The organism is Mesorhizobium sp. B2-3-10, from assembly GCF_006442275.1.
In the GTDB taxonomy this organism is placed as follows: domain Bacteria; phylum Pseudomonadota; class Alphaproteobacteria; order Rhizobiales; family Rhizobiaceae; genus Mesorhizobium; species Mesorhizobium australicum.
In genome coordinates this window covers 457,406-572,748 of sequence record NZ_VFVT01000004.1, presented here as the reverse complement: position 1 = coordinate 572,748, position 115,343 = coordinate 457,406, and the positions used below count along the sequence as shown (strand labels likewise).

The 115,343-nt window shown below is 61.5% G+C and carries 101 protein-coding genes and 2 pseudogenes (1 of these 103 cut by a window edge); 56 read left to right on the top strand and 47 right to left on the bottom strand.

Features of this window, described 5'->3' with window-relative positions; genetic code table 11:
• The 4 genes from FJ943_RS15385 to tagH (FJ943_RS15370) all read right to left on the bottom strand — a co-directional run.
• Positions 1-469 carry the 5' portion of a PP2C family serine/threonine-protein phosphatase gene (locus FJ943_RS15385; RefSeq protein WP_140661219.1) on the bottom strand. The gene continues 311 nt to the left of window position 1, outside the view, so only the first 469 of its 780 coding nucleotides appear in the window; the start codon lies at positions 467-469; the stop codon falls past the left edge of the window.
• A 135-nt stretch (positions 470-604) separates the two neighbouring features.
• Complete coding sequence (gene tssM / locus FJ943_RS15380; RefSeq protein ID WP_181174560.1) at positions 605-4,147, bottom strand: type VI secretion system membrane subunit TssM; 3,543 nt, start codon at positions 4,145-4,147, stop codon at positions 605-607.
• Entirely contained in the window at positions 4,144-5,664 is a 1,521-nt protein-coding gene (gene tssL / locus FJ943_RS15375) for a type VI secretion system protein TssL, long form (protein WP_318011829.1), read from the bottom strand. The genes tssM (FJ943_RS15380) and tssL (FJ943_RS15375) overlap by 4 nt, the downstream gene beginning before the upstream one ends.
• Positions 5,665-5,918: 254 nt before the next feature.
• Positions 5,919-6,998 carry a type VI secretion system-associated FHA domain protein TagH gene (gene tagH / locus FJ943_RS15370; protein WP_140661221.1) on the bottom strand — a complete coding sequence of 360 codons (1,080 nt, stop codon included), beginning with the start codon at positions 6,996-6,998 and terminating at the stop codon, positions 5,919-5,921.
• A gap of 227 nt (positions 6,999-7,225) precedes the next feature.
• On the opposite strand from tagH (FJ943_RS15370), the gene tssI reads away from it, so the two are divergent.
• The 3 genes from tssI to FJ943_RS15355 are packed head-to-tail and all read left to right on the top strand — an operon-like array spanning position 7,226 to position 10,322.
• The gene (gene tssI, locus FJ943_RS15365; RefSeq protein WP_140661222.1) at positions 7,226-9,553 is read left to right on the top strand and encodes a type VI secretion system tip protein TssI/VgrG; all 2,328 of its coding nucleotides are present in this window, start codon (positions 7,226-7,228) and stop codon (positions 9,551-9,553) included.
• An 8-nt stretch (positions 9,554-9,561) separates the two neighbouring features.
• A complete protein-coding gene (locus FJ943_RS15360) occupies positions 9,562-9,984 on the top strand; it encodes a DUF6484 domain-containing protein (RefSeq protein WP_140661223.1) in 423 nt (140 codons plus the stop codon).
• The gene (locus tag FJ943_RS15355; RefSeq protein WP_140661224.1) at positions 9,984-10,322 is read left to right on the top strand and encodes a hypothetical protein; all 339 of its coding nucleotides are present in this window, start codon (positions 9,984-9,986) and stop codon (positions 10,320-10,322) included. Before FJ943_RS15360 ends, FJ943_RS15355 begins: the two co-directional genes overlap by 1 nt.
• Positions 10,323-10,347: 25 nt before the next feature.
• Here FJ943_RS15355 and FJ943_RS15350 read toward each other — a convergent pair whose 3' ends face one another.
• The 17 genes from FJ943_RS15350 to tssA all read right to left on the bottom strand — a co-directional run bounded on the left by FJ943_RS15350 (position 10,348) and on the right by tssA (position 30,681).
• Positions 10,348-11,409, bottom strand: a complete 1,062-nt coding sequence (locus FJ943_RS15350) for a hypothetical protein (RefSeq protein ID WP_140722580.1) — start codon at positions 11,407-11,409, stop codon at positions 10,348-10,350.
• Positions 11,406-12,455, bottom strand: a complete 1,050-nt coding sequence (locus FJ943_RS15345; RefSeq protein WP_140661226.1) for a DUF4150 domain-containing protein — start codon at positions 12,453-12,455, stop codon at positions 11,406-11,408. The genes FJ943_RS15350 and FJ943_RS15345 overlap by 4 nt, the downstream gene beginning before the upstream one ends.
• The gene (locus FJ943_RS15340; protein WP_140661227.1) at positions 12,452-13,495 is read right to left on the bottom strand and encodes a 3-oxoacyl-ACP synthase; all 1,044 of its coding nucleotides are present in this window, start codon (positions 13,493-13,495) and stop codon (positions 12,452-12,454) included. Before FJ943_RS15340 ends, FJ943_RS15345 begins: the two co-directional genes overlap by 4 nt.
• Complete coding sequence (locus FJ943_RS15335; protein WP_140661228.1) at positions 13,492-14,595, bottom strand: DUF2169 domain-containing protein; 1,104 nt, start codon at positions 14,593-14,595, stop codon at positions 13,492-13,494. Before FJ943_RS15335 ends, FJ943_RS15340 begins: the two co-directional genes overlap by 4 nt.
• Positions 14,595-15,137, bottom strand: a complete 543-nt coding sequence (tagF, locus tag FJ943_RS15330; protein WP_140661229.1) for a type VI secretion system-associated protein TagF — start codon at positions 15,135-15,137, stop codon at positions 14,595-14,597. The genes FJ943_RS15335 and tagF overlap by 1 nt, the downstream gene beginning before the upstream one ends.
• Entirely contained in the window at positions 15,119-18,661 is a 3,543-nt protein-coding gene (gene tssM, locus FJ943_RS15325; RefSeq protein WP_140722577.1) for a type VI secretion system membrane subunit TssM, read from the bottom strand. Before tssM (FJ943_RS15325) ends, tagF begins: the two co-directional genes overlap by 19 nt.
• 1 nt (position 18,662) lies before the next feature.
• Positions 18,663-19,991 carry a type VI secretion system protein TssL, long form gene (gene tssL / locus FJ943_RS15320; protein WP_140722574.1) on the bottom strand — a complete coding sequence of 443 codons (1,329 nt, stop codon included), beginning with the start codon at positions 19,989-19,991 and terminating at the stop codon, positions 18,663-18,665.
• Positions 19,991-21,325: a type VI secretion system baseplate subunit TssK gene (gene tssK / locus FJ943_RS15315; RefSeq protein WP_140722571.1), complete on the bottom strand. Its 1,335-nt coding sequence runs from the start codon at positions 21,323-21,325 to the stop codon at positions 19,991-19,993. The genes tssL (FJ943_RS15320) and tssK overlap by 1 nt, the downstream gene beginning before the upstream one ends.
• Before the next feature lie 39 nt (positions 21,326-21,364).
• Positions 21,365-21,817, bottom strand: coding sequence for a type VI secretion system lipoprotein TssJ (gene tssJ / locus FJ943_RS15310; RefSeq protein ID WP_140620055.1), 453 nt, complete (start codon positions 21,815-21,817; stop codon positions 21,365-21,367).
• 3 nt (positions 21,818-21,820) lie between these two features.
• Positions 21,821-23,278 carry a type VI secretion system-associated FHA domain protein TagH gene (gene tagH, locus FJ943_RS15305; RefSeq protein ID WP_140722568.1) on the bottom strand — a complete coding sequence of 486 codons (1,458 nt, stop codon included), beginning with the start codon at positions 23,276-23,278 and terminating at the stop codon, positions 21,821-21,823.
• Positions 23,275-24,342, bottom strand: coding sequence for a type VI secretion system baseplate subunit TssG (tssG, locus tag FJ943_RS15300; RefSeq protein ID WP_140722565.1), 1,068 nt, complete (start codon positions 24,340-24,342; stop codon positions 23,275-23,277). The genes tagH (FJ943_RS15305) and tssG overlap by 4 nt, the downstream gene beginning before the upstream one ends.
• Positions 24,306-26,180 carry a type VI secretion system baseplate subunit TssF gene (gene tssF / locus FJ943_RS15295; RefSeq protein WP_140722562.1) on the bottom strand — a complete coding sequence of 625 codons (1,875 nt, stop codon included), beginning with the start codon at positions 26,178-26,180 and terminating at the stop codon, positions 24,306-24,308. The genes tssG and tssF overlap by 37 nt, the downstream gene beginning before the upstream one ends.
• A 1-nt stretch (position 26,181) precedes the next feature.
• Positions 26,182-26,934, bottom strand: coding sequence for a type VI secretion system baseplate subunit TssE (gene tssE, locus FJ943_RS15290; RefSeq protein ID WP_140722559.1), 753 nt, complete (start codon positions 26,932-26,934; stop codon positions 26,182-26,184).
• Positions 26,921-27,370: an Hcp family type VI secretion system effector gene (locus tag FJ943_RS15285; RefSeq protein ID WP_181166515.1), complete on the bottom strand. Its 450-nt coding sequence runs from the start codon at positions 27,368-27,370 to the stop codon at positions 26,921-26,923. Before FJ943_RS15285 ends, tssE begins: the two co-directional genes overlap by 14 nt.
• Positions 27,371-27,454: 84 nt before the next feature.
• Positions 27,455-28,960, bottom strand: a complete 1,506-nt coding sequence (tssC, locus tag FJ943_RS15280; RefSeq protein ID WP_140620043.1) for a type VI secretion system contractile sheath large subunit — start codon at positions 28,958-28,960, stop codon at positions 27,455-27,457.
• 3 nt (positions 28,961-28,963) lie between these two features.
• Positions 28,964-29,500: a type VI secretion system contractile sheath small subunit gene (gene tssB, locus FJ943_RS15275; protein WP_140722556.1), complete on the bottom strand. Its 537-nt coding sequence runs from the start codon at positions 29,498-29,500 to the stop codon at positions 28,964-28,966.
• Between the two features lie 5 nt (positions 29,501-29,505).
• A complete protein-coding gene (tssA, locus tag FJ943_RS15270; RefSeq protein ID WP_140722553.1) occupies positions 29,506-30,681 on the bottom strand; it encodes a type VI secretion system protein TssA in 1,176 nt (391 codons plus the stop codon).
• A gap of 324 nt (positions 30,682-31,005) precedes the next feature.
• Here tssA and tssH point away from each other — a divergent pair, with 324 nt between their 5' ends.
• The gene (gene tssH / locus FJ943_RS15265; RefSeq protein ID WP_140722550.1) at positions 31,006-33,744 is read left to right on the top strand and encodes a type VI secretion system ATPase TssH; all 2,739 of its coding nucleotides are present in this window, start codon (positions 31,006-31,008) and stop codon (positions 33,742-33,744) included.
• A 630-nt stretch (positions 33,745-34,374) separates the two neighbouring features.
• On the opposite strand, the gene FJ943_RS15255 is transcribed toward tssH, so the two are convergent.
• Together FJ943_RS15255 and FJ943_RS15250 are read right to left on the bottom strand one after the other, a co-directional pair.
• Entirely contained in the window at positions 34,375-37,023 is a 2,649-nt protein-coding gene (locus tag FJ943_RS15255) for an autotransporter (RefSeq protein ID WP_246671881.1), read from the bottom strand.
• A 312-nt stretch (positions 37,024-37,335) separates the two neighbouring features.
• A complete protein-coding gene (locus FJ943_RS15250; RefSeq protein ID WP_140620019.1) occupies positions 37,336-38,061 on the bottom strand; it encodes a hypothetical protein in 726 nt (241 codons plus the stop codon).
• A gap of 197 nt (positions 38,062-38,258) precedes the next feature.
• On the opposite strand from FJ943_RS15250, the gene FJ943_RS15245 reads away from it, so the two are divergent.
• Together FJ943_RS15245 and FJ943_RS15240 are read left to right on the top strand one after the other, a co-directional pair.
• Complete coding sequence (locus tag FJ943_RS15245; RefSeq protein WP_140620017.1) at positions 38,259-39,719, top strand: caspase family protein; 1,461 nt, start codon at positions 38,259-38,261, stop codon at positions 39,717-39,719.
• 507 nt (positions 39,720-40,226) lie between these two features.
• Entirely contained in the window at positions 40,227-40,508 is a 282-nt protein-coding gene (locus FJ943_RS15240; RefSeq protein ID WP_140722544.1) for a hypothetical protein, read from the top strand.
• A gap of 397 nt (positions 40,509-40,905) precedes the next feature.
• Here the strand turns inward: FJ943_RS15240 and FJ943_RS29665 are convergent, their stop codons facing one another.
• Entirely contained in the window at positions 40,906-41,073 is a 168-nt protein-coding gene (locus tag FJ943_RS29665) for a hypothetical protein (RefSeq protein ID WP_181166506.1), read from the bottom strand.
• 958 nt (positions 41,074-42,031) lie between these two features.
• Complete coding sequence (locus FJ943_RS15235) at positions 42,032-42,418, bottom strand: response regulator (RefSeq protein WP_281406169.1); 387 nt, start codon at positions 42,416-42,418, stop codon at positions 42,032-42,034.
• Positions 42,419-42,748: 330 nt separating this feature from the next.
• On the opposite strand from FJ943_RS15235, the gene FJ943_RS15230 reads away from it, so the two are divergent.
• The 7 genes from FJ943_RS15230 (at position 42,749) to FJ943_RS15205 (ending at position 49,298) form a co-directional block, all read left to right on the top strand.
• Entirely contained in the window at positions 42,749-42,967 is a 219-nt protein-coding gene (locus FJ943_RS15230) for a DUF768 domain-containing protein (RefSeq protein WP_140620012.1), read from the top strand.
• Positions 42,968-43,637: 670 nt separating this feature from the next.
• Positions 43,638-44,147 carry a hypothetical protein gene (locus FJ943_RS30260; protein WP_246681384.1) on the top strand — a complete coding sequence of 170 codons (510 nt, stop codon included), beginning with the start codon at positions 43,638-43,640 and terminating at the stop codon, positions 44,145-44,147.
• Positions 44,144-44,464 carry a hypothetical protein gene (locus tag FJ943_RS30255; protein ID WP_318013340.1) on the top strand — a complete coding sequence of 107 codons (321 nt, stop codon included), beginning with the start codon at positions 44,144-44,146 and terminating at the stop codon, positions 44,462-44,464. The genes FJ943_RS30260 and FJ943_RS30255 overlap by 4 nt, the downstream gene beginning before the upstream one ends.
• Before the next feature lie 5 nt (positions 44,465-44,469).
• Complete coding sequence (locus FJ943_RS15220) at positions 44,470-44,667, top strand: hypothetical protein (protein WP_140824493.1); 198 nt, start codon at positions 44,470-44,472, stop codon at positions 44,665-44,667.
• 581 nt (positions 44,668-45,248) lie between these two features.
• Positions 45,249-45,902, top strand: coding sequence for an outer membrane protein (locus FJ943_RS15215; RefSeq protein ID WP_140620010.1), 654 nt, complete (start codon positions 45,249-45,251; stop codon positions 45,900-45,902).
• Positions 45,903-46,767: 865 nt separating this feature from the next.
• Positions 46,768-48,258 carry an ATPase domain-containing protein gene (locus FJ943_RS15210; protein ID WP_140722540.1) on the top strand — a complete coding sequence of 497 codons (1,491 nt, stop codon included), beginning with the start codon at positions 46,768-46,770 and terminating at the stop codon, positions 48,256-48,258.
• Complete coding sequence (locus tag FJ943_RS15205; protein ID WP_140620006.1) at positions 48,255-49,298, top strand: sensor histidine kinase; 1,044 nt, start codon at positions 48,255-48,257, stop codon at positions 49,296-49,298. Before FJ943_RS15210 ends, FJ943_RS15205 begins: the two co-directional genes overlap by 4 nt.
• Positions 49,299-49,712: 414 nt before the next feature.
• Here FJ943_RS15205 and FJ943_RS30165 read toward each other — a convergent pair whose 3' ends face one another.
• The 5 genes from FJ943_RS30165 to FJ943_RS15170 form a co-directional block, all read right to left on the bottom strand.
• The gene (locus FJ943_RS30165) at positions 49,713-49,844 is read right to left on the bottom strand and encodes a hypothetical protein (protein ID WP_281406168.1); all 132 of its coding nucleotides are present in this window, start codon (positions 49,842-49,844) and stop codon (positions 49,713-49,715) included.
• A 678-nt stretch (positions 49,845-50,522) separates the two neighbouring features.
• The gene (locus FJ943_RS15185; RefSeq protein ID WP_140620004.1) at positions 50,523-51,032 is read right to left on the bottom strand and encodes an Hsp20/alpha crystallin family protein; all 510 of its coding nucleotides are present in this window, start codon (positions 51,030-51,032) and stop codon (positions 50,523-50,525) included.
• A gap of 89 nt (positions 51,033-51,121) precedes the next feature.
• Positions 51,122-51,598, bottom strand: a complete 477-nt coding sequence (locus FJ943_RS15180) for an Hsp20 family protein (RefSeq protein ID WP_140715998.1) — start codon at positions 51,596-51,598, stop codon at positions 51,122-51,124.
• Positions 51,599-51,994: 396 nt separating this feature from the next.
• Positions 51,995-53,242, bottom strand: a complete 1,248-nt coding sequence (locus FJ943_RS15175; protein ID WP_140722537.1) for a HipA domain-containing protein — start codon at positions 53,240-53,242, stop codon at positions 51,995-51,997.
• Entirely contained in the window at positions 53,235-53,570 is a 336-nt protein-coding gene (locus FJ943_RS15170) for a helix-turn-helix transcriptional regulator (protein WP_140716002.1), read from the bottom strand. The genes FJ943_RS15175 and FJ943_RS15170 overlap by 8 nt, the downstream gene beginning before the upstream one ends.
• A 467-nt stretch (positions 53,571-54,037) precedes the next feature.
• Here FJ943_RS15170 and FJ943_RS30015 point away from each other — a divergent pair.
• A pseudogene (locus FJ943_RS30015) lies at positions 54,038-54,181 on the top strand (SOS response-associated peptidase); the annotation flags it as partial.
• 165 nt (positions 54,182-54,346) lie between these two features.
• Here FJ943_RS30015 and FJ943_RS15165 read toward each other — a convergent pair.
• The 4 genes from FJ943_RS15165 to FJ943_RS15150 all read right to left on the bottom strand — a co-directional run bounded on the left by FJ943_RS15165 (position 54,347) and on the right by FJ943_RS15150 (position 58,084).
• Positions 54,347-54,769, bottom strand: a complete 423-nt coding sequence (locus FJ943_RS15165) for a hypothetical protein (protein ID WP_140620125.1) — start codon at positions 54,767-54,769, stop codon at positions 54,347-54,349.
• A gap of 460 nt (positions 54,770-55,229) precedes the next feature.
• Positions 55,230-55,931: a response regulator transcription factor gene (locus FJ943_RS15160; RefSeq protein WP_140661243.1), complete on the bottom strand. Its 702-nt coding sequence runs from the start codon at positions 55,929-55,931 to the stop codon at positions 55,230-55,232.
• A gap of 192 nt (positions 55,932-56,123) precedes the next feature.
• A complete protein-coding gene (locus FJ943_RS15155; RefSeq protein ID WP_140620123.1) occupies positions 56,124-57,287 on the bottom strand; it encodes a M24 family metallopeptidase in 1,164 nt (387 codons plus the stop codon).
• A 32-nt stretch (positions 57,288-57,319) separates the two neighbouring features.
• A complete protein-coding gene (locus FJ943_RS15150) occupies positions 57,320-58,084 on the bottom strand; it encodes a GntR family transcriptional regulator (protein ID WP_140619994.1) in 765 nt (254 codons plus the stop codon).
• 182 nt (positions 58,085-58,266) lie between these two features.
• On the opposite strand from FJ943_RS15150, the gene ehuB reads away from it, so the two are divergent.
• The 6 genes from ehuB (at position 58,267) to FJ943_RS15120 (ending at position 63,573) form a co-directional block, all read left to right on the top strand.
• Positions 58,267-59,151 carry an ectoine/hydroxyectoine ABC transporter substrate-binding protein EhuB gene (ehuB, locus tag FJ943_RS15145; RefSeq protein ID WP_224643165.1) on the top strand — a complete coding sequence of 295 codons (885 nt, stop codon included), beginning with the start codon at positions 58,267-58,269 and terminating at the stop codon, positions 59,149-59,151.
• Between the two features lie 98 nt (positions 59,152-59,249).
• Positions 59,250-59,909, top strand: a complete 660-nt coding sequence (locus FJ943_RS15140) for an amino acid ABC transporter permease (RefSeq protein ID WP_140619992.1) — start codon at positions 59,250-59,252, stop codon at positions 59,907-59,909.
• Positions 59,899-60,558, top strand: a complete 660-nt coding sequence (locus tag FJ943_RS15135) for an ABC transporter permease subunit (RefSeq protein WP_140722535.1) — start codon at positions 59,899-59,901, stop codon at positions 60,556-60,558. The genes FJ943_RS15140 and FJ943_RS15135 overlap by 11 nt, the downstream gene beginning before the upstream one ends.
• Positions 60,555-61,364, top strand: coding sequence for an amino acid ABC transporter ATP-binding protein (locus FJ943_RS15130; RefSeq protein WP_246671880.1), 810 nt, complete (start codon positions 60,555-60,557; stop codon positions 61,362-61,364). Before FJ943_RS15135 ends, FJ943_RS15130 begins: the two co-directional genes overlap by 4 nt.
• 15 nt (positions 61,365-61,379) lie before the next feature.
• Positions 61,380-62,414, top strand: coding sequence for a succinylglutamate desuccinylase/aspartoacylase family protein (locus FJ943_RS15125; protein ID WP_140722532.1), 1,035 nt, complete (start codon positions 61,380-61,382; stop codon positions 62,412-62,414).
• Positions 62,407-63,573, top strand: a complete 1,167-nt coding sequence (locus tag FJ943_RS15120) for a pyridoxal-phosphate dependent enzyme (protein ID WP_140661246.1) — start codon at positions 62,407-62,409, stop codon at positions 63,571-63,573. The genes FJ943_RS15125 and FJ943_RS15120 overlap by 8 nt, the downstream gene beginning before the upstream one ends.
• Positions 63,574-64,018: 445 nt before the next feature.
• Here the strand turns inward: FJ943_RS15120 and FJ943_RS15115 are convergent, their stop codons facing one another.
• A complete protein-coding gene (locus FJ943_RS15115) occupies positions 64,019-64,828 on the bottom strand; it encodes an SDR family NAD(P)-dependent oxidoreductase (RefSeq protein ID WP_181172988.1) in 810 nt (269 codons plus the stop codon).
• Between the two features lie 891 nt (positions 64,829-65,719).
• On the opposite strand from FJ943_RS15115, the gene FJ943_RS15110 reads away from it, so the two are divergent.
• The 3 genes from FJ943_RS15110 (at position 65,720) to FJ943_RS15100 (ending at position 67,516) form a co-directional block, all read left to right on the top strand.
• On the top strand, positions 65,720-66,022 hold the full coding sequence (locus FJ943_RS15110; RefSeq protein WP_140619981.1) for a hypothetical protein: 303 nt from the start codon (positions 65,720-65,722) through the stop codon (positions 66,020-66,022).
• Positions 66,023-66,138: 116 nt separating this feature from the next.
• The gene (locus tag FJ943_RS15105) at positions 66,139-66,489 is read left to right on the top strand and encodes a hypothetical protein (protein WP_140722529.1); all 351 of its coding nucleotides are present in this window, start codon (positions 66,139-66,141) and stop codon (positions 66,487-66,489) included.
• A gap of 586 nt (positions 66,490-67,075) precedes the next feature.
• On the top strand, positions 67,076-67,516 hold the full coding sequence (locus FJ943_RS15100; RefSeq protein ID WP_140722665.1) for a MucR family transcriptional regulator: 441 nt from the start codon (positions 67,076-67,078) through the stop codon (positions 67,514-67,516).
• 12 nt (positions 67,517-67,528) lie between these two features.
• On the opposite strand, the gene FJ943_RS15095 is transcribed toward FJ943_RS15100, so the two are convergent.
• From FJ943_RS15095 to FJ943_RS15075, 5 genes are all read right to left on the bottom strand, one after another.
• Positions 67,529-68,866 carry an MmgE/PrpD family protein gene (locus FJ943_RS15095; RefSeq protein WP_140722526.1) on the bottom strand — a complete coding sequence of 446 codons (1,338 nt, stop codon included), beginning with the start codon at positions 68,864-68,866 and terminating at the stop codon, positions 67,529-67,531.
• A gap of 76 nt (positions 68,867-68,942) precedes the next feature.
• Positions 68,943-69,509, bottom strand: coding sequence for a GNAT family N-acetyltransferase (locus FJ943_RS15090; protein WP_140716014.1), 567 nt, complete (start codon positions 69,507-69,509; stop codon positions 68,943-68,945).
• A gap of 208 nt (positions 69,510-69,717) precedes the next feature.
• Positions 69,718-70,788, bottom strand: coding sequence for a pyridoxal-phosphate dependent enzyme (locus FJ943_RS15085; RefSeq protein WP_140716016.1), 1,071 nt, complete (start codon positions 70,786-70,788; stop codon positions 69,718-69,720).
• Between the two features lie 27 nt (positions 70,789-70,815).
• Complete coding sequence (locus tag FJ943_RS15080) at positions 70,816-71,673, bottom strand: GHMP kinase (RefSeq protein WP_246671879.1); 858 nt, start codon at positions 71,671-71,673, stop codon at positions 70,816-70,818.
• Positions 71,674-71,938: 265 nt separating this feature from the next.
• Positions 71,939-72,640, bottom strand: a complete 702-nt coding sequence (locus FJ943_RS15075; protein WP_140716020.1) for a response regulator transcription factor — start codon at positions 72,638-72,640, stop codon at positions 71,939-71,941.
• Between the two features lie 326 nt (positions 72,641-72,966).
• On the opposite strand from FJ943_RS15075, the gene FJ943_RS15070 reads away from it, so the two are divergent.
• The 4 genes from FJ943_RS15070 to FJ943_RS15055 all read left to right on the top strand — a co-directional run bounded on the left by FJ943_RS15070 (position 72,967) and on the right by FJ943_RS15055 (position 79,885).
• Entirely contained in the window at positions 72,967-73,875 is a 909-nt protein-coding gene (locus FJ943_RS15070; RefSeq protein WP_140716022.1) for a nucleotidyltransferase and HEPN domain-containing protein, read from the top strand.
• A gap of 522 nt (positions 73,876-74,397) precedes the next feature.
• Complete coding sequence (locus tag FJ943_RS15065; protein ID WP_140716051.1) at positions 74,398-75,657, top strand: DNA repair exonuclease; 1,260 nt, start codon at positions 74,398-74,400, stop codon at positions 75,655-75,657.
• Positions 75,654-79,124 (top strand): AAA family ATPase, encoded by a 3,471-nt coding sequence (locus tag FJ943_RS15060; protein WP_140722520.1) that lies wholly within the window; start codon positions 75,654-75,656, stop codon positions 79,122-79,124. The genes FJ943_RS15065 and FJ943_RS15060 overlap by 4 nt, the downstream gene beginning before the upstream one ends.
• A 290-nt stretch (positions 79,125-79,414) precedes the next feature.
• A complete protein-coding gene (locus FJ943_RS15055) occupies positions 79,415-79,885 on the top strand; it encodes a hypothetical protein (protein WP_140722517.1) in 471 nt (156 codons plus the stop codon).
• Between the two features lie 180 nt (positions 79,886-80,065).
• On the opposite strand, the gene FJ943_RS15050 is transcribed toward FJ943_RS15055, so the two are convergent.
• Positions 80,066-80,332 carry a hypothetical protein gene (locus tag FJ943_RS15050; RefSeq protein WP_140620377.1) on the bottom strand — a complete coding sequence of 89 codons (267 nt, stop codon included), beginning with the start codon at positions 80,330-80,332 and terminating at the stop codon, positions 80,066-80,068.
• Positions 80,333-80,789: 457 nt separating this feature from the next.
• Between FJ943_RS15050 and FJ943_RS15045 the strand changes: the two genes are divergently transcribed.
• The 3 genes from FJ943_RS15045 to FJ943_RS15035 all read left to right on the top strand — a co-directional run bounded on the left by FJ943_RS15045 (position 80,790) and on the right by FJ943_RS15035 (position 82,504).
• Positions 80,790-81,128 (top strand): glycosyltransferase family 4 protein, encoded by a 339-nt coding sequence (locus FJ943_RS15045; protein ID WP_140716055.1) that lies wholly within the window; start codon positions 80,790-80,792, stop codon positions 81,126-81,128.
• Between the two features lie 365 nt (positions 81,129-81,493).
• Complete coding sequence (locus FJ943_RS15040) at positions 81,494-81,718, top strand: hypothetical protein (protein ID WP_224682167.1); 225 nt, start codon at positions 81,494-81,496, stop codon at positions 81,716-81,718.
• Positions 81,719-81,997: 279 nt separating this feature from the next.
• Positions 81,998-82,504 carry a hypothetical protein gene (locus FJ943_RS15035; RefSeq protein ID WP_140722514.1) on the top strand — a complete coding sequence of 169 codons (507 nt, stop codon included), beginning with the start codon at positions 81,998-82,000 and terminating at the stop codon, positions 82,502-82,504.
• Between the two features lie 121 nt (positions 82,505-82,625).
• On the opposite strand, the gene FJ943_RS15030 is transcribed toward FJ943_RS15035, so the two are convergent.
• The 3 genes from FJ943_RS15030 to FJ943_RS15020 all read right to left on the bottom strand — a co-directional run bounded on the left by FJ943_RS15030 (position 82,626) and on the right by FJ943_RS15020 (position 84,474).
• Positions 82,626-83,165: a thermonuclease family protein gene (locus FJ943_RS15030; protein ID WP_224643157.1), complete on the bottom strand. Its 540-nt coding sequence runs from the start codon at positions 83,163-83,165 to the stop codon at positions 82,626-82,628.
• A gap of 164 nt (positions 83,166-83,329) precedes the next feature.
• The gene (locus FJ943_RS15025; RefSeq protein ID WP_140620385.1) at positions 83,330-83,863 is read right to left on the bottom strand and encodes a thermonuclease family protein; all 534 of its coding nucleotides are present in this window, start codon (positions 83,861-83,863) and stop codon (positions 83,330-83,332) included.
• A complete protein-coding gene (locus FJ943_RS15020) occupies positions 83,860-84,474 on the bottom strand; it encodes a hypothetical protein (RefSeq protein ID WP_140620386.1) in 615 nt (204 codons plus the stop codon). The genes FJ943_RS15025 and FJ943_RS15020 overlap by 4 nt, the downstream gene beginning before the upstream one ends.
• 148 nt (positions 84,475-84,622) lie before the next feature.
• Between FJ943_RS15020 and FJ943_RS15015 the strand changes: the two genes are divergently transcribed.
• From FJ943_RS15015 to FJ943_RS14955, 13 genes are read left to right on the top strand one after another with little or no spacing between them, the layout of a single operon-like run.
• Positions 84,623-85,531 (top strand): lytic transglycosylase domain-containing protein, encoded by a 909-nt coding sequence (locus tag FJ943_RS15015; RefSeq protein WP_140722511.1) that lies wholly within the window; start codon positions 84,623-84,625, stop codon positions 85,529-85,531.
• Between the two features lie 11 nt (positions 85,532-85,542).
• Positions 85,543-85,881: a TrbC/VirB2 family protein gene (locus FJ943_RS15010; RefSeq protein WP_140620390.1), complete on the top strand. Its 339-nt coding sequence runs from the start codon at positions 85,543-85,545 to the stop codon at positions 85,879-85,881.
• A gap of 3 nt (positions 85,882-85,884) precedes the next feature.
• Positions 85,885-86,184 carry a VirB3 family type IV secretion system protein gene (locus tag FJ943_RS15005; protein ID WP_140620392.1) on the top strand — a complete coding sequence of 100 codons (300 nt, stop codon included), beginning with the start codon at positions 85,885-85,887 and terminating at the stop codon, positions 86,182-86,184.
• Between the two features lie 2 nt (positions 86,185-86,186).
• Entirely contained in the window at positions 86,187-88,601 is a 2,415-nt protein-coding gene (locus tag FJ943_RS15000) for a VirB4 family type IV secretion system protein (RefSeq protein WP_140722508.1), read from the top strand.
• Positions 88,598-89,674, top strand: coding sequence for a lytic transglycosylase domain-containing protein (locus tag FJ943_RS14995; RefSeq protein ID WP_140620395.1), 1,077 nt, complete (start codon positions 88,598-88,600; stop codon positions 89,672-89,674). Before FJ943_RS15000 ends, FJ943_RS14995 begins: the two co-directional genes overlap by 4 nt.
• Positions 89,671-90,366, top strand: coding sequence for a type IV secretion system protein (locus FJ943_RS14990; RefSeq protein WP_140620397.1), 696 nt, complete (start codon positions 89,671-89,673; stop codon positions 90,364-90,366). The genes FJ943_RS14995 and FJ943_RS14990 overlap by 4 nt, the downstream gene beginning before the upstream one ends.
• A complete protein-coding gene (locus FJ943_RS14985; RefSeq protein WP_140620399.1) occupies positions 90,363-90,590 on the top strand; it encodes a hypothetical protein in 228 nt (75 codons plus the stop codon). Before FJ943_RS14990 ends, FJ943_RS14985 begins: the two co-directional genes overlap by 4 nt.
• Before the next feature lie 7 nt (positions 90,591-90,597).
• A complete protein-coding gene (locus FJ943_RS14980) occupies positions 90,598-91,599 on the top strand; it encodes a type IV secretion system protein (protein WP_140661267.1) in 1,002 nt (333 codons plus the stop codon).
• Positions 91,600-91,644: 45 nt separating this feature from the next.
• Entirely contained in the window at positions 91,645-92,340 is a 696-nt protein-coding gene (locus FJ943_RS14975; RefSeq protein WP_140620403.1) for a type IV secretion system protein, read from the top strand.
• Positions 92,340-93,152: a TrbG/VirB9 family P-type conjugative transfer protein gene (locus tag FJ943_RS14970; RefSeq protein WP_140722662.1), complete on the top strand. Its 813-nt coding sequence runs from the start codon at positions 92,340-92,342 to the stop codon at positions 93,150-93,152. Before FJ943_RS14975 ends, FJ943_RS14970 begins: the two co-directional genes overlap by 1 nt.
• On the top strand, positions 93,152-94,375 hold the full coding sequence (gene virB10 / locus FJ943_RS14965; protein ID WP_140716192.1) for a type IV secretion system protein VirB10: 1,224 nt from the start codon (positions 93,152-93,154) through the stop codon (positions 94,373-94,375). Before FJ943_RS14970 ends, virB10 begins: the two co-directional genes overlap by 1 nt.
• The gene (virB11, locus tag FJ943_RS14960; protein ID WP_140722505.1) at positions 94,341-95,366 is read left to right on the top strand and encodes a P-type DNA transfer ATPase VirB11; all 1,026 of its coding nucleotides are present in this window, start codon (positions 94,341-94,343) and stop codon (positions 95,364-95,366) included. Before virB10 ends, virB11 begins: the two co-directional genes overlap by 35 nt.
• Positions 95,363-97,315 (top strand): type IV secretory system conjugative DNA transfer family protein, encoded by a 1,953-nt coding sequence (locus FJ943_RS14955; protein WP_140722502.1) that lies wholly within the window; start codon positions 95,363-95,365, stop codon positions 97,313-97,315. Before virB11 ends, FJ943_RS14955 begins: the two co-directional genes overlap by 4 nt.
• 33 nt (positions 97,316-97,348) lie before the next feature.
• On the opposite strand, the gene FJ943_RS14950 is transcribed toward FJ943_RS14955, so the two are convergent.
• The 3 genes and pseudogenes from FJ943_RS14950 to FJ943_RS14940 all read right to left on the bottom strand — a co-directional run.
• Complete coding sequence (locus FJ943_RS14950) at positions 97,349-98,662, bottom strand: type II toxin-antitoxin system HipA family toxin (RefSeq protein WP_140722499.1); 1,314 nt, start codon at positions 98,660-98,662, stop codon at positions 97,349-97,351.
• Positions 98,662-98,913 (bottom strand): helix-turn-helix domain-containing protein, encoded by a 252-nt coding sequence (locus FJ943_RS14945; protein ID WP_140620410.1) that lies wholly within the window; start codon positions 98,911-98,913, stop codon positions 98,662-98,664. The genes FJ943_RS14950 and FJ943_RS14945 overlap by 1 nt, the downstream gene beginning before the upstream one ends.
• A gap of 155 nt (positions 98,914-99,068) precedes the next feature.
• Positions 99,069-99,562: pseudogene (locus FJ943_RS14940) on the bottom strand (helix-turn-helix domain-containing protein); the annotation flags it as partial.
• Between the two features lie 1,109 nt (positions 99,563-100,671).
• Between FJ943_RS14940 and FJ943_RS14935 the strand changes: the two are divergent.
• From FJ943_RS14935 to FJ943_RS14875, 13 genes are all read left to right on the top strand, one after another.
• On the top strand, positions 100,672-101,589 hold the full coding sequence (locus FJ943_RS14935; protein ID WP_140722496.1) for an MBL fold metallo-hydrolase: 918 nt from the start codon (positions 100,672-100,674) through the stop codon (positions 101,587-101,589).
• 59 nt (positions 101,590-101,648) lie between these two features.
• Positions 101,649-101,861, top strand: a complete 213-nt coding sequence (locus FJ943_RS30010) for a (2Fe-2S)-binding protein (RefSeq protein WP_140722493.1) — start codon at positions 101,649-101,651, stop codon at positions 101,859-101,861.
• Between the two features lie 550 nt (positions 101,862-102,411).
• Positions 102,412-103,170, top strand: coding sequence for an SDR family oxidoreductase (locus tag FJ943_RS14925; RefSeq protein WP_140722490.1), 759 nt, complete (start codon positions 102,412-102,414; stop codon positions 103,168-103,170).
• A gap of 58 nt (positions 103,171-103,228) precedes the next feature.
• Positions 103,229-103,660: a hypothetical protein gene (locus FJ943_RS14920; protein WP_140722487.1), complete on the top strand. Its 432-nt coding sequence runs from the start codon at positions 103,229-103,231 to the stop codon at positions 103,658-103,660.
• Complete coding sequence (locus FJ943_RS14915; protein ID WP_140722484.1) at positions 103,660-104,496, top strand: alpha/beta hydrolase; 837 nt, start codon at positions 103,660-103,662, stop codon at positions 104,494-104,496. Before FJ943_RS14920 ends, FJ943_RS14915 begins: the two co-directional genes overlap by 1 nt.
• 90 nt (positions 104,497-104,586) lie before the next feature.
• Positions 104,587-104,997, top strand: a complete 411-nt coding sequence (locus tag FJ943_RS14910) for a cupin domain-containing protein (protein ID WP_140722481.1) — start codon at positions 104,587-104,589, stop codon at positions 104,995-104,997.
• A gap of 36 nt (positions 104,998-105,033) precedes the next feature.
• A complete protein-coding gene (locus FJ943_RS14905; RefSeq protein WP_140722477.1) occupies positions 105,034-105,471 on the top strand; it encodes a CBS domain-containing protein in 438 nt (145 codons plus the stop codon).
• A gap of 906 nt (positions 105,472-106,377) precedes the next feature.
• Positions 106,378-107,679: an HlyD family secretion protein gene (locus tag FJ943_RS14900; RefSeq protein ID WP_246671878.1), complete on the top strand. Its 1,302-nt coding sequence runs from the start codon at positions 106,378-106,380 to the stop codon at positions 107,677-107,679.
• 142 nt (positions 107,680-107,821) lie between these two features.
• Positions 107,822-109,432 (top strand): MDR family MFS transporter, encoded by a 1,611-nt coding sequence (locus FJ943_RS14895; RefSeq protein ID WP_140722474.1) that lies wholly within the window; start codon positions 107,822-107,824, stop codon positions 109,430-109,432.
• A gap of 313 nt (positions 109,433-109,745) precedes the next feature.
• On the top strand, positions 109,746-113,381 hold the full coding sequence (locus FJ943_RS14890; RefSeq protein WP_140722471.1) for a PAS domain-containing protein: 3,636 nt from the start codon (positions 109,746-109,748) through the stop codon (positions 113,379-113,381).
• Positions 113,378-114,019 (top strand): response regulator, encoded by a 642-nt coding sequence (locus FJ943_RS14885; RefSeq protein ID WP_140722468.1) that lies wholly within the window; start codon positions 113,378-113,380, stop codon positions 114,017-114,019. The genes FJ943_RS14890 and FJ943_RS14885 overlap by 4 nt, the downstream gene beginning before the upstream one ends.
• A 2-nt stretch (positions 114,020-114,021) precedes the next feature.
• A complete protein-coding gene (locus FJ943_RS14880; RefSeq protein ID WP_140722465.1) occupies positions 114,022-114,411 on the top strand; it encodes a response regulator in 390 nt (129 codons plus the stop codon).
• Entirely contained in the window at positions 114,401-115,093 is a 693-nt protein-coding gene (locus FJ943_RS14875; protein WP_140722657.1) for a response regulator transcription factor, read from the top strand. The genes FJ943_RS14880 and FJ943_RS14875 overlap by 11 nt, the downstream gene beginning before the upstream one ends.
• Positions 115,094-115,343 lie beyond the last annotated feature (250 nt).

The window sequence follows — 115,343 nt, the reverse complement described above, 5'->3', positions numbered from 1 at the left end:
GCCAGGTAAGCGCCTCTTGCGCGCTGATCATGCCGCGATCCACCAGTTCCTGGACCTCGGTGTGATCCTTCGAGACCTGAAAGATTATCCCGTCACGGATCAGATAGATGCGGCTGTCGCCGGCCCACAGGCCGGCGAACCGTCCATCCATGGCAAGCAAGGCGGCGAAGGTCGAGCCGATGGTGATGCCGCGGGATCGCGAGATCTCGCGGATCTCGGAATTGGCGCGGCTCAGCCGGTCCTCGAAGCGCGCACGAAGGTCGGGTGCCGAGCTCGCGATGCCGATCGTTGCCAGATGGTCGACGATGCTGGCCGACGCGACCTCGCCGGCTTCGTGCCCGCCCATGCCATCCGCCACCACCCAGAGACCGGTCTGCGGCTCTATCAGGTAGTTGTCCTCGTTGTGGTCGCGAACGCAGCCTCTATGGGTCACGCCGAAGCTTTCGATGGAAAGGGCGACAGTGCTCAATTTGCCACCTAGCGCTTCGCGAGCGTCCCCTGTGACCAACCCCGGGCAGCGTGCCCAGGCCACTTTGCCATAAGCGCATCCATTAGAGTACCAAAATGAGTGCCGCAGCCACCGCTGCGCTTGAACAAGGCCATGTCAGAACGCCTTCGGACAGCTGAAGTCGACCAGGGCTGGCAACAGGAAGGGATTTGCCGCCGGTCCGGTCTGGATCATGTAAGCGACGTCGCGTCCGCCGATCACGAAGCGGGCTTCGCCGCCGGCGGTGATGGTCGCCTTGTCCAGCAGACGCTTGAACGCCCAAGGTCCCTCGAATTTGATAGCCGAGTCGCGGCCGGGCATTTGCGGCATCAAGGTGAGGCTGGCGGAAGCCGAGGCAGTGCTGTTTGGCCACGTCACCGTGCTGGGCGCGTTGCCCGTCTGGCTGCTCTGGACGGTCTGGCCGTCAATGTTGAGAACGGCGTTGTCTGCGTCTCCATTGAGCGTAGACGGCGTGATGGTCATCGAAACCGAGGGCACAGAGCCGCCGGACGGAAAGAAGGCGCTGCGGATCTCTGCGGCCGACTGAAAGGATTTCAGGGTCGATTTCGCCAAGTCGTGGCCGGCGCGGGCATCCTGTCTCCAGGTCCATTCCTGACCGCTCATGTCGATCAGCGACGCAAGGTTCTGCGCAAAGAAACGGTCAATCAGCCCGCCCGGTGCGAAAAGCTTGGCGAAATCCGGTATCGAAATCTCTTGGGTGGCGTCCCTTGCGAAGGGATAGCGACCGCCTACCGCCTCCTCGCAGGCTCGTGTGACCGTCTGGTCGAGGTTCTGGTTGAGGTTGGCCAGCGAGGCTTCGGCGACATTGCCAGCAAACTCGTCCGCTGCCGCGTTGACCATGCGCGCAAGCGGCTTCGGAAGACGCGAGACATTGGCGCGCAGCGTGGAGATCTGCAGCTGCAGGTTGGCGTTGACGCGTTCGGTCTGTGAAGGATCATCGGCCGAAAGCCTCCGGCTTTGAAAGATATCGCGGAAATTCCGCGTCAACGCATCGATTGGCCGCCCTCCGTTTGCGCCGCTGACCAGGGACTGGAACGATCGAAACTGCGCCTCGACGTTCGCCCCGGCACTGTGTGCGACAGCCGAGCCAGAGCCGGCACGGCTCTGCGACTTGCCGCCGGCGATCTGCAGGCCGATGCGAGCCAGGCCTTTGGCCATGCTGGCGAGATCCTCTTGCGCCGTGCCGCCTTCGCCCTCGATCATCTTATCCTTTGTCAACGCGGTCTCGTCGGCGATCGCCGTGGAGAGCTGAGCAAGAGGCGAGTCTGGCGCGGCGAGAGCGGAAAGCGCTAGATATCGCGGCTTGTCCTCGAGCAATGCCTTGAACATCAGCTGGTCAAGGACGCCGTTCCATGCGGCGGAGAATTCCTTGCCGTAGCGATCGATTAGTTCTGGACCGAGCTTGGGCAGGTCCTGGTCGATGCCGCCCTGTTCCCCGCCGCCGCCAAGCACCCATTGGTCGTTGACGAGGATTTGCGCGATGCGCGAGAGCTGTGGCAGGAAGAAACGGTTGAAGCCGTCGCGCGTGTAAAGCCCGGGAATGTCGAGATCCGCGAGATCGCCGCCATCCGCGCGTTCGAACACGAGCTGTGCCTCTGGGCCGGCTTTTGCTGCGACTGGGAAGCTCTCCAGCCTTGCCGCGTAGACCGCCGACTTGATCAGCGCCGAAGCGCGGTCAGCAAGGCTCATGCGGCCAAGCGAGCGCTGCGCGGCTTCGATCAATGGCTGGTTGAGCTCGAAGACGGGATCGTAGGCGTCGTCCAGGGCAAGCATCGCGCGCAGATGCTTTTCGAGCTGCGCGCGGCCCTCGCGGTTGTTCTCGCCCGGATAGCGGTTCACTTCCCAATCCTGCTTCATCCAGGAAACAATCAACTCGTTATCGACCTTCGGAGCCTTTCCGCCGAGCATCAGGTAGATCTTCAGCGGCTCGTAGAGCGCGATTGGATCGGCAATCTTGGCCTGGATGGTCCGCTCCGCCTGCACCAGGAGCCGCGAGCGGAATGTCCGCTCGAGCGCTTGCCGATAGGCATCCTTGGAGGCCGACAGCAGCCTGTCGCGCTGGCCAAGCCCGAACGTCTCCTCGATCGGCTTTCCCTGGTCGCCGGTCTCGAATCCCGCTGGCAGGTTGCGCAACTGGTCGAGCGCGCCGATGACATTTTCGAGGTCGACGTCGCTCACCATAGTGCTCTTGAGCAGCGCATCGGCGCTGTCGCGATAGTGGGCCATGGACTGCCTGGTGGACGTGATCAGGGACTGGTTGGCGAAGAAGCTCAGCCCAAGCACGCCGAGCGCCGTCAACGTCGCCAGCGCAATCGTGGCGAGGCCACCAAATCTCGCAAGTCTGGCGCGCCGCTCGGCCACCCGGTCGAAAGATACCCAACCTGATTCCGGGAAGATCACCTTGGTCAAGAGATCGTGCAGGAAGAAGCTCTTGCCGGTGCCCGAAAGATGCGCCTGCGAGGCGGTGCCGAAGCTGCGCCCGATTGTGCCCAGTACCTGGTCGAACGGTGTTCCTTCCTGAGTACCCGAGGAGAAATAGAGGCCCCGCAAGCTGACATTCACCCGCGATCGGGAGGCATCGAACAAACTGCCGATGAAATGCGCGGTCCGGTTCCTGAGGGCGCCGAACTGCGCCGGGAAGTCGAAGATGGCGATGCGCGCCACCGGGTCGGCCTCTTCCTGCAAGCGCTCGACGAGTTCTTCTGCCAAGCGCTGCGCCAGGCCGTCGAACTCAGCCGCTGCCTCGCCGGCCATGTTCCTTGTGCGATCGGCGGTCTGGAAGGTCGCGCCCCATACCTGGCGCCTGCGCACGTCATCAAAGCCGCCGAAATAATCCATGAAGCCCGACAAGAGGTCGGCCTTGGTGAAAAGCAGATAGACGGGAAACTGGATCTTGAGCGTCTCGTGCAATTCGCGCAGACGGCTCCTTATCTCGGTGACATGCGCATCGATATGCTGGTCGTCGAGGCTGATGACATCGGCGAGGCTGATGGCGAGGATCACCCCGTTGATTGGTTGCCTGGGGCGGGTTTTCTTCAGCAATCCCAGGAATGCAAGCCAGCTCGCCTGGTCGCGTTCGCGGTCCGATTCGTGCGTCGTGTAGCGGCCGGCCGTATCGATCAGCACGGCTTCATCGGTAAACCACCAGTCGCATGACCGCGTGCCGCCGACGCCAGTCACCGGCTGGGCGTTGCCGGAGCCCGCAAGCGGAAAGTTGAGGCCGGAGTTGACCAGCGCCGTCGTCTTGCCGGCGCCTGGCGGACCGATGACGATGTACCAGGGGACATCATAAAGGAAGTTGCGCTTGCGGCTCGTCCGCCTGAGCGTCGCGATGGCTTCGCTCATGCGCGCTTCGAGCACCAGTGAATCGTCGTTGCGCTCGTCGCCGCGCACAATGGCCGTTTCGAGCGCCTGTTGCGCCTTGCGTCTTTGCCAGAAGCGAATGCCGTAGAAAGACGCAAGCACGATGGCGGTCGTGCCGATGATGAGAGCCCTGAGCCACACCGACCCAAGCGGGCGGGTGTCGGCGAAGCGGATCAGGGGTCCGGCATACCAGACGGCGGCCGAGAAGCCGACCAGGGCAAGCGCGCTGAAGATCCGCAGCACCCAGCCGATCAGCTCCTCGCCGCGCCGGCTCATAACGCGTCCTGCTTTGGGAGTATCACGTCGACGCGGCGGTTCTTGGCCCGGCCGTCGGCGGTCGCATTGCCGGCAATGGGTTCGTCTTCGCCCTTGCCTTCGACGCTCAGGCGCGACGGGTCCTTCAATTGCTTGGCCATCATGGCCTGCACCGCTTTTGCACGTGCAACAGAAAGATCGAAATTCGACTTGAATGGGCTCGACTTCTTCGGCTTCACGTTGTCGGTATGGCCGACGATTTTGATCGGTCCGGGTTCGGCATCGAGCGCCGAGGCGATGTCTGTCGCGATGGGCTGGAACTGTACCGTTACCCCGGCCTGGCCGGGCACGAACAAGAGCTGGCTGCTGATCTCTACGACGATGAAGTCGCCCTTGGTGCCGACGCTCAGTCCACCGCCCGCGACCTCCTTGGCGAGTGCGGTGCGGATGCGGTCGATCTGCGTGGTGTTCGCAGGCGTAGGTGGTGGCGGGTCGGCTCGCGCCGGCTCGGCGGGCGCCTCTACGCTGGCCCGTTCAATCATAACCGGGCTGGATGGATTGAGCGCCAGCAACTCGCTGGCAGTGACATCGCCTTCGTCAGTGATCAATATCCTCAGCCAGAAAAAGGCTATCGTCACCAGGGTCGCGCCTGCCGCTGCGATCGCCCACAGCGGCAGCCGCCCTGCTGGCCTGGGCATCGCCGCCGCCATGCCTTGCCACCTGGGCGAAATCTCGTCTGCGGCACGTGGCCTGAAATAGCGCAGTGTGTCGTAGACGTCGCGCCGGACGCGCTCGAGTGTGTTGCGCTCACCCGACAATGCCCGATACTGGCCTTGGAAGCCCAGCGAAAGGCAGGCATGCATCAATTCGAGCAGGTCGCAATGGCTTTCAGGCTTGGCGAGGATATTGTTCAGCGCCTCGTAAAAGCCGGTCCCTGTCGGCTGCGTGTGGAAGAACTTCATCACCATGCTGTGCCGCAGCCAGGTATGCTTGTCCGGCCAGGGCAGATTGCCGATGAGGTCGTCAGCGGTTTCACAAAGCGCAAACTTGGCGATCCGCGCGTCTTGTTCGGCAATTCCGGCTTTGGCCGTGGCACGGTCGAAGCTATCGATGTTGTCCGCGATATGCTCGGCCAACGCGGCCGCTTGGCGTTCGACCGGCATCAGCCGCAACTGGCCGAACAGCATGAGCAAGGGGGCTGCGGCGGCAAGGATGGGATTGGCCGCGGCATACTTCACGCCAGCGGTGGCGTGGAGCAAGGCATCCTGCTGCAACAGTCCTTTTGCAGCCACCGCTTCGTTGTCTTGAACAACAACAGTTCCCGACGACCAGCCGGGGGGCAACTGGCGGCCGGCGCCGGGGTCGAACACGGTCGATTCCCTGGCCGGTGAGGGGACAGGGGGCACGCTTTGCACACCGGAACCAGCGGGAGCCACGAGCGGCCTTTGCCTCGGCCGTGGCACGCGGATGACGGTTTTATCCGGAGGCTCGGAGGAATCGTCCTTCGAGCTCATCGGCGCACCACCGCCGAAGTCCAACGGGGGTCTTTCAGACAGGAGGAAAGCGGCATACGAGGCTCAGTATCAGCAGCGAGCCGGATCGAAGGTCTGATCTTGCCGAAACATGACATTCCTGCACACGCCCCAAGCCGCGCCGCTTGCCAGCCTGGCAAGCGCTCCTATGCCATTCTAGTCGCACAGGAAGCCGATTGAAATCGGAAAGCAGGATGTCAAGGAAGCGGCTTTTCCATGATGTTGCATAGCGAGTGCTAGCAACGCCATCTGGTGCAAGGCTATTTCTGCTTGCCAGCCTTGGCGTAGGCTTCGGCGAAATAGGCAAGAAAGACATCCAGCATGCCGTTTTCGTGCTTGTCTTCCATCGTCCGCCACGTCGCGACGACCGCATCCCAGGCGTGGCTCTTCCTGGATGAAAAGGAGGCGGGCGGGATTCTTCTGGCGATTGCCTCCGGCGACAAGTCGTCGAGCAGCCTTGAGAGCGCGGCCTGCATGGCTGCGTAGGTTGCGATCTCGTGGGTCTTCAGATCGTCGAACGCATCCTCGATGCTGCGTCTGGCATCCAGATAACCTGCCCGCCGCTTGGCAAACATGATCTCCAGCATATCGTCGGTGCCCGGCACGAATTTCAGCGGGTTGTTGTCCGCGGCGCCGATCATCGTGCGATGCGCGCTCTTGGCGAGGACCTTGGCCGCCGCGCGCGCCTTGAGCAGCAACGACAACTGCTCGACTGTGGTTCGCAAGACCGCGCCGATCTCGGCAGCGACGTCATGCGGGTCGCGCGACGCCAACAGCTCCGGCGACAAGCCGGCCGCCCTGGCGATATCGCCAAGTATCCGGTCGGCTTCCGCCGGCTGCTTGACTGGGACGTCAGGGCCGGGGCTCGGCGCCGACGACATCGACATTTTCGCTGCCTGGCCAGGGCTGTGTTCTGCCGGAGTGGGCAACGGTGCGCTGCCGGGCTCAAGCGACCGTCCCGTCGAGGCCGGCAACTCGCGTTGCGTCGAACCGGTCCTGGCTTGCGGATGACCGGCGCCAACGGGCTCTTCGTCGATCGAAACGGTGATGACATAATGGCCAATCAGCAGCCGGTCGCCTCGGATTAATCGATGCGGCGCATTCAGGCGCTGGCTGGAGCCGTTGACGAAAGTGCCGTTGCGCGAGAGGTCGTATAGCCAGAACGAGCCCGTCTGATAACGGATTTCGCAATGCCGCCCCGAGATGAATTTGGCAGGGTCGGACAGCGTCCAGTCGCAGTTTTCGCGCCCGATTTCGAAGCCACGGTCGCGGGCGGCATAGCTCGCGGCGACCCCTGGCGGTAGCCGGTCGACATTGCTGATCTGAAGCGAGATGAACATTCGAAGCCACTGTCCGCTGAAATCCCAAGGCATTCTAGCAGCTTGCCGGCGCAGTGGGAGAGGCGGGTTTCACGAACAATGCTCGCCAGGTTCATGCGTTGCTTTTATTTGGTCTCCGTCGAAGGTATGCTAGCTTGCGGCGGTCAGATGCTGTGAACGTGATGCCGTTCACGGAGCGGGGCTTCAATCCATCATCCCGGCTGCCGCGTCGAGGAGGGGCACGACCCATGCCGAATGAACGTGCCACGGTTCTACAGACGCCGGTTGGGGCCGATGTGCTGACATTTACCCATCTCGTTGGCCGTGATGAGATCAGCCGATGTTTCGCCTATACCGTGGGGTTCGTCAGCAAGAGCCGTGAGATCGATCCGCTGAAGATGCTGGGCGGCGTCGTTTCCGTCGAAGGCGAATCCGATCCAAAGCGCTGGTTCAGCGGTCTGGTGTCGGATTTCAAACTTACCCGCATAGAGGATCGGTTGACCTATTACGAGGCCAGTGTCAGGCCATGGCTCTGGTTTCTCGGCAACACCACCGACTGCCGCATCTTCCAGAACATGACCGCTGTCGAGATCGTTGAAAAGATCTTCTCGAAATACGGCATCGCCAAGTTCGAGAAGCGGCTGCAGGGGTCTTATCCCTCGCGCGAATATTGCGTGCAGTACGATGAGAGCGATCTCGATTTTGTGCAGCGGCTGCTCGAGCACGAAGGGATCTTCTATTTCTTCGAGCACAACGAGGGCAAGCACACGCTGGTGCTGTGCGATGCCATGAGCAAGCTGAAGCCGGCGCCAGGCTACGACAAGGTGCTTTACAATTTCGAAGGCCACGGCTCGCGCCGTGATGTTGAATACATTACCGAATGGATTCCGGGCAGCGCCGTGCGTCCAGGCGCCTACGTTCATACAGACTATGATTTCGAGAAGCCCGGCGCTGACCTGATGGCGAAATCCGCTCAGCCCTTCGCCCATCAGGAGGCTTCGGGCGAAAACTACCGTCAGCCCGGCGCGCATCTCGATGTCGGGCGTGGCGATAAGATTGCCGGTATCCGGCGCGAGGAACTCCAGGCTGTGCACCAGCACAGCACGGCGGTGGGAACCGTCCGGGGCCTTTTTTCAGGCTGCAAGTTCACGCTGGAAAGTTTTCCGCGCGACGACCAGAACCAGGACTATCTGGTGATCAGCGCCGAATACCGGCTGTTCGATCCGGGCTACCGGACCCAGAACGAAGCCCACAGCGAGAATTTCAGGGTCGTGCTGGGCGTTGCGCCCACCAAATTGCCCTACCGGCCGCTGCGGATCACGCCGCGACCGATCATGCGCGGGCCGCAGACCGCGACCGTCGTCGGCCCGTCAGGCGAGGAGATCTTCACCGACAAATACGCGAGGGTGAAGGTGCAATTCCATTGGGACCGCCTCGGCAAGAAGGACCAGAACTCGTCCTGCTTCGTGCGTGTGTCGCAGACGTGGGCCGGCAGCGGCTGGGGCTTCATCCAAATCCCTCGCCTCGGCCAGGAGGTCATAGTCGATTTCATCGAGGGCGACCCCGACCTGCCGATCATCACCGGACGTGTCTACAATGCATCGGAGATGCCGCCTTACGCGCTGCCGGGCAACGCCACGCAATCAGGCTGGAAGTCCAATTCCTCGAAAGGCGGCGGCGGCTACAACGAGCTGATGTTCGAGGACAAGGCTGGTTCCGAGCTGGTCAATTTCCAGGCGCAGAAGGACCACCATCTGCTGATCAAGCACGATCGCAACAAGACCGTACAGCACGACCAGTCCGACCGCATCGACCATGACGCCAAGCACTCCGTCGGCCATAACCTTGACGAGGACGTCGGCAACAACAAGACGGTCAAGATCGGCGTCGACCAGACGACGAATATCGGGTCGAACGATTCCGAGACGGTGGGTAAGAACCGATCGCTGACGGTAATGGCGAACGAGACGATCCACGTCGTCGCCAATTCGACGGAGAACATCGACGCTAATCACTCGCAGACGGTGGGGCTGGTGCAGACGGTGACTGTGGGCGCGGCGCGTATGGATTCGGTAGGGGCGGCCGAGACACGGAGCGTCGGCGCAGCGCAGTCGAACACGATCGGGGCTTCACGTTCGGTTACGGTGGGGGCGGAGCAGAGCCACGATATTGGGGCGGATGATAGCTGGAATGTAGCGGCCAGCCAAAGTATCGAGATCGGCGCCGATCAGGGCCTCAAAATCGGCGGCGCGCAGAACACCGAGATTGGCAAGACATGGACCGTCAAGGTCAGCCAGGATGCCTCGACCCAGATCGACGGGGCGCACGAACTCAAGATCGGCAAGAAGAGCCTCACCCAAGTCGGCGAGGATGCGGGGTTGGTGGTCGGCAAGAACCTGACCATCGAAGCAAAGGACTCGATAACGATCAAGACCGGTGGTGCCGAGATCCTTATGAAGAAGGATGGAACGATCACCATCAAGGGAAAGGACATTACGGTCAAAGGTTCGGGAAAGATCAATGTCGACGCTTCGAGCGATATCGTCATGAAGGGCAGCAACATCCTGCAGAATTGAGGTTCGAAATGGTTGCGTTGAAATCGCGGATCGAGGGTGTCGTTATCGGCGTTCTGTTGGGCTTCGAGGAAGCCGCGCCGCTGGTCGTATTTGCAGGCAATCCAAAGGAGACCGCACTCAAGGCGAAGAGCCTCGTCGCGCTGGGTCCGGACGCGATCGCCTCCGAAGTGGCACTGTTGTTCGAGGAGGGGGATCCACTACTTCCGCTGATCGTCGGACGCATTGTCGATCCGACCCGCGACTCGCGGCCGCGGGCGTTCAGTGACGGGCGCCAGGTGCGGATCCATGGTGAGGAACGCGTCGAACTCCGCTGCGGCAAAGCGTCCATCATCCTGGAAAAAGACGGTCATATCACCATTCGCGGCACATATGTCACCAGCCATGCCAGTGCGGCAAATCGTATCCGCGGTGGCTCGGTCAACCTCAACTGATGCCGCGCGCACCCGTCCTTCCGAAAATCGTGCGCCAGCACGCGGAGATGGCGGCGTTCCTGTGGACAGTCTACGACCGGCACCTGCTTCACCCGGATGAGAATCCTGACATGGACGCTGAGCGGCTCGCGCGGCTGGTCGAGCGGCTGGAGGCGCATTTGGACGGGCTGTGGGTGGCGGGACCGGACGGCAAGCGGATCGCTCAGGAACGGTTCGCCGAATATCCCGAAGCGGGCGAGCTGTTCGTCGTGCGCATGCTGGAGGCGAAGCGCCCGATCCCGGTCACAGAGCTGGACCTCAAAAAGGTCAGAGAATATCTCGGGGCGAACGGGGTGTAGATCCTAACCAAGCTGCCGCGCCCGATTATCCATCGTGACGCACTTCTTCCCATACGTCGTCCGGCAGATCCGTGATGACCCAGGCGTTTTGCCGCCGTTTGGCGACCCCCTTGTGATCGAAATACCAGAGCACGCCATCCGCGACATCAATGAGCAACGGGCTCTGCAGTTCGTCCGGCAGGCCAATCTCCTCTTCCAACTGCAAATCCTTGCCGAGGACATGGATCACCGTATCGCCAAGAAGGTGGGGCCGGCCACCGACTAGGCAGATGGAATGGTAGTTCTCGGCGAAGCCCGGCTGCGAGAAATCCTCGAAGCCATGGGGATCCCGACCTGCGACGATCAGACCACCGCCGCCCGCCGCTAGAAGGCGACCGTCCTCTAGCACGACAACATCCTCAAGATAGGTGTTGCCTGGTAGGTCCACGCCCGTCCAGCGGCGTTTATTCCGCACGTACAGGCAGCCGATTTCGCCTGCCAACTGGGTCTCGAAGCGCTCCTTCGCGGCAAGGTATTGGGGCATCGTGCCTGTCTCTGCGATCCGGTCGAGTTCGGCTTGCTCGGCGACGGTCGGCTCACGGAAGGCTGCGGCGGTGTTGCCGCAAGCCGCCCACTCCCCATTCGCGTTTCGCGCCACGGCCTCGAAGGCGTTGTCGCCCAAAGCCTCGTCATCCGAGCCGGCTATTCTTGTCCACGCGTCCCGTGTGTCGCGCACATAGACTTGCGAACCGTATCCGCAGGCAATCAGTTCGTCGCCCAATTGCCGAATTTGGCTCATCGAGCCACGGCCCTCTTCGTCGTCGCCGGCGCCCGCATCCGGAATCTGCTCACTGGCAAATTGCTGGCCGACGAAGCTGACATCGCCGTCGATGCCGAGGGCCGCGAGCAACGCCCCGTGACGCCAGCCGTCGAGTCTCGTCAGCCACACGAGCGTCGATTCGAAATGCAAATAGTTCCATTCAGGCATGCCCGGCGCTCGGTGGAGCGTAAGCCTGCTGAACTGCGGCCCGTCCTCGAGCAGGCCGGTCGAAATTGCGAAGCCGTCGGCAGACAGCGCACAGGCCGCCCAGATATCGTAGTCGCTCATGATATTGTCGTGTTCAGCATTTTGCTCGCCGCCGCCTTGTTAGGAAGCGTCCCTGACGTGCGGCCGACCTGGTTCGGCCCGATGTTTGCGGTCTGCCTGGTTACCGCGGCCTTCGCCTTCGCGATGCACGCGGCCGTTGGATTGCCGTTCTTATCCTGCTTGATGTCGCTTATCGACTTCTTCGACTCAGCGATAATGTCACCGAGCTTCGCGGTGTTCCAGGTGCCGTTGCTTTTCATGGTCTCAATATGCGCCTTCTTGGCCGCGCCTTTCAGATTGGCCGGTACCTTCTGCCCGAGCTTCTTGAGCGCTGCCCGCTCCTTCTTGTGGATCTTTTTGTGCGCCGACTTGCTGACACAGATGCAGACGCCTTCACCGATCGACGGCGCGTTCTTCACGCGCTCGCCGATGTTCCGCTTCTGCCTGCCGAAGGTCCGCGTGATAGTCGAGGCGCCGGCCGCCTCAGCGGCAATCGCCTGGTCCCGCGTGCCCGTGCGGCAGGTCTTGTCCGGAACGACATGATGCGCCTCGCCGGGAGGCTTCGCGTTCGCGCAGGCAGCGGCGATGTCATCATAGGAACCGACGAGGCAGTCCGCGTCCTGGCCGGGTTTCAGGTCGGCGGCCGCGACCTTCGGCCAGGGCGGCGCATTGCCGACCGGCGAGGCATGGTTATTCGTTGAGATGTCCGTAAACCGGCTGATCGGCTCTCCATCCATCTTGACGTTGCCGGACCAAGCTTCGGCGTACTCCTTGCCGGTGTTTTGCGAGCTGACGACGCCCTTTTTCGGCGCACACCCCGCTTCGGTCCCCGTGGTCTTGGTGTAGTAGGACTGGTTCTTCTGCGTGACGGTCTTGCCGCCGATCTTGACTGTGCTCGTCCCTTTGTCCGTGTCGGAATCCGTGCCGAAGCTTGGGTAGGGAATCGGCACGCCGGGCGGCGTAGCCGGCGTCTGCGGCGGCGTGAAGCAGACATCTGGAAAGGCCGCGATCACCTGATTGGTCTGCGCCTTGCAAGCGATCTCGAGCCCATTCGCGAACACGGTCATGCGGCGACCCGCCTCCGCGGCATTCGTCCCGCGGTCAACAGCATCGCACCGCAGGCGCCGTCGTCGCCCGAAGACTCGATCAGCACCGGATCGCCTCGGTCGTAGCCTTTCATGGCAGCGGTTATGGCCATGCCAACCGTCATCGGCACGACAGCGGCTCCGACATTGCCGAGACTTTCAGCTGGGCTCCAGAAGTCTTGGAAACCATGATGGCCTCGGACGAGCCGCAACGAGGCAATCGCTGCCTGCTTGAAGAAATAGCTCTCGCCGATAAGATCCGAAATCCGGTAACCGACATCGCGCATTTCCATCCCCGAGGCGTCCAGAGCCATGCGGTAGGCTGCGGTCATGCCGTTACCGCGGAGAGGAAGATCGGTACGGTTGTAGATATAGGCCGGCTCGCGGGCCAGGCCGAGGCCGAGGAGGCGCATGGTGCCGCTGCCTGGGCGGGTGCAGAGGATAGCACTGGCAGCTTCGCCGGGGATGAAGCCATTAGGGTTGTCTGGGGTGAGCAGGCGCCGTTCGGCCAGATAGTGGTCGATCGTTAGTCCCGCCAGGTAGCTGTCGACGCCGCAGATCATCACGTAAGGTACGCTGCGGTCGGCCAGCAGCCGACGGGCCTGGTCGAGTGCGACGTGGCCGGAGGGCCGGCCGTGGGCGACGATTCGCGTTCGATACGGCGAGGCGATGCCGGTGATCTCGGCGATGCGCGCAGCGAGGCGTGCGGCTTCCGGGGCGAGCCGGCCGGGCCGGTCTTCTTCGGCGAGGCAGAGGATGAGCGCTGCGGTGCCACGTGCCTCGGGAACGAGCTCGAAGGCCTCGATGATGGCGGCCGCAGCCATGTGGGCCAGCCGTTTCTCCCCTGTGAACTTGCGCGGCAGCGGCACCGGGGCGCCGACCAGCCAGCCGCCGCCCGGGCCGACAAAGCGGGTTTCCTGGAAGCCGTCGAGTTTGGCACGCATCGCGGCGCACGCCGAGGGGGCGTCGAGACCGACCGCGGTCACCATGCCGATCGAAATGATGTCGAGCTCGAGTGTCATGCCTCCTCGATTTCTTCTTCCGCGTCAGCACCGTTTGCACGGACATAAGTTCGCCCGGTCCCTCGTGCGCGCAGCATGGATTGCGTCGGCGGCCCGATCCAGCATTCCGAAAAATCGAGGATCGTGCGCTTGAGCCGCTGCTGCAACCGCCAAACCAGCGAGAATCGTCGATTTTCTAGATCGAACAGGATTGTGTCCGGAGACAGTTCACCGTCGAACACCTTGTCCTGCTCCTTGAACAAGGTCATCTGCAACGCCGGCGCCGGCAGGCGGAAAACCTCCTTGCCCATCGGCGTCAGATTGATCAGCTGCACGTCCTCACCGCCTCTCGGAGAGTCGATCTGTTGGTCAGGTGGCGCCATCTGGAAATAGCGTTCATCGAAATCCGGCGGCAGGAACGGAAAAATATTGTCGATCCAGTTCTGGTCATATGTGCCGCCATATTCGATGCGGCCGGGCCAGCCGCGCCCCATCGGCCCGAAACTCATCGGCCTGTAGTCCCCAAAGGGTGAGCGCACTTCCTCGCCGACCGCCTGCGTGTTGGGCAGCCGCAGGCCCGGGACTAGACGCTGGTTCTTGGTGCGCGACCAGCCGGTTCCGACCGGGTTGTATTTGTAGCTGGCGGGAAGCTTGTCCTCTGGGTCCAGTCGGTCGACGCCGCCCCAGGCTACGTCGTAGGAAATCGGCAGTTTCAGAAAGGGCTGCGGAGCCGTAGCGGTAAACAAAGGCCCGATGGCGCGCCACTCGCGGTGCCCGACGACCTCGAACAGCTTCGACCAGTTGCCGACCTTGATGCCGACCGGCACGCGCTCGGCTGGACGCCCGCCCGGCGCGTAGGCACAGCCATTGGCGATCACATCGCAGCGCGGCTTGCGGAAGGCGAAGTCTGTCTCCCACAACGTTGCCGAATAGCCGGGCACGCCGGTTTGCGTGTCGGCCATGACCAGCGGAACCTGTTCGGCCGATTTCTGCACCAACCCGCCAGGCTTCGTCGGAAAATCGAAAGTGCCCTTGACCACGACCACGATCCATTCGTGGCCGGCCTTGTCCATGCCCATGGTGAACTGATGCGGATAGCCCATCTGGTTCCATATCTGCATCAGCTCGCCTCCATATGGCTGGCGGCGATCTGCTCCAGCACCGGCTGCGGCGCCAGCTGGTCGACATCGAAAATATCCGTACGCGCCGTCCACGCTACGAGATCGTCGATGACATCGCCCTCGCCATCGACGACCGGCGCGGGTAGGCTGGCCAGCACCGCGTCGAGCTCGTCCGGCGTCATCTCGCCCCGTTGCGCGGCGAAGGCAGCTTTTTCGATATTTTCGAACCAGGCATCGGTATAAGCAAGCTTCAGCGGTGCTTCATCAAGACGTGCGACAACGCTCAGTGGAAATTGCCGGCCGACCTTGTCGGTGCTTTGCAGTACAATGCCGGCCGCGGCGCCGAAGGAACCAGGCCCGCTGAGGAAACGCAGCGCAATGTGCTGCGGCCAGGTTTCAAGTCCGAACAGCGGCACGATATGCTGCGCCAGCCAGCGGTCCCATCCACGCACGAAATCCGCCGGCAGCCGCCGGGTCACGAAATCGCCGGTGGCGGGCATCTTGCCGTAAAAGCCGGGCACGATCAGATCTGCGGCGGACATGTGAATTTCTTGAACATTTCGAGCGTGTAGGGGTTTTCGACGCTGGCCGCCTTGAGCTCGAAGTCGGCCCACATCCCCTTCGTGCCGAGCCGCAGGCTGTAGACGTCGGTGAGCTTGGTCGCGGCGAAGCGGCCGCCGCGCAGCATTCTGAGCCAGGCCCAGCTGCCGGTTTCGTTGAGCATCACTTCAGGCGAGCCGTCGACCGGCTGGAAGGCAAGCGAGATCACCCCGGTGCCGTCCTTGCCGGGCCACGTCATCGGCTGCGGCCGGGTGGCATTGTTGTAGTAGACGAGGTTCTGGCCATCGAGGTTGAGCGTAACCCGCGCCGCGCCGGGTGCGAGGTCCTTGGGTTCGAGGGTGAAATTCATCACCGGGCCGGTGCCGCCTGGAAACAGGTCGTCGCGGATATGCCTGGCCTGCTCGAAGGCTGCGAGCGCCGCCGGGTCGAGACCGAAATCGGCCCGCCATTTCCACGGCTCGCTGGCGGTGTCGACGTAGTTGATCAGATGGTCGTTGATGAAAGCATCGATCAGGCCCGTCGGCCCGAACAGGCGCTGAAAGTCGCGCACATTAACGTCGACCGCGCTGTCGGCGCTGAATGGATAGCGGTTGTTGAGCGCCGCCTGGCAGAAGGGGAGTATGTCGGCCCTCCAGATGGCATTGAGCTCGTTGGTTACAGCCTTCTGCGACAGGCCACTGGTGTCGCCGGCAATACCGCCCAGCCAGTCGTTGACGGGCGAGGGCAGGATCTGTGCTTGTCTCGCAACCGCGCCTGTCAGTTCGGCAAGGCCTCCCTGCTTCTTGATCGCATCCTGCGGGTTGGGATTGGCGGTGACCGTCTGCAGAACGTTCGACAGCGCCGTAAGCGCGACGATCGCCGCGTCGAGCGCCGGCGGCTGGCCGTCGACCTGTGCGATGGTGCCCTTGAGCGGCTTGAAATGGTCTGCCACCAGGCTGCCGGTCATGTCCACCTGGTTGGCTGAGCCGGCGCGAGGCAGGAGCTTGGCGCCTGACGTCACCACCTTGCCGAGCTTGCCAAGCTTGCTCAGCAGCTTCGAACCGGTCTTGGCGGCAGCGCCACTTTGGCCCTCGGCCGGCGCCTCGTCGGAACGGGTGAGGTCGGTCTCCTGCACCACTGCCGTCAACAGGCGCTTGAGCGCGGAGTCGGCGCTTGACAGATCCTTGAGGTTCTCACTGGCAATGTTGAGATCGGTCAGCGGTGAAAGCCGCATGTCCCGCAGGAAAGAGTCCCACTGCGCGATATAGTCGTCGTAGTAGAGCTTCAGGATGTCCTGGGAGAGCGCCGAGACCGACGTCTCCGAATTCTCCGCGCAGCCGCCGGCAAACACCGCCCGGTCCAACGCGGCCTGGCCGGCGACATCCTCGACTCGGTCGAGGACCGCGTCATGGAAACCGGCATAGGTATAGGGGCCTGGAACGCCAACACGCAGTGTTTTGTCGGAACGGCGCGCGAACACCTTGCCTCCGTTCGGCCCGGCGAAATTGGCCGGCACCCATTCCTTGACGGCTGCTACTTCCGGGTCGGCCAGGAGTTGCCTGTAGGCGCGCTCGGGCAGCGAGATCGTGCACACGGTCTTCAGCGCCTCTGCGACCAGTTGCTTGTCGGGGGCGATGTAGCTGTCATCGACTGCCATGCGGCCGATAGCGGCAAGCTGGTGCTCTTCGGCGTCGGCCGTGGGGAAGGGCGGCGCCGGCGCGAATTGTGGCAGACTGTTCACCCACCAGTTCTGGACGAAATCGGTGTCCATTTGCGACAGGCCAGTCATCATCCGGTACGTCTTCAGCGCGCCAAGCATGAAATCCGGATCGCGGATTTGCCGCCACATCGTAGCCTCGAGCAGGGCGACCATATGCGGCTCGAGCACGTTGCGCAGGGCATGGTCGTAGGTATCCGTCTGTGCGCGCATCAACTCCGCCGACGCGGTCGGCCCGAGCAGGTTATGGACGCCGTCTGGCGGCGGCGTTCGTGCCGTCGCGACTGCGCCCATCGCCGCCAGCGCGCCATCCAAGGTCGGCTGCTCGACCGCAGCCGGCATGGCGGCCACCTCGGTGAGCGGCCGCTGCAGGGCTTCGAACTGGCCAGCCTGTTCGGCGATCGCATTGCGGTTGTCGAGGTAGGACCAGGTGAACAGGCCGCCGGCCAGCAGAGCCGCGAGCGCACAGGCGGCGGCAGCCCCGCGCCAGATCCAGGCGCGGCGACGCTGCGCCAGCGGATCGAACGTACCAAGGCCGGCCTCCTTGAAGATAACCTCGGTCAGAAGGTTCCTGAGGAAGAAGCTGCGCCTCTCGACCCGCGCCGCCGGCATGGCGCGGCGCGGCGGCAGGCCGAAGGAGGACGACAACGCCGCGGTCAGCCGGTCGATGGGAGCGCCTTCCTGGGTCGCCGATGTTAGATAAAGGCCGCGCAACCAGGCGGCTTCCTCATAGCGGCTTTCGCCGAATATTGCCTCGATCAATGTCTTGATCGGCTCGCCGAGGCTCGCCAGCTGGGCTGGAAAGCGGAAGATCTCGGCGCGCGAGGCGAGCTTGTCTTCGTCTTCCAGGCGTGGCACCAACCTCCGCTCCAGCTCGGTGGCGAGCCTGGATAGCTCCGCCTGGATCGTGCCGGCGTTGACTTGGGCCTCGAGCGGAAAAGTTGTCCCCCACACCTGCTCGCGCGCGCTTGTCGACAAGCCACCGAAGAAGGCTTCGAAGCCTTTGATCAGGTCTGCCTTGGTCAGCATCAGGTAGACGGGCAGGCGGACCTCCAGCCGATCATTCAGCTCGGCCAGTCGGCGGCGGATCTTGCGGCCGTGCGTCTTGATCGCTTCCTCGCCCTCCGAGAGCGCATCGATCGACAGCGCGACAATGACGCCGTTGAGCGCTCGGCGGCCGCGGTGCTTTTTCAAAAGATCAAGGAAGCCCAGCCATTCCGCAGCATCGACGTCCGGCTGGCTCTCCTGTTGGACGTAGCGGCCCGCGGTGTCGATCAGCACCGCGTTTTCGGAGAAGAACCAGTCACAATTGCGCGTGCCGCCAACACCTTGCAAATCATCGGTGAGGTCGATTGGAAAATTGAGACCCGATTGGCGCAACGCCGTGGTCTTGCCGGTGGCCGGAGGTCCGACGATCACATACCACGGCATTTCGCGCAGGAACTTGCGTCCGCCGAGCTTGCGCCGCTTGAGCTCGGCCATCACCTCGCCGAATTTGGCGCCGACGGCTGCAACGCTCTCCTCGCCAGGGGTGAGCTGTTTTTCGGCTACCGGAGCTGCGATCTCGGCGACGAACATGCGATTGGCGCGAATGGCGCGCCGTTGCGCGATGATCAGCCAGATCAGCCATAAGAAGATCAGTCCGACGACGATGGCGATGCGCACATTGTCGGATTCGAATGGCGCGTAGGGACCGACCCTTACGATCGGGCCGAACACCCAGATCAACAGCGAAAGCAGTGCAATGCCGATCAGGGTCCACAGAAATCGCGAGGTGATGACCGCCCATAGAAAGCGCAGGATGAACATCTCAGAGCCTCTTCTCGACCAGGACCTCGACGCGCCGGTTGAGCGCGCGGCCCTCGCGGGTCGAGTTGTCGGCCACCGGATCGGTGTCGGCGCGGCCTTCGGAATGGATGCGCGCCTGTGGCACGCCAGCCTGCACCAGGAGGTCCCCTATGGTCTGCGCGCGTGCCTCCGAGAGCCGCTGGTTGCTCGCCAGCGGGTTGGACCGCTGCAGGCGCACATTGTCGGTATGGCCGATGATGGTGATGTTTCCGGTCAGCTCCTGGTTGGCGAGGATCACCTTGGCGATCGAGGCGATCAACGGCTCATAACCTTGGGACAGTGTCGGCCGCGAGGACTGGAAGAGCTCTGGGTTGGAGGACTGGATGATCAGCTTGGCCAGCGAGACGCTCTCGGTGCCGCTGAGCGCGCCCTTGAGGCCTGCCGGCGCTTCGGCCTTGAATGCGGGCAAAAGCGCGAAATCGACCGCCTGTGGCGGTTCAGGTTCGGGCGCATCCTGCTTTGGTGCGGCGCGGGTAACGTCCGCCCGAGAAGCCGGCGGCAGGGTGCGGACCAGTGCCGACAGTTCAACCGCCTGGCTGCTCAAGCTCATCGATAGACCGATATAAGCGGCGGCGGCGATGGCAATTGCAGCAAGGGCCATCACCCATATCGGGACGATGAAGCGCTGTGGCTCGTCGGAAGCGATCACGCCTTTCCAGTTCGGCGACAGCGGCGCGCTGTCGGCGTCGGCATTGCGAAAGACGCGCGCGGCTGCCACACGCACGCCATTGAGCGAGCGGTCGCCGGCTCGGCCGGGCACCCGATACTTGCCACGGAAGCCGAGCGCCAGGCAGTAATACTGAAGCTCCAGCATCTCGCGGTCACGGTTGGGATGGCGCTCGAGCTCGTCAAGGCGGGTGAAAAACTGGGTGCCGGCATCGACGTCGCCACGCAGCATGACCACGAGCGGCTGCCGCGGCCAGGCGCTGGCGCCGCCCCATGGCGTGTTGAGCGCGAGGTCGTCGAGCAATGCCGCCACGGCCCATGCCGCCTGATCGGCGCGCTCCAGCGAGGAGCCCGCTGCCATAACGGCGTCGCGCGCCTGAACCAACTCGTCGAGCAGGCGTGTGCGCATTGCTTCGGGGTTTTCCGGCGCCAGAGCGCTTTCGAGCTCGGGGGCGAATTCGAGCAGTGGCGCGAAGATGTTGATGAGCGGGTTGGGATGGACGCGCGCCCTCTTGACCGGAGCGCCTGGCGTCAGCGGCGCCAGCGGCCGCGGCGCGACGCCCGTCAGCCTGATGCGCGTGCGCTCGCGATCCTCCGACAGGCCGAAAGGATCATCCCGGCTCATCACCTGTTCACCGAATAGCAGTCGACCTGCGGCTCGCTGTCCAGGACACCGGAAACGCCAATGACGAATCCGGGCGCGTCGAGCAAGGAGGCCCAATGCTCGCTCTTCTGGTCGAGCTCCAGGCACAGCCGGTCGCCATCATAGGGAATCTCGCGTGGCTGCGAATGGAGCGGTTTGAGCGGAATTCCCGGCAGGCGCGACTTCCAAAGCCCTTCGAACTGGTCCGCGGCGCCGACTGTCGCCTGGTTGACGAAGATCTTGCGCAGCGCGTCTTCCGAAAGCTCCGATCCGACGCGGATGACGATCCGGCTGGCGAGCAAAAGCTTGGGGTTGTCGATGCGTACTTTCCAGACATTGGTCGCGTGCCGCATGACCGGCAGCGCGCGCGATTTCGGTTCGATGTAGCGCAGGCTGAGGATGAGCGAACGCAAGGCGTCGGCCAGTGCCATATAGGCGGGGCCGGGGGCCATGTGGTCGTAGGCCGGCAGGTCGCCGAGCCGGCGCGAGCTCGAGCCGTAGGTTGCCATCTCGCCGGCGAGTCCGGCAAGTTCGAGATAGAGCTCGGCCGGATGAAAGACATCCTGCGCCAGCATATGGGCAAGGCGCGGGCGAGCGGCATTGGCCAGGTGCAGCATCAAGAGGTCTTCGACGCTACGGCCGGCGCCGCCCATCACCATCTTGCCATGCGCTTCGCCGATCTGCTCGAGGCCGGTGACGACCTCCTGCAGCAATTGCCTGTACCAGTGGACCGCGCCGGTGATCAGCGTCGGCGGCAGGAACGTCTCGTCGAGCGAGATGCCGCCGTCGGCGCGTACACCTTTTATGTCGGCGATCGGCAAGGCGGTATAGCCGCCGACCGATTTGCCGGGCGCAAGCAGCGCCGCTTGCGGCCTTGCGATCTCGATCTCCTCGGGATCGCCGCCACTTTGGACGGCATCGCGCACCGATACGATCTTGCCGTGGTAACGCGCGCCCGTCGACGCCGCATGCGCCGGGTCGAATCCCACGCCTCCGGGGGGCTCGAGCGGCAGTGCGACCAGCACCGGCCCGGCGCCCGTGTCGGGCGTGACCGGCAGCGGCTTCGGCGCATCCATCAGGTCGGGAATGGAAAAAGGCGTGCCGTCCGGGAAAATGCCCCGGGCGGACACGATCGAAACCTGACCGGCGTCGAGCAGCGACTGGTCGAGGGTCAGTTGCTGGAAGCCGAAAGTATGGAGCTGGCCGGCCCGCAATGCGCCGCGCACCATGCCTTCGAAGAACCGATCCTGCTGCTGGAAGTGTTGGGTCCTGAGAAACAGGCCCTCCGACCACAGCACCCTGTTTGCATCGCTCATGCCGCTACTTTCTGCATGCAACTATATGCTGCCTTGCCGCTAGGCGGAAATGCCGCCCTTGCCCAGGCTGACGTTGACGGTGAATTTCGACCCTGGCGACACCGACTTGGTGGTGCGCCAGTTGCGTCCGCCTGGCTCGCGGATCAGTGCCACGAAGCCGAGCGCCGTCGCGTTTGGCTCGACCGTGATGGTCTTGGCCACCGTTTTGCCAGGCGCAACCGAGATCGCGTCGGAGCCGATGAGGTCGGCACCGAGGGCCGAGCCCGCGTCGCCCTGCAGCGCGAAATAGTCGGCCGAGTTGAACTTGCCGGTGCTGGCAAGCCGCATCACCAGCACCGTTACCGGCCGGTCGCCGCCGCCCGGCCCTGGATTCATCCCCGCACCGCCGGTCACATTGACGGAAATAACCGATGGTTTCGGCGGGCCGCTCTGGCAAGCCGCAAGCAGCCCCGTAGCGCCGAGGGCAACGACGAATTCGCGTCTGTCGATCATGTTCTACTCCTCCTCATATGCGTCCCTGAAGTCTGCGCCGATCTCGCCCAGGAAACTCGATTCGGCACTCTGGGCGATGTCGCGATGGCGTCTCTGATAGAGCTCCCACAGCTTGGCGTTGCGCCCGCCCGAGAGCAGATTGCTGATGGCGGAATTGGATTTGAGCTCTTCTTCGATAGCGGCTGGATCAAAACGGTCGATCATGCGCCGAAGTGCCGCCTGAACGCCCCGCCAGGCGCGTACGTGATGCTGTGCAAGGTCCTTCACCGCGTCGCTGATCGCCGCCTCGCCTGAGAGAAAGCCCGGGCTGCGTTCGGAGATGATGGTGACGACGACATCCTCGACCGTGGGCAGGAATTTAAGCGGATTGACCTCGGAGGCGCCGACCACAGTCTGGGCGACGCGCGCGCTTCCCTTCTCCTCGGCGCGTTTGCGCAGCAGCTGCATCAGGCCATCCAGCATCAGCCGGTATTCACGCCCGAATTTTTCCATTTCGGCGATCGCATCGCGCCCGGGAAAATCAGCCTCCTCGACGCCTATGCCGCGCAAGAACGCGGCACGAAGTGCCATATCGCTTGGCGCTGGCTGCGCAGCGGGCGCCGGCTTCGACGCTGGCGCTGCGCGGCGCGGCGCCGGCGATGCGGCTGCCTGCACCGGCATGTCCCAAGGATTGTCGGCGCGCGGCTTTTCAACCTGGTGCCGGGCACGTCCTGCCCGATCAGCGCCGTTGGTGACAGGCGGCGTAACGGAGGGCCCGAAACTGAAATCGTCATCGAAGCTGGCCGGCTTCGCCGGCTGCCAGGACGCATCGTTGCGCGAAGACATGTCACTCAGCCCAAACGGATCCGGCTGACCCGCAGCAGGGCCGTCACCGGCCTGCGGCGTCGCCACCGGATCGAGGCTGAAGGGGTCATCGAAGGCAGGCGAACTGCGCTGGTTCGATGCGCGATCGTAAGCCCCAGGGACAGGCTGCTCGAACGGGTTCGGCAGATCCGCCGGGCGGGGCTTGCGCGGTTCTTCCTCGATCTTGACTGAGAAGAAGTCGTCGCCGCCGATGCTGGCCGGCGTTCGCGCTCCCGGAGGCGACCACGCCGGCGTGGGTCGGCTGGCGGCCGGGGCCAGGCCGACCGCGGTCTGGCTCATTTTGGACTGAACCTCGACATGAAACACATAGTCGCCCATGCGCAGCCGCATGCCATTCTGCAGCCGCATCGACCTGCCAGGTCCAAGAGGGCTTTCGGCTTCGTCGACGAACAATCCGCTGCTCGACGTGTCGGTCACGAAATAGCCGTCCCGGTCGCCCTTGATCGTGCAATGCGCGCGCGACACGAACATGTCCGGGTCGTCGATCTGCCAGCCGGCATCGGCGCTGCGCCCGATCACCAACTCGCCCTCGTCCAGCCGGCTCTGCCGGACGACTTGCGAGCGGGGGCCTTGTTCCAGGGTCAGCAGCAGGCTCATGCGGCCGCCTCCGGCATTTGCGGCCGCCAGCCGACGATAGTGTGCAATCTCAGATCGTCGGCGTCGCCCATACTCGCGGGCCGTTGCAGCCAGGCCGTGCGGCCAAGCTGGACGGTCCCGACCCGGGGCGGCGGTACGGCATCGCGCGCCAGCACGATGCGCAAATCGACATCGAGCGCCTCGCCGATGATATCGCGCACCGCCTTCTTGAACAGGCCGAGACGCCGCTCGCCAGGCAAGAACGACTTGAACTCGTCGAGGCTCAACGGACCGACGCGCAATTCGATCCTGCTCTGGCGGCTGAACACCCGCGGCCCGATCGTCGCGCCGCGTCCGAGCCCGGCATAGGCCTTGCCGAGACGCGTCTGCAATGCCGACGGTATGGTGATCCAGGCGGCAACGAACTCCTTGATCCGCACCGGAACCTGGAAGGCGGTGGCAAGGAACAAAGTAAGCCGCTCCACGCCGTCGACCTGACTGGCCAGCGACCCAGCCTGTCGCAGTCGCACAGCGTCGAGTTCGGGATCCTGCGTGCCGGGCAGGCCGATGCCGGACATGGCCTCCAGCATGGCGCGAACGCGCCCGCCAACGGAACGCTCGACCTGCACCGCTGGATGCGCGTCGGCCCAAGCGCGGTAGTAGAGCGCTATCATGCGGTGCTGCAGGATGTTGACGAAATCGACGAAGGTCGTGTCGCTGGTCTGCTCGGCGTCGGCTCCGGTGAACCAGCGCTGCGAAAGCCGATCGAGCACCCAGCGCGTCAGATGCAGCGGCATCGGTCCTTCCGGTCCAAGCAGCCCCAGATTGGCGACGGTCACCCTTGCCAGGGCCTTGTCCCCGCCCTCCTGGAACTTGACGACGTCGCGCGCCGAGAAGCTCAGACGCACATGCTGGCCTAGCCTCGCCGGCTCGCGCTCGGCCGTTCCGGAATGGCCGAACAACCCGCGGCGCTGCTCCAGCCGTCGCAGCAACTCGAAAAAGTCGAAGTCCTCCGACAACATTTCGGCCGCGACCGTTGCGGGCTGCGCTAGATCAGGTAGCGATTGCCGGGCGTCATCGGCCATGGCACATCCTCCTGCTTCTGCAGCAACCGCGTACGGGTCCGCACAAAACCGTTTATCCCCGCATGGCGGGCGAACAGCCGCGAAAGCAGGGCCGAAAGCAGCAGTGAGCTTTGCCCCGCCAGCACGGACTGGTCGACATGCAGTGTTACCTCGGTGCCGCGTCCAAAACACATTGGCCCGTCAATCTGCAGCCTCTCAATCACCGGGCGCGAATCAATGCGCACGATCGAATGCACGTTGCGGGCAAGGGCCGGATCGCCCCGATCGGCATAGAGGTCGAGCAAGGCATGCAGCGGATCGACTCCCCGACCTTCCTTGGCAAGGCTGAGGAAGTTGAGCGAGAGCTGGGCCACCAGACGCCAGGCGAGATTGTCGGCGCGCGATTCGCCTTCAGCGCCGCCCGGCAGGGATGCCGGGACCGCCGGCTGCGGCGGCCGCAGCGCTCCAAGCAAGCGCACCGCTTCGACTGGATCTGCCGTCTCCAGAGTCAGCGTCGGCGTGTCGTCCAGGATCGGCAGGTCGCGATTGGTGCAAAGCGCCACGATGCCGAGACGCTTGAGCAGCCGGTTTGGCACGCTTCCTGCGGGCCGCGAGACGGCGATAAAGACGTCGTCGCCGGTGTAGGAGGTGCGGGTCAGGCCGTCGCGCCGCTCGTCCTCGGTGGCCCGGCGCGGACGCCGCTCGGTCGAATAGACCCAGCCGCTGCCGCGGTTCTGCCCCAGGCTGAACAATTCGGGAATCGTCGCCTCGCTGCTTTCGGCGTCGGCATCCTCGACCTGTGTGACCCGAAAGATCTCGAAATCCCGCGCCCGGGTGCGGTCGGCATGCAGCACCTGACGGGTTTTGCGCGGATCGATCTCGATGTCGTTGCATTCGCGTTCGAAGAGATTGATGACCGGCGTCACGAACAGCTCGAAATCGGCAGCCGTCACATCGGCGAGTTCTGGCACCGCACGCCGGAACAGGAAGATGATCTCGATCGCCGCCTCACATGTGCGCACCACCGGCTGGAGGCCAGAGACCCGTACGTAATGAAAGCGCTCCGGGATCATGAAGTATTCGCGCAGCAGCCGGTAGCCCTCGAAGGTCGCACGGGTGCGTGGCATCAACGCTTCGTCGTCGCGAATGCCTATCATTTCGGGCTCGGGCAGCGCTGTTATCGGATTGGCCTTGCCCTGCGCGCGCGCGCCGAGCGCCGAGCAGGCGCCGAAGATTGCATCGAAAAGCACCGGCGCCTTGGCGCGCCCGGCGAAATAAAGGTCGAGACGGTCGAGCGACAAGTCGCTGAGCTTTCCTTTTCCTGTCCGGGCGAGCGTTACCCGGAACGCCGCCTCGGCGCGCACGCCGCCGATCGGCGCGATTGCGGCGGCGGCGAGCGCACTGCGATCCTGGAAATAGCTGACCGAGGTGACGGCGATCGGCCACAGCGTCACCTCCTGCGCGGTGGTAAAGGTGGAGCGTGTCGAAAGCCCTGGATGCAGGGCAGAGACCAATCGTGTGCCGCGCGCGATGGCGTGACCTGCGAGCATCGACTGCACTTGCTGGCCGGGTTTCAGGACCGCCATCGCCGTCGCCGGCGCTGGCGCGACCAGATCGGGGTAAAGCACATCGAGCACTGCGCGCGAGAAGCGCGAGCGCTCCGCGTCGACCTTCAGACGGGTCCGCGCCGCCAGGAAGGCGACGCCGTCGAGCAGCCGTTCGACATAAGGGTCGGGACATGGGACCGTGTCGAGGGAAAGATTGCGGGCGACCGCCGGATGCATGTCTGCGAATTCCGCCGCCAGGGCGCGGATATGGGTCAACTCCTCTTCGTAATACTCCACAAAGACCCGATCCATCTCAGGTCTCCCTGAATTCGGTTCGTGCCAGCCCGTTGTCGAGATTGATCGTGGTGCGCAGCCGCATACGCTCCGGTGTGGGGGCCATGATCAGCACCGCGTCGATCTCGATCTTCAGGCCGATGTTTTTGTCGCCGAGCGTGACGTTGACGATTGTGGCACTCTCCTTCAGGCGCGGCTCGAAGGTGGCGAGCACCGCGCGGATCTCTCGTGCCAGGGAATCGCGGTCGAAATCCCGCGACGAACGGCCGGAAAAAGACGGCACCCCGAAATTGACCACGCTGCGGCGCACCTGCGGAAAGTCAGCGAGCGAGGGCAGTTCGTCCAGGGGCTGTTCGTGTTCGGCGTCGGAGAGCATCGGTACGGATTCGAAGCGCTCGGTGTTGAACAGGGCCTCGATGTCGCGGCGCACGGCCTCTCTCAACACGCGTGCCGAAACGACCACGCCGCGGCCTTCGATCTCGGCGCGATGCTGGCTCTGGAAGACCAGCCGGTGCAGGCGCCGTTTTTGCTCGGATGTGAGTTCGGCGTCGGCGTCGATGGCGCGTGCGCTGCCGGCAAGAAGAGCCTCGACGCGCTCGGCGCCGAGTTCTTCATCCAACAGACGGCGCAGCCCCTCGATCTCCGACGTCAGTCCAGGCAAGTCGTTGACGAGGCGATCCCAAAGGGATGGCTGGACCGCCTCGCGCCTTGCCCGCGAACTGCCGCCAGGCTGCGCTCTCGCGCCAGGCCGCCTGGTCTCACTTGCCGACATAGACGTCCATTTCGATCTCGTCGTCCTTGTCGTAGACGAACTTGATCTTCTTGTAGGCGAAGCTGACTTCTTCCTCGATCAGGTCCGCCTCGTCGGGAGCCTGCCGCATGTCGTATTCCATGATCGACGCGTCGGTGAGCGTCACGACCAGATAGTCGCTGGTCTCGCCGTCAATGGTGCGGCGTGCCGAAAACACCACCTCGTCGAGCGCCTTGTTCTCGAACAACGCCTTCTTCAGATATGGCGACGACTTGTCGTAGTGCTTGAAGAACTTGATCATTCCCATCGACACACGGCCGCGTCTTGAAAGCGAATTCGGATCATAAGGCGCCATCATCTTGTAATCGACGCCATGCACTTCGATCTCGTCTTCATGCCCGTCGCGCTTGCTGGGCCCCTTGATGTCGGGAACTTTCAAAAAACCATCAATCTTCATTGAAGGAGCATCGCTTCTGTCTGTGGTCGGCATTGTCTTTCTCCACCGCTTTCAAATGAAACAGGATGATGACTTCGCTGCACTTTAGCCCTTCACGGACGGCAGTTCCGACACCAACCGCAGCGAGGCGTTGATGCCCTCCAACTGGTAATGCGGACGCAGGTAGAAACGGGCGTTGTAGTAACCGGGTCTGCCTTCGACGCTGTCGACCTGAACCTCGGCCGCAGCAAGCGGTCGCTTGGCTCGCGCCTTGTCGTCGGCAAAGGCGGGATTGGCCAGCACGTAGCGGTTGATCCATTCGGTCAACCATGTCTCCATGTCGGTGCGTTCCTTGAACGAGCCGATCTTGTCGCGCGCGATCGCCTTGAGGTAATGGGCAAAACGCGAGACCGGGAAGAGATAGGGCAGGTTGGCGCTCAGCCTTTCGTTCGACTGGGCGTCGGGGTCGACCAGACGCCCGGCGCGCGTCTCGTCGTCCTGAAGCGAGTGCGCCCCGATGAAGGCTGCGAGATCGGTGTTCTTGCGGTGCAAGATCGGCATCAGGCCGAGCTTCGCCAGTTCCGCCTCACGCCGGTCGTCGATGGCAACTTCGGTCGGGCATTTCATCGCAATCGAACCGTCGTCCGTCGGGAAAGCGTGCACCGGCAGGTTGAGCACCGTGCCGCCATTCTCGACGCCGCGGATCTGCGTTCCCCAGCCATAGAGCTTGTGGCTGCGGTTGATGTTCACGCCCATCGGGAAAGCGGCGTTCATCCAGACATATTTGTTGTGGTCGCCGCTTACCTCTTCCTCGAAGGTGAAGCCCTTCACCGGAACGGTCTCCGAGCCGTAGGGCAGGCGTGCCAATACGCGCGGCATGGTGAGGCCGATATAGCGGGCGTCCTCGCTCTCGCGCAGCGACTGCCATGATGCATAGGCCGGGTTGTTCACGATCATTTGCAGGTCTTGCGGGTTCGGCAGTTCCTGCCAGCTGTCCATCCGAAACAGCCGCGGCGAGGCGGCCGCGATGAAGGGGGTGTGCGCCGAGGCACAGACACCCGAGATGTTGCGCAGCAGGCCGACGTCGCGCGGGTGGTTGGAGAACTCGTAGGCGCCGATGATGCAGCCGATCGGCTCGCCGCCCAGCATCGAATACTCGTCGGTGTAGACTTTCTTGAAGATTGGGCTCTGGTCCCACATCTGGCCTTCATAGTCTTCCAGCGTGTCGGCCAACTGCTCCTTGGAGATGTTCATCACCCGGATCTTCAGCTTGGTATCCGTCTCGGTGTTGTTGATGAGGTACCAGAGGCCCCGCCAGGTGCCTTCCATCTCCCGCACTTCGGGGGCATGCAGGATCTCGTTGACCTGCGTCGTCAGCATCTTGTCGATGCCCGCGATCAGCGACTTGATCGACTTGATCGCGTTGGACGAGATGGTCGTTGTCTCGGATCGGGACTGAGCGGCCAGCGCCAGGTTGCGCACCAGTTGCTGCAGCTTCTCGGTGTCGTCCTTCCTGACCTTGAAATCCTTTTCAAGCAGGCCGCTGAATTCACCCAGATCTATGGCCTCCGCCTCGGCGGTTGCGACTGCGGTCTTTTGCTGTTCAGCCATGACTTACTCCTCGCCCTTGCCGTCGGACATCGCCTGGCTGGCGATCTTGCTCAGCAAAGGCTCGTTGTTGAGAAGCTGCGCAATGCGCTTTTCAGCATCGACGCGGCCATCCATGAAGCCCAGCAGTTCCTCGAGTTGCCGCCGCATCTTGAGGATCTCGGCCAGTTGCGGCACCTGCTCGGCGATCTTGTCGGGCGCGAAATCACCCATTTTGGAAAAGGTGAGATCGATCGCCAATTCCTCGTCCCGCTCGGCGCCTTCGGCTTGCGGCAACGTGTTCTTCACGCGTGCCTTCACGCGCGGTCCCATCGCTTCCATGAATTTGGGGAAGCGATTGGCGTCGGTTTCGACGAAATTGCGGTCCAGAACCGACTTCGACGCTTCCTTGGTCTGCGAGGCGCCGGAAAGGTCGGCCATGACAGCCATGACGAACGGCAACTCGATCGTCGTGGGGCTGCCGTAGGTTTCGACGTCATAGGCGATCTGCACGCGCGGGGCGCGGTTTCTTTCGATGACCTTGGCTTTGCTCTCTGCTGGCATGCTGGTTACCTTTCATCCTTCTGGGCCGGCTTCTTGGGATCGGCGACACCGGCAAGCAGCCGGAATTCCTTCAGCCCCGACGGGGCGAGATCTTCCATCAGTTCCACGAAATCCATGTGCACCATCCTGCGCACGCGCCGGGCGAGGTGCGGGATAGGGCTGGACGGTTCGGTGCGGTCGTAGAAGGCGACCACGAGATCGAGGCATTTGACGACATCGTCGCGCGAGTTGATCCGGTCAGGCAGGCCGGCGCTGGCTTCCACAGAGCTTGCCACACTTGCCATCGTTTCGGCTCCATGACCGTTTTGGGTGGGCGTCGATGCCGGCTGGGCCGGCTGCGGGGCAGGCTTTGCCGCACCGTTGGCCATGGCGCCGGCGCTGGAATTCCGCTCCAGCGTCGTCAGCAGGCGCTGCAGGAACTTCTTCAGATCCGGAACGGCCGCGCCGTTGCCGTCGATGCGAGCATTGAGCGCGGCATCCACCGCCTCCAGCGCCGAAATCGCGGCGCGCGCATCGGCCAAAAGTGTCGTGACAGTGTCCGCGGCCTGATCGATCTGCGCCGCGCATCCCGTGCGCACCCGGTTCAGCAGCTGGTTGTGGGCGGCCGTCAGCGCCGCCTTTTCGGCGGTTCCGAGGCCCGAGGCAGCTTCCTGGAGCATGACGCGCTCGTCGAGCGCTGCCTGTTCCAGGTCTCGCCCGCTGATCGGCCCGATGGCGCGCGGTGAGAAGAAGACGGTGTGCCTGAGGTTGGCCAGCAGGCCTTCCTGGCCGTTCTGGAGCTCAAGCAGAGCATTGATGCGTCGCAGCGCCGCGTCGCGGGGCGTGGCACCTATCCGCATAGCCGGATGCATCGTATCCCAGTACTGGTCGAACGTCCTTGCGATCAGGGTCAGCCCCTGTGCGAGGCCGGCGAGCTTCTCTTCGTTGGCCAGCGCGCGCGTGACGATGACCAGAAGGCGCAAATCCCGGCCGCGCGACTGCAACTCTTCCGATTTTTCGAGGACGGCCGCCCAGTCGACGGAGCTGGTTGACTGCGAAACCTTGTTGCCGCCGTCGTGGACGACCTTGAGCTGGGCTTCCGTGAGCCGCTCCAGCTCATGAAAAGCCGGGTCGTTGCGCAAATCCGCTCCCGACGGGTTGTCACCGTCCAGAGGATTCAGCCAGAGTGCGAGATCAATCACACCTACCCCCCGCAAGCCGCCCCGTGCCCCCCATGTGACGCAACGTTATCATCGGTACCCTGCCACGACAATTGAGCAGATGCTCGAAAACTCACACAAGCTGAATGCTCGGTTATCTTTCAACGAAACCCATGGGCGATCGGAGGACCCGGTATGCGCAACGTCGTTGGCATCGCAGTGCTGGTTCCTAGCGGGAGTTTGCTAGTCTTGTGTAACGACAAGGTGCCGCCCGAACGGGCCAAAAGGGCCCGCTCGTCACATGGCTTTGTCAAGCAGCCGCTTCTGTGGCAGGGTAGGGTCAGCAGATTTCGGGGGCAGGTTCGAATGGAACAGCGCCGGTCGTCGCAGAGTTTCAAGCGCAAGGAACTCGTTGCGAAGCTCAATCCCACGGGGGTGCGCGCCTTCAAGGCCGCCGCCGACACGGCCAAGTTGCGCGGCAACCCTTATGTCGAACTGGTCCACTTCGTCCAGCAACTGGTGCTATCTGAGCGCTCGGACGTGCAGATGATCGTCGCTAATGCCGGGCTGGATGTCAGCCGGCTGACGGCAGATATGACCCGTGCCGTCGACAAGCTGCCCTATGGCGCGACCTCGCTGGAGGAATTCTCCGATCACATCTTCCACGCCATCCAGGAAGGCTGGAACCTGGCCACACTAGAATTTGGGGTCGAGGAGGTGCGCAGCGCGCATATTCTTCTGGCATGCCTGAAGACACCGGTGCTGGAAGGTCTAGTTTCGAAGATCAGCGCTGAATTCGACAAGATCGACGCGGATGGGGTTATCGCCCGCTTTTCGGATGTGGTCGAAGGCTCTCTCGAAGCCGGCTCACCGCCTGCCGCAGTTGCCGCCGAAACGTCGATGAATCGGGGCCGGGGGGGCGACTCGGCACTCGCCAAATACGCCACCGACCTCACCCAGCGCGCCCGCGACGGCAAGATCGATCCGGTCGTCGGACGCGATGCGGAGATCCGCCAGATCATCGACATCCTGATGCGGCGCCGGCAAAACAACCCGATCTTGACCGGCGAGGCGGGTGTCGGCAAAACGGCGGTCGTCGAGGGCTTTGCCTTGCGCATTGCCCAAGGCGACGTGCCGCCGGCGCTTCAGAACGTCAGCGTACGCATGCTCGATGTGGGGCTGATGCAGGCGGGCGCCAGCGTCAAGGGCGAGTTCGAAAAGCGGCTGAAGGCCGTCATCGACGAGGTCCAGCAGTCAGAGATCCCGCTCATCCTGTTCATCGACGAAGCCCACACGCTGATCGGCGCCGGTGGCGCGGCGGGAACCGGCGACGCCGCCAATCTCCTCAAACCCGCTCTGGCGCGCGGCGAGCTTCGCACCATCGCCGCCACGACCTGGGCCGAATACAAGCAGCACATCGAGAAGGACCCGGCGCTGACCCGTCGGTTCCAGGTCGTCAAGATCGACGAGCCTTCCGAAACGGTCGCCGTATTGATGTTGCGCGGTGTCGCCGGCGTTCTCGAGCAGCACCACCAGGTGCAGATCCTCGACGAGGCGATCGAGGCCTCGGTTTCGCTTTCGCACCGTTATATCGCGGCCAGGCAGTTGCCCGACAAGGCGGTCAGCCTACTTGACACCGCCTGCGCGCGCGTTGCCATCTCGCAGCACGCGACGCCTGCCGAGGTCGAGGACATTCTGCGCCGTCGCCAGGCGCTCGAGGTCGAGGAAGGGATCATCTCCCGCGAGGCGGCGATCGGCATCGACGTGACCGACAGACAGGCGCGCGTAAAGGCCGGGTTGGCGGAAGCCGAGACCGCGCTTGCGGCAGCGCAAGAGCGCTGGGACCGAGAGAAGGCGCTTGTGAGCGCGATTCTCGATCTGCGCGCCAAACTCCGTGGCGAGGGCATGCCCCTTGAGGCGCAGGAAAGCGGGGAAGCTCCGGGGCAAGCTGTCGACGCGCCAGCGGGCGAGGCGCCTAGGACACAGGCTGCCCACGAGCCTGCTCCTGCGCCCGATACCGCCGCTGATCTGGCGCGGCTTCGCGAATTGATGGCGGAACTCGCCGCAGCGCAGGGCGAGACGCCGTTGATCCTGCCCTCGGTGGACCGTAACGCGGTGGCGGCGGTTGTCCAGGACTGGACCGGCATTCCGACCGGAAGGATGCTGTCCAGCCAGACCGAGAAAGCGCTCAAGCTCGCGGCTACCTTGTCCGAGCGCGTGGTCGGTCAGGACCATGCGATGGAGATGATCGCGCGGCGCGTGCAGACCAGCCGCGCCGGTCTCGGCGCACCGGAAAAGCCGGTCGGCGTGTTCCTGCTTTGCGGCCCCTCGGGCGTCGGCAAGACCGAGACAGCCCTGGCGCTGGCCGAGACGCTCTATGGCGGAGAGCAGAACCTGATTTCAATCAACATGTCGGAGTTCCAGGAGGCGCATACGGTCTCGACGCTGAAGGGCGCGCCGCCCGGTTATGTCGGCTATGGCAAGGGCGGCATCCTGACCGAGGCCGTGCGGCGCAAGCCCTATTCGGTGATTCTGCTCGATGAGGTCGAGAAGGCGCATCCCGACGTGCACGAGATCTTCTTCCAGGTCTTTGACAAGGGAATGATGGACGATAGCGAAGGGCGCAGGATCGACTTCAAGAACACGCTGATCCTGCTCACCTCGAATGTCGGTTCCGAGGTCATCATGGACCGCACGAGGAACGGCACCCTGCGCACCGGCATCGACGATCTGGACACTGCTTTGCGCGGTCCGCTGCTGAAAGTGTTTCCGGCCGCTTTCCTCGGCCGCGTGGTGACAATCCCTTACTACCCGCTTTCGGACACGATGATCGAGGCGATCACCACACACCAGTTCGCCAAGATCGCGCGGCGTCTCAAAGCCAGCAACCAAGCAGAGTTGGTGATCGGCGAGGGTGTCATGGACATGGTCAAGGCGCGCTGCACCGAGATCGAATCTGGTGGGCGCATGATCGACGCCATTCTCACCAACACGCTGCTGCCGGAACTCAGCCGCAGCGTGCTCAATCGCACGCTCGAGGGCAAGAAGATGACAAAAGTCATCGTCGGCGCCTCGGCGCAAGGATTTACCTACTTGTTCGAATAGAGCCCGAGATGGGATTCGCGGTCACGCATTCGCGCAATCTAAGATCTTGAAGCACAATGCATGGACGGACGCCGTTAATCAACGCACCTTCGCCGCCAATCGGAGCTCTGCGTGGTCCGCAAATGACGCGCAGCCGCAGAGAGCGTGCCGTGCTTGGCGACCGCGAGCACAAATCTGAAATCATCCCAGTTCAATGTGCCCGCCACCTTTGCGGCTTGGACTGTCGGCTCGCATCCCGGCCGAAACGGCGTCTCATTCGTCAGGCGAGCCTCAGCCCAATTCCTCTCCGCACTGTCACAGAATCAACGAACAAAGGAGCGCCATCCGTAACTCGTATCGTATGATGTTCGTTCTCTGGATCGACGCTAGACAAATACGCTCACCCTTGAGCAGTGCTGGACCAGCGTTCACTCTCGACGGACGCGCTCGAACCATGGGGGCCGTCCTCTCCCTCCAACGCGTAAGCGCCCGGCTGATCCCTGCGCCTTCACCCGGGTGCGACACCGCAGGCCGAGCAATCGGTTCGCGCGGCTCAATGAGCAGTGGGAGGTGGCGATCTGGTAGCAGTGGCGAAATGCTGGCGCGAATGCGCGCGCCGCGCCAACTCATTCGGATCGCAGAGTCACGCGACTAGAAGGCGACCTTCAGTCCGAGCTTGGCGCCCATAGTGGAACTGTCGGACGACACCTTACCACGGACTTCGCCGTTGACGGTCGTCAACTCCGAGACCTTCAGGTTGAAGCCGGCCGACAGCGCCGCGGAGAAATCGGCATCGTCAAAGGAGATCGTCCTGGTGTCGATTTCGGTCGTGTTCTTGTAACCGAAACGCTGCTGCAATTCGGCCCGTGCATAGGGGCTGAACACCATCCCGTTGCTTAGCTTGTAGTCGCCATAGATCCCAGGCTCGACCTTAAACGCGCCAAAGGAAAGCCGGCTCTTGCCGAACTGGTTGCCGCCGCTGTCGGTAAAGGAATCGCCGCGGAATGACACGCCAAGCAGGCCACCGCGCAGGTCGAAACGGGTGCGCTCGCCCAAGGTGAAGATGTGGCCGACCGATCCCGTAACCGCATAGCCCTCGGTGTCATAGCTGCCTGTGGTGCCGAGCACGCCGTTGGTCACGTCGCTTCCGCCGAAGAAACCGGAGGCGGAGACCAGGGCGTAATTGGCGTCGTTGCGCAACAGCGCGTAGCCGCCGAACATGCCGGCCTTGTTGGTGCCCTCGCCTATGGCGTCAAATCCACGGAACGCGCCAAGGTTGACGTCTGTCGAGGCATAGCCGGCGAAAATACCGATGTTGAGACCATACTCATTGTCGAACTGGAAATGCTTGGCGGCATTGAAATCCAGGCTGATCGCGGCCGAAAAATCATTGGCATCGAAGCTCGGACCGGGGCCATTCAAACCGCCGCCACTGATAGTGTAGCCGTCATGCTCGGTATGAGCGAATTGGCCGGAGGCAAAGACGCCGAAGCTGGACGAAACCGGCACCATTCCAGACCCGGATGCGGGCGAAAGGGGGAGGTCAGCATCGATCGCGTCGCGGTTTATGCCGTAGAGAGCATCGATTGCCACCGTGACCGCCCCGGCGTTGGTGGCGCTGATCGGCGCCGCCGCAATACCGAAATTGGCCGGCGTTGCGCGCAGGAACAAGCCCCCATTCGGGCCAGTGACGATCGCATAGGTGAAAAGTGAGCCCAGGGTGCCTGGAGTGCCTTGGATGTTGAAAATCCCGGCGATCGGCCCGCCGGTCGAGACGATGATCGGAATATCGGTCGCCTGCGTGAATTGGGGCGTGCCCAGCAGGTTGACGATGATGGTGTTGACGCCGGTGGCCGAAAATGCGTTGCCGACGAGTTGATCCGACTGCAGCGTCTGTTGATTGATGTCGAGGCCGATGCTTGCTCCATTGAGGGTGAGGCCGCCCAGCGTCAACACGTCATCGGCGGCACCGTCCGCCAGGTTGATCAGCGAATTCGTCGCGATGATCGAACCTGGCATAGTGACGTTGCCGCTGATGAACAGCGTCGAGCCATTGCCGAGATTGAGTTGGTTGATGCCTTGCGTGCCACCGCTGAAACGGAGCGTGGATTGGTCGGCGGAGAAACTATTGAACCCGGCGAAATTCTGGCTTTTGCCGCCGGCAGCAAGGTCGGTATCGGTGACGGTGCCATTGGCATTGGTTCCACTGAAAAGAACGTGATCGCTCAGATTGAGCGGATCGACCGCGCCGGATCCGTTGATGATCAGCGTGTCGGGTCCAAGGCCAGTGATGTCACCGCCGATGGTTCCGCCGGAGAGCTGGACGTGGTCTGCGTCGATGCCACCCTTGATGGTGCCGCCGGAAACCGAAACTTGGTCGAACCCGGCTCCGCCGCTGACATTGCCGTCGACGGTGCCACCAGATACCGTGATCGTATCATTGCCTGCGTCTCCGGTCACGGCGCTGTGGACCGTGCCACCGCTGATAGCCAGCGTGTCGTTGCCATCGTCACCGCTCAGACTAGCGTCGAGGACGCTCCCGGTCATGGTGAAGTGGTCGTCGCCGTCGCCAAGCCCGAGGGCACCTCCTCCTTCCGAATCGCCGTGAATAATGGCGCCCTTCTTGATGGTGACGCTGTCGGCGCCGCCATTTGTCAAAACAGAACCCGCGACAATGCCGCCGTCGCCATCGGCCAAGCTTGTATCGTGTCCTATGATGATGGTGTCGGCGCCATCGCCACCGATGACTGAGCCGCCAATTTCACCGCCGGTCAACTCCAGCGAATTGTTGCCTTCGCCAAGGGAGACGCTCAGAATGGTGCCGCTGTGGATGGTGACCGTGTCATCGCCCGCACCAGTGTCGAGATTGGCATCGACTTGCGGCGCAAACGGCTCACTGTTGAAAACCCCATCGGACATGTCGAACCGGTCGTTGCCGCCAAGGAGTTGAATGGTCCCCGTGCCCGGTTGCAAGGAGGTCGTTACCTCCGAGCTTATCGGCGGCAGGCCACTTACGCTGGGTGTCGCCGTACTGTTGTTCAGGATGCCGCCAACGATGTTCACAACGTCGTCGCCATTGCCGTCATAGTCGTTGACGATGACAGTCGACGAACTGTTGTCTTGCCCTTGGTAACCCTCGAACCCCGTCGTGAATACGCCGCCGAAGTCCTGGACAGTTCCGGCTGTGTTGCACGAGGCCGTGACCGACGTCGTTTGGAAGGTCGTTACGGCGGAGACGCCAGACCCGACTGTTGTCGAGGCGCCCTCGGCGGTGGCGGTGCAGGCTGCCGCGCCAGACATTTGGAACGTGGACGCTGCCGCTAACGCAAGCAACGGGACACCCCCCAGTTGATAAACCCTGCGCGGCACTCTCATTCGACCTCACTTACGAGAAATCGATACCGTCACAAATTAGGCTATTAAAATCGCTCGGCGACCCATCTGGTGGGTTCGATGCCTTGCTGACCGGAAGTGTACGCGGCGCGCTGCCCTATGGCAATGGAAAGGCGTTCGCCCTCAGACCATTGTAACGCCATATGTGGCGACAAGGTCACTATCGAAAACTCCGATCGAACTGCTGACATGGCAGTACATCAACGTCAGAGGAGACTGTTACAGCTCAGAATAGGCTGCCGAAACGGTCATATCTCCTGCATGGGCGACCTTGCGGTCAAAGCTCGCCCATATTTCGCCGCCACATTGCTGCGCCCAGCGGTGGCAGAAAGAAAAATCGGTCGGCAAATCCACATCGGGCGTCACGATCTTTGAAAACGGCGTCAGAAAGCTGTCGAACTGTGCGGTGTATTTGTTGTTTTTGTAGCGAGACCGGTTCACCGTTTCTGGAAGTTTCTCGATTATCTCGGTGACGCAGTCGCGGGACACCAAAAAGACGCCCGTGCCGCATAGCGACACCCGGACGAAGCCGCTCATCTCCTGGCGGGGTTCGATGATGGTTCCGACGAACTCCAGACTCCGTGCAAAGGCCTTTTCGAAGGGCAGTTTCGACAGCGAGTGAAGTCTGCGGAGATCGATCAGGCGCCGAGGATACAAAGTGCCGACCACCGGCTTCTCAAGCGCCAGCATCGCGGCGATAAGATCAGGCGAAAAGCCCATATCGCTGTCGATCATCAGGATGTGGCTGCAATCCGGTTTGTTGTAGTAGAAATTGGTCAGCAAATAGTTCCGGGAAAATGGGATATCCGTGTACTCGATTTCGGACAGCGTGAAGGCGTAGCTGGACAGGCTCTTGTGGGTCAGGGCCGCGAACAGGCTGCGGACGAACACGCTTTTGTAAGCGGCTCCATAAACCGGCAGCGCAAGGTTGATCTTGGTTGGCATTTTGTCCTCCACAATCCAGCGACTGAGCGCATACAAATCCCTTTCACCTATCTTTGATACGATTCTTGGTATAAAAATCTGCTGGCCTTTGGGGGCGCAGGTACAGACGCTCGGGCAGGATTGGGTTTTGCGTCGTGGTGCGCTGTTTGGAAGGCTGCGAGATCAACATTGACGCAGGCGGGACCGAGCATGCTGACATGACCCATCGCCTCAGACTCTTGTTTCGTATCCCGCTGCTTCTGCTTCTGATGCTCCTTGGCTCGGCCGGCGCTCGCGCGGCGGTCGAACAGACCGCGTCGCCGCAACCACGCAACCGGCTGGCGATCGTCATCGGCAATTCGAACTATCAAAGCACCCGGCTTGAGCATCTCCCCAATGCAACAAACGATGCCATAAGGCTTTCAGGGAGCTTGAAGCGGCTGAATTTTGAAGTCCTGACTGGGACCGATCTTTCGACCCAAGGTTTTGCCAAACTCCTGCAAGACGCTGAAGCGCGGTTACCGAGCGCCAGTGCCGTTTTGATTTTCTATGCCGGTCACGGCGTCCAACTGAATGGCGAAAACTACCTGCTCTCGGTTGATACGCCCGATCCTGAAAGCCTGGAAAAACTGACGGGCAGCGCCATCAAGCTAAATGATGTGATCGCGCGGTTCGCGCGACGCGACCGCCAGACATTCATATTCCTGGACGCCTGCCGCAACAATCCGCTCGGTTCTGGCAGCGGCGCGAGCAATGGTCTGGCGCAAGTTGAAGTCGGTGAAAATACATTCGTTGCCTTTGCCACTCAGCCTGGAAATGTCACGGCAGATGGCGGCGGCGAAAACAGCCCGTTCACCACCGCACTGCTGAAGAATGTCGAGATCCCCGGGCTCAGCATTTCGGACATGATGATCCGTGTGCGCAACGAAACTGAGGCGCTGACGGTCGGCCGTCAAGTGCCTTGGGATCAATCCAACCTGCGCGAGCAGTTCTATTTCACCGAGCAACAGGTGCTCGATCCGGGACAGTTGAGCGCAAGCCTTTCACGCATCCTGGCAGACCCCACAGCAAAGAAGAGGTTGCAGGTCGAACTTGCCTCAAATGACCTGCAAACAGCCGTGGTCATCGTTGGACAGACGTTGCGGTCGGTCGAGATTCCCGCACCGTCATCCAGTTTGGCGCAGCCTGTTGGCACTCAGGTTGCCAATTTGTCGCCCGCTGAAGGGGTTGAAGACGCTCGCCAAAGTGTCGTCTCCGGTCTCGAAACCCTTATAATCGGCGCGTCCGCGGGCGTGGGGGACAAGGACAAGACGGCCGATCTTGCACGCAACATTCAGACGGAACTTCGTCGCCTGGGCTGCTACCGGATGCAGGTTGATGGGGATTGGGGCACGGGCTCAATTCGTGCTCTCACTGACTACTACAAAAACACCAAGCAGGTCGCAGCAACGACTGAGCCGAGCGTCGGACTGCTCGGCGATCTCTTTCTGCGCTCAGGCAGAATCTGCAAGCAACCGGTCATCGTCAAGGCCAAGCCGGCTAAAGTGGCGTCGGATGCCGCCCCGTCGCGCAACACCCCCAGGGGGATGACTGCAAAGCGCTCGCCAGCCGCGCCGAGACGTCCCGCGGCTCCCCCACCCGACATTTCCGGGGGCATCGGCATTGGCGGTGTATTCTAGGCGGCCGCCTTTGCTCACGCCCTCACTTCCCACGGAGCGAACGGGAATGATGGGGCCTTGGGGGTGCTTCACCGCATCGTCTAGCCGCCGTTCCCTTGCAGTGTGTTGCGCCAGATCTGTGCAAGCCCGGCAACCCGGCCGGTCTACAGCGTCCATTGCCCCAGTCGCCAAGGTGGCTCAAGCGACACGAGAGCTGATGGATGCAGTGAGGCAACGAAAACGAGACGGCGTATCACTCCAGTCGGAGACAGCTATGATCTGGCCCACTGAAACGGAGCGACTGAAGTACGTTTTGGGAAGGTTGGTGGGGCCCTGCTGAACACGGCCGATAGCGCCTGCGGACGCTTCGTGGTGATCGCGGATGTGCGTAACAATGTTTGAAGTTGCTAATTTCCTATCATCGCCGAGCAGCCTATCATCCTAGGTTTTCAACGGCTATGCGCTGGAACCCAGTTGGAAAATGCACGTTTCTCTTGTGGTCACTTCAACGACCACACGGAGGATCAAATGAACATCAAGATGCTCACAATGGGCGTGCTGACGCTTGCCATGATGAGTGGTTCAGCACTTGCCGCTAACAACACATCCGCTCTCGACGATCCGGCGAAGATGTCGCCGTTCTTCACCGATGCAGGCATGAAAACGCTGAGGTCGGAGGCGGATTTCAAAACCGCTTGGATGTCCATGAAGCCCGATGAACAGAAGGCGATACTGAAAGACTGCGGCGATACTACGCTTAACAAGGCGCATGCGGATTTCTGCGCTATGGCGAAAAAGATGGGCGGCTAAATTTAGCCTTTGAGGCCAACAAAAACGGGGGTGGACTGTTTGCCCGCCCCGCAGCGCGATCGCGCCCCGCGTCGCGATGATAGCGCGATCTTGGCGGCTCCATTGCATAGCTATGATCGTTCAACGACGAGCACCGCGCCATTGCTCGTTTGAAGCCCCCTGGGTCTTGAAGCACGGCAGCACGGGTCTCAAGTCGCAATGACCTCGGTTCTGCGTCGTGGCGACAGTGCTGCATCTTCCGCTGGGGCCGTGCCGCGGACGCGCTGCTCATCGAGCCAACCGGCGGCAATATAGGTAGATGCTGGTGTGAGGTAGCGTTGTCGAGGTCGGGAGCGCAATCAAACTCCGACAGAAATGACCCGACTAATCGCCAGGTGTGCTTTCCGAAGTGAGATGATTAGCCCTGCCGAGCATCGCCGAAATTCTGGGCTGCACTTGAAAGGATTTTACGAGATCGCTTTATAAGCCGCTGGTTTTGCTCGATAATCTCCTGAGTTTCCTTAATGCGGCGTTGCGTTTCATCCAAGCGGTTAACCAGCTTTTTGGTGTCGTCCATCTTTTGCATGAGAATGGCCGCCTTATCGTGATGTGTAACCTACTGCGTTAGCAACTCGCGCGGGCGGGAAATTGTTCCTTAGCCCAGGTCACGCGGCGCGGATGCAGCAGGCGATATCCCAACAGCAGCTACAATCTTTTGCATTTCGCCTTCCGATAATGTCACGTGCCCCGATTAAGGAGGGCACTCGCGCGTCGAGAGTACGTGACCCTTCAGCAAAACGAACTCGTCGCTCAAAGCGAAAAAGATGCGGACTTGAGCGATCCAGCAAGCAAGGCGATCCACTCGCCGTTCAGGCAGATCGTTGGAAAGGGAAGGTTAGTGGGGGAACATGTCCACTTCTTCGCCTTCTGTCGCATGTCTCAAAATCCAGATAGGTTAATATCGGTTCGCAGCAAATCAAGGTTCGGGAGCGGGCCGCACCAACTCCTGCGGCCTTCCCAAGTGACCCTGCCCGCTGGCTCCAGCCAGCGGGCTTTTTCGTGCCCGAAACACTACTCGAGGGAGGAGGTTCACCATACAGTGGTCGATTCCGACGGGATGTGCCACGCCCTATGGAAGGCCCGTCGCGGGAGCGGCGGGCTTTCTTGATGCTGTTTTCATCTCGGCACAATTTCCATGGCGCCGAATGGCATTCTATTCTCCGCATTGGTCACCAAGGTCCGGCAATTGCCTTGATTCTGTGTACGGACGCCGCCGCTGCCGTGAATAGACGCGGCCGGTTTGCGCTCTCTCCTTTGATCGCAGGCGGCTGACAAGACTCGCTAGCTCGGCGCAGTTTCGCCGCCGCGGATAAGGCGAGGAGCCCCCAGGGCTGATCAACCGCGAGCGACTGTCGTCCGTGACTGCCCGGTCGGGGGCGTCGATAGTCCCGCCGCCGCCACCGGTCCCTTGATATAAGTGGAATGTGTTCAAAGCCAGCAAGCTCTCGCCAGCGGGCTCTTTTACTGCACCAGTGACATTGCACTTAGGTGGGCGTGCCTGGGTCGCGCGGCATCTGCTGGTTAAGGAGTGTGGCTAGTGCCGTTACAATCTGCACGACGGCAAATGGCTTTGAAATCATGACGCTGTTTGGGACGCCCTGTTCAGCCCAATGGGGGGCACTGTCACCGCTGACGTAGACAACTGGCATTGCTGGTGAGGCGTGGCGGAAATATCTGGCGAGTTCCCATCCAGATTTTCCGTTCCCGAGACGAACGTCAGTGACCAGGGCGAGGATATTCGACGGGTCTGTGTCAAACACCTCGATCGCAATTTCCGCGTTTTTCGCACGAACGACCTCGAACCCAGCGTCCTCTAACCCGGATTCGATATCCATTAGGATCAGCGGCTCATCCTCTACGACCAAAATCACAACGCCAACTCACCGGTTCCCCTCAATGGAGGGCATCTTGCGACCTATCAGAAGATTAGTCCATGCTAATAGCCTCCGCTATTGACGTTAAAGGCGTGGGTGTCCGTCGCCGGCGAGAATTACCGGTAGCGGACGTATGGAAGTGAACATCATGCTTTCGCCGCTAACAGGCAGCTGAAGCATGGATTCCATCAAGGACCACCTTCGCAACATCGTTCGCCGTGATAGCGGCGGCTCGAAAGTTACTGGAGCCTGAAATTCCGCAAAGGCCGCTCTTTGGCGGCTGCATCAATGAGCGGAACGTAACATCTCTCGGCGGCTTATGCCCCGATGAGCACTCGCGGCGTCAACTTCCTCGACAGGTGGCTAAGCAGCAATCTGTCAGGCCTCGCCAGTTCAGACGTGATTACGGTTGCGGAGGCGATTGAAAAGCCTTTCGCCGACGCGAAGGCGATCGGGATCAGTAGCACCGAAATTGAGGAGGAGACCGGCAGCGTTTACGAAACAGTGCTCGACGCCATCGTTCATCATGGAGCGGGCGGGCTGTAGCCGCGAACGAAGATGCGCAAAAGAGGGGCAGACGACCGGGCAAGCGGGCGGCGGCGTAAAGCCCCGGTCGTCTATAGGCAACGTCAGCTGAGCTTGGAGGCACGCCGGCGCGGAGGGATGCGCTTGCAACGGCGCTTCTCCACGCTATGCCCATCAGCGGCGCCTACAATGGGGTTGCCGGCATATGGTGAATGAGCCGCTGCTATCCACAGGCACGCATTCCACCATTCTTAAGAGCACGGTCGGGGGCCTGCACTGGCCAATGTCGGGGTTTGCCTCACGTCTCCATCAAACAGTGCGACAAGCCTTCGTCGCCTGGCCAGCCGCTGGTGGGGCTTTGTTATTTCCGCTTTGGAAATGCGATCACCTTCGCCTCCAGGCTCCGGCTCCAGCGGCTCATGAACGGGCCGCTCATGCCAGAAGACTTGGCGCAGATCGCGCTGATCAACCCTTTGGCCACGGGGACGTGCAGTTGTAGAAGTGCAGATGCTCTTCAATATGCTGGGCGCTGTGCAACTTGCCGGGAATAGGCGGACCAAGCTCGGACAGCTTTGTCATGCGGGCTGCAACATCCCGCCCTGGTAAAGGTTCCGCAACCATTTTAGCCAAAACTGATTGAACTGCGGTTCGTGAGTGCTGTGTATGGGTTTGAAGGTTCAGTAAGCGGCTGATGCCGATCCTGGTTGAGAAGCCTCCCGAGGGCGAAGAATGGATTCGCGAAGTCAAGTGTGACGGCTATCGATCTCAGTTCACCAAGGATGAGGGCGGCGTGCGGATTTTCACGCGGCGCGGACTCGACTGCACGGCCAGATACCGAGACCTCGCCAAGGCAGCCGGCGACCTCAATGTCGAAAACGCCACCTTAAACGGCGAGATCATCGTGCTGAACGAGGCTCGGATCTCGGACTTCGGCCCGCTGCGCAATGCCATCACCAGCCGGCAGCATGACCTCTATTTCGTAGCCTTTGATCTGCTGCACCTCAACGGCCATGACCTTCGGGATGTGGCGCTGGAAGACTGTCGCGACATCCTGGCCGACTTGATCCCGCCGCACACCAGGATCCACTTCTATCAGCCTTTGCCCGGCGATGCTGCATTTTCCACCTTGTCGAGCAGCCCGGGCTGGAGGGCATGGTGTCGAAGCGCAATGACCGTATATACCGGAGCGGCCCATCGATGAACTGGGTGAAAGCAAAATGCCATACGGTGGCTGAATACGAGGTACTTGGCGTCGAACGTGAGCCGGGCAAGCCAGCCTTCGCTTTGATGGCCGATCGGAAGACCGGCCAGTGTGTCGGTTCTACCTTCACCAATTCCAGCCGAGCAATCCGAGAACGGCTGTGGAAACGCGTCCAGGAGCATGTGCGACCGGCGCCCAAGGGCATGAAGCGGCCGGCAACGCAATGGGTCAAGCCCGGCATCATCGGCCGTGTGAAGCATTTGCGAGGCGAGGAGGATTTGCGGCACGCTACATTGCAGAACTTTCGCGAGGAATGAGTAAGATGGTCGTCGCAAAGAATGATCAGGAGCGTATCACCTGTGCCTACGCCTGGATGTATGGCCAGCAGGCGCGCAAGGATGGCAAGGAACGCGCCGTGCCTGAGTATTGGCACGAGCATGCCGAGGCCTGGCTACAGGGCTTCGACGGACAGCCTTTAGAAGGGCCGGGTGCAGCGCCCCTTAGCAGAGGCGGAGCTTGACGAGGCCGCCATCGGCAAGCCGGGAAAGCAAAGCGCCGATCGACCTTATCGCCGAATGAGCACGCGCGGTGCGCCGTGCCATGGCCGCCCCGATCAATGATGCGGATTCAAGTTCGCTCATCCGCCGAGGTCGAACAGATGGGCAAACAGCTTCTCACTTTAAAACGGCGCGCCAAGCCTGGACTTATCCGATCATCATCCGCGAGGAGCTCTCGGCCAACATGGCGGGGTTTCCTGGGACTCGTGCCTGGTTGGGGATGGTGGCGGCCGCCCACTACCGGTCATCTCCCGCGGCGAGACCGGCGCCAGTAATGGAGGCCATTTAGGAAAAGTACGCCGACAGCACCACGGGCGAGTTGGTGCGATCCTTCGCTTGTCGGCCGAGGCCGACGGATCTCCGTGATGTTTGAACAACCGTCCTTTGACGCCCTCTCATCCGGACCGATGGTATTCCATTGGGCTAAGCCACTCCCCTTTCTGAGCCGCACCGCGCTAGCACCCGAATCAGGTCAAATGTGGCGGAAATACAACTGCACGCGCCGGGAAGCTCTGCTACCAACGGACAGGTTATGGGGGCCACTATGAAAAAGCTGCTTCTTGGTCTGTCGCTGTCTCTGCTGGCGTCCTCGGCGTTTGCTGCCGACGCCATCGTCGGAGAAGCCGCGCCCGTTTTTATTTGGACAGGCGGGTATGTCGGCGTCCAAGCAGGATATGCTTGGAGTGATGGCAACATACACCAAAATAATGGACCGGGGTTTATTGAGTCAGACCCTGACGGGTTCCTTGGGGGTGTCTTCGCTGGTTATAACTATCAGATGTCAAACGACGTCGTGATTGGTGCGGAACTGGACTTCGTGTCCGCCAATGTCGATGGCAGCGGCCAAATATTTGCCGCTCCTGGTCTGCCATTTCCGGGCGGCGTCGGGACTGAGGAGCTCAACTGGAGTGGGGCGGCAAGACTTCGCCTGGGATATGCCGCCGATCGCTTTCTTCCCTACATCGCGGGTGGCGTTGCATTTGGAGACATCGGCATCAGCAGTAACACCGGCGTAAGTTCTTTCGGAGATACATTCACGGGATGGACGATAGGCGCGGGCTTGGATTATGCCATGACGGCCAATCTGCTGCTGCGCGCCGAGTATCGCTATACTGACTTCGGCAAGGAAGCATTGCCGGCGGGGGTTGTTGATCTGACTACCAGCGAGGTTCGCTTAGGCTTCGCCTACAAGTTCTAGTCCTCTGAGCCCAATAGAGCCTGTCGCTTACCGCGATGGGCCTTTTGCGCAAGGATTAGCCGCTGACTGGCTGTTGTGAGCTTCGGCGATTTAGAGCTCGCATAGCTTTCCGCCCATCTTCGAGATTTACCTTCATAGGCAAAGGTAAAGTTGACAGTCACGTATCGGCCTTCGCGTTAGGTTCGTTCGCCCAGCCTTCAGGCAATCGGTCAAAGACACGAACCCTACTTAAAGCTCGGTGGGGGAATCACGCCGAGCTGTTTTTGGGAAGATATGTGCAACGACCAAGCGCACGAGGGAGCTAGGCGCAACGCAAGTCCCCAAAAAAGCCTTCACTGGGTATTTGGCCCGTTCGGGGGAAGGGTACTCCGGGGCAGGCAAGGGGCGCTGGTTTAGGGCAGCGCCTCCTTCGATGTCGTCGTCGCAAGTAGAGCGATCCTGGCAATAGCGAGGACGCGCCGTCGCGGTCGCACCTTTGGGAGGCGCACGACTGCCTCTGCATTCTGCATCCTGGGGCGCGTCTGCTTCTTTACCACTCGCAGGCTCGTTCGGGTAGGGCAGGATCGGAAACCTGCCGGTCTAGGCAATGCCAGGATGCTTTGGCGGCGGCTTGTTGCTCGTTCAATAGCAACCGATTGAACCCCGGGAGCTAATGCGACCGCGACGCTTTGAGTTTAGTTGAATAATGTCGGCCCTGTTGACCGGGCAGAACACCAGGCGACCTCGTTAAGTGACGTCCGAGATGGTCTACCGATGAGCGGCTTTACGACAACTCGCAGCGCCCGTCGGGCGCAGGATTGCCTCATAGGAACCTTTAAGAAAACCGGCCGTTGTTGGCGGTCCACCAGACCACAAAGGGGGCCACTTGGACCAGGATGATGCGGCACCGACACCGACTGGCGTACCAGGATTGGACTATGTCCTGCGCGGGGGATATGCCAGATACAGATCGCATCTAATCGAAGGACGTCCAGGCTCAGGCAAGACGACGCTCGGCCTGCAGTTCTTGATCGAAGGCGTCGCGGCAGGCGAAACCTGCCTCTACATCACCCTTTCTGAGAGCAAACGTGAGTTGCTTGCGGTCGCAACTCGTCACGGCTGGACCCTCGACGGCATCGTAATCCTTGAACTTGTGCCTCCGGAATTGAGCCTCGATCCATCACAGTTGCAGACGCTGGTGCACTCTTCCGACCTGGAACTCGGCGAAACCGTTCGATCCGCGCTGGCGGAGATAGAAACGCTGAAGCCTGATAGAGTTGTTTTCGACTCTCTTTCGGAGATTCGCCTTCTTTCGCAAGGTTCTTTGCGGTATAGGCGGCAGGTTCTGGCCTTGAAAAGCTTTTTCTTGCTCAACGACGCGACGGTCCTGCTTCTAGATGATCTCACCGCTGAGCATGACGACTTCAATCTACATTCCATTAGCCACGGCGTGATCCGCATGGAGCAGCTATCGCCAATCTATGGCAGTGAGCGCCGCCGTCTGCGGGTCATCAAGATGCGCGGTGTCGAGATCCGAGGTGGGTTCCATGATTTTGTCATCCGCCCCGGCGGAGTGATTGTGTTTCCGCGGCTTGTCGCGGCCGAACACGAAGAAGGATTGCACGGTCCCCCAGCCCTCAGCGACAGTTCTGTGGACGCACTCATGGGAGGCGGGCTCGCAAGGGGTACCAGCACCCTGTTGATTGGCCCCTCTGGTGTTGGGAAATCCACTATCGCCTCATCCTATGGCCATGCTGCGTTGTTGCGGGGTGAGCGCGTGCTGGTGCTCCTATTCGACGAAACCAAACGGATCTTTCTGACGCGTGCTGCCGGTGTTGGATTGGATCTGCAGAAGTTTGTTGACCAAGGGGCGCTTCTCCTCGAACAGATTGATCCAGCCGATTTGTCGCCGGGCGAACTATCAACCCTGATTCAAAAGGCCGTCGAATTGTCCGACGTGCGCATTGTTGTCATCGATAGCCTCACCGGATACTTAAACGCCCTAGCGGAACAACAGTATCTTGTCCTGCAAATGCATGAAATTTTGACTTACCTCAATCACAAAGGCGTTGTGACCATTCTGCTGCTTGCCAATCACGGGCTCATTGGCAACATGTCCGTCCCGATTGACATCACTTACCTCTGCGATGCGGTTATGCTGCTTAGGTTCTTTGAGAGCGGCGGTCGGCTCCGACGCGCGATCTCTGTTGTCAAGAAACGGGTCGGGCCGCATGAGGACACCATCCGGGAATTCAGGATCGGTAGCCAAGGTCTTGCTGTGGGAGAGCCACTGGCAGAGTTCCGGGGAATTTTGACGGGCGTGCCACTTTTCGAGGGAAAATCCTCGGAACTTCTGGAAGACAAGGACCGGGCATGAACGCCCGTGAGGGAGACGTGCTAATCCTTGCTCCGCTCGGGCGAGATGCCAAGCTAGCGGCCTCCATTCTCGCCGAAAGCGGGATCTCTACACATATCTGCAAAACCCTTGATGAGGTGGTGGCAGCACTCGAGACTGCCAGATGTCTCGTCGTCACCGAGGAAGCTTTGCTTCACGCTGATCGTACTGCGTTGGCAGCCTGGCTCGACATGCAGCCGGCTTGGTCGGACTATCCGATCGTATTGCTGGTGATGCGGGAGACGGAGTTCGACAAGCGGCTAAATTTTCTCGACCGGCACTTGATCGTCCTTGAACGGCCGTTCCTGGCCTCGAGCTTGGTCAACTCGGTCCGCTCGGCACTGCGTGCCCGCAGCCGCCAGTTAGAAGTCAAGTCGTACATCGAACAGAAGCAAGAAGTGGCTGATCGCCAGAAATTGTTGATCCGGGAACTCCATCATAGGGTAAAGAACACTCTTGCCAACGTTCGCGCCATGATGAGCGCCACAGCGCGAACGAGCGGGCGGGTGGAAGACTTTGTCCGCGACTTTTCGGCACGAATTGTCTCCCTCGCGGACACACATTCCATTCTGACTGACGACTACTGGCAGACCGCGTCTTTGCGCCAGCTTCTTGAGGGAGAACTTCGCCATTACGACACGAGCGGCTCTTCACGGGTCGTGCTTGAGGGGCCCGATGTAGCGCTGGTCGCCGACATTGCCATTCCTGTAGGCATGGCATTTCACGAGCTCGCCTCCAATTCCTCCAAGTACGGAGCTTTGTCCCGGCCGAACGGGCGGGTTGAGGTAAGTTGGTCGATCGAACGGGCCAGCGATCACCGGGTCGTTGCGTTGCATTGGCGAGAAAGGGATGGACCTACAGTGCAAGAACCAAAGCGAAAGGGCTTTGGCACGGTACTGCTGGAAAAAGTTGTCGCTGTGCAGTGCCAGGCGAAGATCAATTTAGTCTACGACCCCGATGGGTTGCAGTTCGACATGGAGCTTCCGGTGCGAGATACCCGGCTCGTTCCCGCCTACGGATAGGAACGACACGAATGCCTAAATCCTCTCGTCAGGCTCGAGATAGCGATCGAGCTCGGACAACCGATGCGTAGGTCTCGCCAGCTTCGCTCTCGCCAACTCCGTAAAGATCGCGCTGGCGGGCAATCGGCGATGCAGCTTTTCGACGGCGGGCTGTACCGCGGCAATGATACTGCCGGTTTGGCTCGATCCGCCGGCAGCGATAAGAGAACCTGGCAGGAGGATGTCACCTATTCGAACGAGACCTTGTCGATCCATAGGCTTGGGCGCTTGGCGGCATGCTGGATCTGCACCGTCGCCGTGCCCATGCCCATTTCGACTCTCGCTGCCTCGATGAGAGCGCTGCCGTCGGCTGAGACGCGGAGGCGCATTGTCGTGGGAAAGCGGAGACGGGACAGTAGGCAGTCGCCACGCCGATCAGCCATTGGCCCGCACTGAGACCGAGGCTCTCGTGCCTGAACCATCCCCGTCGGCGGCAACCTCGCATTCGAGCGCGAGCAGCGCCTGCTCGTCTTCATCGAGACGCGACGGCCGACTGTTCTCAGGCATGCCCTTATTGGTCGCCTGGTCGATCAGGTACTAGGGTCTAGGCCTAGTTCATCAGGATCGAGCGCTTCGCCTCCAGCGCCAGCGTCAGATCGCGGACCAGGTCCATAGGCGATGTCCAGCCATCCGAACCGGAGGATCGTCGGGAGTGGCCGCACTGTCGAGGGCGCGCCCGCACCACTCCTGAAGGACGGCAAGTCCGAGCCGATCAAGCACAGCATCCGAGAAAGCTCGCGTCGAACTCCCGGCCTGTGCAGGCATCTCATCGAGCTGCAGGCAACGGCCTTTGCCGACCAGCCCGATCGGGGAGACGCAGGTCAGCCCCTGCTGCTCGGCGTAGCGGATGGCCGATTCCAATGTCGGAAAGCCAAGCTCGACCTGGGCCAGCGTGTCATCGCCGCTCGTCTAGCCCACCAGGGCTCGGCGAACGGCGCAGTGCTTCGCTCGAAACGAGGCGCCAGCCCCCCAAGCTTGCCTTGCCGGACGTGGTCAATGCGCGCGACCGCATCGTCCGGGAAGAGCGAGCGCTTCATCGAAAGGCTTGTGCAAGTTGTCGTTCGACGGCCACCCCTGTGGGTTATAACCTGGTTCGGTCTGTCGACCTGTCTGGTGTTCATCCCTGCCTGCCTGAAGGACGCTGCCGGCGGCGGCCAGCTGCCCGCCGCCGGCGCCTGCCACGGGTTAGCTCTTGATGGCGATGCGCTTGACCTGCGACTGCGCTCTCTCGCTCTTGGGCAAGGTCACGGTCAGCACACCATTGCTGAAGCGCGCGTCGACCTTGTCGTCCTTGACCTCGTAGCCGAGTGGGATGCGCCGCTCGAAGTGGCCATAGAAACGCTCGGAGAACTGCCGGTCCTTGTCCTCCGTCTCGGAGTGTTTTTCGCCCTTCAAGGTCAGCACTCCGTCGTCGAGCAGGACTTCGATGTCCTTCTCTTCGAGGCCAGGTATCTCGGCTGTCACCTTGATCTCCTTCTCACTGTCGGAAATCTCGACGCTCGGCCAACCGCCGCTGAAGGCGGAAGGAGTGTTGAAAGAGGGAAGGTTCGAGCCGAAGCCGCGAAAGACGTCGTCGAACAGCCGGTTCACCTCGCGATGCAGCGACAGGAACGGGTCGCGCTCGCTATCGCGGAACACAGTTGGAGCCTGGTTGCCGTTGCCTCGGTTCCAGGGGATCAGATCACGGACATTCATTGTTCTTCTCCTTCTGTTTGTTCGTTTGTTTTCCCGCCGGCGCCGGGGAGTGCCCAACGCCGTGCCCAATGTGCGCTTTGGGGGCGGCTTTAGGCGGCCTGCTTCTCGGTCTCGATCTGCTTCGTCTCGACCTTGGGCAGCGCCTCGCCGGCCGCAATCTTGATCTTGCGGGGCTTCATTTCCTCGGGAATCTCGCGCTTGAGATCGATCGACAGAAGGCCATTGACTAGGCTTGCGCCTATGACCTTCACATGGTCGGCCAACTCGAAGCGGCGCTGGAAAGAACGCTCGGCCATACCGCGATGCAGATAATGGCCGGTGTCCTCACCAGCCTTTTGACCCGACACCATGAGCATGTTCTGCTCCTGGGTGATGGTCAGATCGTCCTGCGAGAAACCGGCCACCGCCATGGTGATGCCGTAGTCGTCCTCGCCAGTCTTGGCGGTGTCATAGGGAGGCCAGTTGTCGATAGTTTCGACGCGGCTCGCAGCCTCCAGCGCGTTCAGCATTCGGTCGAAGCCGATGCTCGACCGGAACAGGGGAGAAAAGTCGAGAGTGGTTCTCATAGCCACATCCTCCTTTGAGCAATATGGATACAAGGTCTTCGGCCGCCGGATGCTCTCCGGCCGGCATACCGGCCCCGATGACGCCGGCGGTCATGATTTAGTTCACTGGATTGGCTGTTCAAGAGGCCGGCGTCTTACTACGAGGCCTTTAACCTGAACCCGACTGCGTGATGATGCGGACCCTGCCCCTAGCGAGTGCAGCATTGCTCTGAACGTCTGATACGCGTTGTGAGTTGTGAAGTGCTCGTGCCGAGATATAGCGCGCGTGCCGGGTCAGAGATCGTCTGAAGCACTTCGCGAATGCCGGCGTCTTCGATCTCGGAGAGGTCCAGCGCGATGGTCGCGCCGGGGACGGGTCAAATGACGGAGGCGTGAAGTTGTAGGTGCAGGTTCGGGTCATAGCGCCAGCGCCCGCTTGAGATCGTCGTGTTCGAAGGCGCTGGCCATCCGTGTAATTTCTGCAGAGCGGGCGCCCGCCGCCTTGGCGGTTTCACGCCACGTCGCGGTCACGGTCGCGACCTCTTTGACGATTGCGCGGGCCTGCTGCAGTGTGAGGCCGAAGAACTCCGAAGCCGCCTCAAGCAGGTCGAGCGAGCAGGTGCCCTCGTCCAGGTCGATGTTCGTCGTCAGCACACGCGCCTTGAGATCGGTGGGCACAGGATTGAGGTCGTAGGCGGGAGAGAGAGACCATCCCGCCTTGCCGAGCCAAAGGAAGCCATGGTTGCGCAGGTGGTCGTCGACATTGGAAATCAGCACGTTGAAGACGACCCGCCGATAGAGGACATGAGCGTCGGTCTTCCCCTGCGCGCCATGTTGCGTAAGAGCGTCAACGATCTCCGGGTAGCTGCCGCGCTCACCGTCCTTGGCGCCCATCATGGCCATCGCTGACAGGAAAGGAATGCGGATCGAGTCGGAACGATCGAAGCGTCGGGACAGCATCACCGCCTTGCCGGCAACCTCGATTAGCTCATGATGCGGCGTGGTAATGCCGGACTGCTCGGCCAGCCGCAGCGCGATCTCCTCCCATGTCTCCATGCTGTAGTCGTCGATCTCCTTCGGAAATTTGGCGATGGAGAGGTGTCCGTGCTGGTCGATGACCGATGCTTTCGGCCTGGCGCCGCCGAGGGAAGAGCCGGGGGCGAAGATGAGTTGAAGGTCCTCGTCCGTCTCCTCGTCCCGGAGGATCCGTTCGGTGATCTGCAGCAGCCGCCCGAGTTCGATCAGGGCGGGGACGCCGGCGCGGCTAGGCGCCTGGAACGTCTCTTCGCCTGCCCAGCGGAATCTGAGGGCACCCAGGCGGGTCTCGTCGGCGACGCCCAGCAGGTAATCGCTTTCCGCAAGGGTGCGAACGGCGCGACCTTCGCGTTCTGCAAGACGGCGCTCGGCGCGCTGCATAAGACGGCGCCCCCATGCGTCGGGCGCTGAGTCTCCTATGGAGCCGAAAGTCACCAGTCCGGCAGGAGGGGCGAAGGCACCGCGGGTCAGGGCAAGGGCGGGCTCAAGCGAGAACCGGTCTGGATTGGCGAGCCACGCGCCATCGTATTCAAAAAGGATAGTCTCCGTGCCTCGAACGCGATTACTCCTCGCCAGGCCGATAGGGCGCGTGCGTCCGTCCAGGGCGATATGTACCTCGAAGTCAGCCATCGCGAGATGATCCGACTGCTCGCTTGAGATGGACGTGCTTGGGCAGTTCCGCGCTGGCCAGCGCTTGTCCAACCGGGTCGTTGCCTATGTCGGCTATCTGGCCAAGACCGTTGAGCAGGCCGAGCGCCTGAAGGACACCTGCATAAATGCCGATGCTGACATTGGTGTCCCCAGCCTCGACCTTTTGCAGGGTCGAGCGGGACGTGAAGGCGCGCTCTGCGACGACAGCCATTGGCAGCCGCCGACGCCGACGGGCATCGTGGATGTCTGCACCAAGCTTGCGCAGGACGCGCCGCACAGCGGCGGGAGGGTTATGTGGTGTAGGCATTTGAAACCTTCACACTACAGATTAGCGAGATATGTAGCATGAAGCTTACAATTCTCCTAGCCCTCGCGCGATAGCCATCCCATTGAGGGAGGGGGGTGGCGAACCAAGCACGTGACGCTATAATTCCGAGAGGCTGAATCGTGGCCGGCGTTGTCTAGCGTAGAGACGGCGGTGCGGCCGAAGTGACTTTCGGGGTGTTGTCGCCGCCGTGCCTGCCGATAGAACCACAATTTTCGCGATCTGGCAGAAAAAGCCAATGGTTCGGAGGCCGGTACTTTTGACGGCCTATGTAACAGTATGCGGAAATCGAGAAAATATTTTAGTCAATACATCCATGTGCTTAACGTTACGACTGATAATCGAGTGAGCATGGTAGTCCTTTCGCGTGGCCAAGCGCGGATACAGCCTTGCCTGATTGGGACCAGATCGCGGCGGGGATCTGGCCCAGACCGACGACGTTGGGGAGGCCCGGTCCGGACACAGCCGCGTTTCACGATCGGCGGATCGTACTAGAGGCGGAACGATTGGGGGGCTGGCTTGATCCCTCAGTATCCGCCGAATCCCTGATCCAGCCGCTTCAGGCGGGGACGCTGGGCGTGGACCAAGTGGGCGCACGAACCCTGTCGGCGGCGGTGAGGGCGCACCGATTCTCTTCATCTCCGCCCAGGTGACAGGTGAGCGGCGCCTGGTCGCTCACGACCTCCGCGGCCGCCGCTGACGCTTCGGCGGTGGTCGAGCATCTCGACTTGAGGAATGAGCCCCGTCGAATCCCTTCATCAAGGCCTAAGCAACGCACCCAGCCTTGCAAAGATGCCGCCATTCATAGCGGCGCGAACACGAAGTGCTACCCATCCGGCCTTCATCGTTGCGCCGACATGACAATGGCAAACAATGTCGTGCAATTGCCAGTTGGACAGTTCGAAAAACTTCCGGGCCGCACCATAAGTATCGTCCTCCAGGCCCTGCGCCCTCAGAATTGGGTCTTCGAACGCAACGCTGATCGGCGACGAAAGGCAACGCGCTTCGTTGCGGTCATGGGGGCTCATATATTCCGTGCCCGGGAGCGCTCCAAGGCATCGATCTGGTTGGTGTTCAAGGAGGTTTGCCCAGCGCTCAAGGCGTTGCCTACGAGTCATTGCTGGATATTCCGCGTTCACCTCCGCGATAACGTTCAGTTGTTCAAGTGTCTGGTGTTTCATAGCAAGCTGCTCCCATTGGGCCAGGTTTTCCTTGCTTTCCGAGATCGCGACAGGCCCGGTCGCCATCGCCAAGGCGTGAACCTTGCTTTCTCGGCAAAGTTCCATGGCGTCGAAAATTTGGGTGCCGCTGGCGGAGCCTCGCCGTCAACCCGGAAGTTGCCATCACCAGGCTCTCGAGCCGCAGGCTCAGAAGGCGCGAGCCACCAGGCTGGGAAAATCTGCCCTGGGCCTGCCGAACCCATTGGGAGACGCAAAATATCTGAGGGACCGCGGGCGCGCGGAGCGAATCCGATTGGCGGGACAAAAATATACCGTAGGCAACGGAGCAGTCGCGCTCGCCCAACAAGGTGGACTCTCGATTTCGGCCGACACACGGTTCTATGGTTGGCCATCAACCGCGCGGCCGCATTACTTCGGGTTCCGTTCGGCCGCCCGGCCGTTGAGGCACGGAAGAAGCGCTCTAGCCTGTTGGGCTTTCAAGCGCATATCCACCCAGTCTGACGGTGCGAATGACGTCGTGGTGAGGAGACTGCTTGATCGATCTTCTTAGCCGACTGATGTGAACGTCGACCGTGCGCGGGCCGACATAGACATTGCTGGGCCAAGCAGCCCCGATCAGTTCTTCACGGCTGAGCACCTTCCCCGGGTGCTCAAGCATATGCCGCAGCAGCTTGAACTCGATCGGCCCCAGCTCGATTTCCCGACCGCTGCAGCGTACATGATGCGTGTCGATCTGCATTTCTATGTCGCCATGGCTCAGCGATAGCGCGCTCTGCAGTTGCAATCGCGAGCGCCGGTCGGCTCCGAGCCTGGATCGCAGGTAGTCCAGCAGCTTGGCTGGCGCCAGCGGTCTGATGAAACTCTCATCGATTCCCGATTTCAGCAGCACAATGTGTTGGGGTTCCGCACCGGGCGCAATCAAGGCGATGACTGGAAGGGTACTGGTCCTGTCATCCTGTCTAAGCCGGGCGCAGCTATCCGCCATCTGATTGTCCGGCCGGCAGTCCAACAGCAAGGCCTGAACGGACAGTTCGGCGGCCAACTCGAGCATCTCGTCGACATTGGTTGCTAACGCGCTTTCAAAGCCGTCCACCGCAAGAATGTGGCTCAGGATCAGATAGAACTCCGCGTGATCCGAGCATATGATGATCAGTGGCTTCATGGCGTCGCTCGCGTTCGGCGGGTCGCTCGGTAGGTTGCTGGTCCCTCGTGCGCACCCGTTTACCCAACCATCTACCGGGGTTGCAAAACATCCGGCTTCGACCTTTTTCCTGTCGCTGGCCTGACGACAGTCAGCTCCTCAGCACGCGGGTGCTTTGCTGGTCCCGCACATCTGTGGGCCAGCCAACTCAGTTCAGTTGATGATTGGCAACTGCTCTGGAGAGAGCTCACTCAAAAACTGGACCCCGGCCTCGCGGATATAGATGACCTCTTCGAACTGGAAGACAGCGCCATTGATCTCCAGCTTGGGCTCCAGGTGCAAGATCATGCCAGGTCTTATCGTTTCTGGATTGGCCTTGGAGATGGACGGAGGTTCTGTGACATCGAGACCTCCACCGTGCCCGATACGTGAAACAAGCCCATAGGCGGGCGGAAGGCCGGCGTCAGACCAAAGCTGCTCGAAGGCGCCGAAAACATCCCCGCACGTCATCCCGGCCCTGACGCTTGTTGCAAGGGCCACGGTCAGCGCACGCGTTCGTTCGTAGGCCTCTATCTCCCAGTTTTCCGGCGCCCCGCCGCGAGCGATGCGGTTTCTGTCGGCAGGGTAGCCCCCATAGGTCGAGCGAAAATCCGTCCACACATACTGGCCAGCCTGCAGGGGATGCAGGCCTGGCGGGCGGCCGTAATTGAACTCGCCCCTGCAGAATGTCATGGCGATCGGATCGGCACGGTCGGCGCCGTTCATGATGATGCGGGCCTGGATCTGCCGGGAAAGCTCGACCTCGGTAATGCCGAGACGCGCCTGCGAAACAGCATCGTCGAAAGCTGCATTGACGATCTCGAAGGAAACGCGCTTTAGATCCGCTTCGAACGGCGATTTGATCATGCGCGTTCGCCACAGCATATCGACCGCGCTCTCAAGCCTGTGCCCGCGCGCCCTCAAGCCGTCGACGATCTCCAGCGAACCGCGACCGGCCATGTCCTGTCCATAGTCAACCGCGACCCGTGCAGTGGCGGCCAGGTCGCCGGTTCGGACCGCTTCGACGATGGTTTGCGCGCCTTCGGCCAGATACCCCGCGTAGTACACGATCGCGAAGGGTCGGTGCCGCGCTTCGAGATTTCTGGTCTCGATCCTGTTGGCGATGACGCGGACATCCTGATGGTCTATCACCAGGAACAAGGGGCGCGAGTGATAGCCCCAGGACAAGGTCCTGTAGTCGGTGAAGTATTCGACATTCTTCTGGTCGGTGAGGACCAGCGCGTCAATATCTTCGTCTGCCATCTCGCGTCGCACCGCGGCAAGCCGCCTGGTCAGCTCGGCCACCGCAACATCGGGTGAGGGTGAAACTGGAAGCATGATTGCCTGCTCCTGATCTAAAGCTCGTCGCGTCAGCCGGACGCCGGGTCGGTTCTCGTCCGCCGCTTGGGGGTTGCGTGATCGGCGTCGATTTCGACCACGCAAGCCAGCCGGTCGAACGGAGATTCGGTTATGCCGAACACCGAAACAGACCTTTCGGTGGTGCTCAGCCTGTAGAGGCGACGAAGGGTCGGATATCCGTTCGGAAGCGCGAACGTCTGCTGTGCTTCATTCGAGGCCGGCGCGGCATCGATCAGCAGCTTGGTCTTGGTGAAGCGCGTGCCGTGCTCGCGCAGGACATCGCCGATGAATTTGTCCCTGAACTCCTCAAGCATCTGATCGCTCACCGGGTGAGGCAGATAGGATGTGTCGTACATGATTGGTGTGTCGTCGGCTAAGATCACTTTGCGCACGCACAGCATCAATCCAGTGGGCGGCTCAAGCACGTCGAAGGCTGGGTCTTGTATTTTTTCGCGCGTCAACGAGATGAGCTGAATGGACGGCTTAAGGCCGAGCCGCAGGGCGTTGTCATAGGAGGTAAGAGAAAAATCGAGATCGCGAATGAACCGTCGCTGCTCCCGGACAAAGGTCCCCAACCCGGGTACCGACCGCAGGATTCCGGCCGACTGAAGATCCCGCAGCGCCCGCTTGATGGTGATTGCGCTGACGCCAAAGTCCTCGGCCAGCGCTGCGGCGGAAGGCAGCGGCTGACCGGCACCGTATTGCGCATCCCGCACCCGGCGCGTGATCTCCTGCCGTACGGTTTCATGAAGAGCAGTCCCGATCTGTCCGGCCATTCTCGCCCTCGCAAGGTATACTAGGAATACCTAGCGCAGCGATAAGGCGATGTCCATCCCCACGCAGGCCGGAGCGCCGAACGCGGATTTAACAAAAATAAAACTTATCCTTCACCTGATCTTGACATACCTGATATACCTGGTCTACCTGATAACCTCGACGTTGACGTGGAGAACACCGCATGCCCAACACGGTCGGACTGCTCAGGAAAATGGCAACTGCTGCTACGGCGGCCTGCGCTATTCTCGTTGCAGGCGCGAACAGCCTCAGGGCTGAAACGACAGGTGAGCGGGTCTTGCGCGAGGGCAAGATCGTGATCGGCATTTCGAATGGCGCGCCGTGGGGATACCGCGGTGCCGACGGCGAGCCGGAAGGCTTTCACCCCGACCTGATCAAAGCTGCGTTCAAAGGCCTCGGCGTCGATCGGGTGGAAATCGTGGTCACCGAGTTCGGCGCCCTTATTCCCGGCCTGACGGCGCAGCGGTTCGATGCCATCGCGGCCGGACTCGCCATCACGCCGCAACGATGTGAGCTCGTCGCCTTCAGCGACCCCGATCTGAAGATCGCCGACGCCGCCCTGGTCGCCAAGGGCAATCCGAAGAACGTCCACAGCTATGCTCAGATCGCAGCAAATCCTCAGATAAGGTTTGGGATTGGGCGAGGCAGCGTGACGGCCAAGAATGCTGCGGCCGCCGGTGTCCCCGAAAGCACGATGCTGCTGTTTCCCGACATACAGTCGAATGTCTCGGCTCTGCTCACAGGCAGGATCGACGTCGCCGCATTTTCAGCGCCGACGGTGGCTCGCATCTTGTCCGACCCAAATGTCAACGGCATCGAACGCGCATTGCCGTTCCAAGGCCTGCAGGAGAACGGCAAGGAACGCTTCGGCTATTCAGCTATTGCCTTCCGCAAGGAGGATGGCGACCTTCGTGACATGTATAATTCCCGTCTCAAACTCTTGAAGAGCGACGGAACCCTGGCCCACATCATGGCCAAGAACGGCTTCAGCCATGAGGAGGCAGCACCGGATCTGACCAGTGAGCAGGTTTGCGCGGGGCAGGGCTGACCGGACGCCCCGGGGATCGGCGGCAAGACACGTCGCGGCATCAGCGCGGACGGTCAGGCTCTCGGAGCACGGAGCGGCAGGATCAGGGATGTGCAGGCGTGACTATCGTTGAGATATTGGTCGGAATTTTCGCCGGCTTCCGGACCACGGCAACGGTAACCCTACTGGGCCTGCTGTTTGCCGTGCCCTTCGCCTTGATCTTCGGCGTGGCGCAGTATCTGACACGCGGCATCGCCCGCATCGCCGTCAGCGCCATCATCGAATTCTGGCGCAGTTCCGCAGTCATCATACTGCTGTTCGTCTTTTATTATGCGCTCCCTATCATTGGTATCCAAATGCCAGCGACTATTGTCAGCGCCATGGTGCTGGGGCTCAATGCGGGAGGATACGCCAGCCAGGCCGTCAGAGGCGGACTTCAGTCGCTAGACCGGGGGCAGATGGAAGCTGCCGCGGCCCTCGGCCTGCCGCGACGCCACATCCTTGTATTGATCGAACTCCCTCAAGCGTTGACCAGGATGGCACCGACCTTCATCAACCAGTTCATCCAGCTGGTTAAAGGAACGGCGCTCGTTTCCCTCGTTACGCTGACGGACATGACCTTTCGGGCAAAGGAGATCGCCGAGCTCCAATACAATCCCGTCGGCGTCTACACATCGCTTCTGCTCGCCTATTTCGTAGTCTGTTACCCAGTCGCGCTATTTGGCCGATGGGTCGAGCAGCGCATCGGCGTGGCAACGAGGTTATCCAGTGACCTTTGATCTCGAATTCGCCCTCTCGACCGTCCCCACCATCCTCAGCGTCATAGGAACCACGATCGGCGTGGCGCTGGCGAGTTGCGCGGGAGCGTCGGCGCTGGGCTTCTGCCTCGAGATCACCAGGCGGGCGGCGTCCATTGCCGGCTATGTGGTGCGCTTCATGATCGACTTCATCCGGTCCACGCCGGTGCTGGCATGGCTCTATTTTCTCTATTTCGTGCTGCCGCACTACGGGATCACGCTGCCGGCGCTGTTGGTCGGCACACTGGCACTGAGCGTCTATTTCAGCGGCTATCTCGCCGAGGTATTCAAGGCGGGCATCGACGCTATTCCTGCAGGCCAGGCCGAAGCCGCCAAGGCGCTGGGACTGAGCCAGACTGACATCGTGGTATTCATCCTGGCTCCCCAGATGTTGCGCAACGTCGCGGCCCCGGTCGGCAGCTACTTTGTCTCGATCCTGAAGGCTACGCCCTACCTCGCCGTCATCGCCGTACCGGAGATGCTGGGCAAGGCGTTGGATATCGCCTCGGACACCTACCGCTATGCCGAACCGCTGACTGTGGCCGGCATTGCCTTCCTTCTCCTCGCGCTCGCGGTCGCATGGCTGGTCGGCCGGATTGAACGCCAGCTGCTTGGGCCGAGTAGAAGATGAATGAGCTCATGCGACAGGGCAGCTCCCAAACCACCGATATCGGGCAGGCAGCTGGCGCGCCAAAATCCGCCCAGCCGCCAGCGCTGGAGACGGTAGCGCTCAACAAATGGTTCGGCAGCTTTCACGCTCTGAAGGACGTCGATCTCGTTGCGGCGCAGGGCGCGCGGATTGTGATTTGCGGTCCCTCCGGATCGGGAAAATCGACGCTCGTCAGATGCCTGAATGGCCTGGAGACCTTTCAGAAAGGCGCGGTTCGGGTTGGTGGCGTGGATCTCAGTCGAGACCACAGGCAATTGCGGAGACTGCGGCGCGGGATTGGCATGGTGTTTCAGCAGTTCAACCTGTTTCCGCATTTAACGGTGATGGCCAATTGCACCCTTGCTCTGAAGCGCGTGCTCGGCCAATCGAAGACCGGCGCCGCAGGCATGGCGCTTCACCATCTCGAACGGGTGAGGGTTGCCGACCAGGCACACAAATATCCCAGCCAGCTGTCCGGCGGCCAGCAGCAGCGCGTCGCGATCGCTCGCGCGCTGTGCCTGAATCCCAAGATCATGCTGTTCGATGAGCCGACCTCTTCGCTTGATCCGGAGATGGTCAAGGAGGTGCTCGACGTCATGACCGACCTCGCCAGGGACGGCACCACCATGCTTTGCGTCACCCATGAAATGGGCTTTGCCCGCGAGGTCGCCGACCAGATCGTTTTCATGGACCAGGGACGCATTGTCGAGCTCGCGTCCCCGACAACCTTCTTCACCGCGCCAAGCCAGGAGCGGACGCGGCTTTTCCTGGACAAGATGCTTCGCTGAATGGAGAAGGTAGACATGGCCGCTGAGACACGGATCTGGACCCCGGTTGACTACGAGGCCGACGGCAAGCAGTCGGACTGTCTGAGGCTGCCGCATTCGACCGACCTGTCCGCTTACGGTTTCGTACCCATACCGCTGGTCTGCATTAAAAATAGCGGCGGTCCAACGGCGCTGCTCATCGCTGGCAATCATGGCGACGAGTATGAGGGCCAGATCGCCCTTTGCAAGCTCGCCCGCGAGATCCGCCGGGACCAGGTTTCGGGGCGGCTGATCATCCTTCCGGCGCTTAACTTTCCCGCCGTCGCCGCCGGCCGCCGGGTATCGCCGCTCGACCAAGGCAATCTCAATCGTACGTTTCCCGGCGATGCCGCCGGTTCGCCCACCCAGATGATCGCCCATTACGTGTGCGAGGTGTTGATCCCGATGGCCGACATCGTCGTTGATCTTCACTCTGGAGGGCGCTCACTCGATTATGTGCCGAGCGCGCTCGTGCGGCCGGGGCGGACCGCCGAGGAACATGAACAACTGCTGCGTCTATTGCGGCTGTTTGGCGCCCCCATAAGCTTTGTCAGCGATGGCACAGGGGGTGGCGGACTGACCACCCTGGCGGCGGCGGCGCAGGACAGGGGCGCGCTGGTTCTAACCACCGAGCTTGGCGGCGGTGCGACCTTGTCCAAAGAAGGTCTGGCGCTCGCCGAATCTGGATTGAAGCGCCTGCTGAAAGGCCACGGAATCTTGCGCGAGGTCGTCGTCCAACCGGCTCCGCCGACGCGGGTCATGACCGTCAAAGGCCATAGCGCCTTCGTCTACGCCCGCGAGCGCGGTATCTTCGAGCCGGCCGCCGATATCTGCGATGAGGTGGTCGGCGGCCAGCTTGCCGGCCACATTCACTTTCCCGACCTGCCGACGCGCGAACCCGAAACGCTGCTCTTCGAAAGCTCCGGACTCGTCGCGTGCCGCAGGGCGCCATCGCTTACCGAGCCCGGCGACTGCCTGTTCAAGGTGATGGCCGACCTGGACACCCGACCAAATCGGCTGGCACATGCTTAGCTCGGAGCCTCGGCTCAATCCGCGCGTGAGTGGGATGCGCTGTATTCGCTGCCACGCCGTGTTTGCCGTGGCGGATTACTTCGAAGGTTGCCCGGCCTGTCTTGAACAGAACATGCCGGCAAGCCTGGCGATAGAGTATGAGGAATTCCCCTGCTGCCTCGAGCGGCCTTCTGAATGGCAGGTCTACCCGTCCTGTCCGACCTTGGGTGAGGGCAACACACCCCTGGTGGGGATGGACGAGCTTGCACATGAGGTCGGCGTCCGCGCGCTCCATGTCAAGAACGAGGGCACCAATCCAACCGGGTCGCACAAAGACCGCATGAGCCGGTTTGTCGTCCAGCGCGCGTTGCAGAGCGGCGCCTCGACGGTTGCCGCCGCCTCCAGCGGCAATGCCGGCGTGTCACTTGCCGCCTACGCGGCTCAGGCGGGGCTCGACTGCGTGATCGTCACCACGCCTGAGATGAACCCGAACTGGCGGCGAGCGATCGAAATGCACGGCGCGACCTTGCTGGCCGCGCAAACACCGCAACGCCGCTGGCAGGTGCTCGCCGATCGCGTCCGCGCCGGCGACTGGTATCCGGCCACCAACTTCATTGTTCCGGCAGTAGGCAGCAATCCGTTCGGGGTGGATGGCTACAGATCGCTTGCTTTCGAGCTGTTTCTTCAGCTTGGCGCCCAGGCATGCAGCGACGTTGTCGTTCCGACATCGCGGGCGGATCTGCTTTGGGGCATCGCGCGCGGCTACCGCGATCTGCAAAGGTCCGGTCTCAGCGGCGAGCCGCCCCGCATCCATGCCGTCGAGCCCTTCGCACGCATATCAAGGGTACTTGCGGGCGCCGATTACCGCGGCCACTTCGAAGGTCATTCGGCTTTGACGTCGATCGGCGGATCGACGGTCACCTACCAGGCCGTTGAGGCGATTGCCGCGTGCGGGGGATCGGCAGTTGCCGTTGAGGAGGAACCGACCTACGACGACCAAGCGCGGCTGGCGCGCTACGGTCTTTATCTCGAACTGTCGAGCGCGGCAGCCTTGACCGGCTTGCGAAAGTTGGTCGCGCAGCGCACGGTCGGGCGGGAAGCCGCGGTCGTGCTGGTCGGCACTTCGAGCGGCGCTTCAGAATATCGCGCTTTTCCCAACGCCATTGCCTCTACAGACTAGTCTAGCAGAGCTTCGTTGCGGCTTGCGGTCACATCAGGGCATTTCCGCCTTATGCAGAACGCGCTAGACCAGCAACGGCGATGATCATCTTCAGCCTGCCCGCAGCCGATCGGGCTGTCTCGTCTGGGCCGCATTTGGTGTTCCGCGCCGAACGGCGGCTTGCGCCTATCCCGCCCGTTCACAGCGCAAGCTGAGCACCCTGTGGGTGAACGGCCGCGTCGGCGGCTGGCGGCACTTCCACCGGGCTCTGGTGCTCAAGTGGGACAGAACGGGCCCAGAACGGCCATTGGCGGTCAGTACCAATATACGCTAGAGGTTGGCGCCGGAGTTTCGCCGCGCTTGGCGCGGCAAACCGGTGCCCGTCCGCGTTGGGGACGCTCGGACCTGGGAACCGACCATGAGCCCAAGGAAGGGGCTGACACGTCAGCCAACCTGTCGCCTGGCATTAGCGATATCGAGGCGCTAGTTCAGCCCCGCGACCGGCATCGAACAGGGCGCGATTTGCGTCCCCGACAGCGGAGAGCTTACCCACTTGCTCCAGTGCCGGGATACAGATCGTGTCACCCTGCCGCAGGCCAGCCAAGGATGCGTTGACGACGTCACCCGGCTCCATCACCGGCACATTGGGCCTGAGGACCGGCTTGCCGTCGATATCATGGAATTCTGTCCTGACGACGGCGGGACAAAGCGCCTGGACGAGAATACCTTTGCCCTGCAGTTCAGCCGCGAGAAGCTCGCTGAACATCGTGATGAAGGCTTTGGTGGCGGCATAAACCGAGCGCTTCGGCATGAACGGGGATTTCAAGCTTCCACTGAAGCAGAGCAGGGAAGAGACATTGATGATGGCGCCTTCGCCGCGCGCAATCATCGCAGGAAGTGCCGCATGCGACAGACGCATGACCGCAGTTACCTGCACCGCAACCTCTTCCTGGGCGCGGTCGATCGACAGGTCGACGAAGGGCATGTAAGTCTGGAACCCGGCACTGTTGACGAGTAGCGACACGTCCCCGGCCTGGATTCGCTGCTCCACCATGTCGAGGCCATGCGACTGCGCCAGATCGGCGACGATGATTTCCGCGGAGGCGCCAGCGGCCTTGATCTCGCGGGCTACCGACTCGAGCCGGTCCCGTCGGCGGGCGACGAGCACGATGTCGTAGCCGTCGCTGGCCAGGCGCTCGGCAAAAGCTTTGCCGATTCCTGAGGATGCGCCGGTAATGACAGCGACGCCCAAAGAACTCCCTGTGGAATTGGTCACGTCCGTCCTCCTAATGTCCCGTGCCGATGAATTGACCCTGATTGTCCAACACTACCGCTTGCGGTCGGTTTTGTACTGGCCAATCTCGTCCTGAGCTCAGAGCGATGCTGCTCCTTGAAGACAGGATAGGGCTTTCTAGCGCGGCCATGCCGACAGCCACACGTCCCGAGTACACACGGACCGCGCCTGACACCGCCCTTGATGAAGCCAAATCAAGTGTGGCATTCACACGGCCGTCGCACTGTCCGGGTTTCGTAGCTTTCGAGGAGGAAGGTTATGTTGTACCCTGGTCAGTGCTGGGGCCTTGCGAGATCGATATGCTCTCTCACGTGTGCCGTATTGTATTCACGAGAACCGCACGCCCCTTGACTCGCAGCAGGCCTAGCGCATCGCGTCACACCTGCTCAAGCTGTTTTATCAACGGTCTGATAACCGAAGAGGAACTGCTGGACGCTGAAAGGAGCCGGCCGGACGGCTAAAGCAGCCGCTCCAGCATTCGGAGCTCCGGTTCCCGGTCGACCGCGAGCTAGGTAGCGCTCAACCCCTGGGTGCACATCTGCTCAGTCTTCCCACTGTGGGCCATTCAGAAGGCCGCCGCGGTGGTGCTGCGGTGCACGCCAAGGCGCGGGACGAGGAGCTGGGCAACTTCCTGGCCGAGGTGCAGATGGCTCTCGGCCACAACGTTCCGGGGCGAGGCCAGGAGCGCACTTGTAGCTTCCGGTAAACCGAGACAGAGCGGATACTCACCTGGTGGGGGTAGAGAAAGCTCATGCCGCCCCGGCGGCCGACGCGTTTGTTGTCGCGCAGAGATCAGCCTGGACCCCTGGTGCTGCGAACGCAATATATTAGCAGTAGCTTGACGAAATGATTGGCCGCTCCAGAGTCATAGTTATGGCAAAGGGCATCAAAATCGGCGACGAGGTCGTAATCACCGCCACCGTGCGCAAGCGGGTCACTGAGGACCGGGTGAGCGTTTCCATCCCCTCCTATGGCCAACCCCACTCGGTGATCGACCACACAACGAAGGTACAGAAGGGGCAGCATATCGAGTTGATTGGCAACGTCATCCACATCGACGAAAACAGCGTGACGGTGAACCTGGGCGCTCCAGTCACAGTCGACGCCGCTGTCGTCAGGCTGGTGAGCGCTTACAAGCCGCCAACCAGAAGGGCGCCGCTGGACAAGCCGACATGACGCCGGCCCGTTGTGCATCATCCTGCCCGCACTTGCCGCTGGTGGGATCTCCCAAACAGGGCCGGAGCTAAGCCATCCTCTCATCGTTAGGGCGGCCAACGTATAATGGATGGTCCATGATGCATGACGGCAAAGTCCTAGTGGTCGAAGACGAGCCTGTCATATTGCTTGACCTCGATTTCGCGCTGACCAACGCCGGCTTCAACGTCGTTGCTACCAGCAACGCCGCAGGCGTGATGAGCACCACTATGGAAGAAGACATACAAATGGCCAGAACTGGAGAAGCGCGAGCGCTTGGGCAGCATCGCAGCCCAGTTGGTCATCGTATCCGGCCCAACCAAGGGCGGCGCGTGAGCTGCGCGACGATGAAAACCTACCAGAGACCCATCCCGACCAAGCGTGAACGTTGGTCCGATGCTACGGCCGCGACTTCTTCGCCGATCACCGTCTCAGGCGCGATCGACTAACCGGAGCATCTGCCTTTCACCACCTGCCCGCTGGATCACGCCGGCGGGCTTTTTTGCTTGCGGCGGGAACCGATTGTATCGGCCCAAGTCCATTCGGTGGCGCCCCTCGACACCCCCCGGACAGGAGCGGCGGAGAGTTGGTCGAACAGCTTTCAAACAAAGCCCGCCACTGTCCCCTCAGTGGCGGGCTTTGGTATGTTTAGCGCGGCGAGGTGGACTTGAGTACCTACCTGAGACAGCGGCTCGCTGAAATCAAAGCTGCTCCCAACTTCGCAGGCGCCTGCGAGCTAAGCGCCGGGCTTCGCTAGGCTGGGTCTCCGCTGCCTCGCGGGGCTATGCATCGAGCGGGCATGCCGCCGGCACGCCGCTTAGTCGAGGCCCAGATCACAAGTCGACCCCGGCGCGGAGCCTTTGGCACCTGGAATGTCGATATGCGCCGGCAGGTTTGTTCGTCTGACTGCCAGGCGGAAGTCTCGAATCCCCGTGCAGCGCATTTCATTGCTGATCCATACCATCAGAAGTCCGGTCGTTGCGCATCCTCGAATTCCGCAATAGGGAAGTCGAGGGGACAATACAGGAGTTACAATTGACCAATACCGAGAGCTTTGACCCGATAGGTTTGACGGCCGAGATCGTGGCCGCATATGTCCAGAACAATCCGGTTCCGACCGCAGGCTTGCCTGATCTGATTGCCAGCGTGCATGCCGCGCTGTTGAAGCTGGAGCAGCCGGAGATCGCCGCCAAACCAGCGCCGGTCGCTGCTGTGAACCCAAAGAAGTCTGTCTTTCCCGACTACATCGTCAGTTTGGAGGACGGCCGAAAATTCAGGTCGATGAAGCGTCATTTGGGTCTGCTTGGCATGACGCCCGATGAATACAGGGCCAAATGGGGCTTGGCCAAGGACTATCCGATGGTCGCGCCAAGCTATGCCGCCCAACGGTCCGCCTTGGCGAAATCGATCGGGCTCGGCCGCAAAGCCGCCCCGCCGCCCAAACCGGCGCGGGCGAAGCGGAAAGCGAATGCATAAGCGGCAGGGCGTTCACTGTTCGGCGCCTGGTTGAGGCGCCAGGCAAATGAGCAACGGAGCGATCTCTCCCTGCTTGAGCAAACCCACGGACCGGATGAGTTGATCGAGCTCGGCACGCGAAAGGATGTCGCGGCCGAGGTCGTGCAGCTTTTCGTCTAAGGCCAAGTCATCCATCGGGTTGTTGGCGTCGCCCAGCGGTAGGGGCACGACAATGACGCGCTCGCGCGCTCCAGCAACCATGGTCACTCGCGCTGGCGTGCGCCGCGGAAAAATCCCGGCCAGGTCGTGGGGGTAGCGGATTTCGACTTTCGCCGCGAGCGCCACCACCTCCGGATCTATGAGCGAGCACGGACGCAAGGGGCGGAAGGCGGCCGCGCCGCGCAGTGCGGCCAATGCCGCGGCGAAAGGCACCGAAAACTGTCCGCCTTCGAGCGACTTCGGTGCGATTTCGTTGGGCAGTTTCCGCGCTTCTGGAAAGATCTCCACGACGAGGCGGTCGATCGGCAGCCCTGGATCACGATCCGCAACGAGCGCGAGCACGGCATCGATGACCGGGTGCGTATAGCGGCAGGCGGCGTAGGGTTTGAGGTAGGTCTCGGCGATAAGCCAGCGGCTGCCAAGGTCGGCGGTTAGGGCGCCGACATCATAGGCGTGGGCCCGGTCCAGCAAATCGATCGAGCCGCTCATGCCAGCCTCGGCCCGGCCGGCGGCGAAGACCGCCGAGACCGTCGACCACGGGCTGCTGCCCTTGACGGAGCTTGCCTGGCAATCGCCTTGCGGCAGGTTTTGCGGCGCTTCGGCGCCGGCTATCGCGAGTGCATGGGCGAGCTGGTCGACTTGCATACCGCGCAGCCATCCGATGGCGGCCGCGACGCCGAAGCCAGTCCATTGGCCGCTGGCAAAGCTCATCGTATCGGTGAAGCGGCGGGCGGCGGCGATGCGCAGGGCAACATCATAGCCTAGCGCGGTCGCGGTGAGCACATCACGACCATCGCTGCCCAGCCTTGCCGCTTCCATCAGCACGGCCGGGACGATGGCAGCACCCGGGTGACCCGCCGCAAGACAATGGCCGTCATCGACGTCGAGCGAACTCGCCGCAGCGCAATTGGCAAACAGGGCGCCGAGCGGATGCAGCCCGGCCTCGGCGAACCAGGCATGTGCCGCACCTGCTCCAAAACAGGCTCTGGCGGCAATGCGCGACAGCCGCGCATTCTCGGTCGGCACGCCGCCGAGGAGAGCCGCGATCGTATCGAGAATGGCGCGTTGAGTCTTCTCGATGACCATATCAGGCAGGTCCCGGCGCCCCGCATCACAGGCAAAATCGGCAAACCGCTGCGTCACGAGTCGCATAGCTTCCTCCCATCAATCATAATATACCTAGTATACCTGCATTGCCAAAATGGAAAGCCCGCACTCGCGGCGACGCTCAGCCGCAGCCGCGCGGAATCCTTACCGTCAGAATGGTTTGATCGCCGATTGGGCCGTGGAAGATTTGACCAGTGTCGCTGAAACCCGCATTGAGATAGGCCGATTTCGCCGCGGCATTGCGGATGTTGACGGCAAGCATCAGCCGCTTGACCCCGGGGCGCTTCCGCCGCAGCCACGAGATCGCCAGATCCACTCCGGCGCGGCCGTAACCCCTACCTTGCAAGGTGCGACAAACGCGGAAACTGTGCAATGTGACCGCGTCGTTTGGCGCCCACAGGGGCAATGCAAGTCTCTCGCGAAGAATGAAGAAGCCGACCGTCTTGTCGGCGGCGACAATGGCTAGGGGGTGCTCAAACTGCGGATAGCGGCTGTTTTGCAGTCCGTCAAAGACCACATCCACGTCGCCGGCGAACTGTTCCTGCTCAGGATCGAGCAGCAACGTCTTGATGGCAGCCCGATCGCAGAGCGCCACGCGCTGCAGGCTGATCCCGTCCAGGCGCGACACGATCGACGTGGCCCGCACCTTCCCAGTTGTCGTCGCGCCGGATGTCGATGGCGATCTCATGGCTTTGTCCTCGCTTCACATGGCCCGGTCAGCCGGCGATCATTGTCGCTGGGCGCGTCGATGGGGCTACCAGGGCGCCGTTGCATCACAGGATTGCGCAGCTTGCGGCCGCAAACAGGCCGGCGAGACCCGGAAGAGGTGGCGGACCGGCATGGCATGTGGGGCGCCCACCACACCCCGGCCATTGCATCATCGGCGCACGAAAGCCTCAAAATCCATTGCTTTGTCCGCCGCCCAGGTTAAGCCCATCATCGGCCCGCGCCAGGACTTGTTGCAGCGTTCTGCGCCTCCAGGAGAAGCGGGACCATGCTGACATCGGCTCGCTCGGCGCGCCGACAGTGACCGGGAAGGCAGGCAGTGGACTCGGCCAGCCAGCAATCGTTGCAAGCCATTGCTGGTCGTAGACAGTCTCGACATAGCGGTGGCCCTCGTCTGGAAAGAGCACGACCACCTTCTTGTCGGGATTGTTGTGAGACCACCATTGGGCAACCCTGTAAGCGGCGCCACTGGTCGGGCCCATGAAAAGCCCGTGCTGGCGATGAAGCTGATGGGTGGCTTGGAAGACCTCCACTGGCGTCAGCCAGTGGACCTCGTCGAACTGGCTGTGATCGACATTGGCGGGAAGGATGTTGCCGCCCAGACCGCTCAGGTTGAGCCTACCACTCGGCTGGCCAAACAGCACGCTGCCGGGCGTATCGACGCCTATCGCATGCAGATCGGGAAACAGCGTGCGCAGGTAATGCGATGTGCCGCTCATCGAACCACCCGATCCGACCGGGCCGACCAGGCAGTCCACCTTGCCGACCCTGTCGATCAACTTTTCGGCGACCTTGCCGTAGGAGAGCGCGTTGTCGCGATTGTCGTACTGCGAGGGCCAGTAGCTGCCGGGAATATCGCGCAGATACTCGTGCAGACGATCGAGGCGCGCTTGCTGCAGCCCGCCCGCAGGCGCTGGGCTGTCGACGATCGCCACCTCGGCGCCGAGTTCGATAAGGCGCCGATGAAGATGGCGATCGAGCGCCCAGTCGCTGACCAGGATCAACCTGTAGCCGTGCTGTACCGCCAGCATGGCGAGGGCAAGGCCAAAGGTTCCAGACGAGGATTCGCAGATTATCCCTCCCGGTCTCAACCGTCCCTGTTCGACGGCGCGTTCGAGCATGAAGCGAGCCGGTAGAAGCTTCATCAGGAAGAAAGAGGCGCTGAAGAGAGTGGCGCTGAGCGGAACGAGGCGAGGACCCTCGAATTCTTCCAGCCTGCGCATCAACATGTGGACAGACATCATGCTTCTCCCCGCGCCCCAAAGTGGTCAGTGACGGAAGATTGCCGGGTCGAAACCAGACCCTCTCAAAGCGTCCGCCGCGCCATCGATGTTTGCCGAGGCTTTTGGATCGAGCCCATCGAACATCAGTCCGACGACCGTGCCGCTATGGGCGACCTGGATGCCGACAGCATCGAAACGGCAGCCGATGGCTTCGATCTCGTCCAGACCGGGCTTTGGCAGGAAGCGCTCGTTGATGCGCGCGCTTGCCGTCGCAACTCGGCCAAGCATGCGGATATCCGCATGCTTGATGGCCGTGCGCAGCAGGCTGCGCAGCGGCCGGAAGGTCTCGATTTCCGAGGCATCGTAGCGCGCCGGCTGGTATTCGAGTGTGTCGACGGTCACATCCGGCGTTGTGTCGACGCTGATCAGATCGACAGGAGGCAGAGGTCTGCGGAAAGCTTCCAAGACGATCCCGTCACGATGGGCGAACAGCACCGCCTGTTGTTTGAAGAGGGTGGAGTCACAGGCCGTCTCGGCGCTGACCGCGATGCGCATGACCTCGTCCGACGCCGCCTCGATCTCCAGCCACCCCAGCACAGCGTGGATGCTCGCAAGCACGTCGGCCGTGGACGATCCCATGCCGCGGCCGACCGGGACGTTGCTGTCTATGGCGAGATTCCCGCCGGTGCCCCTTTGGCCAAACCTTGCGATGGTCAATTCCGCGGCGCGCCTGGCTTTGTCGCACGATTCCGGCGTCACAGCCACGAGATCGCCGTCGCCTGCGCTGAACCTGGCCCTCGATTGCAGCTGACGACAGGGGAGCGAGACCAGCGCGCGCCGCAGCCGAGCGCCGTCGTCCTCGAACAGGCCCTGAACCAATTCGCCGTGGTGGCCGAAGGCCACGCCAATTCCAGCTCCGTCCAGCATGAGACGACCCCTAAGAACAACGTATTAGATTATCCTGATGTAAACTCTGCCAGAGACTTTCATTTTAGGCGCCGGCGCGCAACAACAAACAAACTAAGCTTTTGTGCTATATACGTTACACCTTGTTTGTCTAGTATGTTAAGAGCATTAAGCCTAACCGATAAAGGAACACGGCGATCACTCCAAAGATATCGGGGTTACAGGCGGCGCATCAGCCGGGATTTGGAAGCTGCTGGGATGATCAGGACGGACTGCGTGCCAGCGCGTATCCGGCGAGCCTGACGGTTCGGATAGCGGCGTCCCCAGAACATTGGCTAAGCTGCTTTCGCAGCTGGGAGATGTGGACATCGACCGTGCGCGCGCCGACGCCGCGGTTGCGCGCCCAGGCAGCGCCGATCAATTCGGCACGGCTGAGCACCCTCTCCGGGTTCTCCAGCATGTGGCGCAGCAACTTGAACTCGATCGGCCCGAGCGCGATCTCCTTGCCGGCGCAGGAAACGCGATGGGTATCGAGCCGCATTTCGACATCGGCGTAAGCAAGGGGTCGGCCATCCTGCGTCGCTGGCTCTGGCGTCAGGCCGATGGCGAGCCGGGAGCGCAGGTCCTGGAGCAGCTTGGCTGGCGCGAAAGGCCTGACAAAACACTCGTCAATCCCTGACTGCAAGAGCTGGATGAGCTGCGCTTCCGCGCCCGCATGGACCAGGGCCACACACGGGAGGGCGCCCACCGCGGTATCCTGCTTGAGCCGGCCACTTTGTGCCGCCAAATGGTTGTCCGCCCTGCAGTCCAGCAACACCGCCGCGATGGGTTTTGCGCAGACGAGCGCCAACACGTCGTCGATGGAGGCGGCAAGCATGGGAGTAAAACCGTCGACCTCAAGAATGTGGCTCAGCAGAAGATAGAAGTCGGCATCCTGCGAGCAGATGGCGATCAATGGCTTCATGAGGCCACCCAGTCTTTCGCCCGCGATACAGAGCAGTTTGGCAGATCGAATCCGGCGTGCCGGGGGGCAGGATGGCAGATTGGGTCGGCGATGGCAATAACTCCGGATCAAAGCTCATGCCCGTGTTCGCCGCTTCGACGTCAGAAGCTTGCGAACCGGCCTCAAACTCTCACTCAATCGTACCACATAGACTTGGAGAAGGGCATTTTCTCATGCTAGATTCTGGTGATCCGATGCACGCGCCATAGTCTTTTCGATATGACGAAGCCTGCTATAACCAACGCGTCGCCGCGCGCCAGCATTCACCAAACCATGAACAGACCAGGATGAAAACCAGCATCGACCACTTGCCGGAGCACAAGCAGGAGGAGCTCGCCCGCGTGGTCGAGATCCTGCATGCCGAGTTCGAGGACGCGCTGGCGGAGAGCACCGCCGAATGGAAGAAGAGCGGCCGCATCCTGAAGATCATCCTGTTCGGCTCCTATGCCCGCGGCGACTGGGTCGATGAGCCGCTGACGATGAAGGGGTATCGCAGCGATTTCGATCTGTTGGTGATCGTCAACAACAACAAGCTGTCCGACTTCGCCTACTGGTACAAGGCCAAGGACCGGCTGGAGCGCGACCGCGCCATCAAGACGCCGACCAGCTTCATCGTCCACAGCCGCCGCTTCGTGAACACGGCGCTGCGACAGGGGCAGTATTTTTTCACGGACATCCGCCGGGAGGGCGTCGTCCTCTACGAACTCGATGAAGAGCCTCTGGCTGAACCAAAACCACTTACGCCGAGAGCGGCGTATGAGACAGCCAAAGAACATCTCGAAAGCCGACTTCCTGGAGCGAAAGGTTTCCTCGACACCTTCCTGTATGTTCTGAAGCAGGATCGACAGAAAGAAGCGGCGTTTCAACTTCACCAAGCTATCGAACACACTTACTCAACACTGTTGCTGGTGCTTACGAATTACAGTCCACCGTCGCACAAGCTTACGTTTCTGCGAGCCCTGGCGGAGGACCAGGATCGAAGATTGTCAGAGGCCTGGCCACGCGATCAGCAGCGCCATCGTGCTTGGTTCAACACGCTGAACGAAGCCTATGTGAAGGCCCGTTATTCAAAGCACTACGAGATTAGCGAAGAGGCACTTATCTGGTTAGGCGAACAAACTGCGGAACTCCAAAAATGCGCTGAACAGACCTGCTTAGAGCATCTGGTGCGGATGGGGGAGGCAGCAGGCGTCTAGGCGGCAAGTTTTTACCGAGGCGCGGCCGCCGACCCCCAAAATTGAAGTCCGCTAAGCGCCCTGATGTAGCTCGTTCGAGCCTGTGGCACGTTCGCAAACCCTGCACTCCGCCGGACTCACATATTTGCCTTTTCTGACCTCTCGTCGGGGCCACGCGTCGTGAATGAGGGCTGCCTCAACCTTCAACCAACCTTGCCAAGGTTGGGGTCGAGCGTTCGAATCGCTTCACCCGCGCGGTTTCTTCATCGATCGTCTAATCAGGGCCACCAGATGGTGGTTCTTTGCCTTCCGGTTGGCCGAGGCTCCTTCTGGTCGCAATCGACGGGGCTAATGCATGGCAGCTGGCCTTTCGCGGTAATTGCCGCGTTTGACCCAGCATCAAGCGCACATCAACACTACAACGGCTGACAAGCACGTCCGAAAAAAGCGCCGGTGGGCTAGGCCCCAAGACATTCCCGCGCAGCGAAAGTTTTCCTCGATCCTCCGTCGAACACCCTTATGTTCCATGGTCGGAGACCGCCCATGGCATTTCGATTCGTACACACCGCCGATATTCATCTCGATTCGCCGCTGCGTTCGCTCGCGTTGCGAAACTCCGAGCTTGCCGAACTCGTCGGCGACGCCAGCCGCCAGGCATTCGTCTCGATCGTGGATCTCTGTCTTGCCGAGCATGTCGATGCGCTGGTTATCGCCGGCGATCTCTATGATGGCGACCAGACGTCGATGAAAACGGCGCGCTTCCTTGCGTCCCAGATGGCGCGCCTGCATCAGGCCGGCATCACAGTTTACAAGATCCGCGGCAATCATGATGCGCTGTCGCGAATATCAAAACAGCTGGTGTTTCCCGACACCGTGACGATCTTCGGCGGCCGGCCCCAATCCGTCCTGCAGAAAGCCGGCGGGCTCGAGGTGATGTTCCATGGCTTGAGCTTTGCCAACCCCAAGGCGCCGGAAAGCCTGCTGCCCAGATATCCGCCCGCCCGCGAGGGGGCCGTCAATGTCGGCATCATGCACACCAGCCTGGCCGGGTCGCCGGGTCACGACGTCTATGCCCCATGCAGTGTCGCCGATCTGCACGGCTACGGTTTCGACTACTGGGCGCTTGGCCACATTCATGTGCGCCAGGTCCATCCCGGAAGAAGCACTGTGGTGATGCCGGGAATACCGCAGGGCAGGGACATCAACGAAGCCGGCGCAAAATCCATTACCCTGGTGACCATACGAGACGACCGTTCGATCGAGATCGAGGAAAGGCTGACCAGTGTGGCGCAATTCGAGCGCGCAAGCGTCGACCTGACCGGTACGGTCGAATGGCCTGACGTCGTCGGGCGTGTCCGTTCCGCCCTAGAAGCTGCCCGGGCCTTTGTTGGGTCGCGTCATGCCGTTATCCGCCTCAGCCTGACGGGCGCGTCACCTGTGTCCTGGGCGCTGATCCGCGACCGCGACCTGCTGCTCGCCGAGGCCGAGCAGGCAGCCGAACAGGTGGGCGACACATGGGTGGAAAAGTTGGAGCTTGATGTTGCTCCGACCGGGGCCGGAACGGCCGGGGAGGGCGCGGATCCGATCTTGGAGCTCGCTCAGTCGATGCGTGCTGATGCCGGCTCGCAGGCTTTCCGGTCCGAGGCGAGGGCGTTCGTGCAGAAAATGATTGCGGACCTTCCTGCCGAAGGGCGCGACTTCGCCGGAAAGGACGAGGCCGGGCTGGAGCTCTTCCTCGACAAGGTGCTGGCCGGCGGCGCCGACCTGGTCACGGCGCGTCTCAAGGCAGGCGGCGCGCAATGAGGCTGCGGCGTCTTGACCTCATCCGATATGGAAAGTTCACCGACAGCGTGATCGATTTCGGACCCAAGCCGGAATCGGGACCTGACCTCCATATCGTGTTCGGCCTCAACGAGGCCGGCAAGTCGACGGCGCTGTCGGGCTATCTGGATCTGCTGTTCGGCATCGAGGAGCGCAGCCGCTACAATTTCCTGCACGAGTACAGCGCCATGCGCATCGGGGGGTTGCTCGAGCTGGCTGGCACGGAGCATGCCTTCACACGCACCAAACAGCGCAGCAACTCGCTCTTGGACGCCATTGGCCAACCGGTGAGCGAAATGGCGATATCGGCTCACCTGGCCGGCCTGTCGCGCGATGCTTATCAGACCATGTTTTCCCTGGACGACGAAACCCTGGAAGCCGGCGGCAAGTCGATCCTGGAGTCGCGCGGCGATCTCGGCAAGCTGCTGTTTACCGCCAGTGCCGGCCTTGGACATGCCAGCGACACGTTGAGCGCACTCGAAGCCGAAGCCGATGGGCTATACCGGAAACAGGCGCATGGTACCGAGCTTGCGCTGCTCAAGAAGCGTCTTGCCGAGCTGAAATCAAGCAGGGATCAGATCGACACTTTGGCCTCGGCCTATGAGAGCCTGGAGGCCGAACGTCGTGAGGCGGCGCAACAATATGATCGAACCATCGCCGAGCGATCGCTGCTGTCGGCCAGGGTTGGCACCATTGCCAAGTACCTGCGCGTCGGTCCGATCCTAGCCGACGTCCGACGCAAGGCCGCCCGGCTGGCCGAGCTGCCCGACATGGCTTCACCGGCGCGGACCTGGACCGGCAGTGCTGCCGGACTGATCGATGACGATGCCAGCCTGAGAACGCGGCTGTCGGCAAATATCGATGAGGTCGAGCGACTGAAAACAAAGATTGCCGCGGTCGATGTCGACGAGGCGATCCTCGGCATCTCCGAGCGCATCCGCGGCCTGGCGGAAAGCAAGGTGCGCCACGTCTCGGCGGGCCTGGACCTTCCCAATCGCAGGATAGACCTGCAAATCCTCGACAATGCGGTTGCGGCCTCGCTTGCCGCGCTCGGACGGTCTTCAGAGACCGATCCCACCGCACTGCTGTTGCCGGCCGCTACTATAGGGGCTGTTCGCGCCATGGTCGAGCAACGGTCCGGGATCGCCACTGCTGCACGCGTTGCCCGTGATGAGGCCACAGCCGCCCTCGATGCGCTGCAGGCGGCGCAAGATCGCGTTGGCGAGGAGCGGGCAGTGCCCGAGCCGGCCAGGGCCAGGCTGAACGCGGCCCTGGCGAAGGCGAGGGCGAGCGGCCACCTCGGTGACATGAAGGCGGCACGCGAGGCGCAGGACGCTGGCGAGGTCAAATGGGAGAGCGCCCTCGGCGGTTTGCATGCGTGGTCTGGCGACGCGCAGGCGTTGGCCTGCATCGCCGTTCCGAGCGCCAGACAGGTTGGCGTCTGGAAAACGCTTGCCGCGCAGCTTGGTAAGAACAAAGCCGTCCTGTCCGAACGTCTCGCCGAACTCCAGGCCAACCACGAAACGCTAGCGGCGCGTCTAAGCGCGCTTCGCGCCTCGGTCGATGTCGCCGACGATGAGGTGGCCGCCGCCAGCCGGCGTAGCCGCAACGAAGCGTGGACAAGGCATCGTGCGGCGCTGAGCGGCGAAACAGCCGACGCCTTCGCCGCGGCGTTGGAACGCGACGACGACGTCAATGCAGGCAGGCTGGCTGGCGCGGGCGCGCTCGCCGATATTCGAGCCATAACGCACGGCCTTGCGGAAGCCGCGGCCGATATCGCGCGTATCGGCGACAACCTTGCGCGAGTCGACATGGAGGTCAACGCCGCATCGTCGCAGATGCGCGCGGCAGCCAGCGGCCTGCTTGGAGAACGTGTGGAGGCATCGCTCGAGGACCTGATCGAACTGATCGAGCGTCGCACTTCGGCTCGCGCTGATGCGCTCGCCGCCTGGCAGGAGATCGAACTGGCCGCCAAGAAGGTCGGCCGGGCGAGCGAAGACGAGGCACGGCTGAGGCTGGACCTCGCCACGGCGCTGGAGAGCGTCGGCATTGGTTCGGATCCTGGCGACAGTCTTGAGACGATCATGGGCGTTGCTGAGTTGTTTCTGGACCGGCAACGCAAGGTGGACGCCGGACATGCCGAGGCGCTCAAGACAGTCGCCGCCAGACAGGAAGAGCTGGCCACCCGGCGCCGGGCAGTTGGCGTGGCCGAGCGCCGTGAAGAAGAATGGCTGGCCGGCATTGTCGAGGCACTGAGAGGCACCTGGCTTGAGAACGGGCTGTCCGCAACGGGCGTCGGCACCGTTCTCGACCAGCTGACTGAGCTGGCCAGGAACCTTCAGGAACGCGACGCGATGCAACTGCGCATCGACAAGATGCAGGCCGACCGAGATAATTTCGTGGTCGAGGGCGCCGCGGCAGCAACTGAAGCCGGCGAGCCGGCAAATGGCGAAGACGCCGAGCAGCTGGCGATCCGGCTGGGCGAGCGCTTGGCGGATGCCGATCGCGCGCGCGAGGCGAAAGCAAATCTCGCTGCGGATCTGCAGCGCCTCCTCGACGGCCGTGAGCTCCTTGACGCCGAGATCTCGGTACACGAGCGCCGCAAGAACGAGGTGCTGAGCGCCTTTGGCGTTACGACGCTTGCCGAAGTGGTGGAACGCGACGAGCAGTTGCGTGAGCGCGACCGTCTACACGCGACAGTCACCGAACTGGAGGACCAGCTGGCGGCCGAACTCGGCGTTCAGACATTCGAGCAGGCGCGCTCGATCCTCGATGCGCTCGATTTCGGAGGCATAGCGATTGAGAAAGCGGAAGGGGAGCAACGGATTCAGCTCCTTGACGAAGCAATCCAGCAGCAGCTGATCCGGCAGACGCGTGCCGCCGACAAGCTCGATGCCATTGGCGGCGACAGCGCCGTCGCCCGAATAGACGCCGAACGACGCACGATCCTGCTGGAAATAGAGGACAGGGCGGTCCGCTACATCGAATTGAAGCTGGGCGTGATGTCCGCCGGAAATGCCTTGCGCGCCTACCGCGAGCGCCATCGCTCCGGGATGATGGCGCGGGCTTCCGATGCATTCGCGCTGATGACGCGCGGGCGCTACTCGGGGCTGACGACCCAACCGGTGAAAGGTGGCGAAGTCCTAATCGCCTTGCAAAGCGACGGGCAGTCGAAAGTGACCGAGGCGCTTTCGAAGGGCGCCCGTTTTCAGCTCTACCTGGCGCTCAGGCTTGCCGGCTATTACGAATTCGCGCAGTTTCGCCCCTCGGTCCCCTTCATCGCCGACGACATCATGGAGACGTTCGACCACGTCCGCTCAGAGGAGGTTTTCAGGTTGTTTGGTCAAATGGCGGATGCCGGCCAGGTGATCTACCTCACACACCACCAGCATCTGTGCGAGATAGCCAAGACGGTGGTGCCGGGCGTGATGATCCACGAACTCGGATAGCATCGACCTGTGCCAAAGGCGGACTTGTGCCTGCGATGTTGTGGCTTGCACCACGGCTCGGCCGAGATCTGCTTAGCTAAGGGCAACACAGAGACCAATAAGCTCGGCGGTGTTGCATCGGTTCGGCATGAGTGAGACATGGAACTTCGGCCCATCGGCGAGCTTCCAGATAGTCTGCTATGGGCGATGGCTCTCATTGAGCTTGAGGTCAGGGCCGAGGCACGCAAGATTGGGTTGAAGCGGACAGGTGTTTCATTGCCCTCCTTCACCAGCAATACGGGGAGAACGAGATGCGGAATCTTATGCTGGTCTTCGCGGCACTTGCCTTGGCCGCATGCCAATCACCTCAAGAAGTTCGGCAATCCGTCGCTGTTGAACCAGCATCGAGTCCGGCTGTTCTGCCTGCGGCAACGATGGTTCAATCGCCGACAATCACTCCTCCTGGAAAGGACGTGCCGGCAAAGTATGCCGCCTTTTCGGGCAGTTGGGTTGGCATGTTGGAGAGCACATCTGAAGGAAGGCTCGATGTTCAGTCCGTTTCCTCAAACGGGAAGGTGACCGTCAACTACGCATGGGGCGTCCTGGACGATAACAATCCAGGTGAGGCTGCCGGCACAGGAAAGATCGTAGGGAATGCGTTGAGGCTTGGCCGTCTTCCGAATGGCGCGGACGTCAGTTTTCAGATGCTGCCCGGTGGAACCCTGGCCGAAACATTCGCGCTTGCCGGTAAGACCTATACCGGCGTGTTGACCAAGCAATGATTAGTCATTCTCGTCCCTATCCGGCGTGAAGCGCACGGTGACGGCCGATGACCTTGGTGGCGGCCACCCGGAGCCAGCAAGGCCCATAAGGCTTGCCTTCCGAGGGAGCCTTCACCGGACGGCCATTGGCGGCACACGAGACCCATGTGGGAGGTTGGGGCTGCTCTTCAGCTTCAACCTCTAGTCCAATCGCTTGGTTTGCCAAGCAGCATCGAATAGCGCGGCTCCATCCATTTCGATTCTATCGACAAGGACCCGCGCTTGCTCGGTGTCGATGCCGGTTTCCCGGGACAGGAGCATGACCCGAAAACGCTTTTCTTCGGATGGAATAGGAAGGCCGGGCCGACCGCCTTCGGAGGACTCGACAGCCCTCCGCCTCGCTGGCTGTCCAGCTTTGAGCTTCGGAATGTCGTTCTCTGCCGGGGAGGTGGCCTGCTGGACGATCATCGCGTTATCGCAGACCAAGAAAGCTCAGGATTGCGATGACCACGACTACCGCTCCGATGATCCAAATCAATCTGTTCATGTCGTTTCCTTGCGTAAATAATTAACTACATCACCCTCGTTATCAACGAGATCGTGCCCACACTTGACGCTGAATGCGGTGATAGAGACGGGGGCGAGCAACCGCCGCCTCAGTCAATACTGCTGTTCAGTTGGAATCTCCCGCCTTCGTAGCGACAACATTCCCAAGCGAGGCTGGTTCCAGGCGCTTTCGAGAGTGGGACCTTTTCGTCTGTCGTTTCAGACTTAAGTCCGATCACAAGGGACCTCAGCGGGAATGTGATGTCCTCAGGCCTGATCCTAAATCGCCTCAGCCGTGCTTGTCGGCCCTTTGCAGTTCTTTGCGGCGCCTTGTTGGCAACCCGGTTCAGCCCCTGGCCTTGCGGCCGTCGAGCATACGATGGCGCAGCGGGAGGGCCTCCTGCACGACCAGGTGCAATACCTTGGCGTCGTTAAGAACCTGGCGCCTCATTATGCATCGGCGCGTCTTGTCGCCATGCCGATCATTGCCGGCGTGGGGATCGCAATCAAGGCGCTGGAAGCTCTCGCCGCCGGGCGTCCGATCGTCGCGTCGCCACTTGGCTTTCGTGGGCTTCCTCCGGATTTCCAGCCCCTGCGCCGAAGCCGACATCCGATGCTTTTGAATTCGCCGCGGCAATCGATCGGCTGCTCAGCGATGAGCAAGCGCGTGACGAGGCGCTTCAGTCCACGCGGAAAGCTAACCAGGCTCTTGGGATGAGAGAGCGCTTCGAATCTCAGATGGCGCAAGCTGTCGAGCGCCTCGCGAATTGTGCGATCGGCTAAGGCCTTTTCCACGCCTCGCAATCGCATCGCCAGGCAAAGCCCAGTCTTGTCGCTGGTCGCCAATAGGGCAGTCACAAGTCAGCGCGCGCAGACCGGTTGTCTTTATAGGAAGGCTCTGCAACAATTGCATCTGCGCCAGTTTCCGCGATCACCGTGTGAAGCTGTAGAAGGCCAGGGACGACACGACGAGTGTCTGAGCGTAACCGCTCGGGATCGTGGCTCACTCCAGGTGGGTTCCCCAACGTCCGGCCCGCAGCGCACCGCTGCCCCTGCCGGACCGATCCGCGGGAGGCCTTTGGCATGCCAAAAATCCACTCTGATTTCGCCGCCAGCTACAGCGAATTGACGCTCTGGGAATTGGCGGATCCAGCAGCGACGGTAGAGGCTGCGGTCGAACTCTACGGCCCGGACGCGGCGACCGCCGCGGCATGGTGCGCGCTGACTGCGAACTTCGACGGGCGCGAGGAGGACTATCGCTTCTGGTGCACGGTCTTCTCAAAACTGGGCAACAGACTCCAGTCTTGAACTCTGTTTGAGAACGAATGTCCCCGTTCCGACACAGTCGATGTGCAACGTCCCCGAGCCGCCTCACTGGAGGCGAGACAGGTGGCGGACAGGCCTGAATACTTAATGCACGAACAACATGTTTCCGGCGCTTAACGCCATTTCATCTAACTTTAGTACAGCGCCGGGAGTGACTGCGCTATCCTTCACCGACGCCGAGCCCGGAGGAAGAATGTCTTTCATCCGATTTCGGCCGGAGCAGATCCAAAGCCGGCATGCGAGGAAATTCATTTCACAGGAATGTCGGCCACGATGATCGCTTCTGGTGCCAATCTGTTCAGGTCGACGGGAAGAATGACGGGACAAGAGCACAGTGGGAACACGGCCACCCAGCGCGACCCGTTCAGGGGCGTTGAGCGGGTTTCGCCAACCGCTTCGGACGTCGGCCGCGCCAAAATCGGGAATCCTGCCATCGGGATGGCACGTTGCATCGCACGCCACCGGCGCCTCGTGGCCGCCGTTGAGAGGTTCTCCCGGAAACGGTGCGCCAGCCGTTTTAGCCTGCTGTCGGCTGCCGCCTGGCTGGCTCTGGTCGTAAGCCGGCCTCTTGAACGATCTGCGTGGCGCCGACTGGTCCAGCGCAAGCCTGTTGAAAGCTGCGAGGCCGAGCAGAAAATTCTTTATCTGATTGCTGCAATCCTGGCGCGGAAGACGCATTTGCGACCTGCGGAGGTCGACGAAGTCAAAGCCAGTGTCATGGAATTCCAGTCGGGCATTGCTGATTTACTGCGGAGAAAAGACCCGTGACTCTCTGATGTGATCCAGAGGCCGTACTCATCGCGTCAGTGGCCGTTCGACTGTGCCCGGTGGGTGGGCGTCACATCTAGAGCGGCGACTTTGGCTGTTGCGAACTTGCGAGGGCCCGGCGCTACCGAACCGAGCTGGAAGCGCGCCTTCTGGCGTCCACAAAAGGCGGCGTGATCTCATATTTGCGCTCGGCGATTAGATTGGAATCTGCAACTGGCCTTCGCGCCAAACTACTGTCGATGGCCTTGGCGCGCCACTCGTCCATGTCGAGGACGTATGTAGACCACATTCCATAGCGCGCCGACATGGCGTAGCGTTGCCATTTCAAATAGTGCGAGTGGACCGGGGAGCCGGTCTCCACCCGCGCCCAGCCGACGCGCAGCATCTCCACGGCAAGGTCGTGCCCGTCGGCGACACACCTGCCTTTGAGGGCACCGTCGCGATCAGGGAACTCGCCTAGGAGACAGACAACTTGTCTGTCGCCGACCATCCGCTTCAGCCAGGCTTTTGCCAAGGCCCCGCACGGAACCGGCTTCAGAACAGCACTTTCGCCGCGCCGCTTGGCATCGAAGGCCCATTGCGGCAATTCGCAACTGTCGATGCCGGCAAGGCGAACTTTTTGAGCCGATCGAGGAAACCACAAGGTGCGGCCGTCGATCACGCTGGCCCGTCCCGCAATCGCCTTTGAAGATCGCCCAGCGGTCAGGGAAGCAGGCTCACCACTTTGCCCGCTCCCAGCCGCTCTGGCGATATCGGCGCCGGGCGAAGGAGAGGGGAGGCAAGAGCAAGCCAGCGCGGTCAGCGCCCAAAGCAAATGCCTCGCGGTCATGGCCGCGACGCTTTTGCGCCGGCAGCCTGACCAAGCAGGATCGCCGGATGCTGGACGTCCTTGAACTGCCACAGCCCGGCGTGTCTGGCGCGCGCCGCCTGCTCGGCGACGGCGTAGCCGGCGTGGTAGGGCAATCCGTCGGCACGCAGGGCCGCGAAGGCAAAGCCGCTTGTGATCATGAGATTGCCGAGATCAAGCCGATCGCCCTCGATCATGACGAAACAGGCAACATGCACGGTGTCGCCGACCCTCAGCACAGGGGCGCATTCAGGCCTGGTGTCGGCGATCAGGGCGCCGAACACCGCGAGCGAAGCCTCGCCACAATCGGCACGGCGGCCGGCGGCATCGGTGTAGAAAGTTCCGCGAAGGCACGCCTGGGTGCCGTATAGACGATACTTGGTGCCGGCTTCGACCCAACTATCGCCAGTCTCGAGCGTCACGCCCGGTCGCAGGTCGAAATATCCGGGCGGCGCGGCGCCTGCCGGGCCTGCGGCGAGCGCACCGGCCAGGAGAATACGAACGGTCCTCATTGCGCTTGCGCCTTCATCCTGGGATCGGCCCACATGCCATAACCGCCGCGACCGATCTTTTCTGCTTCTGCGAGATCCTTGCGCACCGCAGTGCCGTCAGGGTTCCTTGCCACCCGGTGGCTACCAACCGAAACCAGCTGCTCCTCGAACATGTCCACCGTGTCGAGGCTGCCGGGGTAATTGTAGTAGCCGTAGCAGGTCGCATCCTGAAGCGGCGCATTCGCCTCGCTGACGAAGGCCCGGCAGAAGATCACCTTTGGCGATTGCAACAGCGTCTCCAGTCCCTTCCTGGCATAGTCGGCGCAGGTGCCGGAGAAATCCTCGCGGCGGTTGACCAGATCGCCCTCGCAGGGCTCGATGCCATAGAGGCGGAGTACGGTTTTTGAATCGACGCGGAAGTCGATCGGCGAGACGGCCTTGAAGCCGCTCGTCGAAGCGAAGCCCTTGCGCTCGGCAATGCTTCCCTGGCCATCGTAGTATTCGACGACCAGGACCGTCTTTCCCGGCGCGGCGAGTGACCTGATGTAGGCCTGATCGACGGGTTCGGCCGCGATGGCCGGCACCAATGACGCCAGGCAAAGGACGAAGCTGCCGCCGACGCTGGCTCTCATATTTGACACTCCCAAATAGCATCTCGTTTCGATCCAGCTTGCCAATTACGGATCCTTTGCGCAACAAAAAACAATATCGATTTGACATTCTTTTTTCCGTCAGCTACCGATTTATCGAAACTTCGACCCACCGGCGTGGAAACTTGCGATGGTTTCTCCATTGTTCATATTGGCAAACCGGCGGCTGCTCCTGCTGCTGAGTTCGGCCCTCCTGAGTTGGCCGTCGGCATACTCCGCAAGCAGCGCGGCGGAAAACCGCGACCTGCGCCAGCCGCCGCGCAATTCAACGGTCTCCGCGGTCAGCGCGGGAGAGGCCGGCATAATCGACAGCGTTTTCCATAGCCGCTGGGCGGAGAGGGCAGGAGAGTATGTGCTCGATGGCCAAGGCAGACTTCGTCAAACCCAAGCCCCCACGCGCATTGACGTGGATGTGGCGCCGCCGGGGCAGACGGCGAGCGCATCACGCTCCATCGATCATAGTCAATTTGACTTCGCGTCGGCTAACAACGGACTTCCCGGCGACGCTGAATGCGGGCCATCACCCCTCAATTCGGAAGAGATCGCACGGCTCGTGGCGCAGGCTGCATCCAGGTATGGCGTCGATCGCGATTTCGCACTTGCAGTCGCGATGTCTGAAAGCCGCCTCGACCACAGCCGGAACTCTCCAAAAGGGGCGCGTGGCCCGATGCAATTGATGCCGTCGACGGCAGCCCATTTCGGCGTCAGCGACATCTGTGATCCGGCCGAAAACATCGACGGCGGCGTGCGGCTGCTGCGGGATCTGTTTGCCACCTATCGCAACCCGCTGATCGTTGCCGCCGCCTACAACGCCGGCGAGGCGAGAATCCTTCAATACGACGGCGTGCCACCCTTCCCGGAGACGGTCCGGTTCGTCGCCGACGTCATCAATCGGCAGCTGAAGCTGCCGCCGCTCAGGCGGCAGGCCGGCAGCGGCATAGCAGCTGATCCTGCCGACACCGGCAAGGCGCCTCCTCTCATCGGAGCGAACTCTAAAGGCAAGCCGCGGCAGTGGGTCGGCGGCGTCCTGCAATTTTGACGGAGGAAGACATGAAGCGAGCCCTCTCGAACGCTCGACGGACACGGGCATTTCGAATTGCAGGCACCGCCCTGGTCCTTGGCGTATCGCTGTGCGCCATTGCCGAGCCGGCGTTGGCGCAGACCTCCGGCGCATTTGCACCGCTCGAAACCGCGGTGCAAATGATCGTCGATTTCATAACCGGCCCATTCGGACGGCTGCTCGCCATCATCGCCGTCATCGGGCTTGGCTTTCTGGCCTTCGCCGGACGCCTCTCCTGGTTCACCGCGGGCGCCGTGGTGATCGGCATCGGGCTGGTGTTCGGCGCGCCGGCGATCGTCGACCAGATGATATCGGCTGTCGGCAACTGAGCCATGAGCGATCATTCTGACGACAGGCCGCAACTGACACCGCTGGTCATCGGGCTCACCCGGCCGCCGATGATGTGGGGAGTCCCGCTCAGCGCCTTCTACCTCATCCTCGGCATCACGCTCATCGCGTTCCTGGTGACCAGCAGTTTCTGGGCAGCCGCAATCGCGCCTGTCACCTATCTCGCCCTGTTCGCGCTCTGCAGCCGTGACGTGCGCATCCTCGATCTGGTCCAGACCGCGGGGCGCCGCACACCGCGCACGCCAAACAGGACCTTTTGGCAAACCAATTCCTACGGGCCCTGATCATGCTCAACATTGTCGCCGAAGAACTGGGCTTCGGACGCCAACGGCGCCGCGACAGACCAATGGCCATGCACGTGCCCTACATGCGCCACCTCGCCAACACGGTGATCGGTCTGGAAAGCGGGGCGCTGCTCAGCGTCATCAAGCTCGATGGCTTGTTCTTCCAGACCGAGGACCAGGCCGAACTCAACATGCGGGCCAGCGTGCAGAACACCATGATCCGGGCCCTAGGCTCGAGCAGGTTTTCGCTGTGGTCGACCGTCATTCGCAGGCAAGTCATTCCAGAGATCGGCGGTTTTTTCTCGGATCCGTTCTGCGCTCTCCTCAACACACGCTACATGGCCGAGCTCAAGCAGCGCCGCATGTTCACAAACGAGCTGTACCTCACCATCGTTCGCTCCCGCATGCGTGGCGCGCTGGGCGTAGCCGATAGCCTTTCTGCCGTGTTCAGCCGGACGCGTGACAGGGACAGCCAGAAACAGCAGGTGCTCGAGCGCATCAACGAGTTGGAGGAAATTGTCTCCACTGTCGCACGCGACCTGCAGAAATATGGAGCCCGGCCGCTTGGCATCGTCTACCGCGACGGCCAGCCCTATTCGGAGCCGTGCGGGTTCTTCAACACGCTTCTGACCTGCGGGACGTCTGCCCCCATGCGGCTGCCGCGCATGGCGATCCGCAACTATATCGGCACCTCGCGGCTGCACTTTTCCAAAAGGACGCTGCAGGCGCAGGGTCCGACGACGGCTGACCACCGCTTCGGCGCCATGCTCTCGATCAAGGAATACCCGCCTTTTTCAGGACCGGGCATGCTGGACGGGCTGCTGCAGCTCAATCACGAATTCATCCTGACGCAATCTTTCACCATCGCCGACAAGCCGATCGCGCAAGAACGGATCGCAAGATTGCAGCGGCAGATCCAGGCGTCCGACGAAGCCGGCAGCACGGTCGAGACCGACATCGATTTTGCCTTCAACAGCCTCGTCAACCAGGAGGCCGTGTTCGGCTATCATCATTTCAGCCTCCTGTGTCTGGCGCACGACCTTGCCGGCGTCGACAAATCCGTCTCGGAACTCGGCGCCTGCCTCACCGACATGAACATCAACTGGCTGCGCGAAGACCTCAATATGGAGGCCTCATTCTGGGCGCAGCTGCCAGGCAACCACAGCTACATCGCCCGTTCTTCCATGCTGTCGAGCGCGAATTTCGCCGGCTTTTCGTCGATGCACAATTTCGCCACCGGCACGGCCACGGGAAATCACTGGGGCTTGCCGGTCGCGCTGCTTGAGACGACCTCGCAGACACCCTACTGGTTCAACTTCCACCAGCGCGACATCGGCCACTTCCTGGTCACCGGGCCGACCGGATCCGGCAAGACCGTGGTGCTGAGCTTCCTGCTCGCGCAGGCGCTTCGCATCTCGCCAGAGCCGCGTGCGGTCTTCTTCGACAAGGATCGCGGCGCCGAGATCTTCATTCGCGCCGTCGGTGGAACCTATGAAGTGCTGGAGCCCGGCGTCGCCACCGGCTTCAATCCGCTGCAGATAGACAATACGCCGGCCAACCGCGAATTCCTGCTGCGGCTGGTCAAGGCGATGCTGCAACCCGCCGACGGCCGCGGCTTCTCGCAGGAGGAAGAGCATACGCTGGAAGGCGCGATCGCGCGCATTTGCCAGGTGCCGGCGCAGCAGCGCACCTTCGCCAACCTCTCGGCTCTGCTGATGGGGCGATCGCGCTCCGACGCCAACGACCTCCAATCACGCCTCAGGCCATGGTTCGAGGGGGAGAGGGCCTGGTTGTTCAATGCGCCGCGCGATGTCCTGTCCTTCTCCGGCAGCCGCATCTTCGGTTTCGATATGACGCATGTGTTGGACAATGCCGAGGTGCGCACGCCTGCACTGATGTACCTTTACCACCGCCTCGATGAGCTGCTCACCGGCAATCCCGTCCTGATCTTCATGGACGAGGGCTGGAAGCTTCTGCAGGACAAGACCTTCTCCGGCTATATTGTCGACAAGATGAAGACGATCCGCAAGCTGAACGGGATCGTCGGGTTCGGCACGCAGTCGGCGGCCGACATCGCCAAGGCACCACAATCGCACACCCTCATCGAGCAGTCCTCCACCAACCTGCACTTTCCAAATCCGCGCGCCGATGAGGAGAGCTATGTCGGCCGCTTCGGGCTGACGGCCAAGGAGTTCGCCTTTGTCAGGAACACGCCACCGGAGCGGCGGACGTTCCTGATCAAGCACGGCAACGATTCCGTCATTGCCCGACTTGATCTCTCGACCATGCCTGACATCCTCAAAGTGCTGTCGGGCCGCAAGGAAACGATCGAGGCATGCGCAGCCCTGCGGGCGCGACTGGGTGATGATCCGGCACTCTGGCTGGCGGAATTCTGCGGTTGGAGGCAATCGACATGATCCGGCGTCTCCCCCTGCTTTTGCTGCTTCTTGCCTCGCCCTCGGCAGCCGATGTGGTGACCATCGACGGCTCGGTGCTCGAAAGGCGAAAGGACCGCAACGGCAATGTCACGGCAATCGAGAAGGCCGATCGCGATCGCTACAGCGTCGATCAAAGCATCACATGCGCGATGTATCGGCCGGGCCGCAAGGACGATCCGGTTGCCGCCGCCAACGTCAACCCAACCATCGCCGGCCTCGTCCGGCGGGTGGCCCGCGAGGAGGGCGTCGACGAGAACCAGTTTCTGGCCCTGGTCTACCAGGAGAGCAGGTTTAACCCCTGTGCAAGATCGAGCGCTGGCGCCATCGGGCTGGCGCAGCTGATGCCGGGAACGGCGGCGGAGCTTGGCGTTGACGCAAACAGCGTCGAGCAGAATCTGCGTGGCGGCGCGCGTTACTTTAAGCAGCAGCTCGAACGCTTCAACGGAAACGCCTCGCTTGCACTGGCCGCATACAATGCAGGTGCCGGCAGCGTCGAAAAGTACGGCGGCATCCCGCCCTTCAGAGAAACGCAGGGCTATGTCGCGGCGATAACGCAAAAGTGGCTGCCGGCCTTTGGCGGCTCGGACAAGTCGGGCATTCCATTGAACTATGGCGGAACGGGTGCCGCCTTCCAGGGCATGCGTACCGCAACGCTGGACGCCATGGGACTGACCAGTGCGGTCGGCGACGGCTCAAACGATGTGGCGTCCTGGTTTGAGCAATTCGGCTCGGCTGCCACCGGCACGGTTCAAGACAGCTGGGACAAGAATTCAGGCGCCCGCAACGCCAATGTCGAAATGCTCAACCGGCTGATCCAACTGGGCGCCAGTTTCGCAGACCTGGTCAACTCGAGCAACGCGGTGACGCTGAGCGACCTTTCAGGCGCCAGCCGTTCGGGTGGCCGTCCGAAGCCCGACGACCAGCCGCCGACAGGCGGATTTTGCGATGCGCGCGTCGGTCTGGTCTGGAGCCGGCAAGCGCAAGCCTGCGTCCACGAGCTCGAGCAAGAGGTCGAGCTGTTCTTCAACCCGCAACAAGGAGGTCTCCAATGAAACGTGCTCTTGTGCTGGTCGCCGCGACCGTGATGGTCACCTCGGCCAAAGCCGACATTCCGGTGATCGACAGGACGAACTATGCCGTCGCCAAGGACACCGCCGACAAGGCCGCGAGAATCCTGGACACCAACAGGGATATTCTGACCACCGTCGAAAAGACCCTGCAGGCAGTTACCGGCAATCGCGGCAGCGACGTCGGCTCGCTCAAGGACTTGGCGATCGGCAATGGTTTCAGCGTCTCCTCGGTGCCTTCCTTCGACAGCGTGCTTCAAAATGGCGTTCCGGATTTTGGCTCCATGGGTCCGGAGATCGCCAAGGCCGCGACGACCTTCATCAACGGCATGCAACTGGTGAAATCGCTTTCTGGCAAACAGCAAAGTTCTCTGGCGAGCGACAAATCGTACGAGGAGATGGTCAAGACGGTGCTCGGCGTGTCGGCTCTGATCACTGGCTCGCGACAGGCTGTCGCAACGCGGCGTGCCGCGCTTGAGCGAGCCGGGCAGGGGATCGGCCAGGCTCAGGACATCAAAGGCTCGATTGACCAGAACACACAATTGCAGGTGCAGACCGGACTGACCCTGAACGAGATGATCGGCGTCATGAACGGTGCCGTCCAGGCGCTGCAGGCGGAGAACCAGCGCAGGTTGACTGATATTTCAAACACCAAGAAGGCGCTGACCTACGAATGACACGAGGCCGGCACGAACCGATCGCGCTTAGCGTCGTGGCGCTGCTGCTTGCCGGGTGCGCCACGCCCAAGGAAAAATCCGCGCCCTGCAAACGGCCGGCCGCCGTGATGAGCTACGCGGCACAAGCCACCCACCTTGAGTGCGGGCCGATGCGGCCGGTCAACCCCGACAGAGCGGCGGCATGGGCAATGATCGGCGGCGATTTTCCCTCTCGAACGGAATAGGGCTGACGTGGATAATTTCATCGGCGAACTGCTGCAGCGCATCGATGCTTCGGGCGAGAATTTCTCCGAGCGTGCGTTCGAGGTTCTGAGCAGGGACATCGAGCCACTGCTTCGGCTGCTGTTCATGCTGGTCGTGCTCTTCTACGGAGTGCAATTGGTGCTGGGAACGTCGAGGCTCAGCGCTGCCGAGATCGTGGGCCGCGTCGCCCGCGTCATGGTGATCCTCGTTCTGGTCAGCACCTGGTCGCACTTCCAGGCTCTCGTCTATGCCTGGATCACAAAAGTCCCGGAGGCGGCGGGGCGGGCAATACTGGCCGCATCGGGCACAGGGGTGACGGAACCCAGCAACGGCCTCTCGGAGATCTGGCAGACCGCCAATCTGGCAGCGTCCACATTTGCCGAGCAGGCCGGCTATTTCTCCGTGCTGCCGGCCTTGATCGGCATGATCATCATGGCCTTTGCCGGGCTGTTCGTCTCCGTGGCGCTGGGCATCCTGGTCCTGGCCAAGGTGATCCTGTGGGTTCTGCTTGGCACCGCGCCGATCTTCATCGCCTGCATGTTCTTTGATGTGACGCGCAACTACGCGATGGGATGGTTGAACCAGTCGCTGCTCTACGCACTGATCCCGTTGTTCGTCTACGTGATCGCCGCCTTCCTGATCGCGGCGATGGCGCCGGAACTGACCAAGATCAACCAGATCTCGGGCAATCGCGAGCTGAAGCTCAGCGACCTTGCAGCCTTCGTGATGTTGTGCCTGGCCGGCAGTTTCGTTCTCTTGCAGATCCAGTCGCTGGCGCAAGGCATTGTCGGCGGGCTCGCGATGCCGGTTGGTCAGCGTTCGCGAGCCCTTACCGGCCGCGGCGTCCTTTCGGGGCGCGCCGCTGTTGCCGGCTCGGCCACACAGATGCAGGCCGCTATCAATCGTGTGCAGGCCCGATTGCGCAGCCCTCAAACGCCGTCGCGCGAGGCCATGCAGCGCGCCATCACCGCCAATGCACAGACGCGGTAACACCAAAACGCAACAGAATTGTCCTCCAACGCTCCGCAACGTCCAATGGCAGAACCCCTCGACGAAAAGCTGAGATCCTACTTCCAGGACGGTGACGTCTGGGAGCACGAGATCTTCAAGCGCGCCATGCGCTCCAGCCGCATCGCCTGGTTTTTCACGCTGCTATTTGCCTCGATCGCGGCCCTTGCCCTGTTGGCGCTGGTGCTGATGGTGCCGCTGAAGAGCTTCGAGCCCTATGTGGTCGAGGTCGACAGGAACACCGGCTATATCGAGGTCAAGTCGGGATTGACGAGGACCTCTGATCTCACCGGTCAGGAGGCTGTCACCCAGGCCAATGTCGTTCGCTACATCCGCAACCGCGAGGGATATGATCCTTTTGCCATCGACGAATATTTCGGGATCGCGGCGCTTTTGTCGACCGACGAGGCGGCCCGCGACCTGCAGATGCAGTTCAGCGCCGCCAACGCGCAAAATCCGGCGAAGATCTATGGCCGGCTGAAGCGGGTGCTTGTCGATATCAAGTCCGTCACCTTCCCAAACGCCAGTACGGCGATCGTGCGCTTCTCGACCACAGAAAAGAGCGAGACGGAAGCCATTCACAGGCATTGGATCTCGGTGGTGAGATTCCGCTACACCGAGAGCCCGCTCAAGAACGAATGGCGCTTCGAAAATCCGCTCGGCTTCCAGGTCTACAGCTACCGCCGCGACCAGGAAACGGTGACACCGGGCGGTTCCGAATGATGGCACGCGGTCTGGTCGTGGTCGCTTATCTGATCCTCTTCGAGTTCACCGCTGTGGCCTTCGGCGCGCAGACGCCGAAGGCCGGTCGCCTGGACGGGCGCATCACCAGCGTCACCTATCAGGAGAACAACGTCGTCCAAGTGCATGCAAGCTATGGCGTATCGACGATGATCGTCTTCGACGAGGAGGAGAAATTTCAGACCATATCGCTCGGCGACAGCGAAAGTTGGCAGGTCGTTCCTGCTGAGCAGGGCAACATCCTTTTCGTCAAGCCGATCGCCAGGAACGTGACGACGAACATGAACGTCGTGACCAGCAGGCGCATTTACTTTCTGGAGCTGAAGGATAGTGCTCCCGCAGGAGGCCGACAGGTGTTCGGCATTCGTTTCGCTTATCCGGAGAAGGACCGCGACGCGGCGCTGAGGAGCGAAGCTGAGCAGCGCGCGGCCTGGCCCAACATCGCCGCGATCGACAAGGCCAATGTCAACATCGACTATTCATTTTCCGGCGATGCGGGTCTGAAGCCGGCGTTAGTGTTCGATGACGGCACAAAGACTTTCTTCCGTTTCGGCCGGCGTGCCGCGGCGATCTTCGCCGTCAATTCCGATTTCTCGGAGACGCTGAGGAACTTCCGCAAGGAAGGCGAGTACATCGTCGTCGACGGTGTCGCCGCCCAATACACGTTGCGCGACGGCAATCAGTGGCTGTGCATCTTCAATCTTCGAAAGCCCGATTTCGGCGCGCCCGATGCCGACGCGCTGGCGCCAGTGCGAGACGACATGGCAACGGTCCGCAGGAGGAGCGGAAATTGATCCAGCGAAGTCCCGAACTGGAGGCTTTGGCCGGCAATGACGACCCCGCTGTTGCGGACGGGTCCGTACGTCGCAAGCAGCTTGCCGGTGGTGCCGTCCTGATCCTGTTGGGGCTTGTGGCGGGCTATTTTACCTTGGCTGGGCGTCAACCGTTGCAAGGCCACGTGCCAGCCGGTGACGAGGAGTTCTCGACCACCAGTTTTCGGCCGCCTTCGTTCATGCGTGAGCGAGAACAGCCGGCGAAGCCCACCGCGCCCGAAGTGATGGAATTGCCGCCACCGCCACCACCGCCGCCAGTGCCGAGTCCCAATGTCACGCCTTTCGATGTGCCACCGCCGGCAGCGCCTCTATCCGCTCCCGACGCCCCGGCAGCCCCAGGCGATGAGTTTCCCAAACGCTTTCGTTCCAAGATGATCGTCTTCGACGAAAAGGGGGCGACCAGCGACGAGCAAGGCGCCTCGGCCGGCGATGCGCAACCGCGCTCCGTTGCCGGCGAAGACCGTAACAGCAAGTTTCTCGCTGCAGCGGCCAACATCGGCGATCGCTCGGCACGGGCCAGGAAGATCGCCCGGGTCGATGCACTGATTGCGGAAGGCACGCTCCTTCCCGGCATTCTCGAGACCGCGGTTGTCAGCGACCTTCCCGGTCAGATCCGCGCCATCGTCGCCGAGGACGTCTATTCATTCGACGGCCGTCGTGTACTGATCCCGACAGGCACGCGGCTGATCGGTGAATACCAGTCCGAAATCACCCGCGGCCAGAAGCGCATCTTCGTGATCTGGACACGATTGCTTCGCGATGACGGTGTCAGCGTCCGCTTGAACTCGATCGGCGCCGACAGTCTTGGCCGCTCCGGGCTTACCGGCCGGGTCGACACCAAGTTTCGGGAGCGCTTCGGCGCGGCCATCCTGCTTTCGATCGTCGGCGGCGGCGCCAGTTACCTGACCGGCTACGGCAGCCAGACCGCGACAGGCAGCGACGAGGCAAGGCGCGCTGAGGATAACGCACGCTCGACGATTGCTCAGACGTTCTCGGACATGGCCAACCAGGCGCTTGGCGAGAGCCTGAAAATCCCGCCGACGATCAGCGTGCCGCAAGGCGAGCGGATCTTCGTCTTCGTGCGCCAGGACCTCGACTTTTCCGCTGTCTACGACGATCCGGTTTCAGAGGCATTGGAGGAAATTCGTCATGAGCGCGGTTTCGATCGAGCCTGGCAACAATGACCGGCACTATTTCCTTCACCGGTCTCTCGAACCGCTCAGGCCGCTGCTGACAGATCCACAGATTGTCGAGATCTCGATCAACAAACCTGGCCATGTCTATGTCGAGCGCCTTGGTGCCGGTCACATGGAATACCATCACATTCCAAAGCTGACAGCCTCCGAAATCGTCCATATGGGCGAACGGGTCGCGGCCGCCACCAATCAGTTCATTGGTCCCGCAAACCCGATCCTCAGCGCAGCCCTTCCAACTGGGGAGCGCATACAATTCGTGCTGCCGCCGGCAGCGCCCGAGGGGGGCGCGGTTTCGATCCGAAAGCAAGTCGTTGGCGAGTTCACGCTTGAGGATTATCGCGACGCTGGCGCCTTCAATAAGGTATCCGTTGCCATCAGCGGCATGAACGATGCCGATCGCGGCTTGACGGAGCTTTTGCGGAGGGACGACGCCTATGGCTTTGTCCGTAGCGCCATTTTCAGCCGCGTCTCCATGCTAATCAGTGGTGGCACCTCAAGCGGCAAGACCACATTCATGAACGCCTGCCTCAAGGCCGTCCACGAGAGCGAACGCCTGATCACGCTGGAAGATACTCGCGAGCTGTTTCCTCCCCAGCGCAACACCGTGCACCTGCTTTCATCCAAAGGCGACCAAGGCACGGCGAGTGTGACGATCCAGAACCTGCTCGAGGCCTCTTTGCGCATGCGCCCGGACCGGCTGTTCGTGGGCGAAGTGAGAGGAGGTGAGGCGTTCTCGTTCCTGCGTGCGGTCAACACGGGCCATCCAGGCTCGATGTCGACAGTCCACGCCGACACGCCTCGCGGCGCCTATGAGCAGCTCGCCATGATGGTGATGCAATCGGGTCTGTCGGCAGCTTACTCGAAAGCCGACCTTATTTCCTACATTCGCAGCGTCATTCCGATCGTTGTCCAGCTGAGGCGCGAGGGCGGACGTCGTGGCGTGTCGGAGATCTATTTCTCAAGAATGGATCGATCATGACCGGCACGTTCCGCATCGCCTATCTCGTTTTCTGCCTCGCGATTGGTTTTGTCGTCTGGCTGCTCGCCTACGGGGTGGTGCTACAGTTGTTGTATGGCGACGGCCGCATCTTGCAGGTCACCGCGACAACCAATCCGTTCGCAGCGCTCCAGCAGCTTGCCCGTTACCCTCACAACGCCGTGTTGCAGCGGACCAGTCTGGGGGCAGCCGCCGTGTCGGTCCTCATCGCCGGTGCGATCGCCTCTCTCGGTTTGAAGCGTGCTTCCGAACCGCTTGGCAATGCTCGTTTCCAAAATACGACCTCGCTGCGGCATGGCAGATGGTTCCGGCGCCACGGACACATTCTGGGGCGTTACGGGCGCCATGTCCTTCGCGTCCAAGACGAGCGCCATCACCTGGTCATCGGTCCGACGCGCTCGGGCAAGGGGACCTCCTACGTCATCCCGAACGCACTCACTCATCAAGGGTCGATGATCGTTACCGACCTGAAAGGCGAAATCTTCCGCTCAACGGCCGGGTATCGCAAGGCAACCGGAAACCAGGTCTTCCTGTTCGCGCCGGGCAGCGAAAGAACACATCGTTACAATCCGCTCGACTTCATCAGGCCCGACCGGGGCGATCGCACAACGGACATTCTGAACATAGCAAGCATTCTCGTCCCCGAGAGTGCCGATTCCGAGAACGCGATCTGGCAGGCCACCGCGCAGCTGGTGCTGGCTGGGGCTATCAGCTACGTGAACGAGAGCGACTCCTATCGCGGCCGCCGCAATCTTGGCGAGGTGATTTCATTCTTCAACAGCGGCGTCGATCTGCAGGCCCTGATGAGCCTCATCAAAGAAAAGGAGCCGAACCTGTCGCGCTTTACGCTCGAAAGCTTCAACGCCTATATCGCGCTGTCGGAGCGCGCCGCTGCGTCCGCGCTGCTCGACGTGCAGAAGGCCCTGCGTCCCTTTCGCAACGAGCGCGTGGTCGCAGCCACCGAGGTCACCGACATGGATCTTCGTGCGCTGAAGCATCGACCGATCTCGATATACCTGGCGCCCAACATCACCGACGTGGCGATGCTGAAACCGCTGCTATCGCTTTTTGTCCAACAGTCGCTGGACACGCTGCTGCTCACCCAGGACCAGAATTCGCTGCCCATCTACTTCCTGCTGGACGAGTTTCGGCAGCTGAGAAAAGTCTCCGAGATCACCAGCAAACTGCCCTATGTGGCCGGCTACAACATAAAAATGGCCTTCATCATCCAAGACCTCAAAAACTTGGATGAGATCTACGGCGAAACCGCCCGCCATTCGCTTATGGGCAATTGCGGATATCAGCTAGTGCTTGGCGCAAACGACCAGGTCACGGCCGAGAGCGTTTCAAGGGGACTGGGCAAGAAGACAGTGCGTTACAAGACGGAGTCGAGAACGATCGAACTGATGGGGCTGCATCGCCGCACCAAAGTCGAACAGGTGCGCGAACGCGATCTGATGATGCCTCAGGAGGTCAGGCAAATGCCCGCCAACAAGATGGTCATCCTCGTAGAAGGGCAGGCGCCTGTTTTGGCAGACAAGTTGCGCTTTTTTGCGACTTCTCCATTCAAGGCAATGGAGCGGTTCTCGCGATCCAATACCCCCGATGTACCAGCGACGGAGCTGCTGCCGCGGGCTGCGATACCCGCGCTCACAGACGCCTATTCCCAGTCGGGCGCGTCCGAAGATCGCCGCATTGCAGCATTCGGCACAGCTCATCCGCCTACGCCTCCCTCCGGAGCTGCGATAGAGGCGCGCTTTGTTGCTGCAGCTCGAAAACTGAAACAACTGACCACCACGGTATCCGAGAGATCCAGCGGCAAGGCAAAGCGGAATTGGTCCGCGATTTTTGATGAGATCGTGCCTGACGATCCGACCGGGCAGGAAGACGATGCATGCAGTCAGGGCCCGTCAACTTTCGGCACGAGCTAACTTGTTATCCATCCGGGGTGGTTCTTGTCCTACTCAGGACACCGCCTCTTCAAACGCCCTCAGCCGCGGTAGGGCGGCGGCACTGACGCTGGCGTGGATCGCTTCGGGAAAGTCACGAGGAAGGAGTTCAGTTACCCGGGTGAAGGCGCGTTCGCCACGTTCTGCGATATGCGCCATGGCCCCATTCACCACGCTGTCCGGCAGTTTGACCGCGGCGGCGGTCTGAAGGAAATGCCGCGGGTGAATTTGGTCTATCCGGTAGTTACGGTTCGTTCCCACTGCCATTGCCAGCTTCATCTGCTTGCGCGTGATCTGGTTCAAGTCGAGGCTCGGCTGAGCGGTTAGGATGTCGTAGAGCGGGGTCAGTTGGTAGCCGCCACCGGGCGCCAGAAACACGCTGAAATTCTTTGCGTGGCCGTCAGTCGCGCCTAGGATCCAGAACAACATCTGGGCGGCGAGGAAGGTCTTCTGGTCTTCTGCCGGCGTATCACTGCCTTTGAGGAGATTGAGGATTGCCGCCATGCCTGGCCCGCCCTCGTGTTGGTACTTGAGGGTCGGCGGCACAGAGAGGGCTTGGCAGCAGTCTTCCTGTGGAAGGCGGATGAGGCGTCCGCTCTCGGTCCAGCGTCGATCGAAGCGTTCGACGGCCAGCGCCTTGGTCTTGCCGAAGGTGGCAATGCGCGCCGTGTTGACGGGCAGGCCAAACGCTTCGGCCAGCGCCAGGCAGTAAAACTCGTTCTCGACGCTGTTGGTGAGGTCGATGCCGTTAGGCAGCGTGCCGATCTGCGTCTTGAAGATGTGTGTGGTGGGGGTGGTGCCGTGCGGTTTGAGCCACCGTCCGTCATGCCGGAGCAGGGCCGTCTTCTCCTGAGCGCCGGCGACAGAGATGCGGAAGTCATCATCGCGGCTCAAGCCGAGCGGAGCCTGTGCCAGGTTCTTGAGGAGTTTCTCAATCTCACCGTCATCGACGGCTTCGCCGCTGATAGCTTCGATATCTGGTAAGTCATCGTCTCCGGCAATGAATTGCAGTGCGCCCACGCAGTCGCGGCCAATCCGCGCCAGCAGGCTGTAGGCGTCTATACCCCGCGCGCCGACTTTCTCGGCCACACGGCGGCGCAGCGCGTCCGAGTCAGGCAGCAGATTTTCGAAAACGGCGTTGACGGGTTCACCCCGGTAGGCATCTTCGCGCAAAGGCAGGGAGAGGGAGACCGGAAACGCGCCCCGCCGCGCAAGCCAGTGATCCTCGTAGCGGAAGCGAACGGCGCCGCTGGACTCTTTGCTGAGCTGGCCGACAAGGCGGTTGTTCAGATAGACCCGCAACGGCACGTGAAGGGGCCGCCGACCCATCAGCTGAGCAGGTCTTCTATTTCAGAGGAGGACCGCTTGGAGCGCGGCGCGACTTGGAACTCCAGGTCGAGGGCTGCCAGCAAAGCCAGCACGCTGTCAAGTCGGGCGGCTGGGTTCCCGCTCTCAATAATGGAAACGGAGGGCTGCCGCATACCGGCACGATCGCCAAGCGCGGCTTGGCTGAGGCCTTTCTGCTTGCGAGCGCGGCGGATGGCATTTCCGATTTGCTCAGGGGTACGGGCGAGGACCATGCTCGAATTATGCGTCAGCTTCTATATTTTGTAAATATGTGTTAGATCGAATATCCTGAACTTATCTGCTAAGTCGGATATACGCAATTATCCAAGGAAGCGCATAACAGATGCTCCCACGGGAACCCCCTTAATGCCTCGGCTGATCGCGTCGCGATATAGACGAGCAAGGCGCATTTGGGGCCGCGGCTCTCGAACACCAATGGTGAGAGCCATCGATCTGCACGAGCTCGCCCAGACAGTCACGCCGACCGCGCGGCTGATGCAGTTGGCGCTTCCGCTCACGGCGTGAAGTCCAGATTCCGGCTTCCGTCATCCATTTGCGTAGTGTCTCGGTGCTGACGGCAATCTGGTGCCATTCAAGCAGCTTCTCTCGGGCGAGCGTCGGGCCGAAGTCCCGGTAGCGATCGCTTACCAGATCCAATGTGGTGTTGCGGAAATCCTCATCATGGCGTCGATTGCTCGGCCGACCGCGCTTCTTGGACGCCAGCCCGCCGGCGCCGTCCTGGTCATAGGCCTGCAACAGCCGGTGAACCTGACTGCGGCTGAGGTGAAGGAGCTCCGCTGCATGTACGACGCTCAGCCGTCGGTCGCGGATCTTCTGGATGGCTTCGAGACGATGCAGCTCTTTTTGCGACAAGGTGACCAAAGCATGACGGCTCCCGCAATAAGCCCGCCCTCACGCCAGGCTCTGTGAAGTCGCTAGCCTTCCTTTCCAGCTTCATGTTGACCAGCCTCGGAAGCGGGAACTGTCGCATCTCTAACTGGGGCAACTGTCGCATTACTAAATAGCTGCTAGAACTATTTGCGGCATAACATACAGAGTGGAACTCTCAGAAATCATTCAGCCGCTGTGATGTCCGGAATTATTTGGCATTTCATGGGGTTTACCAGTCCGGAATTAAGGGCCTCAGGTGTTCGGCCTATGCGGTTGAAAACAAGAAGGTTTTCAGGCCGAGGATTGGGGTTCCCGATCCAAGGACCGGGTTCTTACCAATGGCCTCAATGACAGTTAATTCTGGACTGGCATTAAGTGGTTGGATTTGCATGGAATCTAGTCGCCCTTGTTGGGAAACCCGCTTACGGTCGGCAGCGGATTGGTCAAGCCACGACCCCAGGATTGGTAAACCAAGGCCGCAGCCCTATCGGCCAAGGCCCGGCTCTCCCTTCCGCTGTCACCGGTCACTCTTCCACACCCTCGCGAAAAGAACTGCGGCCAATGGCTGACATCCGTACGGCTTCCTGAGGCTGCGTGGAGATCCAAGGTTTGGCTGTCACGCCAGGGATAACTCGAGCTGCTAACCGACCAGTACTCCAGAAGTCGGCGCGCGGGATCGACAACGACGCTGGCCACGCCGAGCTGTGCGGTCGAGCAGATGTCCGTTGCGCAGCGCCGTCACTAATCGTGCCGACCTGTCCGTCGGCGCGCTTCGCCGCGCTCGACATTGCCCGATCGACCAGCGTGCCGACCCAAGTCATGTAAGAACGCTCTGTCGAGGGCGCGCATGCAGTCGACTGCATGAACGCAGGGACGACTGATACCGCAGCATAGGATGTGATCTGATCACCCGTGCTCCCGGCAGCTCCGCCATGGACCTTCGCATTGCCCGATCGATACCTCCGTTCGATGGTCGCGCAGACGACCGCGGCGCAATCTCATCTGCACGCCGGGTGGCAGTCCATGGAGGCACGTGCCAATCCACGGGAGACAGCGGCGGTGGCGGCCGATGCGGTCGTGGCGATCAACAGGAGACAAACATGAGCCTGCAGGAAATTTCACGCTCCGGTCAACCGGTAACCGACGAGCTTGTTCCGTCGCGCTACGCACTGAAGGTCGGCGAGATTGACGTACTGATTGTCAGCGATGGAATCTTACCAATTCCATCCCAGACCATCGCATACAACGTCGACCCGTCTGTCCGGAGAGCCTGGCTGGAGGACGAGTTCCTCTCGCCGGAGACGCTCGAGTGGCCGCTGAACGTGGTCGTGGTGCGCAGCGGCAACCAGACCATACTCGTCGACGCTGGGCTAGGGGCGGATCCGGACTTGCATCTGCCGCGGGCCGGGCAGTTGATCCATCGACTGGAGGCAGCCGGTATCGATCTCGCATCGGTGACCGACGTGGTGCTGACCCACATGCACATGGACCACATTGGCGGCCTGCTCATCGATGGAGTGAAGGAGCGGCTGCGTCCGGATCTGCGGATTCACGTAGCGGCCGCTGAGCTCAAATTCTGGGAGTCGCCCGATTTCTCGCGCGTCTCCATGCCGGAGGGGTTTCCGGATGCGCTTCGGCGGGCGGCCAAGCGGTTCGCGAACGAATACCGCAGCCAGTTGCGTCCGTTCGATCAGGAGTACGAAGTGGCGCCGGGTGTAGTCGTTCGTCGCACTGGCGGCCACACCCCCGGGCACAGCGTGGTCCGCCTGGCGTCCGGCGGCGACCGGCTGACGTTCGCGGGGGATCTCGTGTTCCAGGTCGGATTCGATCATCCCGACTGGCACAATGGCTTCGAACACGACCCCGAGGAGGCGGCGCGCGTGCGCGTCAGTCTTATGCGGGAGCTTGCGGCGAACCGCGAGCCCCTAGTGGCCACTCACCTGCCGTTTCCGTCAGTCTGTCATGTGGCGGTTCACGGCGACGCCTTTCGTTGCGTACCGGCCGTCTGGGACTACTAGCCGCCTGCCGAGTGAGGGCAGAACCACCCTAGATCGGGTCGCCTTCGAGAAGCATCGCCATGATCATCTGTTCATGCAATGTGTTGAGCGATCTGGATGTCCGCTCCGTCGTCGAGGCGGAGCGGACACGTTCGATCAGTCATGTCTATGGCTGTCTTTGCAGCCCCAAGTGCGGCCGTTGCGCGCGCACTGTCCGCCGCCTCATCGATGAGGCGCTCGGTTGCGCGCGTGCGCAGTCCTGCGACGGCTGTGGGCTGTCCTCGCCATCCTGACTTGGCCGCCGCAGGCTTTCGTTGACAAATGGGTACACAGGTGCCGCCGCTCTGCAAAGTGCGCGAGGATTCGGCTCGCTACAGTACAACCGCGACCGCAAGGGGAACCCCGCAATATTTTCTACAGTGTTGAACATCCGACCTGTATCCGTGCTGCCAACAGCAGCGGGCGCGGGGAAATCTGACCCGAAGCCGACGCAAGTTTTTCCACGACGCGAAAGGCAGCATTGCATTGCGCCTCGGTCGAAGGATTCAACTTTTTTCCACTGACGAGAGCCCCACTGCCGTCCTGGCTTCCTGAATGCGGCCCCGTACTGCTCGCTGCCAGCATGCCGGCTTGGCTAGCACGCAACTCACTGTCTCCTTGCTGACTAAAGACCCCAATCCAGGGAAGCATCTATCCTAGACCTTCGCATCGCATGGTCGATGCCTCCGTTCGATAGCCCCGACATGCAGCCCCGATGCATTGTCTGGAACGAAGACAGCTGACGCGATGGGCCCTTGGCCGCTCGATCAGACAGTCCTGAAACGCGAACGAGGAGGTTTTATCATGAAGATCGTCGTCATTGGTGGCACGGGGCTGATCGGGTCGAAGACAGTCGAGAAGCTGCGCAGGAAGGGCCATGAAGTAGTCGCCGCGTCGCCGAACGGCGGCGTCAACACGATCACCGGCGAGGGCCTCGCCGAAACGCTTGCCGGAGCGCATACCGTCATCGACCTGGCGAATTCGCCGTCCTTTGAAGACAAGGCCGTTCTGGAGTTCTTCGAGACTTCGGGCCGCAACTTGCTCGCAGCCGAGAAGGTAGCGGGTGTGAAGCACCACATCGCCCTTTCGATCGTCGGGGCCGAGCGTTTGCCCGAGAGCGGCTATATGCGCGCGAAAATGGCTCAGGAAAAGCTCATCCGAGGTTCCGGCATCCCCTACACCATCGTCCACTCCACGCAGTTTTTCGAGTTTCTGGGCGGCATCGCCCAGTCAGGAACAGTCGGAGACATCACAACAGTTTCGAGTGCCTATTTTCAGCCAATCGCGTCTGGCGACGTCGCGGAAATCATGACAGATGTCGCGCTCTCCCCGCCGGTCGACGGCGTCATCGAGATCGCAGGCCCGGAACCGATCCGCATGAGTGAGCTGGTCGCGCGGTTTCTGAAGGCGACGAACGATCCGCGCAAAGTAAACGCGGATCCGAACGCGCAATATTTTGGCACGCGGCTGGACGACCGCTCGCTCGTGCCAGGCGACCATCCGCGCATCGGTACAACGCGCTTCGAAGATTGGTTCAAGAACGCTCCGCTCCAGCGGCATTGATGTGCTGGGCGCGTCCTCGATGCCGCGTCCTTCAAGCTAAAATCAGCAGCAGTACAACATGCCGACAAACAAGAAAGAAGAAAATCAGATGGCATACCACGTCAAAGAGCAAGCGATGGCAAACGGCCTCACCGGCTTTTACGTCTACAACGACGACAAGTACGTCGCCGGGCCTTGGATCGAAGGTTGGGAGGCGGAGCATTACATCGAAAATCTGACTGAAGGCCGCTACATGGCCAAAGCAGACCGTACGACCGTCATGCGCGGCCGCAGGAGCAACGGCAAACTGGTACTGCGCGATCAGCATGAACATCGCCCCAGCGATGTAGGCGACATCGAAGACGATTTGGTTCGCCGAGCGTCCCGTCGCGATGTCCCCTTGGGCGTTTTTGGCGCCGCGGTCGCGGCCGGCCCGTCGCGAACGGTGCGCGCTCAGGCGCCGGACCACCAGGTTTTTCATCTTCCAAGGCAAGCAAGGGAACAACGATAATGGGCGTGATCAACTCCAGTGACGGCACGGAAATCTACTTCAAGGATTGGGGCTCCAAGGATGCCCAGCCGATCGTATTCCACCACGGGTGGCCTTTGAGCGGCGACGATTGGGATGCGCAGATGCTCTATTTTCTTGGCAAGGGTTACCGCGTCATCGCCCATGACCGGCGCGGTCATGGCCGCTCGGCACAGGTGAGCGAAGGTCACGACATGGATCACTACGCCGCCGATGCCGCCGCCGTGGTCGAGCATCTCGAGTTGCGAAATGCGATCCATATCGGTCACTCCACCGGCGGTGGCGAAGCTACCCACTACGTCGCGCAGCACGGTCAGCGTCAGGGTCGTGTCGCGAAGCTCGTGCTTATCGGCGCCGTGCCGCCAATCGTGGTGAAGACCCGTGCCAATCCAGGTGGCCTGCCAATCGAAGTTTTCGACGGCTTGCGCAAGGCGCTCGCCGGCAATCGGGCGCAGTTCTATCTCGATTTCGCTAGCGGTCCTTTCTACGGGTTCAACCGGCCGGGCGCGAAGCCAATTCCTAGTGTCATCGAAAACTGGTGGCGGCAGGCGATGATGGGCGGCGCCAAAGCGCAGTATGACGGCATCAAGGCCTTTTCGGAGACCGACTTCACCGAAGATCTCAAGGCCATCGATGTGCCAACGCTCGTGATGCACGGCGATGACGATCAGATCGTTCCGATCGCAGACTCGGCACTGTTGTCGGCGAAGCTGCTGAAGAGCGGGACACTCAAGGTCTACGAGAAATTCCCACACGGGATGTGCACGACCCATGCCGACACCGTGAATCCCGACCTGCTCGCTTTCATCAGGTCTTAGGCTCGCGCCGCGTTCCCCCAGCGAGAGCCTGATCGCCGGCCGGCCCTCCCATCGGCCGGCGATCCCCCTTCACAAACAGGAGCCAAGACAATGATCAGAACGACCCTCGTCATCGCTGCCGTCGCAGCCATCTCCGTCACCGCCGCCCTGGCCGACGATTCGCACGGTCCCAAAGCCACGCTGGTCTACGACCAGCCTTTGCCCAACGTGCCAGGCAAGAGCATCAAGGGCGTGCTCGTCGAATATGGGCCTGGCGGAAGTTCCGAGGCGCATACCCACGCAAAGTCGGCTTTCATCTATGCCACGGTCCTGGAGGGAGCAATCAATACCCAGGTCAACCACGGTCCGGTGAAGACATATCGCGCCGGCGAAAATTTTTCTGAGTTTCCAGGTGATCACCACACCTTCGAGGAGAATGCCAGCAAGACGGAACCCGCGCGCATGCTTGCCGTATTCGTTGTCGATACGAACGACACCAACCTGACTACAGTCGAAAAGTGAGCTCGACATAGCAAGGCAATCCTTCGGAGGTCTTTGATGCAGATCGAACAACTCAACGCGATGACGAAGGCTCGGCTGATGGTGATCGACGCCAGCGCGGCGGTGCAAGCCGCCGCCTTGTCACTTTCGAAGCCCGGTATTGGCCTTGTCGTTGTGTGCGACGACAATGGAGCGGCGGCGGGAGTTCTAAGCAAATCCGATCTCATCCGCCACCTCACCAGCCGAGAATCGCCAGCGCCGCCGGCATCGGCCCTCATGACCAGCCCAATCGTGTCATGCGGTCCGCAGGATGATCTCCACACCGCCTACCAGACCATGGCTTCGCGAAGCTTGCAAAACCTCCCCGTGCTCGACGTCGGCGCAAAGCCTATCGGCGTGTTGGACATACGCGATGCGATGAGAGCTCTTTTCCGCGAGGAAGAGGTGGAGGAGCAAATGCTCTTCAACTACGTCACCGGGGTTGGATATCGCTAGCTATCGCCGTGCGGTGTTCAACGGTTAGCGTGCGCGAGATCGGCCGAGCGCGCGGATTGGCGCAGTTGCGCGATTCGCTATGCGTCGGCGCGTCGAACCGAATGCGCGGCATGAGCATCAACGTGCGCTGCCTAGACCGGCATCAGGAACACATGCCGATTTGGCAGACTGTGTGCCGCCCCAAGAGGAAATACGCTTCAATAGGACGACATCGCGCTAACCGACGCTCTGACGAACCTGGCGTAACTGTTGGTCGCGACGCCTTCGCCAAAGTAATTGATCGGCTATTCGGCCGTCGGTTGGAACGATTGTTCGTCCTGAGAAGCAGGTTTCGCTGAAACTACCCATTGTGTCAGTCTATCCAATTAAAATAACGCCGCTGTCAGTTTGGATTGCGGATCCTGTACGTTGGAACAGATGCTTTTTTTATCGGATATTTTCAAAATGTATTTCGAGCCGTGTCAACCGGACGAGACGGGGAGGACGAATGCAGGGGTTTTTCCGATTTCTCTCTGCAGCCAACGAAGAGGCAGGCGAGCGTCTTACCTGTCCGGCTTCCTAGTTCCAGCGAGGGGCATTCTGTTCCCCACTGGCTACACACCTTTGACGGAGGAAAGCAATGCGCAGTCTCATTGGAATGCCGTCGCACCGCGCCTATCTGGCCGCGCCAGCTTTCGTCCGGCCGGTCGTTGCAATGTCAGGATTCATGCCGCCGGCATGCGCGGCCCGCGAATTCATTTTCGCCATTCTTCAAACCCGATCTCCAATGCATTCGGGGCGCAGGACCGGCATACTCGCGCCGCGCCATCATTGCCGTGAGGCAGGCGTCATGACCCTTAAGGGTACGCGTATCGGACCTTCTTGGGCAGTATCGCCGTTCCAACCGCAACCCTCGTGAAAAGCACCATGAACGCCAGGACCAGTGAGATGTCCGAGATGCCTGCGACCACCAGCTTTCCCAACGCACCCGAGGCGGCGCTTCAGCAGCAGCCGGCGGCCCTCGTCGAGCAACCGGCTCGGCCCTCTGCGGAACAGCCGGGCCGCTTGCCGGTTTCCACGAGTGCTACTCCAGACGGCGTCGTCGCGCCTGCGTCCGGGCGCCGTCGCTTGAAGCGAATCGCATTCGCGACAGTGCTTCTGGCCACCGCAATTGCGGCAGGTTATTGGGGCTACGGCTACTGGACCAAGGGCCAGTACCTGGTGTCGACCGACGACGCCTATCTAAAGGCCGACTACACAACTGTGGCGCCGAAGATATCGGGGTACATCGCCGCCGTGCTGGTGCATGATAACCAGGCGGTCGAGGCCGGGCAGATCCTTGCCCGCATTGACGATCGCGACTTCCGTGCCGCGCTTGCCCAGGCGGATGCCGAGGTAAAGGCCGCCGAGGCGGCCGTCCGTAACCTCGACGCACAGATTGCGCTCCAGCATTCGCTGATCGAGCAGGCAAGGGCGACCGTCGCCGCAACGCAGGCCTCGCTGACGTTCGCCAGCGCCGATGCCGAGCGTTACACGACGCTAGCTAAAAGTGGCACCGGCACTGCCCAGAAGGCCCAAGCAAGCCGCGCCCAAGCCGACCAGCTCGTCGCCGGTCTACGGCGCGACGAGGCTTCGGTGGCAGCCGCGCAGGCGAAGATCAGCGTGCTCGCCACCGAGCGCGACAGTGCCGTGGCCCAAGAGGACCGTGCCGAGGCAACCGCAGAGCAGGCCCGGTTGAACCTTTCCTACGCTACGATCACGGCACCGGTCGACGGCACCGTCGGCGCGCGCACGGTTAGGATCGGGCAATATGTGGGATCAGGCACACAACTGATGGCCGTCGTGCCGATGGATGCCGTCTACGTTGTCGCCAACTTCAAGGAGACGCAGCTCGCTCATGTCCGTGACGGTCAGCCGGTGCGCGTTACCGTCGACGGCCTCCCGGACGTCCAACTGAAGGGGCATGTCGACAGTCTGTCACCGGCGAGCGGCCTGGAGTTCGCGCTGCTGCCGCCCGACAACGCAACGGGTAATTTCACCAAGATCGTGCAACGCATCCCGGTGAGAATCGCTGTCGACAATCACGAGTTCGGTGGGCTGCTCAGAGCTGGCATGTCCGTCGAGCCGACCATTGACACCAAGGCAACCGTTCTGGGTGAAGCAAGAAAGTTCGCCCTGTCCAATACGCTCGCCCGGAACCAAGAGGCTGCTGCCGTCGGCACTCGATAGAAAAGGGCCGAGTGCTCCGAGCCCAGCCGAGCTTACCAGAAACACCAAACGGCGGTGGGAGCTGACACCCTATGCACCGTTCGCGTGATGATCGACACGGGCTGTCGGGCCTATTAATCCATCCGCTCAAGGAGCCGCAACCATGACCGCCGTCGTTTCGTCGCTCCCACCCGCGGCCCGCGCCCAGAACGCCGCCGCGACTGCTGGTGCCGCCAGTTCGGCGAGGGTCTGGGTGGCGGTCGTTGGTTCTGCCCTTGGCGCATTCATGGCCGTACTCAACATCCAGATCGTCAATGCTTCGCTTGCGGACATCCAGGGGGCGATTGGGGCCGGCATCGACGACGGCGGCTGGATCTCGACGTCCTACCTCATCGCCGAAATTGTGGTGATCCCGTTGACCGGCTGGCTGTCCCAGGTCTTTTCGCTGCGCACATATCTGATCACCAATGCTGTGCTGTTCCTCACGTTCTCGGTCGCCTGCGCCTTTGCCGCCAACCTCGGTCAGATGATCGTTTTGAGAGCGATCCAGGGTTTTACCGGCGGCGTGCTCATCCCGCTCGCCTTCACCATCGTCATCACACTGCTCCCGAAAACCAAGCAGCCGATCGGCCTGGCGCTGTTCGCACTGTCGGCTACATTCGCGCCGGCGATTGGCCCGACTATCGGCGGATATCTCACCGAAAACTGGGGCTGGCAGTACATCTTCTACGTCAACCTGGTGCCCGGCGCGCTCATGGTCGGCATGCTGTGGTTCTCGCTCGACCGCCAGCCGATGCAGCTTGGCCTTCTCGGCAAAGGCGACTGGTCGGGCATCGCCACAATGGCCCTCGGCCTCGCCGCGCTGCAGACGGTGCTGGAGGAAGGCAACAAGGACGACTGGTTTGGCTCGCCCTTTATCGCGCGCCTGGCGATCGTTGCGGCCGTGTCGTTGGCTGTGTTCGTCTGGATTGAGCTCACCTCGAGCCACCCGCTGTTGAACCTCAGGCTGCTGGTCCGCCGCAACTTCGGGTTCGGCATCCTCGCCAACTTCCTGCTCGGCGTCGCGCTCTACGGTTCGGTCTTCATCGTGCCAGTCTACCTCGCCCGTATTCAGGGGTACAATTCCGAACAGATCGGCATGGTGCTTGCCTGGACCGGCCTGCCTCAGCTCGTGCTGATCCCGCTGGTGCCTGGTCTCATGAAGCGTTTCGACATCCGCCTCGTCATCGCGTTCGGCTTTGCCCTGTTTGCCGCGTCCAACTTCATGAACATCCATATGAGCGGAGCATATGCCAGCGACCAGCTGTTCTGGCCGAACATCGTGCGCGCTATCGGCCAGGCCCTTATATTGGCACCGCTTTCGGCGATCGCCACAGCAGGCATCGAGAATGAGAATGCCGGCTCGGCCTCGGCCCTTTTCAACATGACCCGCAATCTCGGCGGCGCCGTCGGCATCGCGCTGCTGCAAACCTTCCTCACCAAACGCGAGCAGTACCATTCGAACGTGCTGGTCCAATCGGTGTCGGTGTTTCAGGAGGCAACCCGCGTCCGCATCGCGCGGCTCACGGCTTACTTCCTCTCGCATGGTGTCGACGACCACGCACTCGCCGCACAAAAAGCAGTTCTTGCGATCGCGGTTAGAGTCCGCCAGCAGGCCTACGTCATGGCCTTCAACGACATGTTCTTCCTGCTTGGCGTTAGCTTGACGATCGCGTTGGCGGCGGTCCTGCTGCTGGAGAAGCCCGGCCACATTGCAGCCGGCGGCGCCCACTGAGTTGCCCCAATCAACGAGATTGATGAGCCCGGGGGCCGCTGAGCGGACGGGAAAGTGTCCGTTCAAATCTTGGCTCAAGTCTGCGATTGTCGCGATAAAGGTATAGGAATTCGCGCTCCTATCAGCAGGGAACCCCGAACGCTACCAGAGAGCAATTCGCTGGTGTGTGTCCCTAGTGTGCAATGCATGGATTTCCATAGGATGCGGCTTTGGCACGGGGGCACTAGGATGAGGTGTGAATTCGCGAGCCCAGATTTGGTGGTATACCAGCGCTGACGGTCCTTACGCCGTCGATGCCAGGCAGGAGAAGCCGATGATGCGCGTCTGGTCGCACCGTCCCAAATTCTTGTATTTAGGACTTTTTTTCGCGGCTTATGTCCTAGGCTGCGGATTTGCTCAGTTGCTCGCAATCGTACCTGGAACAACCATTTCCGTTTGGCCACCGAGCGGACTTTTCATCGCCACGCTTGTCCTTGCCTCTAGGCGCAGCTGGCCATGGTGGGTGATGGTAGGCTGTCTAGCCGAACTGTTCAGCAATTTCGTGTGGTTCCATAGTCCTTTGCCAGCGGCCTTGCTGATCTATAGCGGCAACGCTTTTGAGGCGATGGTCGGGGCTTGGCTCGTGAACCGGACAAGCAAGCGGCTGGGGGAACTGGAAAGCGTACGGGATGTTCTCGCATTCGTCGTGCTTGCCGCTGGAATTGCGCCAGTAGTAAGCGCGACGGTAGGAAGCGCCACACTTGCCTGGTTTGACATGCAATCACAAACCTTCACGGGGGCTTGGCCCCTATGGTGGATTGGGGACGCCACCGGGGTTCTGATCGTAGCGCCGCTTGCATTGGTTGTATTCCAAAACTGGCGAGCCAGGGGGCACCTTTCGGCGACGCGATGGGTGGAAGTTTGCGTCCTGGGGCTAATCTTTCTGGGTGTCGCCGCACTTTCTTTGAGCAGTTATTTGCCCTTCGCGTATATTATTATGCCGCCGCTTCTTTGGGCCGCGGTGCGCTTCGAATTCAAGGGCGCCGCCGTCGCCTTGACTGTTCTTGCTCTGATCACAGCGGTATTCACAGTCTTCGGCGCGGGCGAGTTTGCCGGTGATCCGGCAGCCCTGAAGCACAACCAGATCATGCTGCAGCTTTTCCTGGGGGGCTCGGCATTTTCAGCACTCATCGTGGCCGCCATATCCCGACAGCACCAGCTGGCGCTGCTCACATTACGTGAAAGCGTGGAGGCGCTGCGCGACCGCGAGCGCGAACTCTCGCTGCTCGTGGACATGGTCCCGAGTCATGTTTGGCGACTGACGCCCGAAGGCGAGCCGACTTTCTTCAATAAGCGAATGGTCGATTTCCTCGGCCTGAATGTCGCCGATTTGGATAAACCCGAGATGAACAGGCTCGAAGCGGTTATGGAGACGGTCCATCCAGACGACACAACAGCTTTCGGCGGTTCACTCCGTCGCTGCCTTGACACCGGCGAGAGCTTCGCGATGCGATATCGCCTGCGTCGCGCCGACGGCGTCTACCATTGGATGTCGAGCCGTGCGGACCCGCTGCGGGACCAGCAAGGACGCATCGTCCAGTGGTACGGTTTGTGCCATGATATAGACGATCAAGTGCAGGCCGAAGAGGCGCTGCGACGGAGCGAGCGGCAGCTCCAAGAGATGGTCGACGCCGTGCCTATCCGTATCTGGAGTGCGACGCCCTCGGGTGGGCCGGTCTACTTCAACAAGCGATACCAGGACCATTTCCGCTCGGTCATCGCGAACTTCGAAGCTCGCGAGGCGCCCCGCATCGAAGAATTGCTGCAAGAGCTGATCCACCCCGGGGATGCTCCCGAGGTGCAACGTACGTTGCGGAATTGTTTCGACACTGGCGGCGGCTCCGCGATGAGGTTTCGTTGGCGTGAGAAGGATGGCACCTATCGCTGGGCGGAGTGTAGGTTGGAGCCTCGGCGTGATGAAAACGGAGCGGTTGTGCAATGGTACGGAGTTTCTCTCGACATTGACGACGAAGTGCGCGCGCAAGAGGCGTTGCGCGATCGGGAGCGTGAGCTCTCGCAGCTCGTCGACATGGTGCCGGTCCAGATCAGGCGTATGACTCCCGACGGCGAGCCGACCTTCTTTAATAAGCGCTTGCTGGACTTTTTCGGTCTCGATGACGTGCCGGCTTTGGACAAGCCGGGCATGAGCCGGCTAGCTGCAATCATATGGACCCTCGTCCATCCCGATGATGCGGCCAGCCTGCTGGGGACGGCCCGCCACGCCTTCGCCACCGGAGAGCCGTTCTCCGCGAAATATCGTATGCGCCGTGCGGACGGCGTGTATCGCTGGGTTGATGGCCGCGGGGAACCGCTGCGAGATCAAAGCGAAGCGATCGTGCAATGGTACGTAGTTTCCATCGACATCGACGATGAGATGCGCGCACAGGAAGCGCTGCGCGAGCGGGAGCGGGAACTCTCGCAACTCGTGGATATGGTTCCGAGCCTGCTCTGGCGGTTGAGTCCGGAGGGGGAACCGACGTTCTTCAACAAGCGCCTGATAAATTATCTCGGCCTGGACACAGCAGATGCTGACAAGGCGGGCATGAGCCGGCTGACGGCCTTCATGGAAGCTGCGGTCCATCCCGATGATGCAACCAGCCTTAAGGAAGCGCTCAACCATTCTTTCGCCACCGGCGAACGCTTCACCAAGAAGTATCGCCTGCGGCGTGCGGACGGCGTCTTTCGCTGGGTGGAAGGCACCGCGGAGCCGTTGAGGGATGAGAGGGGGCGCATCGCCCAGTGGTACGGGCTCTCGCATGATGTCGACGATCAGCTGCGCATTGAGGAGGCGCTACACGAGAGAGAACGCTCTCTCTGGCAGCTCGTTGAAACGCTACCGGCAATGATCGATTGCGCCGCGCCAGATGGCGAGCCAAGATATCGCAGCCAGCAGCTCCGCGAATTCCTCGGCTATCCCCTTGAAGAATTGGACGGAACTGGAAAGTCCCGGTTGGCCGGTACACTCGATGCGGGTGTTCATCCCGACGACCTAGCGGGTGTCAAAGACAGATATGCCCATTCGTTGTCCACTGGCGAGCCGTACGCGCGCAAGCACCGCCTGAGGCGTTTCGACGGCGAATATCGTTGGGTCGAGACGCGTGCCGCGCCGATGCTCAACGCCGAAGGTGCCATTGTGCAGTGGAACGTGATCTGCCTGGACATCGATAGCGAGGTTCGCGCGCAAGAAGAGTTGCGTTTGGCGCGAGAGAGCCTCGCCCGCGCGAGCCAGGCGGCGAGCCTCGCCGAGCTCTCAGCCTCGATCGCGCATGAGGTCAATCAACCCTTGGCGGCTGTGGTGGCTAACTCGCACGCGTGCCAGCGATGGCTTATGGCGGAGCCGCCAAACATCGAGCGGGCGCAGAAAACGGTCGAGCGGATCATCCGCGATGCAAATGCCGCCGCCGACGTTGTTAGCCGCATCCGAGCCCTGTTCAAGTCATCCGCCGAGACGCGGAGCTCCATGGCGCTCAACGGTGTGATAGCCGAAGCGCTGGATCTTATGGCCGAGGAGGCGGCGCGGCATCGTGTCCGCCTCGATACAGATATCGAGCGGGATCTTCCGCTCGTGGCGCTCGATCGTATCCAGATTCAGCAGGTGCTGATTAATCTGATGCGCAACGCCACCGAAGCAATGGATTCCACTGGGCAAGCCAGGGTTCTCGGTGTGCGCGTGCGCCGGATTGGGAATGCGATCCAAACCGAGATTAGTGATCGCGGCTGGGGCATCGAGTTCCCGGACAAGATCTTCGAGCCGTTTTTTACGACGAAACAACATGGGATGGGTATGGGCTTGGCGATCTGCCGATCGATCGTCGAGTCGCACGGCGGGCGCTTGTGGGTCGAGAAGAACGAGCCGCACGGCGCTAAGTTCATCTTTACCTTGCCGGTTGAAGCGAAAGTGGCGGCATGACGACGGATGACCAAATCGTGTTCATCGTGGACGACGATGCGCGCATTCGGGAAGCTCTCGTAGAGTTGTTGGCCTCACACGACATGCGCTCCGTCGCGTTCGAATCGGCCAGTGATTATGTGATCGCCGACAAGCCGAACGTCCCAGCCTGCCTGATCCTTGATGTCGAGTTGCCGGATATCAACGGCCTCGATCTGCAAGGGCAGATCGCGGAAGCGGATCATGCACCAATCGTTTTCATAACTGGACATGGCGACATCCCGTCCTCGGTGCGTGCCATCAAGCACGGCGCCGTGGACTTCCTGACGAAGCCTTTCAGTGATGCGGACCTGATGGCTGCAATCCATGCGGCGATCAACCTCGATCGCGGAAAGAGATCAGAGCGCGCCGAATTCGGCATGCTGAGGCAACGCTATCTCGACCTGACGCCGCGCGAACGTGAGGTGTTGCCGCTCGTGGTGAGCGGTCTTCTTAACAAGCAGGCAGCAGCTGAGCTGGGAATCAGCGAGGTCACGCTACAAATCCACAGAAGGAATGTGATGCAGAAAATGGTGGCGGCGTCGCTGGCCGATCTCGTGCGTATAGCGGAACGATTGGAAATACCGATCACTCACTCGCGCCGAGCCGGAGGGAGCTGAGTGTGAACAAGTGTGGACCTGTCGTGGCGATAGTCGATGACGATCCAAGGCTGCTTGAGTCGCTTGAGGATCTCCTGGAGTCCGCGGGCTATGTGGCCCGCAGCTTCTCGTCGGCAAGATCGCTGCTCATCACCGGGCTTTCGGGCTTAGATCTGCTTATTACGGACATCGGGATGCCTGGTACGGACGGCTTCGAACTACGTGACTTGGCTAGGCAGGCGCGCCCAGAGCTACCAGTGTTCCTGATCACCGGCCGCCACGAAATAGCGGATCAGATTCGCGCCAAGGGCATCAACGAGTTTTTCCGCAAGCCTTTTGACGGCCAGGCCCTGCTTGCGGCCGTCGGCGACGCATTACGCGACAAAAAAACGGAGGATAGACATGAGAGTTGACCAGCCGTTCGCACGGAAATCGGCGCCGTCACCGCGGCATCAGGGAAATGTAGGCGAGCAGCCGCTCGTCATGATTGTCGATGACGACGCGGCCGTTCGAGAGGCGCTATACGAATTGGTCCTGTCCGCGGGTCTTCGGCCGGTCTGCTTTGCCTCGACCCACGAATTGCTCGACGCCGAGATATTGGACAACCCCGGCTGCCTGATCCTCGACGTGCGTATGCCGGGGACGAGCGGTCTCGATCTGCAGCGTCATCTTGCGAAAAGCGGAAACCCTAAGCCCATCATCTTTCTGACCGGGCATGGCGACATTCCGATGACTGTCCAAGCAATGAAGGCCGGCGCCGTGGATTTTCTCACCAAGCCGGTGCGGGATCAAACGCTGCTTGATGCCGTGATGGCTGGCATCGCGATGGACGCTTCGCGGCGGGCGCAAGCCGTTGTCGTCAAGCGCAACATCGAGCACGTCGAGGCGCTGACGCCACGCGAGCGCGAGGTTTTGCGTGAAGTCGCGCGCGGGCGCCTCAACAAGCAGATCGCCTTCGACCTCGGCATCAGTGAAGTGACGGTCAAGCTGCATCGCGGCAATGTCATGCGCAAGATGGAGGCCACCTCCATCGGCGAGTTGATCCGGGCATGGGAAACACTGCCCGCGCCGATGCGCGAAGCGGGTGCGACCTAGACTCTGGTATAGGCTTTGGCAATCGCCATATGTCCGACGGATTCCGCGATGCGTCGGTTCATGAGCTTGGCCAGGTCCGGGGCCTGATCTACTCACCGCGAAGGCCTCCGGACATCTTGGCATGCCTGTCCTGCACCTTGGCATTGCACGAGAGATGCTTCTGTAGAATAGGTTCGCGGCCCAGATCGGCGCATCCTCCTCGTAAGCCATCACGACTGGCGAGTTTCGATCGCTCCTTCGCCCGCCCTCC

Coding starts and splice junctions, on each gene's coding strand:
- tssM (WP_181174560.1), bottom strand. CDS start 4,147: ATGAGCCGGCGCGGCGAGGAGCTGATCGGCTGGGTGCTGCGGATCTTC.
- FJ943_RS15005 (WP_140620392.1), top strand. CDS start 85,885: ATGAGCGATCATTCTGACGACAGGCCGCAACTGACACCGCTGGTCATC.
- FJ943_RS15340 (WP_140661227.1), bottom strand. CDS start 13,495: ATGACACTCGAGCTCGACATCATTTCGATCGGCATGGTGACCGCGGTC.
- ehuB (WP_224643165.1), top strand. CDS start 58,267: ATGCCCAACACGGTCGGACTGCTCAGGAAAATGGCAACTGCTGCTACG.
- tssH (WP_140722550.1), top strand. CDS start 31,006: ATGGAACAGCGCCGGTCGTCGCAGAGTTTCAAGCGCAAGGAACTCGTT.
- FJ943_RS15120 (WP_140661246.1), top strand. CDS start 62,407: ATGCTTAGCTCGGAGCCTCGGCTCAATCCGCGCGTGAGTGGGATGCGC.
- FJ943_RS29665 (WP_181166506.1), bottom strand. CDS start 41,073: ATGCAAAAGATGGACGACACCAAAAAGCTGGTTAACCGCTTGGATGAA.
- FJ943_RS14910 (WP_140722481.1), top strand. CDS start 104,587: ATGATCAGAACGACCCTCGTCATCGCTGCCGTCGCAGCCATCTCCGTC.
- FJ943_RS30165 (WP_281406168.1), bottom strand. CDS start 49,844: ATGCCTGAGAACAGTCGGCCGTCGCGTCTCGATGAAGACGAGCAGGCG.
- tssB (WP_140722556.1), bottom strand. CDS start 29,500: ATGCCAGCAGAGAGCAAAGCCAAGGTCATCGAAAGAAACCGCGCCCCG.
- tssC (WP_140620043.1), bottom strand. CDS start 28,960: ATGGCTGAACAGCAAAAGACCGCAGTCGCAACCGCCGAGGCGGAGGCC.
- FJ943_RS14875 (WP_140722657.1), top strand. CDS start 114,401: ATGAGAGTTGACCAGCCGTTCGCACGGAAATCGGCGCCGTCACCGCGG.
- FJ943_RS15025 (WP_140620385.1), bottom strand. CDS start 83,863: ATGAGGACCGTTCGTATTCTCCTGGCCGGTGCGCTCGCCGCAGGCCCG.
- FJ943_RS14990 (WP_140620397.1), top strand. CDS start 89,671: ATGAAACGTGCTCTTGTGCTGGTCGCCGCGACCGTGATGGTCACCTCG.
- FJ943_RS15010 (WP_140620390.1), top strand. CDS start 85,543: ATGAAGCGAGCCCTCTCGAACGCTCGACGGACACGGGCATTTCGAATT.
- FJ943_RS15065 (WP_140716051.1), top strand. CDS start 74,398: ATGGCATTTCGATTCGTACACACCGCCGATATTCATCTCGATTCGCCG.
- FJ943_RS15180 (WP_140715998.1), bottom strand. CDS start 51,598: ATGAGAACCACTCTCGACTTTTCTCCCCTGTTCCGGTCGAGCATCGGC.
- FJ943_RS15165 (WP_140620125.1), bottom strand. CDS start 54,769: ATGAAACACCAGACACTTGAACAACTGAACGTTATCGCGGAGGTGAAC.
- FJ943_RS15160 (WP_140661243.1), bottom strand. CDS start 55,931: ATGAAGCCACTGATCATCATATGCTCGGATCACGCGGAGTTCTATCTG.
- FJ943_RS15360 (WP_140661223.1), top strand. CDS start 9,562: ATGGTTGCGTTGAAATCGCGGATCGAGGGTGTCGTTATCGGCGTTCTG.
- FJ943_RS15185 (WP_140620004.1), bottom strand. CDS start 51,032: ATGAATGTCCGTGATCTGATCCCCTGGAACCGAGGCAACGGCAACCAG.
- FJ943_RS14945 (WP_140620410.1), bottom strand. CDS start 98,913: ATGGTCCTCGCCCGTACCCCTGAGCAAATCGGAAATGCCATCCGCCGC.
- FJ943_RS14905 (WP_140722477.1), top strand. CDS start 105,034: ATGCAGATCGAACAACTCAACGCGATGACGAAGGCTCGGCTGATGGTG.
- tagH (WP_140722568.1), bottom strand. CDS start 23,278: ATGAGCCTGCTGCTGACCCTGGAACAAGGCCCCCGCTCGCAAGTCGTC.
- FJ943_RS15345 (WP_140661226.1), bottom strand. CDS start 12,455: ATGACCGTGTTCGCGAATGGGCTCGAGATCGCTTGCAAGGCGCAGACC.
- FJ943_RS15090 (WP_140716014.1), bottom strand. CDS start 69,509: ATGAGATCGCCATCGACATCCGGCGCGACGACAACTGGGAAGGTGCGG.
- FJ943_RS15170 (WP_140716002.1), bottom strand. CDS start 53,570: ATGCCTACACCACATAACCCTCCCGCCGCTGTGCGGCGCGTCCTGCGC.
- FJ943_RS14895 (WP_140722474.1), top strand. CDS start 107,822: ATGACCGCCGTCGTTTCGTCGCTCCCACCCGCGGCCCGCGCCCAGAAC.
- FJ943_RS14975 (WP_140620403.1), top strand. CDS start 91,645: ATGGCAGAACCCCTCGACGAAAAGCTGAGATCCTACTTCCAGGACGGT.
- FJ943_RS15230 (WP_140620012.1), top strand. CDS start 42,749: ATGAGCACTCGCGGCGTCAACTTCCTCGACAGGTGGCTAAGCAGCAAT.
- FJ943_RS14915 (WP_140722484.1), top strand. CDS start 103,660: ATGGGCGTGATCAACTCCAGTGACGGCACGGAAATCTACTTCAAGGAT.
- FJ943_RS15240 (WP_140722544.1), top strand. CDS start 40,227: ATGAACATCAAGATGCTCACAATGGGCGTGCTGACGCTTGCCATGATG.
- FJ943_RS15110 (WP_140619981.1), top strand. CDS start 65,720: ATGGCAAAGGGCATCAAAATCGGCGACGAGGTCGTAATCACCGCCACC.
- FJ943_RS30255 (WP_318013340.1), top strand. CDS start 44,144: ATGAACTGGGTGAAAGCAAAATGCCATACGGTGGCTGAATACGAGGTA.
- FJ943_RS15070 (WP_140716022.1), top strand. CDS start 72,967: ATGAAAACCAGCATCGACCACTTGCCGGAGCACAAGCAGGAGGAGCTC.
- FJ943_RS15245 (WP_140620017.1), top strand. CDS start 38,259: ATGACCCATCGCCTCAGACTCTTGTTTCGTATCCCGCTGCTTCTGCTT.
- FJ943_RS15335 (WP_140661228.1), bottom strand. CDS start 14,595: ATGCAGATATGGAACCAGATGGGCTATCCGCATCAGTTCACCATGGGC.
- FJ943_RS30260 (WP_246681384.1), top strand. CDS start 43,638: ATGCCGATCCTGGTTGAGAAGCCTCCCGAGGGCGAAGAATGGATTCGC.
- FJ943_RS15095 (WP_140722526.1), bottom strand. CDS start 68,866: ATGCGACTCGTGACGCAGCGGTTTGCCGATTTTGCCTGTGATGCGGGG.
- FJ943_RS15350 (WP_140722580.1), bottom strand. CDS start 11,409: ATGAGCGACTACGATATCTGGGCGGCCTGTGCGCTGTCTGCCGACGGC.
- FJ943_RS15035 (WP_140722514.1), top strand. CDS start 81,998: ATGTCGGCCACGATGATCGCTTCTGGTGCCAATCTGTTCAGGTCGACG.
- FJ943_RS15075 (WP_140716020.1), bottom strand. CDS start 72,640: ATGAAGCCATTGATCGCCATCTGCTCGCAGGATGCCGACTTCTATCTT.
- tssM (WP_140722577.1), bottom strand. CDS start 18,661: ATGTTCATCCTGCGCTTTCTATGGGCGGTCATCACCTCGCGATTTCTG.
- FJ943_RS15000 (WP_140722508.1), top strand. CDS start 86,187: ATGCTCAACATTGTCGCCGAAGAACTGGGCTTCGGACGCCAACGGCGC.
- FJ943_RS15105 (WP_140722529.1), top strand. CDS start 66,139: ATGATGCATGACGGCAAAGTCCTAGTGGTCGAAGACGAGCCTGTCATA.
- FJ943_RS15050 (WP_140620377.1), bottom strand. CDS start 80,332: ATGATCGTCCAGCAGGCCACCTCCCCGGCAGAGAACGACATTCCGAAG.
- tssL (WP_140722574.1), bottom strand. CDS start 19,991: ATGAGCCGGGATGATCCTTTCGGCCTGTCGGAGGATCGCGAGCGCACG.
- virB11 (WP_140722505.1), top strand. CDS start 94,341: ATGAGCGCGGTTTCGATCGAGCCTGGCAACAATGACCGGCACTATTTC.
- FJ943_RS15175 (WP_140722537.1), bottom strand. CDS start 53,242: ATGGCTGACTTCGAGGTACATATCGCCCTGGACGGACGCACGCGCCCT.
- FJ943_RS15015 (WP_140722511.1), top strand. CDS start 84,623: ATGGTTTCTCCATTGTTCATATTGGCAAACCGGCGGCTGCTCCTGCTG.
- FJ943_RS14955 (WP_140722502.1), top strand. CDS start 95,363: ATGACCGGCACGTTCCGCATCGCCTATCTCGTTTTCTGCCTCGCGATT.
- tssG (WP_140722565.1), bottom strand. CDS start 24,342: ATGGCCGATGACGCCCGGCAATCGCTACCTGATCTAGCGCAGCCCGCA.
- FJ943_RS15215 (WP_140620010.1), top strand. CDS start 45,249: ATGAAAAAGCTGCTTCTTGGTCTGTCGCTGTCTCTGCTGGCGTCCTCG.
- tagF (WP_140661229.1), bottom strand. CDS start 15,137: ATGTCCGCCGCAGATCTGATCGTGCCCGGCTTTTACGGCAAGATGCCC.
- tssF (WP_140722562.1), bottom strand. CDS start 26,180: ATGGATCGGGTCTTTGTGGAGTATTACGAAGAGGAGTTGACCCATATC.
- FJ943_RS14935 (WP_140722496.1), top strand. CDS start 100,672: ATGAGCCTGCAGGAAATTTCACGCTCCGGTCAACCGGTAACCGACGAG.
- FJ943_RS15355 (WP_140661224.1), top strand. CDS start 9,984: ATGCCGCGCGCACCCGTCCTTCCGAAAATCGTGCGCCAGCACGCGGAG.
- FJ943_RS14995 (WP_140620395.1), top strand. CDS start 88,598: ATGATCCGGCGTCTCCCCCTGCTTTTGCTGCTTCTTGCCTCGCCCTCG.
- FJ943_RS15040 (WP_224682167.1), top strand. CDS start 81,494: ATGCCAAAAATCCACTCTGATTTCGCCGCCAGCTACAGCGAATTGACG.
- tagH (WP_140661221.1), bottom strand. CDS start 6,998: ATGTTCATCTCGCTTCAGATCAGCAATGTCGACCGGCTACCGCCAGGG.
- FJ943_RS14985 (WP_140620399.1), top strand. CDS start 90,363: ATGACACGAGGCCGGCACGAACCGATCGCGCTTAGCGTCGTGGCGCTG.
- tssI (WP_140661222.1), top strand. CDS start 7,226: ATGCCGAATGAACGTGCCACGGTTCTACAGACGCCGGTTGGGGCCGAT.
- tssJ (WP_140620055.1), bottom strand. CDS start 21,817: ATGATCGACAGACGCGAATTCGTCGTTGCCCTCGGCGCTACGGGGCTG.
- FJ943_RS30010 (WP_140722493.1), top strand. CDS start 101,649: ATGATCATCTGTTCATGCAATGTGTTGAGCGATCTGGATGTCCGCTCC.
- FJ943_RS15085 (WP_140716016.1), bottom strand. CDS start 70,788: ATGTCTGTCCACATGTTGATGCGCAGGCTGGAAGAATTCGAGGGTCCT.
- FJ943_RS15220 (WP_140824493.1), top strand. CDS start 44,470: ATGGTCGTCGCAAAGAATGATCAGGAGCGTATCACCTGTGCCTACGCC.
- tssK (WP_140722571.1), bottom strand. CDS start 21,325: ATGAGCGATGCAAACAGGGTGCTGTGGTCGGAGGGCCTGTTTCTCAGG.
- FJ943_RS15020 (WP_140620386.1), bottom strand. CDS start 84,474: ATGAGAGCCAGCGTCGGCGGCAGCTTCGTCCTTTGCCTGGCGTCATTG.
- FJ943_RS14890 (WP_140722471.1), top strand. CDS start 109,746: ATGATGCGCGTCTGGTCGCACCGTCCCAAATTCTTGTATTTAGGACTT.
- FJ943_RS15255 (WP_246671881.1), bottom strand. CDS start 37,023: ATGTCTGGCGCGGCAGCCTGCACCGCCACCGCCGAGGGCGCCTCGACA.
- FJ943_RS15045 (WP_140716055.1), top strand. CDS start 80,790: ATGGCGCAGCGGGAGGGCCTCCTGCACGACCAGGTGCAATACCTTGGC.
- FJ943_RS15060 (WP_140722520.1), top strand. CDS start 75,654: ATGAGGCTGCGGCGTCTTGACCTCATCCGATATGGAAAGTTCACCGAC.
- FJ943_RS15150 (WP_140619994.1), bottom strand. CDS start 58,084: ATGGCCGGACAGATCGGGACTGCTCTTCATGAAACCGTACGGCAGGAG.
- FJ943_RS14970 (WP_140722662.1), top strand. CDS start 92,340: ATGGCACGCGGTCTGGTCGTGGTCGCTTATCTGATCCTCTTCGAGTTC.
- FJ943_RS14885 (WP_140722468.1), top strand. CDS start 113,378: ATGACGACGGATGACCAAATCGTGTTCATCGTGGACGACGATGCGCGC.
- tssE (WP_140722559.1), bottom strand. CDS start 26,934: ATGTCGGCAAGTGAGACCAGGCGGCCTGGCGCGAGAGCGCAGCCTGGC.
- FJ943_RS14925 (WP_140722490.1), top strand. CDS start 102,412: ATGAAGATCGTCGTCATTGGTGGCACGGGGCTGATCGGGTCGAAGACA.
- FJ943_RS15055 (WP_140722517.1), top strand. CDS start 79,415: ATGCGGAATCTTATGCTGGTCTTCGCGGCACTTGCCTTGGCCGCATGC.
- FJ943_RS15285 (WP_181166515.1), bottom strand. CDS start 27,370: ATGAAGATTGATGGTTTTTTGAAAGTTCCCGACATCAAGGGGCCCAGC.
- FJ943_RS14900 (WP_246671878.1), top strand. CDS start 106,378: ATGAACGCCAGGACCAGTGAGATGTCCGAGATGCCTGCGACCACCAGC.
- FJ943_RS15155 (WP_140620123.1), bottom strand. CDS start 57,287: ATGCTTCCAGTTTCACCCTCACCCGATGTTGCGGTGGCCGAGCTGACC.
- FJ943_RS15125 (WP_140722532.1), top strand. CDS start 61,380: ATGGCCGCTGAGACACGGATCTGGACCCCGGTTGACTACGAGGCCGAC.
- FJ943_RS14950 (WP_140722499.1), bottom strand. CDS start 98,662: ATGGGTCGGCGGCCCCTTCACGTGCCGTTGCGGGTCTATCTGAACAAC.
- FJ943_RS15130 (WP_246671880.1), top strand. CDS start 60,555: ATGAATGAGCTCATGCGACAGGGCAGCTCCCAAACCACCGATATCGGG.
- FJ943_RS15205 (WP_140620006.1), top strand. CDS start 48,255: ATGAACGCCCGTGAGGGAGACGTGCTAATCCTTGCTCCGCTCGGGCGA.
- FJ943_RS14920 (WP_140722487.1), top strand. CDS start 103,229: ATGCCGACAAACAAGAAAGAAGAAAATCAGATGGCATACCACGTCAAA.
- FJ943_RS15250 (WP_140620019.1), bottom strand. CDS start 38,061: ATGCCAACCAAGATCAACCTTGCGCTGCCGGTTTATGGAGCCGCTTAC.